Raw genomic sequence first — 111,435 nt, 5'->3', positions numbered from 1 at the left:
CCCCCTGGGGGGCCCTTAATGCTACCCTGGGGGGGGGGTTATTTACCGGCTCCCCCACCCCCATCGTGTGGGGGGGGGGGGGGGGGGGGGGGGGGGGCCCCCCCCCCCCGTCGCGACCCGCTACCGCCGGGCCGGCCGCGTGAACATCCGGCCGGTGGCGTAGGATATCCAGACATCGTGCCGGGCGAACCAGTCCGCCCCCAGCAGCATGTCCACCCGGTCCCGCAGCCGCGAGACCGTCAGTACCGGCGCCTGTTCCACCTCGGCCCCCACGCGCAGGCTGCCGAAACGGTGCCAGTGATACAGAACCGGCCGGCCGTCGACGCCGCTGGTCTCGCCCCCCGGATCGGCCGCCAGACGATCCTCCGACACCCCTGCCCGCTTCGCCGCCTCGATCGAGAGAATGCGCGAACGTGCCCCGCTATCGACCAGGGCGGTCAGGGGCCGCCCGTCCAGTTCCACTTCGACCGCCACGCGATGGCCCTCGCGCAGCAGCTTCACGGTGCCGTAAGCCCCGCGCCAGGCCGGCGCGGCACGACACGCATCGTACTCGCCCTGCACGCGCCACAGCGACAGCCAGCCGCCCGCGACATCGAATTCCAGGTCGAAGCGCGACAGCACGTCACCGCCCAGCAGCCCCGCGACCGGGGGCGTAATCATCGGCTGCCCCGGCAACTCGCCCACCGGAGTCGAGAGCGGGCCCAGATCCAGCCCCTGCCCGTCCTCGGTGTTCAGGCGCAGGGCGGCGATCAGCACGTTGGGAACCATCCCGCCCGCGCCGCCGGTGCCGTACAGCACGGTGCTGCGCCCGGAATCGACCGCCAGCCCCAGCGCCTGCGCCACCCGGGCGCTGACCAGCCCGCCCTCGGCCCCGGTATCGACCACCAGGCTGTACGCCCCCCGCGCGGTACGGCCGGCGATCGACACCGGCACCGACAGGTATCCGCCGTCGTCGCGCAGCGGGACGCGCGCGACCCGGGTGACGGCACAGGGCACCGGTGCCGCGTCCTGCGCCAGACCAGGGGCCGGCAGCAGGCCCAGCAGCACCGCCAGCCGGGCCCGCCATCGCCCCGCGCGGGCCGGCGCGCGTTCAGCCGCCGGCGGCAAAGCGGTCGGTGGCGTCCAGCAGCGCGGTCTGGATGCCCGGTTCCGAAACGGCATGGCCGGCATCGTCCACCAGGTGGAAATCGGCCTCGGGCCAGGCGCGATGCAGGTCCCACGCCGTGCGCATGGGGGTGGCGATATCGTAGCGCCCCTGCACGATCACCGCCGGAATATGGCGGATCCGCTCCACGTCGCGGATCAGTTGCCCCTCCTTCAGCCAACCGGCATGGACGAAATAATGGTTCTCGATCCGCGAGAAGGCCAGCGCGTATGCCTCGTCGGCATGCTGGGCGGAGAGGGTCGGCGCGGGGCGCAGGGTCAGGGTCTCTCCCTCCCACAGGCTCCAGGCCACGGCGGCCTCGACGCGCACCGCCCGGTCGGGGTCGGTCAGGCGGCGGCGATAGGCCGCCATCATGTCGGTGCGCTCCGCGACCGGGATCGGCGCCTGGAACCGCTCCCACTTGTCGGGGAACAGCCAGGACGCACCCTCCTGATAATACCACAGCAATTCCGACCGCCGCAGGGTGAAGATCCCGCGCAGGATCAGGCCCGTCACTCGCTCCGGATGCGTCTCGGCATAGGACAGGGCCAGGGTGGAGCCCCAGGAGCCGCCGAAGACCACCCAGCGTTCCGCGCCCGTCAGTACGCGCAGGCGCTCGATATCCTCGACCAGGTGCCAGGTCGTGTTGTTGTCCAGCCCGGCATGGGGCCTCGACCGGCCGCAGCCGCGCTGGTCGAACAGCAGGATGCGGTAGCGCGCGGGGTCGAACAGCCGCCGGTGGGCCGGCGTGCATCCGCCGCCCGGGCCGCCATGCAAGAACACCACGGGAATCCCGTCCGGATTGCCGCACAGTTCCCAGTACACGCGGTGGCCGTCGCCCGTGTCCAGGATGCCGCTGCGATAGGGCTCGATCGGCGGATACGGCATGCGGCCGGCGGCGGTGATCATGGCTGGTTCTTCCCTGTTGTTGTTTCTTCCTCCCGCGACGGGTTGCGCCCGGCGGCGCGCGGGTGGGCACCGGCCCAGACCTGCATCAGCCGCGCCTCGTCGGCCAGCGTATAGCGCTGGGTCGTCGACAGGCTGGCATGGCCCAGCAGGTCCTGGATCACGCGCAGATCCGCGCCGCCCTCCATCAGGTGGGTGGCGAAGGAATGGCGCAGCGCATGGGGGGTGGCGTGCTCGGGCAGGCCCGCCATGTCGCGCCATACCCGCATGGCGCGCTGCGCCACCGCCGGCTGCAACCGGCCGCCGCGCACGCCGGGAAACAGCGGCGCGCCGACCAGGGGCGCCGGGTGGCGCGCCCGCCAGTCCGCAAGGGCGCGTGCCACCGCCGGCACCATCGGCACCAGCCGCTCCCGCCCGCCTTTGCCGCGGATCAGCAGCGTGCCGCCCGCCGACAGCGCCCGGTCGAGATCGCCGATATCCAGGCCCAGTGCCTCGGAAATGCGCAGGCCGCAGCCATAGAGCAGCAGGAACAGCGCCCGGTCGCGCTGTTCGGCCATCGGGGTGGCGGCGACGGCGCCCAGCCCGTCCGGCACCTCCAGCGCCTGTTCCGTCGTCAGCGGGCGCGGCAGCGAGGCGCGGAAACGCGGGGCGGCCAGCAGGCCGGGCGCCGGATTGCGCACCCCATGGTGCCGCGCCAGATACCGGTAGAACGAGCGCATGGCCGACACCCGCCGGGCCCGGGTCCGCGCCGCGCGGTCCGCCCCGCCCGCGCGGCGGCCGCCCGCCGCCTGCTGGGCACCCGCATGTTCCGACGCCAGCCAGGCGCGCAGGTCGCCCAGCGACAGCCGGTCCAGCACCGCCAGGTCCACCTCGCCACCCATATGGGCGCCGACGAAGGCCAGGAACCGGTCCAGGTCGCCCCGATAGGCGGTAAGGGTCAGCGCCGCCGCCCGCTTCTCGTCGCGCATCCAGTCCAGGAAGGCATCGCGTAGCGCGGCGCCGGTCATCGGGGCAGCCGCGCGGCGCGCGACGATTGCGGGGCGAGACAGCGGGCGGCCGGGGCGATAAAAAACCTCATGGTACACGCGAGTCTAGACAAACGCCCCCCCGCGCGAAAGCCGGAAAGCGCCGGCCGGCCGCGCGTCGCGGTGCTGCTGCCTCTGCCCTTTCCCGGCCCGTTCGACTATGCCGTGCCGCCCGCGCTGGCCGACCTGCAACCGGGCGACATCGTCAGCGTGCCGCTGGGCCGCCGGACCGAAACCGGCGTGGTCTGGGACCCGACCCCGGCCCTGCCGCCCGAATTCACCCCCCCGCCGATGAAGCCGGTGGCGGACGGGCGGCTGAAACCCGTGATCTCCCGGCTGGACCAGCCCCCCCTGCCCGGCGCGCTGCGGCGCTTCGTCGACTGGGTCGCGGCCTATACGCTGTCGCCGCCCGGCATGGTGCTGGCCATGGCGCTGCGCACCGCCGCGACCGCGCCCGTGGCCCTGACGACGGGCTGGGCCCTGGCAGAGCCGCCGCCCGAGCTGCGCGACACCCCCGCCCGCCGCCGGGTGCTGGAAATCTCCAGAAGCGACGGCCCCCTGCCCGGCGCCGAACTGGCGCGGCGGGCGGGCGTGGGCACAAGCGTGGTGCGCGGACTGGCCGATGCCGGCGCGCTGCGTGCCGTGGTACTGAAGCCCGCCCCCCCGTTCGCCGCCCCCGATCCTGCCCATTGCCCGCCGACCCTGGGCGACGGCCAGCGGGAGGCGGCGCAGAGCCTGCGCGACCTGGCCGGCGCGGGCGGCTTTTCCGTCACCCTGCTGGAAGGCGTGACCGGATCGGGCAAGACCGAGATCTATCTGGAAGCCATTGCCGCCTGCCTGGAGCGCGGCCGGCAGGTGCTGGTGCTGCTGCCGGAAATCGCCCTGTCGGCGCAATGGACCGGCCGCTTCGCCCGCCGTTTCGGCGCCGAGCCCGCGCTGTGGCATTCCGACCTCGGCCCCCGCCTGCGCCGCGTCACCTGGCACGCGGTGGCCGAGGGCAGCGCCCGCGTGGTGGTGGGTGCGCGCTCGGCCCTGTTCCTGCCCTTCGCGGAACTGGGACTGATCATCGTCGACGAGGAGCATGAAAGCGCCTTCAAGCAGGAAGACGGCGTGACCTACCATGCGCGCGACATGGCGGTGGTGCGCGCGCGCATGGACCACGCCCCGATCATCCTGGTTTCCGCCACCCCCAGCCTGGAGACGCTGGCCAATGTCGGCGCCGGCCGCTACCGCCATCTGGCGCTGACCGCGCGCCATGGGGGCGCCGCGATGCCCGAGGTGCGGACCGTGGACATGCGCGCCCACCCGCCCGAGCGCGGGCTGTTCCTGTCGCCCCTGCTGACCGAGGCGATGCGGGCGACGATGGAACGCGGCGAACAGGCGATGCTGTTCCTGAACCGTCGCGGCTATGCGCCGCTGACGCTGTGCCGCACCTGCGGCCATCGGCTGCAATGCCCCAACTGCACCGCCTGGCTGGTGGAACATCGCGCGCGCCGCGTGATCACCTGCCATCATTGCGGCTATCAGGAGCCCACGCCACCCACCTGCCCGTCCTGCCATGCCGAAGCCAGCCTGACCCCGATCGGCCCTGGCGTGGAACGCATTACCGAGGAAGCGCGCGCCACCTTCCCCGATGCCCGGCTGCTGGTGATGGCCAGCGACACGCTGCCCGGCCCGGCGGCGACCGCCGACGCGGTGGCGCAGATCGCCCGGCGCGAGGTCGACCTCGTGATCGGCACCCAGATCGTCGCCAAGGGCTGGCATTTTCCGCACCTGACGCTGGTCGGCGTCGTCGATGCCGATCTGGGGCTGGGCGGCGGCGACCTGCGCGCGGCAGAGCGCACGGTGCAGCTGCTGCACCAGGTCGCCGGCCGTGCGGGCCGTGCCGAGGCACCGGGCACGGTGCTGCTGCAAAGCTATTGCACCGAGCACCCGGTGATGCAGGCCCTGGTTTCGGGCGATCTCGCCAGCTTCATGCGGCAGGAGGCCGAGCAGCGCCGCCCCGGCTTCTGGCCCCCCTTCGGCCGGCTGGCGGCCCTGATCGTCAGCGCCGATACGCCGGAAGCCGCCGACGCCACCGCCCGCGCGCTGGGGGGCGGCGCCCCGCGCGGCGAGGGCTTGCAGGTTCTGGGCCCGGCACCCGCCCCGCTGGCCATCCTGCGCGGCCGGCACCGCCGCCGGCTGCTGCTGCGCGCCCGGCGCGAGATCGCGCTGCAACCGATCGTGCGGGAATGGCTGGAGCGCGTGCCCCCCGAACGCGGCGCACGGATCGATGTCGATATCGATCCGGTCTCGTTCCTGTAGGCCCTGCGCGGGGCGTCTAGCCGAACCGGCACCAGCGGCGCGTGCGCAGGCGAAACCACGCTCTGCGGCCCGATCGATTCACTGTCTTCAGGATTGCGATGATGCGGCCGAAGACCATGTCGGAGGCCCGCGCATTGATCTCGAACGCCTCGATTTTATCGGAGGCATTTTCGATATCGATGTGCCACCTGTCGATCAGTTTCAGGAGCGGCTGCGTGCGATCCAGCCTGTCTTTCCATTTCCGGAACAGGCCCGATTCCATACCGGCCTCGATACTGGTTCTGCCGGCCTGCACGTCGAGAAGGAATGAATACACATCCTGGACCAGCGGCACCGCGGCGTCATCCGCACAGACATCGTTCCTGTCGAAATGCGTATGCCGGAGGTCTTTCTCGATAAATCCGTCGCAATATTTCTCGACTTCCTGCGGGTCCAGCACAAGGCCGAGCCGGTCGGAAACCCGTTTCAACTCCTGCCCCGGCGCGGAAACCAGCGTGTCGTAATCGACCAGCACGGCGTGGGCGTCGCCGAGATTGCACAGCGCGGCCATCATGTATTCGAGCCACAGCATGTAGGAGACTTCCCTGGGCAGATCGTCTCTTTTCCCCAGGGAGCGGACGACGCTCAACGGGTTGCGGCTGGCCAGGATATATTTGACGTCGAAGGGCGATTCTTCGAAAATACGCTTCCAGAACGGAAGAAGTTTTGTCGTGCGCGGGTCCTTGAAGCCGAAGGCGGAGACATTCGCCGTCTTTTCTTTCAGCAATTGAAGGGATTTCGAAACATAGCCACTGGCACGCAGGCAATCGACATCCTGATCGGTCACGGACTGCAAGGAGCGCCAGTCGCGGCCCAGGGCCGCGAGCATTTCCGTATTCAGGTCGATAAAATCGAGGTCTTCCCAGAACCCTTTCCCGTTATCCGCGGCGGCGGGCAGCAAATGGTCGCCCAGCGAGACGCCCATCGCCCGCAGGCCATAGGTGATGGCGCTTGTTCCGCTGCGATGCATCCCCAGCACGACAATGATCTGCTTCTTTTTCAATAGATGTTCCATAATGTCAGGCGCCGTTCATCGACCCGCAGGAAAACCGGGCATAAATATCGAAAATATACGAAATTCTTTTCATCTTCCCTCTCTTGCGGCGGGAAGCATATGCTCGCGTCCGGAAAGGGACTAATACAATTTAGTAATGAATATAAACCATATTTTTTATCGAAACGTAAGATATTGTACCAATCGGAAGCAATCACGACAGAGGCCCATCGCGGCCCCCGCCGAGGCAAACATCAATCGCAGGAAGGTGATATTAAAAACCAATATAAGAAAGAGATCCCCTCCTCGCCCTTCTCCCTGTTGCAACCATCGCCGGTCTGGTGAAGCATGCCACGCCGAGCGGATCGGCATTTTCCGCATGAGGCAAGGACGGCGCCCGCACAGGGACCGCCCTGAACCAGCACACGGGAGAGAACGCCATTGAATCGTCGCGACCTTTTCGCCGCCGCCGCCGGCGCCGCCATCCTGCCCGCCCTTTCCGGCCGCGCGCGCGCCGGCACGGTGTCGGGCGACACGGTCCCTGCCGGCTCGCTGGAGGTCGTTGCCGAATTCTATGGCCCCGGCCCGTCCGGGATCGCCGTCACGCCGGATAACCGCATCTTCATCGGCTTTCCGCGCCATGCCGAAAACCACAGCAAGGCGACCCTGGCCGAACTGAAGGGCAACGTGCTGGTGCCCTATCCCGACAGGGCGCTCAGCCTGCCCTCCTCGGCCAGCCCCGACCGCCGGCTGATCTCGATCCACGGCATGACGACGGACACGAAAGGCCGGCTGTGGGCGATCGACGACGGCAAGATCGTCGGGCGGCCCATCGCGCCGGGTGCCGCGAAGGTGATCGGCATCGATCCGGCCACCGACCGGCTGATCGCCAGCGTGGTACTGAAGCCGCCGGCCATGCGGCCCGACAGCCACATGAACGATCTGCGCGTCGACCTGACCCATGGCGCGCTCGGCACCGCCTATGTCGCGGATTCCTCGTTCGGCACGTCGCCGGCGCTGGTCGTGGTCGATATCGCCACCGGCCGGCAGCGGCGGGTGCTGGCCGATCATCCGTCGATCCAGGCCGAGAAAGGGTTCCTGACGGTACTGGACGGGCGCCCGCTGCGCTACGACCCCGCGCACCCGACCTTTCCGGTCGGCGGGGTGGACAGCATCACGCTCAGCCCGGACAGTGCGCTGCTCTATTATTCGCCGCTGACCAGCCGCCGCCTCTACAGTATTCCAACCGCGCTGCTGTCGAATTTCGACGCCACCGAGGACCAACTCGCCGCCGGCATCATCGATCATGGCGAGAAGGTCATGACCGACGGCATGGCGACCGACGCGCAGGGCCGGCTCTACCTGACGGCGAGCGAGCATGACGCCATCATGCGCTGGATACCGGACGGCACGATCGAAGTGGTGGTCCGCGACCCGCGCATCGTCTGGCCGGACGGGATCTTCGTCACCGCCAGCCATGTCTATTGCACGCTGGGCCAATGGAACCGCCTGCCGGGCTTCAATGGCGGCAAGGACCTGCGCCAGCCGCCCTACCTGCTGGTGCGCGCGCCGATCACGCCCCCCATCCGCGAAGACCAGAGATAGCGTGACCGGAAATGCGTGCCGGCGGCGATCCGACGCGCGTTTCCTGCGCTTCGCGGCGGACGGCCCATAAGGCCGCTCCGCTCCGATGCTCGGAAACACATGACGGCCGTGCCGCTGCGCGGCACTCTCGCTCGCCAGCCCACATTTCCAGTCACGCTCCGCGCGCCTGAGTCTCGGTCAGGCGCTCTCCTCCACATCTTTTACCGATGCATCGGCCGTCCCCTTGAGCCAGTAGCCCGATGCCTTGATCCAGGACGGGGAGAGCCCGCGCTCTTCCAGCAGGGTGCGGCGCACGGCTTTCGCCACGCGGGCCTCGGCCCCGACCCAGACGAAGGTGCGCTCCGGAATGTCGATCCCGGCCAGCACGTCCAGAACGCCCTGCGCCTGGTCCGCCTCCGCCATGGGGCGATGCACCCAGTGCGCCTCGTGGCGGGCGGATGTCGCGAAAACCTGTTCGTCATCGGCGCCGGGCACCGTCACCACCGTCGTGACGCTGTCATGGGCCGACAGTTCCTCCACCCGGCGGCCGATGGCGGGCAGCGCCGTCTCGTCCCCGACCAGAAGCCAGCGATCCACGGGGCCGGTGATGACCTGCGACCCGCGCGGACCGCCGATCTCCAGCCGGTCTCCGGCCCTGGCGGCCCGTGCCCAGGCGGCGGCGGGGCCGCCATCATGGTTCACGAAATCCAGGATCAGGGTCCCCGCCCGCGCATCATAGCGGCGCGGCGTGTAATCCCGCCGCGTCACGGCGCCATCGCGGCCGGGAATGAAAATCTTGATGTGATCGTCGGGCGACGCGCTGACGAACCCGTCGAGATCCGCACCGGTCAGCGTCACCCGGATCATGTGCGGGGTCAGGCGCTCCACGGACGCGACCGCCAGGTTGCGGCGCCTCAGCTCATGCCGCACCCGCTGGATCGCAGGGCCGGCGCCGGGAGTGCTGGAAAATTCGAAATCGTTCATCTCCGTCTCCTCTCTTGTCATGCCTGCCCAATCTCGCGGGCGGCGGCATCGAGCAGGTCGGCGATCTTCTGTCCGGTTTCGGCATCGAGACCGCCATTGCGCAGGCGGAGCCGCAATGCCGTCTTCAGGTTTTCCATGGCGCGCATCACCGGTACGGGGATGTTCCGCCGCCCGCCGCCTTCAGCGCCCGCGGCTGCGGAGCGGGCGAGAATTTCGTCCAGCCCCGCGCGATTGGCGGCCAGGAAGGCCTGGCCCTCCGGAGTGATGTGATAGCTCTTGCGGCCTTCTTCCTCGGCCAGGCGGACATAGCCCGCTTCGTCCAGCCAGGTGAGCGTCGGGTAGATCACGCCGGGGCTGGGCGTGTAGCTGCCGCCGAACCGCTCCTCGATGGTGCGGATCAGCTCGTAGCCATAGGTCGGGCTGTCGGCGATCAGGCTCAGCACCAGCAGGCGCATCTCGCCGTAATCCAGCAGCCGGTTGCGGCCCCCGCGGCGCCCGCCGCCGCCCCGGCCGTGATGCCGGCCCGGCCCCATGAAGCCGGACGGCCCGTCAGCGGAAAAAACCCGGCGATCGCGACCGCCATCATGTCTGTTTCTGTGTTTCATGGTCCCGATATGCATCCAGATATATCGGAAATCAAGATATATCTGGATGTATTTTTGTTCATCAGACCGCGCCACGATGGGGGCGGCCCGCAGGCGCGCCCTCCCCGTGGTTTCCGCGCGGCAGGGCGCCGGCGGCGAGGCTTTCAGCGATAGCGTGCCAGCCAGTGGGCGTAGGGCGGCGGCAGCACCGACGCGGCGTCCTCGTGTCCCAAGGCCTTCGCGGCCGCATAGGGCCAGTGCGGATCGGCCAGCAGCGGACGGCCGACCATGACCAGGTCCACCTCGCCCTGGCGCACCATCGCATCGGCCAGCTGCGGCGCGCTGGCGGCATTCCAGCTTGTCGCCGTCGGCAGCCCCGTCTCGCGCCGCACCTGCCCCGCGATCGCGCCCAGGAAGCCGGGGCCCCACGGAATCTGCGCGGTCGGCGTGTCGAAGCCGATCGACACATCCACGAAGCCCAGCCCCTCCGTCTTCATGACCCGGAGCATGGCCAGCGCCTCGGCCAGCATCGCCTCGTCGTCGCCGGCGAATTCGGTCACGCCCAGCCGGATCGACAGCGGCAGGTTCTCCGGCCACACCGCACGCACCGCGCGCAGGGTCTCGACCAGGAAGCGCGCCCGGTTTTCGGCGGAACCGCCATAGGCGTCGGTCCGTTGATTGGCAAATGGAGAAAAGAAACTCTGCGCCAGATATCCATGCGCGAAATGCAGCATCAGCCACCTGAACCCGGCCTCACGCGCGCGGATGGCGGCCGCCACGAAATCCTGCCGCACCCGCTCGATCTCCGCGACCGACATGGCGCGCGGCTGGCGCGGCAGGTTGGCGCCGAACGCCACCGCCGAGGGCGCGATGGGCTGCCAGGCCCGCGGGTCGGATTCCGGCATGTGGTCGTCGCCTTCCCACGGGCGGTTGGCGCTGGCCTTGCGCCCGGCATGGGCGATCTGGATGCCCGGTACCGCGCCGGCCTCGGCAATCGCGCGCGCGATCGGCGCCAGGGCCTCGGCCTGATCGTCACGCCAGATCCCGACATCGCCGGGCGTGATCCGGCCCTCGGGCGAAACGGCCGAGGCCTCGACCACCACCAGCCCCGCGCCGCCGCGCGCCAGCGTGCCCAGATGCACATGGTGCCAGTCGTTCACCACGCCGTCCTGGGCCATATACTGGCACATGGGCGAAACCGCGATCCGGTTGCGCAGCGTCACGTCGCCCAGCGTATATGGCGTAAAGAGATGAGCCATCCCTGTTCCCTTTCCTCCGCCTTCCCCAGCGGGAAGGCTTAGTTCCATTTTTATCGAACAAACGACATTTCGGATAGAGTAGGCGTCATGGCAAGAGACGAAATCGGCTTTTCTCATCCGGATGAAGAGACATTGTCCCTGGAGGCGATCTTCCACGCGCTGTCCGATCCCTATCGCCTGCGCATCGTCCAGGCGCTGGCTGCCAGCGCCGCGCCCATGAATTGCGGCGACCTGAGCTTCGGCCGGCCGAAATCCAGCATGTCGCATCATTTCCGCATCCTGCGTGCCGCGGGGGTGCTGCACACGACCAGCCAGGGCGTGGAACATATGAACAGCCTGCGCCGCGCGGCGCTGGACCGGCGCTTCCCCGGCCTGATGGCCGCGATCCTGGGCGAAACCGGCCACCCGGCGGCCGCCCCCGCCGCGCGCGGGCTCGCGCCTGCCTGAACCCGCCGCGGCCGCGCCCGATCGGCATGGCGATCAAAGGCTTGCACGACCCGACGGACCGTGTGGTATTGACCTGTTGTCAACGATGGAACATGCGTGCCATGCGATCAATGCAGACCCTGGACCCCGTCGGACATAGTGCCTGATTCCTCATGCCCTTCGTGAACGGCGCCCTGAGCTGAGGCCGATGGCGTCCGGCACTCTCCCTTCGACACGGCCGCCCGGTTCCGGGCGGCGCATCGCCCGTCCTACCTCCGCCGGAAGAACGACGCTGTGGCGGGTGTCGATCGCCCTGTTCTGCGCCCTGGCCGGGCCGGCGTCGCGCGCCCGGGCGGCGGTGCCGCCGCCACCGCTGGCCAATTATGTGCTCGATCACTGGTCGACGCGGGACGGGCTGCCGCAGAATTCGATCCGCGACATCGCCCAGACCCCCGACGGGCGCCTGTGGTTCGCCACGTGGGAGGGGCTGGCCTCCTATGACGGTATCGAGTTCACCGTCTACGATCGCGGCAGTCGCGTGCCCCTGCTCGATAACGGGATCGGGACCATCGTCACCGATGCGGCAGGCACCCTGTGGTTCAGCGATTCCCGGGGCAATATCGGCCGGCACGCGGCGGATGGAAGCTGGCGCCTGTGGCCGCATCCCGCCCATGCGCCCTCCATCATCGTCCAGTCCCTGCAGATCGGCCCGACCGGCCGGCTGTGGATGCTCTACGAGGGCAACGGCCTGGGCAGCATGACGGCGGACGGCGCGTTCCAGTATGTCCGGCCGCCCCCGAAATCGCCGCTGCTGAACCTCTATCGCCGGATGGCGTTCGACAGCACGGGCGCGCTCTGGCTGGGCACCTATGACGGGGTCGTGGTCCAGGATGCGCGCGGGCAGGTCCATACCGCGCCGGCCGCCTGGCATCTGCCGCACGGGCTGGCATGGCCCTATCGGGCGCCCGACGGGACGTTCTGGATCGTCGCGGGCAGCCGGATCTTCCGGATCGGCGCGGCGGGTGCCACCCTGCAATACGATCTGCACGAGATCGGGCGGATCACGGCGCTGATCCAGGACCGCCACGGCGCGCTGTGGGCGGGCACCGAGGGCCACGGGGTGCTCCGGCTTTCCGCCGCCGGCATCGAGCGCCTGCCCGACACCATGGCGCCGGCATCCGGCCGCATCCTCAGCCTGATGGAGGATAGCGAGGGCAGTCTGTGGGTCGGTTCGAACGGGGGCCTGTACCGGCTGCGCGAGGCGCTGTTCAGCACCTTGAGCCGGCAGGATGGCCTGCCCGACGATTTCACCCGCTCGGTGCTGGAAGATCGCGACGGGCGGCTGTGGGTGGGCACCGATGCCGGCCTGTCGCGGGAAAATCCGGACGGCACGATGGCCGCCGTGCCCCTGTCCACCGACCCCGACCACACGCCGGAAATCCTCAGCCTTGCCCAGGACGGGAACGGAACCCTGTGGATCGGCACCTATTCGGATGGCCTGTACGCGCGCGCGCCGGACGGATCGGTCCGCCATTTCGGCACCGCGGAAGGATTGCCCGCCGGCAATATCCGGGCGATCGGCGTCGGCGGCAACGGCGCGGTCTGGATCGGCACGCAGCACGGCGTCTTTCGCGTCGGCGATAGGCCGCCACGGCCGCTGGAAGGGCCCGACGCACCGCATGGGCTGATCACGGCGCTGAGGGCACAGGCGGACGATCTGTGGATCGGTACCCTCGACGGCGTGCGCCATCTGCATGGGGCGTCCATCGAGGCAATCCGTTTCCCGACGCCCCAGGGGGCGCACACGATCTTCGGCTTCACGCCGGTGGGCCGCGACATGTGGTTCGTCAGCGACCGGGGCCTGTATCGCGACCGGGACGGTGCCATTGCCCAGGTGGCGCGCGAACAGGGCCTGCCCGTCGATTCGATCTTCGCCATGCTGCCGGACCGGCACGACCATGTCTGGCTGACCAGCAATCGCGGCGTCATGCGCCTGGCCCTGTCGGACATCGAGGCCGTGGCCGACGGCCGGTCGCCGCATCTGCCACTGCTGCATTTCGACGAGGCCGACGGGCTGCTCAGCAGCCAGGCGAGCGGCAGTTCGGCCCCGTCGGCGATCCTGCGCCGTGATGGCACGATCTGGATCGCCACCGCTATCGGCGTCGCGCATGCCGATCCGGGGCAGGTCCATATGTTTGTCACCCGCCCGCCCCCGCCTTCCGTGGCGCTCGGCTCGCTCGACCTCGACGGCAATCCGCTGCCGCTGCCGGCGGATGGCGCGCCCGTCCATATCCCGGCCGGGCATGGGCTGACGGTGCGTTATGCGGCGTTGAGCTACCTGCTGCCGGACCGGATCATCTACCGGAGCCGGCTGGAGGGCCTGGACCCGTCATGGAGCGTGCAGGGCAATACGCGCAGCCTGCGGCTGGTAGGCCTGCCGCCGGGCCGGTACACGCTGCGCGTCTCCGCCGCGCATCCCGGCGGCACGTGGTCCCCGCGCGACATGGAAGTGCCGATCGTCGTCGACCCGATGTGGTGGCAGCGCCGGCAGGTCTGGGCGGGCGCCGCGGTGGCGTTCGGCGTGCTGCTGGCGGCGGTTTATCTGGGCATCGCCTATTCCTACCGGCGGCAGGCGCGGTTCCTGTCGCGGATCATCGCGGAACGGACGGGCGAACTGACGCAGACGGCCGAGCGGCTGCAAGCCGCCGACCATGAAAAGACCCGGCTGCTGGAACGCCTGCGCCAGCAGGCCGACCTGGCGACGCGGCAGGCCAGGGAAGACCCGCTGACCGGCCTGCCGAACCGCCGCGCGTTCAATGAAGAGCTTGCCCTGGCCCTGGAGGGGGTCATGGCCGGCCAACCCGATTTCTGCCTGGCCCTGATCGACGCCGACCGTTTCAAGCAGATCAACGACCAGTATTCCCACGCGGCGGGCGACGAGGTCCTGCAAGGGATTGCGGACGTGCTGCGGGACTGCGTGCGCGCGCCCGACCTCGTCGCGCGCATCGGCGGCGAGGAATTCGCGATCCTGATGCCGATGACCACGCTGGAGAACGGCGAAGCCGCCTGCCAGCGCCTGCGCACCGCCTTCCACGCCAAGACGGATTGGGGCGGCGCGCTGGCCCTGCGCGTCACCTTCAGCGCCGGCCTGGTCAGCTCCCGCCCCGGCGAACCCAGCGCCGCCCTGCTGCTGCAACGCGCGGATACGGCCCTCTACCGCGCCAAGAATACCGGGCGCGACAGGATCTGCGTGGAGGGGTGAGAGAGGGTAAAGGCGGTTCTGCGGCGGCGTTCTGTGCTTCTATCGTCGACTGATATGGCGGCTATAATGCCGTAACCCACGTGATATCCTGCCCAATGTGACGTTTTTCTGGCCAATAAACCAGTCGCCGCTGTCTATGTTCCGGAATGGCGCCGGAACCACAAAAAGCGGGCCGGACCGGCAGGCCTGTCTCATTTCGAGAATCACTGGGGATTGTTATAGTATAACATAACATGTAGATTGGGCGGATCGCAACCGAGTGAACGGTATCCGTCATGCACGAAAGACTCCCGGTAACGGTCCTCTCCGGCTTTCTGGGAGCTGGAAAGACGACATTGCTCAACCACGTGCTCAATAACCGCGAGGGCCGGAAAGTTGCGGTGATCGTCAATGACATGAGCGACGTGAACATCGATGCGGATCTGGTGCGCGACGGCAGCAATCTCTCCCGGACGGACGAAGCCCTTGTGGAGATGAGCAATGGCTGCATCTGCTGCACGTTACGTGACGATCTGCTGCAGGAAGTACGTCGACTCGCCGAAGAAGGGCGCTTCGATTATCTCCTGATTGAATCGACGGGGATTGCAGAGCCTCTTCCGGTTGCGGCGACTTTCGAGTTTCGTGACGAGATGGGCGAAAGCCTGTCCGACATCGCACGGCTGGATACGATGGTAACGGTGGTGGATGCCGTCAACTTGCTGAAAGATTATGCCTCAACAGACTTTCTGCGCGACCGGGGCGAGACAGCAGGAGAAGAGGATGACAGGGCACTGGTCGACCTGCTGGTCGAGCAGATCGAATTCGCGGATGTCGTGGTCCTGAACAAGGTCTCCACCGCGACAGCGGCGCAGCGCGAGGCCGCCCGGCAGGTTATTCAGGCCCTCAACGCCGATGCGGATATTATCGAAACGGATCAGGGCGTCGTGCCCTGCGCGCGCATCCTGGATACACACCGGTTCGATTATGACCGGGCCCATAAGCATCCGCTATGGTACAAAGAACTGTTCGAATTTCAGAACCATATTCCCGAGACCGAGGAATATGGCATCCACACCTTTGTCTGGCGTGCACGCCGCCCGCTGGTGCCGGAACGGTTCAAAGCCTTTATCGATGCTGCGTGGCCGGGCGTGATCCGGGCGAAAGGCCATTTCTGGCTGGCGACCCGTCCGGAATGGGTGGGCGAACTGGGGCAGGCCGGTGCACTGGTCCGTACGCAGGCAATGGGACGCTGGTGGGTGACGATACCCAAAAACCAGTGGCCAGACAGTGATGAATTGCGGGATCTGATCCTGTGCAGATGGGACCCGGTTTATGGCGACCGTCGGCAGGAGATTGTGTTTATCGGCACGGCAGAGATGAATGATGCCGCCCTTGGCACGGCCCTGAATGCCTGCCTTGTACCGGAATTCGACGTAAAGCAGTTCGATCCGCTGCTGTTCGCTCATCTGCCCGACCCATTTCCGGTCTGGGGGAACGGAGAAATGGCGGATGCGTAGGGTAACAGCGGATAACGAGCGGACATTACGGCACGAGATGTGGCGGCGATATGCTGGCGATGACTGGGCGGCCTTCGACGCGCTTCCGACAGCGATCCGAAAACGGGTGACAGCGCATGCCTATGATGCCTGGTCGGTCAATGTGATGATGCTCTGGCAGCATTACAAACGGCTCTATGGACGCACGACGCGCGCCGAGCGGGCTCTGATCCGGTATCTTGACTATTGCGAGAGACTGGAACGGGAAGCTTTTGCGGCACGCTACAACGAGGCCTACGGAATGGCTCTGCCTCATGACGCAGCTTGCGTTACGGTCCTGAGATAACGGTGATATGGATAATTGCTGGATATATCGCCGCCCCCCTGCCAGACGCAGTTTACGGTCGGCAGGAAGGCGCTTTGGCAAATCGAAAGGGCTGGCAGGGAGGGAGGTGAACTGGTCGATCACCACTTCCGGACGAATTCGCTCAACAAGTGCGAAAACACTGCCCCGATCGAGCGCATCGCCCTTCACGGGATGGGCACCGAGCCTCTCGATAGCCTCAGGGCTATCGGGGCAATGAGCCGATCCCCAGACCTCGTGCCCCTCGCCCCGCAGGCGCGTGACCTCGCGATGCTGCTCGAAGGGGCAGACGGGTCGCGGGTTCGCCTGGATGTGCTACGGATTACGTTCTGGCACAGGAATGGAAGCGATTCATGACAGTCTACAAGCGCCGGCCGTTGCGGCATCGGGCCCGGCAGGCTCGGGGCGCAGGGGCGGAAGGCTCCCGGGCATGAGCGGAATGCCGCCCGAAGGGAAGTTCGACAGTCCCGGCAAACGCGGCTGGTCGCCCACCGTCATCCTGCTGCTCGGCCTGGCGGGGATGCTCGATTTCATCGACCGGTTCGTGTTCTCGACCGCAAACGACGCGATCAAGCACGACCTGCATCTTTCGGACGCGACGGTGGGGCTGCTGGGGGGGACTGCCTTTGCGCTGCTCTACGGTGTGATGATCATGCCGTTCGCCCTGATTTCCGACCGCGGCTTTGCCGCGCGCATGGCGTCGTTCGGCATCGCGCTGTGGAGTGTCGCGACCGCGCTGATGGGACGCACGCATGGGATCGCCAGCATGGCGGCCGCCCGGGTCTGCGTCGGGCTGGGACAGGCTGCATTCTCCCCCTCCTCCGCCGCCCTGAATGCGGGCTATTCGACGCCCGAGAAGCGCAGCACGTCGTTCGCGATTTCCTACGGTGTGTCCTATCTGGGCTATATCATCGGGCTGGCGGGGGGCGGGTACCTCGTCGAGCATGTCGGCTGGCGCATGACGTTCACCGCTATCGGGCTGGCGGGGATTCCGGTCACGATCCTGATGCTGCTGTTCGTCCGCGAACCGCGCTTGCCGCCTGCGCCGCGGGATGCGGAATCGTGGCGCGCGCTGCTTGCCAACCGGCCGTTGCGCGACTTGGTGCTGTACGGCGTCACCAGTCAGGTCGTGAGCTACGGCATCACCTTGTGGGGTGTTTCCTTCTACATGCGCTCCTTCGGCCTGTCGTCGGGGCAGGCCGGTGCGTGGTTCGGCATCGGCATCGGTCTGGCGGGCGTCGTGGGAACCTTCATCGGCGGGCCGATTGCCGATTTCGCCGCGTCCCGCTTCGGTTTTCGCGGCGCGATGCGTTTCACCTTCTGGGCCTATCTCATCGCCCAGCCCTTTCAGATCGTCCAGGTACTGACGCATTCGCTCGATCTCTCGCTGGCGATGCTGGTGCTGTCGTCGGTCCTTTCGGCCCTGTGCACCGGCCCGATCTACGGGGCGGTCCCCAGCGTGGTGCCGGCGCATCGCCGCGCGGCCGCGACGGGGTTGTACGCGCTGCTCGCCAATGCCGTCGGCATCGGGCTCGGCCCCCCGCTCTTCGGATGGATCAGCGACCTGTTGACGCCGCATTTCGGCGCCGATGCGCTACGCATGTCGCTGCTGGCGGCCGCCCTGCTGGGTTTCTGGCCGGCTGTGCATCTCTTCCAGCTGCAACGCCGGTTTCGGGAATAAATGCGTTCCGCAAACGCGAAGAACGCTGGCGCCTACCGCGTCTATTGCGCCTGCGCGCTGCGGGTCATGGTCTGGCGGATCAGCCCGTCTACCGGGCGGCCGGCCATGGTCAGGGCCACGGCTTCCGCCACGCGGATGCCGTCGATGGCGGCCGACAGGATGCCGCCGGCATAGCCCGCGCCCTCGCCCGCCGGATACAGGCCGGCGACATTGGTGCACTGCCCGTCCGGGCCGCGCGGAATCCGCAATGGGGAGGAGGTGCGGGTTTCCACTCCCGTCAGTACCGCGTCCGCCATGTCGAACCCGTTGAGCTGCCGGCCGAATGCCGCCAGTGCCTCGCGCATTGCCAGCACCACGAAATCGGGCAGGCAGGCCGCAAGGTCGGTCGGCGTGACGCCGGGCCGGTAGCTGGGCTCGACCGTGCCCAGATGGGTGGAGGGGCGGCCGGCCAGGAAATCGCCCACACGCTGCGCGGGCGCGCGATAGTCGCCGCCGCCAGCCAGGTAGGCCTGGCGCTCCCAATGGCGCTGGAAGGCGATGCCCGCCAGCGGGCCGCCGGGATAATCGGCCTCGGGCGTTACGCCGACCACGATGCCGGCATTGGCATTCCGCTCGGCCCGCGAATACTGGCTCATGCCGTTGGTCACCACCCGCCCTTCCTCGGACGTCGCCGCCACCACGGTGCCGCCGGGACACATGCAGAAGGAATAGACCGCCCGCCCGTTGGAGGCATGATGCACCAGCCGGTAATCGGCCGCCCCCAGTAGCGGGTCGCCCGCCTGCGTGCCGAAACGCGCCGCATCGATCACCGATTGCGGATGCTCGATCCGCACGCCGATGGAAAAGGGCTTGGCCTCCATCGCCACGCCGTGCGCGTGCAGCATTGCGAACGTGTCGCGCGCGCTGTGCCCGACCGCCAGCACGACATGATCGGCCGCGATCTCCTCGCCATCGGCCAGGCGCAGGCCCGCGACCCGCCGCGTGCCGTCGGGGCCGGTCGCCAGCAGAAGCTCCTCGACCCTGGTATCGAAGCGGTAGGTGCCCCCCAGCGCCTCGATCTCGGCGCGGATATGCTCGACCATCGACACCAGGCGGAAGGTGCCGATATGCGGTTTGGAGAGGTACAGGATCTCGTCCGGCGCGCCTGCCTTGACGAATTCATGCAGCACCTTGCGCCCGTAATGGCGCGGGTCGCTGACCTGGCTGTACAGCTTGCCGTCCGAAAAGGTGCCGGCCCCGCCTTCGCCGAACTGCACGTTGCTTTCGGGCGTCAGCACCGATTTGCGCCACAGCGCGAACGTGTCGACCGTGCGCTCGCGCACGACCTTGCCCCGTTCCAGGATCAGCGGCCGCAGCCCCATCTGCGCCAGCAGCAGCCCCGCCAGCAGGCCGCAGGGCCCTGCCCCGATCACCACCGGGCGGCGATAGCCCGGCCGGTCGGCGAAAGCCGCGCCGTCGCGCATCACGAAACGATAGTCCGTATCGGGCGCGACACCGACATGCGGCGTGCCGGCCAGCCGCGCCAGCACCGCGGCCTCGTCCCGCACCGCGCAATCGACCGTATAGACCAGCGTGATCGCCCCCCGCCGCCGCGCGTCATAGCCGCGCCGGAAGACCGTATGCGCCAGCAGGTCGTCGCCCGCGATGCCCAGCCGGCGCACGATGTCCGCCACCAGCGCGTCGGGCTGGTGGTCGAGGGGGAGCCTGATTTCGGTCAATCGGATCATGCGGGACGAGGCATCCGTTCGCGGGAGTATGGGGACTGTTCAGGGGCCGGCCGAGGCGACGGCGGCCATGCGCCGTGCCTTATCACGACCGCCCGCCATGACGAAAGAACGCGAGACTGGCCCCCGGCGCGATGCTTCTGATACAGAGAGCCGCCGTTCGAGGAGAATCCCCCATCCATGGCCGACTTGCACGACCCACAATCCGCGCACGGGCACGCAGGACGGAACGGGGCGCATGCCTGCAACCATGACCATGACCATGACCATGACCATGACCATGACCATGACCATGACCATGACCATGACCATGACCATCATGGGCATCACGGCCACGGGCATGTCCATGCCCCCGCGTCGTTCGGCGCCGCCTTCGCGTGGGGCATCGGGCTCAACCTGGTCTATGTGATTGCCGAGGCCGCCTGGGGCGTCACCTCCCACGCGCTGGCCCTGCTGGCCGATGCCGGGCACAATCTGTCCGACGTGCTGGCGCTGGCGGCGGCGTGGCTGGCGCATACGCTGTCGAAGCGCGCGCCGAGCGCCGAATTCACCTACGGGCTACGGCGATCCTCGATCCTCGCGGCGCTGGGCAATGCGGTGGCGCTGCTGCTGGTCACGGGCGGGATCGTCTGGGAATCGATCCTGCGCCTGATCGAACCGACCGCGGTGCCGGGCGGCACGGTCATGGCCGTGGCCGCCGGGGGTATCGTCGTCAACGGCGCGACGACGCTGCTGTTCGCGCGCGGCGGCGGCGACCTGAACATTCGCGGCGCCTTCCTGCACATGCTGGCCGACACGGTGATGTCGGCGGGCGTCGTGATTGCGGGCGCGGTCATTCTGTACACCGGCTGGGCCCGGCTGGACCCGATCGTGGGCCTGGTCCTGTCCTGCGCCATTGTCGCCGGCACCTGGTCGCTGCTGCGCGATTCGCTGGACATGGCGCTGGACCGCGTGCCGCGCACGATCGACCGTGCGGGCGTCGAGGCCTATCTGCGCACCCTGCCGGGCGTGCAGGACCTGCACGATCTGCACATCTGGCCGATCAGCACCACCGAGACCGCGCTGACCGTCCATCTGGTCTGCGCAGTCCCGGCCGACGACACGCTGCTGGGCGATGCGACCGACGCGCTGCGCACCCGCTTTCGCATCGGCCACCCGACCTTCCAGGTCGAAACCCTGTCCTATGCCACCCGCTGCGTGCTGGCCGACGCGAGCGTACCCTGAGCCCATGCCCGTCACGATGCCCGATATCAGCAAGACCGCGCTGGCCTGGACCAGCCTCGGCGTCAGCATTGCGGCGCTGGGCCTGAAATATGCCGCCTGGCGCGTCACCGGCTCGATCGCGCTCTATTCCGATGCGATCGAGACGATCATCAACGTCGTCGCCGCCCTGACCGGCCTGTGGGCGCTGCATATCGCCAGCCTGCCGCCGGACGAGAACCATACGTACGGCCATTACAAGGCCGAATATCTTTCCGCCGTGGCCGAGGGCGTGCTGGTGCTGATGACCGCGCTGGTCATCGGCCGCGAAGCCTGGATCGACTGGCAGCATCCCAGCATGCCCGACGCGCCGCTGTCCGGCATCCTGCTCAACGGCTCGGCCGGCGTGCTGAACCTGGCCTGGGCGCTGGTGCTGCTGCGCGCGGGCCGGGCGAAGCGGTCGCCGACGCTGGTCGCCGCCGGCCAGCATGTGATGTCCGACGTATGGACCACCATCGGCCTGGTCGGCGGCTTCATCCTGATCCCGCTGACCGGCTGGCCGTGGATCGACGCGCTGCTGGCCGGGCTGATCGCGCTGAACGTGCTGCGGGTGGGCTGGGGCATGATGCGCGAGTCGATCGCCGCCCTGATGGACGAGGCCCCCGACCCCGACACGCTGGAGGCGATCCGCCAGGTCATCGCCGCCAGCGGCCGGGGCGCCATCGAGGCGCACGACCTGCGCGCGCGCATCGTCGGCGCCATGGCCTTCGTGGAGTTTCACCTGGTCGTCCCCGGCAGCATGAGCGTCGATGCCGCGCACGAGATCTGCGACCGGATCGAGGCCGCGCTGCGCGCGCGCATCGGCGACGCGCTGATCCACATCCATGTCGAACCCGACCGCAAGGCCAAGCATTGCGGGATCGCGATCCCGGCATAACGGGCGGCCGCGACGGCGCCGCATTCGAAGCCGCCGCGGAAGTTCCGTTGTGTCAGGGACAACACAGCCTCCGCCTCCGGTCGGGGAGATGTGAGCGGTTCCTGTGGAAATATCCGGCCCGTACGGAGTAAAGGGCGGGTACAGACTGCATTCGCCCCCCGGGCCACCCCGGCCCGGGCCGCCATTGTCCCGGACACCCCGCCGATGAAGACCGACCTGACCGAGCTGCGCATCCGCCATATGCGACATCTGCGCCGTTCCGCCCGGGTCACGACGGCGCAGTGGCGCCGCAAGATCGTGTACTGGACGGCATCGGTGGTGGTGGGGCTGGTCGCCGTCGGCTTCGCAACTTCCGCCGACAGGGCCTCTGCCCTGTGCGACCGGCTGGTAGCGTGGGACCCGTGGGTGATGCTGGCCCTGACGCCGGCCGGGCTGGCGCTGTCGACCTGGCTGACGCGCACATGGTTCCGCGGCGCCCAGGGCTCGGGCATTCCGCAGACCATCGCCGCGCTGCATCTGGAAAATTTCACCATCGTCGACCGGCTGCTGTCGCTGCGCATCGCCTTCGGCAAGATCCTGCTGACCACGCTGGGCCTGCTGGCCGGTGCCTCGATCGGGCGCGAAGGGCCGACGGTGCAGGTGGGCGCCGCGATCATGCACGGGTTCGGGCGGTGGCTGAACCTGTCCACGGTCAGCGTCCGGCGCGGGCTGATCCTGGCCGGCGGCGCCTCGGGCGTGTCGGCGGCCTTCAACACGCCGCTGGGCGGCATCGTGTTCGCCATCGAGGAACTGAGCCATTCGTTCGAACAGCGCACCAGCGGCACGATGCTGACGGGCGTGATCCTGTCGGGCGTCACCGCCATCGCGCTGGTCGGCAACTATACCTATTTCGGCCATACCGACGTCGTGGTGCCGATCGGCATCAGCTGGATCGCGGTGCTGACCTGCGGCATCCTGGGCGGCATCAGCGGCGGCGTATTCTCGGCCATCCTGATCCGCACCTCGCAGGGCCTGCCCGGCGCGCTGGGCCAGTTCGTGGCGCGCCGGCCCATCGCCTTCGCCGCGTGCTGCGGGCTGGTGCTGGCCATATTGGGGCTGGCCTCGGGCGGGATCACCTACGGCACGGGCTATATCCAGGCGCGCGAGATCATTGCCGGGCAGACCAGCTATCCGGCCTCGTTCTTCATCCTGAAATACATCGCCACCATCGTGTCCTACTGCTCGGGCATTCCCGGCGGGCTGTTCGCGCCCTCGCTGGCCATCGGGGCGGGGATCGGCGGCTGGGTGGCGCAGTTCCTGCCGCATACCACGCCGGGCGCGGTGGTGCTGCTGGGCACGGTGGCCTATTTCTCGGCCGTGGTGCAGGCGCCGCTGACCGCCAGCGTCATCGTGATGGAAATGTCGGACAACCAGCAGGTCACGCTGGCACTGCTGGCCACGTCGTTCCTCGCCTACGGTGTCTCGCGCATGATCTGCCCGCGCTCGCTCTACAGCGCGCTGGCCGAGAAATTCCTCTCGGTGGTCGAGCACGCGCCGCCGCCGCCGGCCGAGACGCCGGCCGCGGGCTCGGGCGGCGGTGCCCTGCCGGCCCCCGCCGCCTCCGACCGCGCCTAGCGCGCCGCCAGGTCGACGATCCCGATCGCCCCGTCCTCGGTCCCGAATGCCAGGCCGGTGCCGTCGGGGCTGAAGGCCAGTGCCGAGATCGCGCCGCCACCGGCATCGCGCACCGGCAGGACCTTCTGCGCCGCCGCGTCCTCCAGCAGGATGGTGCCGTCGGCAAAGCCCGCCGCCACGATCTCGTGCACCGGATGGCACGCGACGCGCCGGCAGATCACGCCGGGCATGCCCGCCAGTTCGACCGGCGCCTTGCCCATCGGGCCGCCGCCGAAGAACGGCCACATCACGACGCTGTCGGCCCCGCCCGTCACCAGCCACTTGCCGGTGCGCGAGAACGCCATGGACTGCACCTTGGCCGGATAGCCGCTCATGCGCATATTGTGCCCGTCGGCCAGCCGCCAGCCATGCAGCTCGTTTTCCTGCATGCTGGTCACCAGCGCGTCGCCGCCGGGGTGGACGATGATGCCGGTATGGCTGCCCTTCCAGTCCAGCCGCCGGGGCGTGTCGACCTTGGCCTGCACGAACCACATCGACGCGCCGTTATAATGCGACGCCGCCACCCGCTTGCCCTTGGCGTCGAACGTCACGCCGCTGACGGTCGACGGATGCTCCAGCACCTTCAGCGTCGTCGTGCCGGCGGCATCGCGCAGTTCCACCTGCTTGCCCGAGGCAAAGGCGATGATGCCCGATTTCGGGGTGCCCTTGGCATCGATCCACGTCGTCACATGCTCCACCCAGCGCCGGCCGCGCACCAGGTCGGTCACCGCCCCGTCCGCGCCGATGCGGCGCAGGGTGGAATCGTCGCCGCCGGTCAAAAAGCCGGTCGGCGCCGCATCGGGCGCCAGGCACAGGATCGCGCCGTCATGCACCGCCTGCACCTGCCAGGCGGCGGCATTGCCGAAATCCGCGCGCGCCGCCAGCACCACGTCTCCCTCGGCGGTCGCGAAGGCGAACTGGCTGCTGTCGCGCGACGCCACGCAGCCGATCACATGCCCGTCGAGCGTGCGCGTGGCACCCCGCCGTTCGAGCAGCCCGGCCGGAGCCCCGCCCTCGGTCCTCATCCCCGTCATCGTGCGCGGCAGCTTTCGAAACCGCGACGCAGGCGCGGGCGGTTGAGGTTGCGGCCGATCATCACCAGCCGGGATTCGCGCTTCTCGCCGTCCTTCCACGGCCCGATGAAGCCGCCATCGGCCATCATGTGCACGGCCTGGAAGGCAAAGCGCCGGTCCTCGCCCTCATAGTTCATGATGCCCTTGGCCCGCAGGATGTCCGGCCCCTGCTCCTGCAGCACCGCGCCGATCCAGGCCTGGAATTTCGCGGCATCCAGCGGCTCTTCCACCACGTAGGAGACCGAGGTCACGTTCTCCTCGTGCGAATGGCTGGTGTCTTCCAGGAAATGCGGCGCGTGTTCCAGCGCTCGCGCCAGGTCGAACCCGCCCTGGTCCAGCACCTCGGCCAGCGCCACGTTGCCGCGCTGGGCGCGATGCAGGCGCGCCACCGGGTTGATGGTGCGGATCCGTGCCTCGATGGCGGCCAGCGTCGCCTCGTCCGCCAGGTCGGTCTTGTTGAGGATGATGACGTCGGCGAAGGCGATCTGGTTCACCGCCTCGGGGCTTTCCTCCAGCGTCTGCACCATGTTCAGCGCATCGACCACCGTCACCACCGCGTCCAGCCGCGTCTTGCCGCGCACGTCCTCGTCGACAAAGAAGGTCTGCGCGACCGGTGCCGGGTCGGCCAGGCCCGTGGTCTCGACGATGATACCGTCGAACTTCGTGCGCCGCTTCATCAGGCTGCCCAGGATGCGGATCAGGTCGCCCCGCACGGTGCAGCAGATGCAGCCGTTGTTCATCTCGAACACTTCCTCGTCGGCATCCACCACGAGGTCGTTGTCCACGCCCAGCTCACCGAACTCGTTGATCACCACGGCGTATTTCCGCCCGTGTTCGGCCGTCAGGATGTGGTTGAGCAGCGTCGTCTTGCCGGCACCGAGAAAGCCGGTCAGCACCGTGACCGGCACCAGCCCGTCGCCGGTCGCCGCTTGGGTCTCAGACATGTCGTCTCCTGTCCATCGTCGATCGTTGTCCCAGCATATAGGCGCCCCCGCGCCTCCATCCCATCCCCCGCGTGACGGAAACCCCTGCCCTGTCAGCGGGCAGCGATCGCGGCCCGGCGCAGATCGGCCAGCCGGGCCCGGGCCGCCACGCAATCGAACGACGCCGCCCGTGCCCGCCCCAGCGCCGACAGCGCCGCCCGCCGCCCCGGCGAGGCCGCCAGCGCGCCGATGGCCGCCGCCAGCCCGGCGACCGGGTCGGGCGGCGCCAGGATGGCCGCATCGCCCACCAGGTCCCGCAGCCCGCCCACGGGCGAGGCCACCAAGGCGGCCCCGCAGCCCATGGCCTCCAGCGCCGTCAGGCCGAACGGCTCCGCCCAGCGGCTGGGCACCACCACGATCGCGGCCCGCGCCATTTCGGCCAAGACCCGATCATGCGGCCGGTACCCCGCCATCTCCACCCCCGCCACCCGTGCGGCGGGCCGCAGCGTGCGCAGGAACGGCGTTTCGGGCGAATCGTCGCCGAACCGGTCGGCCCCGATCATGCACGCCCGCCAGCCCGGCAGGTGCGGCAGCAGCGCCCCGCAGGCGGCGACGAACGCATCGGCCCCCTTGTCCGCCACCACCCGGCCGGCGAACAGGATCGTCCGGTCGCGCGCCGCCATCGGCACGGGTGCGGGCAAGGATGCGATGTCGATGCAGTTGGGCATTACCGCCACCGCGGCATCGGGCAGCCCCTCGGCAAAGCATTGCCGCACCCAGTCCGACACCGCGACGACCTGCATGCGCCGTGCCAGCGCGGCCCGCCGGGCCGGCGAGGCCGCGCCCCGCATCGCGCGCGGATCGTTATGCAGCGTCACGCTGATCGGCAGGCCGGGGAAGCGCCGCGCCAGCGCCAGGGCGATATCGGGCCGGTTATGGATTTCGACCAGCGCCGGCCGCACCTGGCGCACCACCCTCGCCACGGCCGCCGCATAGCACCCGGCCGCGCTGCGGGGCCACAGCGCCCAGCGCGGCGAAGAAGCCGCCCGGAACGCCACATCGGCAAAGGGGGCCGCGACCGGCGGGCCCACCACGATATCGCCGGGCCCCGCCAGCCGATGCACCAGCAGGCCGATCGCCCCCGCCTGCCCCGGCGCAAAGCGCTCGCGCGGCGGCAGCACGGTCAGGACCGGCGCCATGCGCGCCACCACCCGTTCAGGCGAGGGTTTCGAACCGCTCCAGCCGCCATGCCTCCGGCTCGCGGCCCGCATCGTCGTACCAGCGCACCATCAGCGGGTGCGCCCGCAGCAGGGCGGCATAATCGGCCGCCGCCGTCGACAGCTTGACGTCATAGGACAGGAACCGGGCGATCACCGGCGCGAACATCGCATCGGCCACCGTCAACTCGGCACCGAACAGATGCGGGCCGCCCTGCCCGTATGCCGCCCGTGTCTCGGACAGCAGCGCGTCGATCCGCGCGATATCGGCTTTTACGTCGTCCGCCAGCCCATCCGCCGACGGCCGCCCGTGGCGGCCCAGATTCATCGGCATGGCCATGCGCAGTGGGCGGAAGCCGGCATGCATCTCGGCGGCGATGCTGCGCGCATGCGCCCGCGCCAGCCGATCCGCCGGCCACAGGGCGGGTGTGATCTCGGCGCAATATTCGCCGATGGCCAGGCTTTCCCACACCCGCGCGCCGCGATGTTCCAGATAGGGCACCATCCCGTTGGGCGAGACCGCCTTGATCGCCGTCGTGCCGCCACCGCCGGCCAGCGGAATGACCACCTCCTCGACATCCAGCCCCGCCAGATGCACGACCAGCCAGCCACGGAGCGACCAGGAGGAATACCGCCTGGTGCCGATATAGAGTTTGCCGTCCGCCATGGTGGGTCCCTTCGCGAGAGTCTTTGTTCTTTTTTGAAAAAAAGAACCAAAAAACTTCTTATCTGTTCAGGATCCTTGTGCCGAGGGCACGCGAGGATCCTTAACGAATCAAAGTCTTTTTGCTTCTTTTTCTTCAGAAAAAGAAGATCCTTACGTGTGCCGGCGGATAAACCCGCCCCCCAGCACCCGGCTGCCGTCATACAGCACACAGGCCTGCCCCGGCGCCGGCATCGCCGGCTCGTCCAGCACCACGCTGGCACCGTCTTCCGTCCGCCGCACCGTTGCCGCCCGCACCTCTTCCCGCGCGCGGATCTGCACCATGCAGCGCAACTCCCCCTCGGGCGGGGCGATCAGCCAGTTCATGTCGCGCAAGGACAATTCACGCACCGCGCCGCCCGCGCGCGGGCCGATGACCACGCGGCGGGAAGCGGGCTCGATCCCCACCACCATCTGCCGTTCGCCGTCGCGCATCGCGGCATTGCCCAGCCGGCGGCTCTGCCCGACCGTAAAGCGAGTCACGCCCTCGTGCCGGCCGACCACCTGCCCGGCCGCATCCACGATCTCGCCGCCGCCCGCCATCTCGGGGCGCAGCTTCTCGACCACCTGGGCATAGGACCCGTCGGAGACGAAGCACAGATCCTGACTGTCGGGCTTGGACGCCACCTCCAGCCCGAACCGCTCGGCCTCGGCCCGCACCGCGTCCTTGTCCGGCATGTCGCCCAGCGGAAAACGCAGGAAATCCAGTTGCGCGCGCGTGGTCGCGAACAGGAACCACGACTGGTCGCGCGCGGCATCGACGGGCCGATGCAGTTCCGGCCCCTCCGCCCCCTCGATGCGGCGGACGTAATGGCCGGTCGCCATCGCATCGGCGCCCAGGTCGCGCGCCATGCCCAGCAGGTCGGTAAATTTCACGCCCTGGTTGCAGGCCACGCAGGGCACCGGGGTTTCGCCCCCGGCATAGGCATCGGCGAAGGTCTCGATCACGCTCTCGCGGAACCGGCTTTCGGCGTCGATCACGTAATGCGGAATGCCCAGCCGGTCGGCCACGCGGCGCGCATCGTGGATGTCGCGCCCCGCACAGCACGCGCCCTTGCGCGCGCTGGCCCGCGAATCATAGAGCTGCAACGTCGCGCCGACCACCTCGTGGCCCTCGGCCACCAGGCGCGCGGCGACCACGCTGCTGTCCACGCCGCCGGACATGGCGACCATGATCCGCATGGGGCGGGTTCCTTCCGTTGGTTCAGGCCGTGCGGGGCAGCCGCACGACCAGCCCGTCCAGGGCTTCGGTCATCACGATCTGGCAGCCGAGGCGCGACGTCTTTTCCAGGCCGAAGGCCAGGTCCAGCATGTCTTCCTCGTCCTCGGTCGGCTCGGCCAGCTTCGGCGCCCATTCGGGGTCGACCACGACGTGGCAGGTGGCGCAGGCCAGCGAACCCTCGCACGCGCCTTCCAGGTCCACCCCGTGCTTGTGGGCGATTTCCAGAACCGACAGGCCGAGCGGTGCGTCGACCTCGCGGCGGGTTCCGTCATGCTCGACGAAAATCATATGCGGCATTCTGCTATCCTGGCCGTGTCATCATCAGTGGGGTGGAGGGCGGCGGCGTCCCCCGCCGCGCGCGCATCCGCCACCGCCCGGCACAGGATCGCCGCCGCACGATCCATATCGGCGGCTGAGGTATAGCGTCCCACCGCCAGACGCAAGCTCCGCGCGGCCTCGTCGGCGTCCAGCCCCATCGCGCTCAGCACATAGGACGGCACCAGTTCGGCCGACGAGCAGGCCGATCCGGTCGAAACACATAGGTCCGGCGCCCGCGCGATCACATCCAGCGCCCGCACGTCGGGGAAGCGCAGGTTCAGGTTGGCCGGCAGCCGGTGCGCCATGGACCCGTTGACGGCCAGGCCCGGCATGGCCGCCATCATGCGGGCCAGAAAACCGTCGCGCAGCCCGGCCATCCGCCGCGCTTCCTCCACCCGCACCCCGCGCGCGATGCGGCAGGCGACGCCGAACCCGACCAGCAGCGGCGTCGCCAGCGTGCCCGAGCGCAGCCCCCGCTCCTGCCCACCGCCCGAGAACAGCGGGGCCAGCCGCACGCGCGGCCGCCGGCGGACATACAGCGCCCCCACGCCCTTGGGCCCATACAGCTTGTGCGCCGAGACCGAGGCGAGATCGAGGTCCATCGCCCGCACATCCAGCGCCACCTTGCCCGCCGCCTGCGCCACGTCGCTGTGCAGCAGCGCGCCCGCCGCGCGCACCTCCGGCGCCAGGGCGGCCAGGTCGTGCAGCACGCCGGTCTCGTTGTTCGCCGCCATGATACTGACCAGCAGGGTCGGCACCGCCAGCGCCGCGCGCAGCACCGCCGGGTCCAGCCGCCCATCCGCCCCCACCGGCAGGATCACCGGCTCGAACCCCTCCGCCGCCAGGTCGCGCACCGATTCCAGCACGCATTTATGCTCGGTCGCCACGGTGACGACGCGCCGCCGCCCGTCGCCCCGCGCCGCCAGATGGCGCACCGCGCCCTTGATGGCGATATTGTTGGCCTCGGTAGCGCCGGAGGTGAACACGATTTCCCGCTCGTCCGCCCCCAGCAGCGATGCGACCTCGGCCCGCGCATCCTCCACCGCGTCGCGGGCCTGCCGGCCCATCGCGTGGTCGACGCTGTGCGGGTTGCCGAACGCCTCGGCGAACCACGGCATCATCGCCGCCACCACCTCCGGGTCGCAGGGCGTCGTGGCCTGGTAGTCCAGATAGAGCGGGCGCGTCTCCGCGCCCGACGGGTCCCGTGTCATGTCCCGGCCTCCTCCAGCGTTGCGCGGCGCGCGGGCAGCCGGGCCGCCATCGTGCGATAGGCGTCGATGAACCGCATCACATCCTCCTCCCGCGCCGTCCAGGGCAGCGAAACGCGGATCGCCTCGCCCGCCAGCGGCCCCAGCCCCATTGCCTCCAGCACATGCGACCGCGCCACCTTGCCCGACGAACAGGCCGACCCGGCCGACACCCCGAACCCCGCAAGATCCAGCGCGATCAGCTGCGTCTGCGCGGCGCGCCCGGGCAGCGCCAGGCAGGTCGTGTTGGGCAGGCGCGGGGCCCCGCCGCCGCAGACCACGGCCCCCGCCGCGACCGCCGCCGCGTCGATGGCGTCGCGCCAGCCCGCCATCGCCGCTGCCGCGCTTTCGGCCGCCAGCGCCCCCACGGCCTGCGCCGCCGCCTCGGCCATCGCGGCGACCGCCGGCAGGGCGGGCGTGCCGCCGCGCCGCCCCTGTTCCTGCCCGCCGCCCGCCATCACCGGCGGCAGGGTGCGCGTGGCCTCGCCGGCCAGCAGCAGCGCACCCGCCCCCTTCACCCCGCCGAATTTGTGCCCCGACAGCGCCAGGCTGTCCGCCCCCAGCGCGCGCAGGTCGACCGCGATCCGCCCCGCCGCCTGCACGGCGTCGACATGCAGCAGCGCCCCATGGACGCGGCAGATCCGCGCGGCCTCGGCCACCGGCTGGATCGTGCCGACCTCGTTGTTCGCCAGCATCAGGCAGACCAGCGCCGGGGGGGCGCCGGCCTCGGCCAGCATGTGCTCCAGCACGTCCAGCCGCACCACGCCGTCGCCGTCCACCGGTACGGTCTCCGCGACTCCCGCCGCGCGCACCGCGTCGTGCTCGACCGCCGAGGCCAGCATCCGCCGGCCGGCGCCCAGCCCGGCCACCGCCAGCAGGTTGGCCTCGGTCCCGCCGGAGGTCATGACGCAATTATCGGCCCGGGCGCCGAACAGGGCCGCCAGCTGCTCCCGCGCCGACTCGAGCACGGCGCGCGCCTGCCGCCCCGCACGGTGCACCGACGACGGGTTGCCGGTCACGGACGCCGCGCGGGCCATGGCCTCCAGCGCCGCCGGCCGCGCGGGTTCGGAGGCGTTGGCATCGAAATAGATCCAGTCGCGGTCCATGCCCGTTGTATCCCCTGCTTCCGACGCCTGCCCGTTCCCGCGGCCGGACGGTGCGTGCCGCGCCGGCCAGTGTAAACACGAATTATGTGGCAATTGGCGATTCCGGATCGCTATATACATCCCCACAGCAAGGCGGTCGGTTCATGAACCGCCGGAAGCGCGATGAGTATTGTCAGTGCCGGGCGAACACCACATCGCCCGAACGGATGTCCATGGACGGTGGCTGCCGCCTTGATGCAATGGAGGGATACTGGACTATGGCCACACCCCGCAGGAAGTCAACCGGCCTGCCCGAAGCTGCCGCCCCACGGGCTCCATGACTGCCGGAAACGCAATCCACGCCTGACAAACCGGCACTTCGCGCCGCCTTCGCATTGCGTCACTTTAACCATGATGCAATGTCGGCTCGCTCCCGTCCCATCGGGGATGCGCTGTCGGTGTGACCAGGAATCAAGCGTGAATCGCAAGGGCCAGGTGCCCGATCTGTCGGGGGCGGTAGAATTTTCCGCCCTTTCATATCCGCCGGCAGGCGACGGGGCATCGTCGTCCACCGGCCGCCACAGTAACGATCCCGACGCCATGCCAGGGGGCGCGGGAAGCATATTGCGGGATACGAATGCCTGAGGTCATGTTCGCCGGCCCCGACGGCCGCCTGGAAGGACGTTATCACCATTCAAGCGAGCCCAATGCTCCGCTCGCTCTGGTCCTTCATCCGCACCCGCTTCATGGCGGCACCATGAACAATCGCATCACCTATGCGATGTATCGCTCGTTCGAGAAGATGGGTTTCTCGGTCATGCGATATAATTCTCGTGGGGTCGGCCGTTCGCAGGGTCGCTATGACGGCGGCATCGGGGAAATCTCGGACGCCGCCGCGGCGCTGGACTGGATGCAGATGGTGAACCCGAATGCCGGCGGGCTGTGGATCGCCGGCTATTCGTTCGGTGCCTTCGTCGGCATGCAGTTGCTGATGCGCCGGCCGGAAATCACCGGCTGGATCAGCGTCGCGCCGCCGGCCAATCACTACGATTTCGGCTTCCTGGCCCCCTGTCCATGCGGCGGGCTGATGATTGCCGGCGATTCCGACGAGCTGGTTCCCGAACCCGCCATCCGCAAGCTGGTCGACAAGCTGAACACCCAGAAGGGCGTATCGGTCGATTACCGCATCTTCGCCGGCGCCGACCATGTCTTCGCCAACCATGCCGACCAGGTGGCCGAAGCCCTGGAAGACCATGTGAGCACCATCATGGCGCGCGGCGCGCTGGCGCTGGCCGCCGACTGACCCCGCATTGCCGCCGCCGCCGGGCAATGCCCCGGCGGCCCGGCATTCCGGCGGCACCTTCGGGCCCGCACGTCGTGCCCAGGCAGGTTACGCGGGTTCATCGGGCATGCTAGAGGATCGCCGGCCCCTGTCCGGCACCTCCCGGCCGGGCCGCCACGAGACCAGAGTGACCCGATCATGCCGAAAAGCGAATTCCTCCAGGAAGCCGAGGCCCGCGGCTTCATCTTCCAGTGCACCGACATCGATGCGCTGGACGCCGCCCTCATGGCCGGCCCGGTAGCCGGCTATATCGGCTTCGACCCCACCGCCGACAGCCTGCATGTCGGCAGCCTGATCCAGATCATGATGCTGCGCCTGCTGCAGAAGCACGGCCACCGGCCGGTGGCGCTGATGGGCGGCGGCACCGCGCGGATCGGCGACCCCTCCTTCCGCGAGGAAGCCCGCCAGCTGATGACCGGCGAGACGATTGCCGCCAACCTGCGCGGGATCGAGGGCTGCCTGCGCCAGTTCCTGACGTTCGAGGGCGAAACCGGCGCGCGGCTGGCGAACAATGCCGACTGGCTGGACCGGCTGTCCTATATCGAGCTGCTGCGCGATGTCGGGGTGCATTTTTCGGTCAACCGCATGCTGGCCTTCGATTCGGTGCGGTCGCGCCTGGAGCGCGAGCAGGGGCTGACCTTCCTGGAATTCAACTATTCCATCCTGCAATCCTACGATTTCCGCGAACTGAACCGTTCGCTGGGCGTGACCCTGCAGATGGGCGGGTCCGACCAGTGGGGGAATATCGTCTCGGGCATCGACCTGGTCCGCCGCACCGACCAGAAGCAGGTGTTCGGCCTGACGACGCCGCTGCTGACGACCGCCTCGGGCGCCAAGATGGGCAAGTCGGCGCGCGGCGCGGTGTGGCTGTCGGCGGCGCGGCTGCCGGTGTTCGAATACTGGCAGTTCTGGCGCAACGTGGAAGATGCCGATGTCGGCCGCTTCCTGCGCCTGTTCACCGACCTGCCGCTGGCCGAATGCGACCGCCTGGCCGCGCTGGAGGGGGCCGGGATCAACGAGGCCAAGAAGGTTCTGGCCACCGAGGTCACGGCCCTGTGCCACGGCCGCGCCGCCGCCGAGAAAGCCGCCGAGACCGCGCGCCGCACCTTCGAGGGCGGCGAATCCCCCGCCGCCCTGCCCACGGCGACGATTCCGGCCGACCTGCTGGCCGCCGGGCTGCCGGCCTTCCGCCTGTTCGTCGAAAGCGGCCTGGCCGCCAGCAATGGCGAGGCACGGCGCCTGATTCGCGGCGGCGGCGCACGGATCAACGACGTGGTGGTGCAGGACGAATCCCTGATGGTCACACCGGCGGACCTGACGGACGGCGCGATCAAGCTGTCGTCCGGCCGCAAGCATCACCTGCTGGTGCGGCCGGCCTGATGACCGGGCCCGGGGGGAGCGGGGCCGACGATACCCCGCCCCCGCCGATCCCCGACGCGCTGTGGCAGGGACTGGCCAGATCGGCCTTCCGCGCGCGCTTCCACCTGGACGCGAAGGACCGCGCCTATCTGGAAGACAAGGGCCTGCCGACGATCATGGAACATGCGGCGGATTTCGTCGCCCGCCGCCTGGCCCCGGCCCGGCCGGCGCGCGACGGCCGCCAGACGCCCTGGCGCGGCCACCCCGTCTTCGTCGCCCAGCATGCCACCGCCACCTGCTGTCGCGGCTGCCTGGAGAAATGGCACGGATTCGCCAGGGGGCAGGCGCTGGACCCCACCGGGCGGGCCTATGTGCTGACGGTCATCCGGACGTGGCTGGAGCGGGAGCGATCCTGACCCAGATCGCGCCGTCCTGCGTGCGCGCCGGAAAGCACGGTACCGCGCATTGCGGGTCGGGCACGCCGTCCGGCCCCACATAGTGCCCCGATTCGTCGAAGGCCCAGAGATGGAACGGGCAGACCAGATGCCCGTCCTCGACATACCCTGCCGAGAGCCGGGCATCGCGATGCGGGCAGCGGTCGGCGAACACGCGCGGGCTTCCGTCCGCCGCCAGCCAGGCCACCAGCCCTTCGCCATCCACCACCACGCGGTGCGGCCCGGCGCGCGCCGCATCGGTTTCGCACAGAAGCACCCAGCCATCCATGCTTCGGCCGCAATCCTCGTCCATTTGGTCCTGCTCCCACCCTTCCGGGGCGGTTGCCTATCCGGTCCGGAGCGATCAGGCTAGGGTGAGCGCATCAATGTGAGCAGGATATCCGGTTTCCATGACATCCTCATCATCGCCTGACGGGTCATCCCATGACAGGCTCCTGGACCGGCTGGGCGAAGTCGCGGTCCGGATCGGGCTGAACGTCGCGCCGGGGCAGCAGGTGCTGATCACCGCGCCGCTGGAGGCCGTGCCCCTGGTACGCAAGATCGCCGAGCACGCCTACCGGGCCGGCGCGTCGCTGGTCACGCCGTTCTATGCCGACGACGCGGTGACGCTGGCGCGCTTTCATTACGCGCCGGACGACGCGTTCGACATCGCGCCGAACTGGCTGCATGACGGCATGGCCAACGCCTACCGCCAGGGTGCGGCGCGCATGGCCATCACCGGCGGCAACCCCGTGCTGCTGAGCCAGGAAAACCCCGACCGCGTGGCCCGTGCCAGCAAGGCCGCGTCGCTGGCCGGCCGCCCGGCGATGGAACTGATCACCAGCTTTGCCGTGAACTGGAACATCGTTGCCTGCGCCACCCCCGCCTGGGCGCAGCAGGTCTTCCCCGACCACGCGCCGGACGAGGCGCTGGCGCTGCTGTGGGATGCGATCTTCCAGGCCTCGCGCGTGACGGTCGACGACCCGGTGGCGGCCTGGACCGCCCATAACGAGACCCTGCACCGGCGCGCCGACTGGCTGAACGACCGGCGCTTCGCGGCGCTGCACTTCACCGGCCCCGGCACCGACCTGACGGTGGGCCTGGCCGACGGCCATGCCTGGGCCGGCGGGTCCGAGCCCGCGCGCAACGGCATCGTGTGCAACCCCAACATCCCGACCGAGGAAGTCTTCACCACGCCGCATGCGCGGCGGGTCGAAGGCGTGGTGCGCGCCACCAAGCCGCTGTTCCACCAGGGGACGCTGATCGACGGCATCGCGGTGCGCTTCGAGGGCGGACGCATCACCGAGGCCCATGCGACGCAGGGCCAGACGGTGCTGGAACGCATCCTGGCCACCGACGAGGGCGCCCGGCGCCTGGGCGAGGTCGCGCTGGTGCCCCATTCCTCCCCGATCTCGCAGAGCGGCGTGCTGTTCCGCAACACGCTGTTCGACGAGAACGCCTCCAGCCATATCGCGCTGGGGCAGGCCTACACGAAATGCATGGTGGAGACCGAAGGCCAGACGCCGGAACAGCTTGAGGCCCGAGGCGCGAACACCAGCTTCATCCATATCGACTGGATGATCGGCTCGGCCGAAATCGACGTGACCGCCATCACCCAGGATGGCGCCCGCGAACCCCTGATGAAACTTGGCGAATGGGTCAACACGGTATGACAACACGACTGACGATCCTGGCGGCCGCCCTGGCCGCCGCCCTGCCTGCCGCGGCGATGGCGCAGCAGCCCCAGCAGGCCGGGCAGCAGCCCGCCCAGCAGGCGCGCCAGCCCTCGCCCGCCGAGATCGCGGCTTTCCAGCGCGACGTGCAGACGGCGGTGCAGTATCCGCTGCCGGCCGATTTCCTGCCGCGCATGACCGCGACCATCCACGCACTCCAGGCCGCCGGCATCAACCCGCCGAACGCCCAGAACCTGTCGCTGGCGCAGACCATCGACCAGACGGCCGCCGTGCCCGGCCTGTCGCAGGTCCTGTCGGCCCATGGCTTCACGGCCCGCGACTTCGTGCTGGGCATCAGCGCGTTCGGCATCACCGAATCCATGATCCGCCAGCCGCCGCCGGCGGGCGCGCACGCCCCCACCCCCAACCCGGCCAATGTCGCCCTGCTGCGCGCCCACCAACAGGAAGCCGAAGCCCTGTTGCAGGCGATGAACTGAGGGGCCGAACGCCCACGGCCCGAACGACGCGCCCCGGTTCCCGATGACGGAATCGGGGCGCCGTCGTTTCACGCAAGCGTGATCGGTGCATCTACCCCCGCCCGGCGGCGGGGCGCCACCGCGTGCCTGCCTCCACGGAATTGATTCTTTGTCGAAAAACCACGGGGTTTCATGAAACCCGACATGCTTCCGCGCGTCATGACGGCATGATGAAGCAGTCCGTTTACTATTGCAATTGCGAGGCGTTCTCAATTAAAGTCAGGTCCACGCACGACGCGCAACAGCCGATCGGGAGTGTCCCATGACTGACGCAATGCCCCGCCTTCACGACCTGTCCCCCGGCGAGAGACTGACGGTCCGGATCATCCGGCGCCTGTCCGCACAATGGACGACGATGCAGGCCGACAGGCCGGCCGCCCTGCCCGCCCCGTCGCGCGCGCGGGCCGCCCATGCCACCATGGCGCTCGCCTTTCAGGATGCGTTCGGCCGCATGGGGCATCTGTGCCTGCCCGGGCTGGCGGTCGGCGCATCGGGCGCCGCCCGGCTGACGGCGACCGAACAGAGCTTCCTGCGGGCCACGGCCGCCGCCCAGCATGGGCAGACGCCGGAAATCGGTGCTGCCCTGTATCGCGTCTTCTCCCGCCCCTCGGTCCATGCCCGGTTCGTGGCGGCGGTGAAGATGCTGGGCGAGTATCTGACGACCAGCGGCTACCGGCTGCCCTATGCAGGGTCGCGCCGGGCGCCGGAGGAAAGGCTGGTCCTCGGCGGCGCCTGCCTGCTGACCATGTCCCGCTGGCACGATCTGGACATCGGGACCACCCGCGTCCTGTGGCCCCGAACCGCCCCGAGACAAGCCGCGTCCTGACGGTTGCGACCGCCACCAGCACCCCTTCCCAGGCAGCCGCGAAGACCCTGCCTGGAAATGTGGGCTGGTGAGCGAGAGTGCCGCGCAGCGGCGCGCCCGGCGTGTGTTCCCGAGCATCGGAGCGGAGCGGCCTGTATGGCCGTGAGCATCGGAGCACAGGGAACGCGCGCCGGATCGCCACCAGCGCGCATTTACAGGCAGGGTCTCAGGTTTGGTCGGGAGCGGGGGCCGAGTTCAGCTGAATGTAGCGCTCGATGCCCACCAGCTTGATCAGGTCGAACTGACGGTCGAGGAAATCCTCATGCTCTTCCTCGTTATCGAGGATCTTCAGAAGAAGGTCGCGCGACACGTAATCGCGCACGCTCTCGCAATAGGCGATGCCCTCGCGCAGGTCGTCGAGCGCCTTTTCCTCGAGCTTCAGGTCGCATTCCAGGATCTCCTGGACGTTCTGGCCGATCAGGATGGTGTTCAGCCGCTGCACGTTCGGCAGGCCGCCGAGATAGAGAATGCGCTCGATCAGCCAGTCGGCGTGACGCATCTCCTCGATTGATTCCTCGTATTCCTTCTTGCCCAGCAGGGTCACGCCCCAGTGGCGCAGCGTGCGGGCGTGCAGGAAATACTGGTTGATCGCCGTCAGCTCGTTGGTGAGCTGCGTGTTCAGATGCTCGATAACCTTGGGGTCCTTGATGGCCATGTGCCGTCTCCGATGGGGGTTGGAACGCCTTCAATCATCGACCTACACCCGGGCGCATCCCGATTGCAAACATAAAAACGCATATATATCAGTATGATAATAGATATGATTATCACTTGCAGTCCAACGGCGCAAAACGGCCTAGCCCATGCCGGCTGCGCACGGGGACTCCGTCCTTGTAGTAAGAATCATTCTTATCTAACGTCGCCCTGCCGCCGACCCGCATCCTCGTCCGAAGGAAAGAGCGTATCATGTATATCGCCATGAACCGGTTCCGCGTTGCCCCCGATTGCGAGGAGGCCTTCCAGCGCCGCTGGCTGGACCGCGAGGTGATGCTCCGCACGGTCCCGGGGTTCGTCTCGTTCCAGTTCCTCAAGGGCCCCCGGCACGAGGACCATGTGCTGTATGCGTCCCATACCGTCTGGGACTCCTTCAATGCCTTCATCGCCTGGACGCAGTCCGAACAGTTCCGCCAGGCCCACGCCACGGCCGGCGAAGGCAGGAAACTGACGATCGGCCCACCGGTGTTCGAAGGTTTCGAGGTGCTCCAGGACGTCGCAGCCTGATTTCGGCCGGTCAGGCCGACAGGAGCTGCCGCGCGCCGGTCGCCTGATGCCGTTTTTCCGGCAGGCGGAATTGGCGCACCAGCCGGCCGAGGCGCTTCGTCTCCTCGGCCACGCTGCGCGACGCGGCATTGAATTCCTCCGACACCGCGGCGTTCTGCTGCGTCGTCCGGTCCAGCGAACCGATGGCCGCGTTGATTTCCGCCAGGCTGGCGGCTTCCTCTTTCGCCCCCATGGCGATGGCATCCAGATGGCCGCCGATCTCGTTGATGAAACCGGCGATCGTCTTCAGCGCCGCGCCGCTGTCCTGCACGCGTCCGGCGCCCACGCGCACATCCTCGGCCGATCTGTGGACCACGCCGCGAATGTCCTTCGCCGCCTCGCCGGCCCGCTGCGCCAGCGAGCGGATTTCGGCCGCCACCACCGCAAAGCCGCGCCCGCTTTCGCCGGCACGCGCGGCCTCCACGCTGGCATTCAGCGCCAGCACGTTGGTCTGGAAGGCGATATTGTCGATCATGTCCACGATCGACGCGATCTCCTGCGCGCCGTTCTCGATCCGGCCCATGGCCCTTTCGGTCTCGCTGGTGATCTGCACCGAGCGCGCGGCGGTTTCACGCGCCCGGGTGCCGATCTGCCGCGCTTCCTCCGAACGTTCCGCCGCCGTCACGACGCTTTTCGTCACGCCATCGACCGCCGCGGCCGTTTCTTCCAGCGATGCGGCCTGATGTTCCGTCCGGCTGGCCAGATTGTCCGCGCCGCTTGCCAGTTCCCGCGAGCCGTTGTCGATCACACCCACCGCATTGGCCACGGAGGAGAAGGTACCGGCAAGCTGCTTCACGGACCGGTTGAAATCATGCCGCAGGGTTTCGAATTCTTCCGAAAATGCCGTCTCGATCTGAAAGGAGAGATCGCCTTCCGCCACGCGGGTCAGGCCGGCGGCCAGCCCGCTGGTGGCCATGCGCAGGCGCTCCCTGGCCTCGGCCTCGGCCTTCGCCTGGATGTCGGTCCGTTCCGCCTCGGCCCTGCGCCGGCCCTCGGCGGCCTCGCCTTCCAGCCGGGCATTGTCGATGGCGGCTTCGCGAAAGACCTCGACCGCCTTGGCCATGGCGCCGATTTCGTCCGCACGGCCGGCGAAGGGGACACGGGCGCCCGTGTCCCCCTCGGCCAGGGCCTGCATCGCGCGCGTCAGCACCGGCAGCGGCCGCAGTAGCCGGGCCGTCACGAAGCCCATCGCGACCGCGCCCAGCCCCAGCATCACGGCCGCGACCAGGGCGATCTTGCGGATGATCTGGCGACGGACGGCCGCCGCGTCATCCGCCCTGATCCCGACGAACAGAAGGCCCGTCACCCTGCCCTGCGTGGAAAATACCGGCAGGTACGCGGCATAATACGGCACGCCGAGTATGGTGACATCGCCCTCGAACGGCTCGCCGCGCATGGCGGACCGAAAGGGCGCGAGCGCATGGTTCAGCGTGGTGCCGACCGCGCGCTTTCCGTCGGCATCCAGAACGGTGGTCGTCCGGCGCACGAAATCCTGCCCGGCATCGTCGCGCACGAACAGCGTCGCCATTTCGCCCGTCACGCGCCCCACGGCATCGATCATGGCATGGCTGTCGAACCGTGACGGCAGCGATTGCGCCGTCAGGCGCCGCACCGTGCCGTCCGGCCCCCACGCGACATGCACGCCCGGCAGGTCGCGCTCCAGAATGCTCGCGGCCGCACGCAGGCCGACATGCAGGCTGGCGACGGCATCCTGCTCCGTATCCACCTGCACCACGCCCATGACGCTCGCGGCCACGGAGATGACGCAGACCAGCATGCAGATGCAGGTTATCCCGACGACCTTGCCGACAAGGCCCAATTTTCCGGTTCCCCGCACAGATTTCTCCACCTCCAGGCGCCACGCATCACAGCGCGGGCCGCCGACCGACCCAAACCGTATAACTATTTTGTGATATTTATGCGGTTTGAGCGATTACAAACAATCCCCCCGCCGAACAAGACGGAAAATGGCTGTCAGCCCTTGCGGGGACGCAGGCTTGCCATGCGGGGCGCGTTCCGGATGGCGCCCGTCGGCCCGTGCGGCGAGCGGAGGCCGGGCCGACCGGAGTTTCAGGGGATCAGAATCCGTTTCCTGAAAAGACATGAACAGACAAGCATATTGCCAAAACGCCCATTGCGCGCTGCCCTGCCGAGGCAGGGCAGCGCGGATCAGCCCGGCACCAGCCGCAGCGCCCTCGTCGCCTGCCGCCCGTCCGCCGGCAGGCGGAACTGGCGGACCAGCGTGGCCAGCCGCGTCGTCTCGCCCGCCACGCTGCGCGACGCGGCGTTGAATTCCTCCGACACGGCGGCGTTCTGCTGTGTCGTCTGGTCCAGCGCGCCGACGGCAATATTGATCTCCGACAGGCTGGACGACTGCTCTTTCGTCGCCAGGGCGATGGCGTCCAGATGCTGGCTGATCTCGGCGATGAAATGCGCGATCGTCTTCAGGGATTCGGCGCTGGTGTTGACCCGGTCCGCCCCCTCGCGCACATCCTCGGCCGAGCGGCGGATCAGGGCGCGGATATCCTTCGCCGCCTCGCTCGACCGCTGCGCGAGCGCGCGGACCTCGGTCGCCACCACCGCGAAGCCGCGCCCGCTCTCGCCCGCGCGCGCCGCCTCCACGCTGGCGTTCAGCGCCAGCACGTTGGTCTGGAAGGCGATATTATCGATCACGTCCACGATCGACGCCATTTCCTTCGACCCGCTCTCGATCCGCCCCATCGCCTCTTCGGTCTCGCCCGTGACCTGCACCGAGCGCGATGCGGATTCCCGCGCCTGTGCCCCGATCTTGCGCGCCTCTTCCGACCGGCCCGCCACCATGCGGACACTCTCCACGATGCCGCCGACGGAAGCGGCCGTCTGCTCCAGCGACGCGGCCTGGCGCTCCGTCCGGCTGGCCAGGTTGTCGGCACCGCTCGCCAGTTCCCGCGAGCCGTTATCGATCGCGTCCACCGCGCGCGAGACCGAGGAGAACGTGCCCGCCAGTTGCTCGACCGACCGGTTGAAATCGTTGCGCAGGCCCTCGAATTCTTCCGAAAACGCGGTTTCGAGCCGGAAGGACAGGTCGCCCTGCGCCACCCGGCTGAGCGCATCGGCCAGTCCGCTGGTGACGATCCGCACACGCTCCCGGGCTTCCTCGTCGGCCTTCGCCTGCCGTTCCAGCCGGGTGATCTCGGCCTGGCGGGCGGCCGCGCTTTCCTCTTCCAGCCGGGCATTGTCGATGGCGGCGACGCGGAAGACCTCCACCGCCTTGGCCATGGCGCCGATTTCGTCCCGGCGGCCGGCAAAGGGGATCGGGGTGTCGCGCTCTCCGCGCGCCAGGGCCTTCATCGCCCGCGTCATGACCGGCAGCGGCCGCATCAGGCGCACGGTCACGATGCTCATCAACACCGCGCTCAGCACCAGCATCGCACCCGCGACCTCGATGATCGTCCAGACGACATGGTCGATCACGGCATCGACGCGCGTCGCCATGATCGCGACGGAGTCCACGCCGATGACCCTGCCGCCCTGCGCGGAAAAGATCGGCAGGTAGAACGTGTAGTACGGCACCCCCAGAACCTGGGCCACGCCTTCGAACGCCTCGCCGCGCATGACGGCCCTGAACGGCGCCCCGGCGGGATCGAGCGGCGTGCCGACCACGCGCTGCCCGTCCGCCCCCCTGATGTTGCTGGTGCGCCGGACAAGATCGCGGCCGGTCTCGTCGAGCACGAACAGCGTCGTGCCGCCGCCCACGACGCGCCCGATGGCATCGACCATGGAATCGCTGCCGAAACGGGCCGGCAGGGCGTCGGCCGTGATCCGGCTGACGCTGTCATCCGGCCCCCATGTCACGTGGACGCCCGGCAGGTCCCGCTCCAGGATGGCGACGGCCGCGCGCATGGCACCGCGCAGATTGACCGTCTCGGCCCGTTCCATCTCGTGACGGACGACGCGTGTGACGCTGGCGGCGACGAAGACGACGCAGGCCAGCATGAAAATACAAGTAACCCCGACAACTGTACCAACCAAGCCGGTTTTCCCGGTCGTGCGCATGCTCATCTCCAAATGCAAGCATTTGCGCGATCAGGCACCTGTCCATCGAAATAGACAAGCGGGTAAATTCAACGTCGCATTCTTGTGCTTGGCGGCATCACGCGCCGGGGGGCGGCGGCCGCCCGGTCACTCCCCCTCGGTCGCATGGAAGCGCGTGTAGTCGACCGTGATCCTGCCGTCGGCCGACGCGTCGATAATGTCGACGAAACGGTGATTGTACAGCACCCGGTCGAACCCGTAGGCCGTGCGGGCAAACACGCTCTGCCCCGAAACCTCGTCGGTTCCGGTCACGGTCAGGACGATTTCCGCCTCTTCCTTGCGCAGTTCCTCGACCGTCAGCCCGTGCAGGGGGCTGTGGTCGTCGATGACGTGCAACAGCGAGAAGGTGAAGCGCAGGACGGGAATATGGGCCTGGACCAGCACCAGCGGATCGAACTGCCGGGCCAGCCGCCCGTTGGGCTGGACGATCAGGCGCGAGAGGAACAGTTCGGCATCGACCGACAGGATCGGGCTCAGCCGCTGGTTCGCCACGCGCACGCTCAGATGCGATGTCTCGCCGTCCTTGCGGATCAGGGCGCTGTTGCTGAACATGACCCGGGCCCGGGGGCGTGCGAAACGGGCGAAGACCAGCCCGGTGCCCACCGCGTTCAGGATCATGCCGCCCAGCAGCTCGCACGACGCGATCGCATGCGCGGCCGGCCCCACCGGGGCCATCACGCCATAGCCGACGGTGGAGAAAGTCTGGATACTGAAGAAGAAATAATCCCAGAACATGCCCGGCCGCGTACCGGCGACCTGCCGGGGCACCATCATGTACAGCAGCGCGAACAGGGTATTGACCAGCACGTAGCTGGCCAGGGCATACCAGAAGAAGCTGCTCCAGCGGATCGTCAGGGCATGGTGGTAGAAATCCGACCACGCCCTGTCGGCATGGCCCACCCGCACGATATTGTCGTGCCCGCGCTCTTCCAGCGCATGATGGGTGCGCAGGCGCGACAGGGCCTGCGGCACATGGGCCGCCAGGAGCCTTTTTCTTCCCTCCTCCCGCTGGCCCTGCGGCTCCGAAACCCTGCCCATGTCCACGAATCCTTCCGCGATATGCGATCGCGGACAGAATGGCGGGAAAATCGGGCGCCGCGTATGGCGCGGATCGCGCGGGTCTCATGCGTCCGGCGCCGCCCATCCGGCCTGCCGCCAATGCGAAGCCTGCCCCCATTATCGCGTCTTTTCACGATCCGGCGATCCGTCGGGCCGGAACCCGCCTGTCTCGCGTTGCCCTCCCTGCCCACCATCACGGCATGACGCCGCTGGCCGGAATCCGGCCGCCATGGCACCATTGCCCACCCACAGGAGAACAGGCCATGACCGCCTATATCGTCTTCACTCGCGAATCCACCAGGGACCAGGCCGAACTCGACGCCTATTCGCAGGCGGTCGCCCCGACCTTCGAGGGCCATCCCCTGAAGGTGCTGGCGGCCTACGGCGCCCAGGAGGTCCTGGAAGGCACCTCCCCCGAAGGCGTGGTGATCCTGGAATTCCCCACCGTCGAGGCCGCGCAGGCATGGTACGACAGCCCGGCCTACCAGACGGTGGTGCAGCATCGCTGGAAAGGCGCGTCCTATCGCGTCGTCATCGTGCAGGGCGTGTAGGCGGCTGGTTCATGCCGCCGCCGGGCGCAAGGCGCCCGTGCCGGCCCTCAGGCGGCGGCGAGCGCCGCCACGACGCGCTGGCGGCGGAACAGGCCCGCTGCCACGGTCCGCGCATCCTGAAGGGAGAGCATGATCTGCCCGTTCAGCGGGCGCAGCCATTCATGGATGGCCCGGAAGACGCGCGTGCCGTGGCGGGACTGGATGACGACCCCGACGAACACGCCATCGATCTCGACGATTTCGGACTTGATCATGACATGGCTTTCCTTCTGGCGGCGGCATGCCGGCGGAAACGCGGGTTTATGACCATACTCTCCCGCCGGAGGCAACGACGGCACCGTGAAGAGTTCATGACAGCCCGATGACGCCCCCGCGCGTATCCTCTCGCGCGGCCCTCATGCCTCCCAGAAGACGGGGGTGCGGCGGAATTTGCGCCAGTGCCGGTGCGCCGCTTCATGCGTCGCATCCTGCCGGCAGCACAGAAAGCCCGTTACCGCGCCCACCGCATGGCGCATCTCGCCGCCCGTCTCGCCGCCGAACCGCTCCAGCAGCCGCCCCGTGGTCAGGACGTCGCTGTCCATGCCCAGCGCCGCCTGCGCCGCCGCCAGGCGCCGCAGATACGGCTTGCCCGCCTGGCCGGGCGCATGCAGCGTGACGAAGAATTCCGACGCATAGCGCAGCTTCTTCAGGGCCAGGCGCACCTGATGCCGCTCCGGCGGCGTCAGGTGCGCGAACCCCCGCCCCATGCGCCGCGCCTTGCGATGCAGGCGCGCCAGGTGGCGGGCGGCGAAATCGGCCGCCGGTTCCTCCAGCGCCTTCAGCCCCGCCGGCGACCGGGCCTCGTCCCACAATGCGCCTTCGGCCAGGCGGTCGGTCAGGTGCAGGGTCCATTCGGCATCCGCGCCGCCCAGCACCTGCCCAACCCGGTCATAGGCGGCATCGCGCAGGGGGTTGGCCCGCGGCAGCAGCAGGCCGGCCACATTGATCCCCGCCCGCCCCAGCGGGCTCAGGCCGGGCAGCGTCTCCAGCAGGAACACGTCCCAGTCCCGCGCCTCGCCGACCGTGCGGGCCAGCAGGCGCGCCCGCGCCGCCGCCTCGTCCAGCGTCGCGCTGGGATAATCCCGCCGCAGCAGCCCCAGCAGCGCGCGAAAGCGACGCAGGGCCACGCGCACCTGATGCACGCCCTCGACATTCCGCCCATCCATCGCCACCGGCAGGTTGGCCTCCAGATGGTCGCGCAGGACGCGGGCGATCCGCACCACGGCCCGGCGCACGGTGTCGTCCCGATCCAGTTCCACCGGCTGGGCCCGATGGCTGTCGGGAATGGCGGTTTCCACCTGGTCCGGCATGCGCGCCCCCCTTACCGCCAGACGACAGGACGAATGGCAAAATTGCTCTGGATCTGTGCCACGCCCGGCAGGCGCGAGAGTTCCTCGTTATGGATGCGCTCGTAATCCGCCGCGTCGCGCACCGCGACATGCAGCAGGTAATCGGCGTCGCCCGTCATCAGGTAGCATTGGCGCACGTCGGGGCAGGTCCTGACCCGGGCCTCGAACCGCCGCAAACATTCCTCGGTCTGCCGGTCCAGCGTGATCCGCACGATCACGATCGTCGTCCCCTCACGCCCGCGTTCGTCGATGATGGCGCGATAGCCGCGGATCACCCCCGCCCGCTCCAACTGCCGCACCCGGCGCAGGCAGGCCGAAGGGGAAAGCCCGACCCGCTGCGCCAGGTCGGCATTGGTCATGCGCCCGTCCTGGCCCAGATGGCGCAGAATCGCCTCGGTCGCCCGGTCCATCCCCCGGTCGGTTTTTTGTTTCGAATCGGACTCTATCATGCTTCGGCAACCACCCTGGCAGATCATGCCATTCCGGCGCAGAGAATTGCACATTCCGCGCCCTGGCGACAGATCGTGCGGTCATTCGGCAGGAAATATCAGCCGAAGGCGGCCTAAGCTGGTCGCGCACTTTCCCTGCCCTGACCGGTCGAGGCCGCGCCGTCCATGCCCCATTCCCTCTCCGCCCTCCATCTGTCCGAGGCCGGCTGGCCCCGTGCCCGGGCGGGCGCGACCCTGACGATCGACCTGGACGCCATCCGCGCCAATTACCGCACGGTCTGCGCCCTCGCGGCCGGCGCGGAATGCGCGGCGGTGGTCAAGGCCGACGCCTACGGGCTGGGCGCGGCACGGGTCGCCCCGATGCTGGAGCGGGCGGGCGCGCGCACCTTCTTCGTCGCCCATATCGACGAAGGCATTGCCCTGCGTCCCCATGTCGCCCCCACCAGCCGCATCTTCGTCCTGCACGGGCCGCTGGCGGGGGCCGAGGCCGATTGCGTGCGGCACGACCTGGTCCCGGTCCTGAACAGCGTCGAGCAGATCGGCGCCTGGCGCGCCCTGGCCCACGAGCTGGGCCGCGCCCTGCCGGCGGCGGTGCAGTTCGATACCGGCATGTCCCGTTTCGGCCTGTCGGAACAGGATCTGGACCGAATCGACGCCGACCCCGCCGGCTGGCGCGGCATCGATCGGTGCCTGGTCATGAGCCACCTTGCCTGCGCCGACGATCCGTCGGACCCGGCCAGCGCCCATCAGCGCGAACGCCTGCTGGCCATGTGCACGCGCCTGCCGGCGCGGCCGCTCAGCCTGGCCGCCTCGTCGGGCATCTTCCTGGGGCCGGAATTCCATTTCGACCTGGTGCGGCCCGGTGCCGCGCTGTACGGCGTGGCGCCCAACGCCACCGCCCCCAACCCGATGCGCCCGGTCGTACGGCTGCAGGCGCGCATTCTCCAGACCCGCACCGTCGGCCCCACGGACGGCGTGGGCTATGGCCTGACCTACCGGCCGGCCGGCACGCGGCGGATCGCGACCATCGCCGCCGGCTATGCCGACGGCATCATGCGCCGCGTCGCGCACGACGGCCGCGCCTGGCTGGGCGCGCAGTCCCTGCCCATCGTCGGGCGTATCTCGATGGATTCGATGGCCGTCGACATCACCGACGCGCCCGAACCCCTGACCGCCCCCGGCGCGATGCTGGACCTGCTGGGGCCGCAGCACGGGGTCGACGAGGTCGCCCGCGCCGCCGGCACCATCGGCTACGAAATCCTCACTTCCCTGGGCCACCGCTACCACCGCGCCTATGTCGCGGACGGCGTGGCCCTCTCCTGAGCGGACCCGATACCCAATCATGAAGATCATCATTCTCGGCGGCGGCGTGGTCGGCGTGACCTCGGCCTGGTACCTCGCGCAGGCCGGACACGCGGTCACGGTCATCGACCGGCAGCCGGCGGCCGGGCTGGAAACCAGCTTCGCCAATGCCGGCCAGGTCTCGCCCGGCTATTCCTCGCCCTGGGCCGGGCCGGGCGTGCCGCTCAAGGCCGTGCGCTGGCTGATGATGGCCTATCGCCCCTTCGTCTTCCGCCCGATGGCCGACCCGCACCAGTGGCGCTGGCTGGCGCAGATGCTGGCCAACTGCACCAGCGCCGCCTACGACCGCAACAAGGGCCGCATGGTCCGGCTGGCGGAATATAGCCGCGACGTGCTGGCCGACCTGCGGGCCAGCACCGGCATTGCCTATGACGACCGCCAGCAGGGCACGTTGCAGGTCTTCCGCAAGCAGAAGCAGCTGGACCATCTCGGCGAGGACCTGCGCGTGCTGGACCAGTACAAGGTGCCGTACGAACTGCTGGATGCCGCCGGCTGCGTGCGGGCCGAACCCGGGCTGGCGGCGGCCCAGGGCAAGCTGGTCGGCGGCCTGCGCCTGCCGGGCGACGAGACGGGCGACGCCCACATCTTCACCCAACGCCTGGCGGCGATGGCGGCCGAACGCGGCGTGACCTTCCTGTATGACACCACGATCCGCGGCCTGCACCGCGAAGGCGGCCGCATCGCCGGCGTCGAGACAAGCCGGGGCCGGATGGATGCCGATGCTTACGTGCTGGCACTGGGCAGTTTCTCACCCGCCATGGTGCGGAGCCTCGGGCTCGACCTGCCGATCTATCCGGTCAAGGGCTATTCGATCACTGCCCCGATCGTGAATGCGGCGCGCGCGCCGGTCTCCACCGTGATGGACGAGACCTACAAGATCGGCATCACCCGGCTGGGCGACCGCATCCGCGTCGGCGGCACCGCCGAGCTGGCTGGCTTCAGTACCACGCTGCGCGCCCCGCGCCGGGCGACGCTGGAACATTCGCTGACCGACCTGTTCGCCGGTGCGGGCGACGTGCCCGCCGCCACCTTCTGGACCGGCCTGCGCCCCATGACGCCCGACGGCACGCCGATCATCGGCCCCACCGCCATCGACAATCTGTACCTCAATACCGGCCACGGCACGCTGGGCTGGACCATGGCCTGCGGCTCGGGCCGGGTGCTGGCCGACATCCTCTCGGCCCGCAAGCCCGACATCGCGCACGAGGACCTGGCCCTGAGCCGCTATCGCGCCTGAAAAGACGGGGGTGCGAGGGGCGCTGCCGGCGTTGCGGCATGCGTTTTTCGCGCCCCGATGCCTCGCTTGCCGCCGCCAGGGTGCTGCGATATGGTGCGCGCCGCATCCAGAGCCGGGCCATCCCGGCACCAACCTGCATCCGAGCAAGGTGGCGTTCCCGTTCCGGGAAGATGTGGCCGATCCGGCAAAAAACGGACCGCTACCTCAAGTCATCGATCCTCGTGGTGCCTGTAGCAAGCGAGGAAAGGCAGCGATCACGATGCCCCAGACACAGCAATTCGCCAGCGACAATTACGCGGGCATCTGCCCCGAGGCCCTGCGGGCGATGGAAGAAGCCAATCGCGGCTCCGCCACCGCCTATGGCGACGATCCGTGGACGCTGCGCGCGGCCGACGCCTTTCGCCGGACGTTCGAGACCGATTGCGAACTGTTCTTCGTCTTCAACGGCACGGCCGCCAATTCGCTGGCGCTGGCGTCGCTGTGCCAGTCGTACGAAAGCATCATCGCCGCCGACATCGCCCATGTCGAAACCGACGAGTGCGGGGCACCGGAATTCTTCTCGAACGGCGCCAAGATCCTGGTCGGCCGCACCACCAACGGCAAGCTGACGCCGGAGACGATCCGGGGCTTCGTGCTGGGCCGCACCGACATCCATTTCCCGCGCCCCAAGGCCGTGACCATCACCCAGCCGACCGAGACCGGGCAGGTCTATACGCTGGACGAGATCCGCGCGATCTCCGCCACCTGCCGCGAACTGGGGCTGCGGCTGCACATGGACGGCGCGCGTTTCGCCAATGCCATCGAAACCCTGGGCTGCTCGCCGGCCGAGATGACGTGGCAGGCCGGCGTCGACGTCATGAGCTTCGGCGGCACCAAGAACGGCATGGCGATCGGCGAGGCCGTGATCTTCTTCGACCGCGCGCTGGCCGAGGGTTTCGATTACCGCTGCAAGCAGGCGGGACAGCTTGCATCCAAGATGCGCTTCCTGTCCGCGCCGTGGGCGGTAATGTTCGAAACCGGCGCATGGCGCATCCATGCCGCCCACGCCAATGCCTGCGCCCGGCATTTCGCGAACCAGGTCGAGGGCCTGCCGGGGGTGGGGATCATGTTTCCCGTCGAGGCCAACGGCGTGTTCCTGAAACTGCCCGATTCCCTGATCGAGGGGCTGCATGCGCGGGGCTGGCGGTTCTACACCTTCATCGGCGGCAGCGCCCGCTTCATGTTCGCGTGGGATTCCGAAATCGCCCGCGTGGACATGCTGGTTGCCGATCTGCGCGCCCTCGCCACCGCCGACGCGGCATAGGAACCCGGCCCCGTCATGACGCTGCAATCGTGGCTGCTGTACCTCAACGCCGTGTTCCTGCTGTCGGCCATTCCGGGGCCGAACATGACGCATATCATGACCGCCAGCATCCGCTACGGGGTGCGGCGGACGATCCCGGACATGGCGGGCTGCCTGCTGTCGCTGGTCGCACTGATGGCGGCCTCGGCACTGGGGCTCAGCGCCGTGCTGGCGGCATCGCCCATCCTGTTCGCGATCCTGAAATGGGCCGGCGCGCTCTACCTGATCCAGCTTGGCGTGCGCGGCTGGCTATCCCACGCCCCCACGGCGCGGGATGAGGGCGCGACCGTGCCGCCGCTGGCCTGGCATGCCGCGCTGCGCACGTCGTTCCTGGTCGGGGCCAGCAATCCCAAGGCGATCGTCTTCGCGGCGTCGTTCCTGCCGCAATTCGTCAACCCCGCCGCCGCACAGGCCCCGCAATACGCGCTGCTGATCGCGACCTCGGCGGTGGTGGAGGTGCTGTGGTACCTCGTCTATGCCGGCAGCGGCGCCCGGCTGGCGGCGGTGCTGTCCCGCGCCACCTGGCGCCGCCGCATGCAGCGGACCAGCGGCGCGCTGTTCATCCTGTTCGGCTGTGTCCTGCTGCTGCACAACCCGAAATAAGAGGCTGTTTCAAAAGCCCCGCTAGCGGCGGCCTGACGGCGGTTTCCTGCGCTTCGGTGCTCACGGCCATCAAGGCCGCTCCGCTCCGATGCTCGAAAACCACCGCCAGACGCGTGGCTGGCGCCACGCTTCCGCTCACTATCGGAGCTTTTGAAACAGCCTCTAAGGGCTCGAAATAAGGGCTACAGCGTGACCTGCCCGGCGATCCGGGTCACGGTCTCGCCGCCGATCCAGATCCCGGCTTCGTCCCGCGCCACCCGGACCCGCCCCATGCGCCCCAGCACCGTTCCCTGGCTGGCGACATAGGATGGCGGGGCCAGGCCGGCGCCGATCAACCATGCTGCCAGTCCCGCATTCAGGCTGCCGGTCACCGGGTCCTCGAAGACCGCGGCGCCGCCGGTAAAGGCCCGGACCTCGAACTGGGCCGCATCGCCGTCGCGCGCCGCATCCCACGGCGCGACCAGCCCCACGGCCCAGCCCGCCAGGGCCTGGGAATCGGGCCGAAGCGCCAGCAGTTCCGCCCGGTCGCGCACCATCAGGCCCAGCCAGCCGGGGCCGTTATCCACCCAGTTCGCCGCCACCACCCGGTCGGCGGACAGGCCGAGCCCACGCATGACGGTTTCCAGGTCCGACGCCCCGACCGGCCCCGCGCGCCGCAGGGGCGGGGCGGCAAAGGCCAGCCCGTCGCCGTCGCGCCGCACCGTCACCAGCCCGGCGCCGCATTCCTGCACCACATCGCGCCCAAGCGGCACGCCGCCCATGGCCAGCCAGACATGGCACGACCCCAGGGTCGGATGACCGGCGAAGGGCAGTTCCTCCTCGGGCGTGAAGATGCGCACCCGGTAGTCGGCGCCGGGGCGCGTGGGCTTCAGCAGGAACGTCGTCTCGCTCAGGTTCATCCAGTTCGCGAAGGCCGCCATCTGCCCGTCATCCAGCCCGTCCGCCCCCGCGACGACGGCCAGCGGATTGCCCTTCAGCGGTGCCGCCGCGAAGACATCGACCTGATGAAATGCACATGTTGTCATTGTCTCTCTCTCTCCGTCTGCCCCTCGGCGCCCCCCTATCCCGGGAAGACACTGCCCAGCGCCATCAGCACGATAAGGCCGAGCAGGATCGCCAGCCCGATCCCCGCCCCTTCGAGGTGATGCCGCACACGCTCCGACAGCACGATGCGCTCCGTCCGGACCCGCTGCCGCAGCCGCCCGGCCCCTCTTCCCACGATAGAATTCATTGTCCGTTCCCCCTCCCGCCCATGGCATGCGCCATGGATTGCGAGGCAAATTGTACTATTACAATTTGACAATTCCTCTTCGGTCCCGAGTTTTGTCCCACAAAACTTGACCGTCAATTTCTATATTGTCATAGTTCAATGCAGCGAAACTCACCTGCCGGATCAACGACAATCATGTGGCGCCCCGATATCCCGCCCCCGCCGGGCCCCCTCTATTCCCGGCTGGCCGACGCCATGGAGCGCGACGTGGCTTCGGGGCTGTTGCCGGCGGGCAGCCGCCTGCCGCCCCAGCGCGAGCTTGCCTTCGCACTGGGGCTAAGCATCGGCACCGTGACGAAGGCCTATGCCGAGGCCGAACGGCGCGGCCTGCTGGTGGCCCAGGTCGGCCGTGGCTCGTTCATCCGGGATGCCAGCCCCGACATCACGATCGCCACCAGCTTCGATCCCGCGCCGTTCGCCCCGCAGGCCGCCCCGCCGGCCGCCACCATCGATTTGCGCTGCAACGTGCCGCCGCGTGTCGGACTGTCGCGGGCGCTGGAGCGCGCGGTCGCGGACCTGGCCGCCACCGGGCATCTGGAATCGGCCGTGCAGTATATCCAGGCCAGCGGCCTGCGTTCGGTGCGCGAGGCCGGCGCGGCGTGGCTGGCGCGCCGCTACGGACTGGCGTGCGATCCGGCCGACCTGATCCAGTGCAATGGCGGCCAGCATGCGATTGCGCTGGTGCTGTCCTCGCTCTGCCGGCCGGGCGACACGGTGCTGTGCGAATCCGCCACCTTCTACGGCGCCCGCACCGCCGCCGAGCATCTGGGCCTGACATTGCGCGGCGTGGCGATGGACGAGGAAGGGCTGATCCCCGCCGCGCTGGAGCGCGCCGCCGCCGAGACCCGCGCGCGGGTCCTGTTCACGCTGCCGACCCTGCAGAACCCCACGACGCGGACGATGAGCCTGTCCCGCCGGCAGGACATCGCGCGGATCGCCCGGCAGCACGACCTGACGATCTTCGAGGACGATGCCTATTATACCTACGCCGATCCGGCCGACCGTCCGCCGCCGATCGCCACCATCGCGCCGGAACGCACGGTCTATCTGGCCAGCATTTCCAAGGGGCTGTGCCCGGGTTTGCGCCTGGCCTTCGTCACGCTGCCGCCCAATGTGGCGCGCGAGCGGATCATGCGCGGCATCCGCGCGCTGGGCTATTGCCCGCCGGCACTGGGCGGGATGATCTTCGCCCGTTGGGTGGCGGACGGCACCGCCGATGCCCTGGCCGACGCGGTCCAGGCCGAAACCGCCGTCCGGCTGGCCATGGCACACCGGGTCCTGGGCCTTGCCATCGACCCGCCGGGGGCGGTGCGTTCGCCCCATGTCTGGGTGCCGCTTCCGCCGCTGGCCGCCCAGCGCACCCTGAACCGCGCCCTGCGCGCCGGGGTGGAACTCACGCCCCCCGAAGCGTGCAGCGTTTCCCGCGACGCCGATTCCGGCCTGCGCATCTGCCTGGGCGCTCCGGACGACCACCCGGCCCTGGAACGGGCCCTGCATATCGTCCGCGCCGCCATCCGCGACCCTGCGACCAGCGAGGCCACCAGCATCGTCTGACGGGCGCCGATCATGGCACCGTCTCGCCTGCCTGTTTTTCACGAACAGAGCGGAGTCTTTCCGTTCTTTCCCGCAACGGGAACAGCAAGCCGCCGTTACGCCGCCGGCCAGATCTGCAGACAACGCGGGTCGATGCTCACCCGGCACGGGCCGTCCGCCATGCAGGACGGGTCAGCCAGGATCTCCAGTTCGGCATCGCCCAGCAGCAGCCGCATCGGGCGCTGGCCGTCGCGTACCGCGCCGCGCCACAGGATGCGCGCGGGATAGGCGCCATCGTCCATCGGCCGGATCTGGTGGGGGCGGGCCGACCAGCGCACCCGCGTGCCCGGCGGTGGCAGATCGGCCGCCTCGCCGTCCGGGTGCCCGACCAGCAATGCCACGCCCTGCCCGACATCGATCCGGCCGTCCGGCAGAACCACCCCGTCGCCGATCGCCTCGGCCCCCAGCAGGCGGGCGGCCAGGTCGCTGCCCGGCCGGGCGAAGACGGCGGCGGCCGGGCCGGCGCGGATGATGCGCCCGCCATCCAGCAGCACGATGTCCTCGGCCATCGCCAGCGCCTCGGCCGGGTCGTGCGTCACCAGGACCGTCAGCACGTTCATGCCGCGCAGTACGGCCAGCACCTCGCGCCGCAACCGCGCGCGCAGCGGCGCATCCAGCGCCGAGAACGGCTCGTCCAGCAGCACCAGGTCCACCCTGCGCCGCGACAGGGCACGGGCCAGCGCCACACGCTGGCGCTGGCCGGGCGAGAGTTCGTCGGGGTAGCGGCCCGCCAGATCCTCCAGCCCCAGCGCGGCCATCCACGCCGCCGCCCGGTCAGGCACGCAATCCACCGCGAACCCGACCTGCCGCGCCACCGTCAGATGCGCCGGCAACCCGTACCCCTGCGGCACATAGGCCACCGCGCGCCGTTCCGGCGGCAGCGGCGACAGGTCTTGGCCATCGAGCCTAACCTGCATCCCCGCCATGCCCTCCAGCCCCGCAATCGCCCGCAGGGTCATCGATTTTCCCGATCCGGAGGGGCCGAGGACGGCGATGCGCCGCGCCCGGCTTTCCAGCCTCAGCTCGAGGGTAAAGCCCGGCAGGGCGCGGTGGAGCGCCAGCGCCAGATGGCGCGGGGGTGCCTCGGCCGCCCCGCTTTCGGCCAAAGGCGGCAATAGGCCTGTCCGGGTTGGGGCCTGCCGGGCAAGGGGCCGCGTCAGCCAGTGCCCCGCCGCCATCACCAGCACGGCCAGCCCCAGCGTCGGCGCCAGCACTGGCAGCATGGACGGCAGCCCGGCCTCGCCGAACGCGACATAGGTAAAGACCGGCAGCGAATAGGGATGATAGGCAAGCATCACGGTCGCGCCGAATTCGCCGAAGGCCCGCAGCCACGCCAGGACCAGTCCTGCCAGGATCGGCCGCCACGCCAGCGGCAGGCTGACGCGGAGGAAGATGGCGCCCGGCCGGTGCCCCAGCGTCGCCGCCACATCCTCCAGCGCCGGATCGATGGCGGCAAAGGCCGAGCGCGCGGCAATGATCAGGAAAGGTGCCGCCACGAACATCTCGGCCGCGACGATGCCGGCGAAATGCTCGCTCAGCCCCAGCGCGCCCAGCGGCCCGCCATAGCCCAGCAGGAACAGCAGCAGTACCCCGCCGGCCAGGGGCGGCAGGGCGAGCGGCAATTGCACCGCCCCACCCAGCAACGCCGTCCACCAGCCCCGTCCCCGCGCCAGCACATAACCCAGCGGAATGCCGAACAGCCCGATCAGCAGGGTCGCGATACCGGCACTGGCCACCGACACGCCGGCGGCACGGGACAGGGCCGCACGATCCACCCCGGACCAGTCCGCATCGCCCAGCCGCAAGAGGCCCGCGGCGAACGGCGCCAGCAGCCACAGGCCGAGAAGACAGGCCAGAAACCTGACGGCACCGGGCATCCGCCGCATCGCCGGCCCGTCAGGAATGGATCAGCGGCCGCAACGGCGCGGGCATCGTCCCGCCATCGCCCACCACGGCCGGCGGCACCGTCTCCAGCCCGTGCTGCCGCAGGATCGCGCCCCCGGCCTGCCCCAGCAGGAAGGCGACGAACCGCGCCGCCCCTTCCGGGTTCGGCGCATCGCGCAGGATCGTGACCGAATAGCGGGCCGCCAGCGACAATTCCGGCGGCAGGGGAATGGTGGGGATATGCAGGTCGGCGGTTTCCATCGCGTAGAAGAACCCGACATCGATCTGCCCGGATTGCAGGCGCCCGACCAGGTTTTCCTCGGGCCGCACCTGCCCGGCCGTGTCGTTGCCCATGATCCGCGCCGCCAGGTCCGGCTGGCGATAGAACGGCCCGGCCTGCTGGAGCATGCGGACCGTCAGCGCCCCTTTCGGGTCCAGTACCGGGTCGGTGCGGCCGATCCGGATGCCGGGCCGTTGCAGGACCTCGTACCAGGGCCGTGTACGCAACGCATCGGCAAAGGCGCTGCGCGGGTTGTAGCCGATCACCAGCGGCGAGCGCGCGAAGACGACATACCAGCGCACATGGTCGCCCTGCCCCGCCCCCAGCCGGTCGTTCAGCGCCGGATCGGCGCTGATGAAGACATCGCCGCGCCGCAACCCGCCCCGGATCTGGTTGACCAGCGCCCCCGACCCGCCCGCATAGCCGCGAAAGACATCGTCGCCGGTCGCATCGAAGGCGGGGCCGATCCCGCGCTCCATCAGGTTCAGCAGCGAGCCCGCATACAGCACGTCCACCGTGCGCCCGCCCCGTGCCCAGGCCGGCCCCGGCACCGAAACCGGCACGGGCAGCATCGCCGCCCCCAGCAGCATTGTCCGACGTCGCATGCGCCCCGCCTTTTTCCACGACCGGCGGCAGCATAGCACCCGGCATGGATTTGTCAGCGCACGGCGCCGGGCAGGTTCCAGCCATAGCGCAGGGCCGTCAGCCGCAGGCCGAAACAGACCAGCCCGCCCGCCACCGCCCCCCAGGCCACCGGCACCGCCAGCCGCCGGCAGGCGACGACCACCGCCGCGCCGGCCAGCGCGGCGGTGGCATAGATGTCTGACACCAGGATCAGCGGCACGCGCGCCAGCAGCAGGTCGCGCATCACGCCGCCACCCACCCCGGTCACCATGCCCATCAGGGCCGCGCCCAGCGGCCCGGTCCCGCGCGACAGGGCCTTCTCGGCCCCCGCGACGGCAAACAGCGACAGGCCGGCGGCATCCAGCCCCGCCAGCACCGCGCCCCCCGGCACGGGCCGCAGGGCGGGCGGCAGCAGGAACACCACCAGGCCGGTCAGGAAGGCCAGCGCCGGATAGCGCCAGTCGCGGATCGCGCTGGGCGGCACGGCGCCGATCAGCACGTCGCGGATCATGCCGCCGCCCAGCGCGACCACGCAGGCCAGCACCATGATGCCGAACAGGTCGAGGCGCCGCGCGGAGGCAACCATCGCGCCCTCGGCGGCGAACACGACCGTTCCCGCCAGGTCGGCAACCAGCACGACCGAAGCCAGTGTGGGGCGCATGTCAGTGCCCCACCGCCCCGTCATGTCGGGGCGGAAGACAAAGGCGCACGCGCATCAGCACCGCGCCCGCAGGCCCCCGCCCCCGCTCTTCAGTGACGCGCGGCCAGGATGTCGGCCAGCATGTCGGGCTTGCCGTCCACGCGCTCCAGATGCGGATAGCGCAGCCCGCCATGATAGGGCACCGACACCGTCACGTACCGGTCGCCTTCCTGCAGCAGCAGCGCGATCGGCGCGGCATGCGCGTCCTTGGCCGCGACGACCGCGTCGCGCAGCACGTCGGCGTCATACGCATCGCCGTTCACCGCGATCAGCTTGGCATCGCGGGTGATCCCGGCCTGCCAGGCGGGGCTGCCCCATTCGACATTGCTCAGCGTGCCGCCCTTGCCGATCATGATGCCCAGCGAGAAGCTGAAATCCGTCACGTGGCGCATGGAGGCGACCGACGAGACATATTTGTTCGGCTTGTCCGTATAGACCAGCCGGTAGCCGGCGCGGGTGAACCCGTCCAGCGGTGCATGCTCCGACGTCTTGTCCAGCCGCTGGTGCAGGAACGCGGCCCAGTCATAGGGCTGGATGTCGTTCAGCGCCTTCACCACGTCGTCGAATGCGTAGGTGCTGGTGATGAAGCTGCCGTCATTGGTGCCGAAGAAATGGCGCGCCACATCGTCCAGCGAATGCTTGCCGCCCGAAAGCTGGCGGATCAGCGTATCGGCATCCAGCCACACGAGCTGGCCTTCCGAATAGTAATCCTCGCTCCGCTGCCAGCTCCGCCACGACAGCGGCGCGCGCCGCGCGATCACCGGGTCGTTCGTCGTGTCCAGCAGCGGCCGCCAGGTGCGCCCGCGCCGCGTGTCGTACATCGCCGCCACCTCGGCCAGCGCCTCCTCCACCTGCGGCACCGTCATCAGGCCCGCGCGCGCCGCCAGGACATAGCCCCAATACTGGGTCTGCCCCTCATAGACCCACAGGCCCGACCCGCGCTGGGGCGTGTTGAAGTTGGGCGCCCACAGGTCGGCCGGCCGGCGATACTTGCCGTTCCACGAATGGGTATATTCGTGCGCCAGCAGGTCGCGCGCCGCGAACGTCTTGTCCCATTCGGTAAAATAGCCGCGCGGGCCGCTGTTTTCGCTGGACTGGTGATGCTCCAGCCCGATCCGCCCCAGCTCGTCGGTCAGCGCCAGCAGGAAATCGTAATGGTCGTAATGATGCGAGCCGTAGAGCAGGTTCGCCTGCGTCACCAGGGCGCGATGCGTCGCGATCTGCGCGTCGGTCGCCTCCAGCTCCTCCGGCTTGTCCGCCACAAGGTCCAGCGACACCGGCACCACGGCGCCCGGCGCCAGGTCGATGCGGCGGAAATAGCGCCCGGCAAACAGCGGGGAGTCGACCAGCGTATTGAACGGCACCGGCTTGAAGGTCACGACGTCGCCCGCCGTCACCTGCGCGCGCAGGGCCGTGCCATACTGCCAGCCCCGGGGCAGGCGCAGGCTGGCCTCCACCGGGATCTGGCGCGTGAAATAGCCGGCCGGATACAGCGCCACCTGGTTCCACTGCACGTTCAGCATCCCGGGCGTCATCACCATGCGCCCTTCCTCGGGCGACACGGGCGACAGAAGCTGGAACGACACATCCAGCGCATGCGCCCCCTTGGGCACATGGATATGGAAGGCGCTGACCGCCACGCTGTCGCGCACCCAGTCGAGCGTCGTGCCGCCGGCCTTGACGACCAGGCCGCCGAACTGGTCCAGCGAGCCGGTCGGCGAATGGTCGCCCGGCAGCCACATCGGGTAGAACAGCGGCAGGTCGCCGCCGGTCGCCGCCAGCGCGGCCGGCACCGGCACGGTCTCGTGCACCGTCATGATATGGCGCGTCAGGTCGGTGGCATCGACCGACAGCCGGATGGTGCCGCCGAACGGCACGTCGCGCGGCGCGGGAATGGAATCCGGCAGCGCCAGGGGTTGCGGCTGCGGCTGGCTGTCGGCCGCGTGCGCGCGCTGCGACAGGCCCGCCACGCCGACGGTGGCCAGGGCCGTGGACAGGGAAAGGGCGAGAATGCGTTTGGAGAGCGGACGCAAAGGGACAACCTTTCAAGATTTTTCGGGAAATCGCAGGCGCGCCGGGACGCGTGGCCCGGCAATCACATTCCGCAATGACATGAAATCCAACCCCCGTCACGCCGGCTGCCGGCACCCGGGCGCATCCGGCACCCCCGCCGGTCGGAGAGCACGGAAAAGGGACGTGAAATTTTCATGACATATGCGAATTCCGCATTCTCTCATGAAAGAATATTAAATAACCATCATCTTACCGTTATGATTTTGCAAAAGTTTGTAATATTTAATCGGTCGCCTTACCTGCCTGCCGCGCCCGGGCCCTCCGGGCCGGGCCTCGGCCGGATCGGCCCGATATAAAAGCGAAGACCGTGCCAGACCTGATACAGACAGATGTTTTCATTTCGTTTTTTACAGCCCTCCTTTTCCGCCCCCCGGCCGGTCCCCGTTCCCGCCCCGCTGCCGCCGGTCGTGCCGCCCTTTCCGCGCCCGTCGCCGGCCCGCGGCGACACCCCGGTCCGGCCCCCGCCACGGCCGTGCGCCATGCCGAAACGCCCCCTGCCGCGCCCCCATGGACAATGGTTCGGATCGTCGCTAGTGGCAGCGCGCGGTGCCGGGGCCTGACGGGTCCGGCGCGCGCCACACATCACGAGCCCAAGCGCCCTCCCGCCCCAGAACGGCCCCCTTCTTCCCGTAACACGATAATCTTGTACAGAATCGGTCCCGGCCTGGCCCCTGTTCGAGGGATCGGGTGGCGCCTTCTCTTCCAGGACTTCAGGCTCAGGCCCATGCACCAGACCGCGCCCGCGACATATCCGCAGTTCTTCTTCCGGTCGTCCGGCCGCGCCTTGCGTCCTGTCGCGGCCGGGCTCGCGGTCTGCGCCATCCTGTTCGGGGGCCTCGCATGCGCCCGGGCCGATACCGCCATGGTCCGCGACGACCATGGCCGGCTGACGGTGGCCCCGGATTCCCCGCTGGCCGCGCGCCTGTCCGTCACCTCCGTGACGCTCGCCTCGCCCAGCCGTACCATTCCCGTCCCGGGCGAGATCAGGGCCGAGCCGTCGCAGTCGCTGTCGGTGATGACGCCGGTCGCCGGCGCGATCGTCAGCCTGCCGGTCTCCGCCGGCGACCATGTGACCCGCAACCAGGTGGTCGCCGAACTGGCATCGGGCGACATGGCCCTGGCCACCACCGACGCCACCAAGGCCCGCGCGGGGCTGGACTATGCGAGGCGGGCCCTGGCCCGCGCCCAGGGGGTCGCCAGCGCCGGCGGGGCCGCGACGCGCGACGTGGAATCCGCCCGCAACGCCTGGCTCCAGGCCCAGGCGGAAGACGACCGCGCCACCGCGCGGCTGGCCGCCCTGCGCGCCCAGCCCGGACAGGGCGGCGTGATCAGGCTGACCGCGCCGATCGACGGCACGGTGTCGGCGGTCAACACCGCCGCCGGCGCCTTCGTCACCGACCCGACGGCGCCGCTGATGACGATCGTGGGCACGGGGCAGGTCTGGGCCGTCGCCGCCGTGCCGGAAAACCTGGCGGACACGGTCCATGTCGGGCAGCAGGCCGACATCACCGTCGCCGCCCGGCCGGGCCTTACGGCCCACGGCACGATCGCGGCCATCGAGCCCGCATTGCAGGCCGATACCCGCACGCTCCAGGCGCGCGTGGTGCTGGCCAACGACGACGCCATGCTGAAACCGGGCATGTTCGCCACCGTGACCATCCTGACCCCGCAGCCCCCGCGCATCATGGTCCCGCAATCGGCGCTGCTGATGAACAACGATACCGTCACGGTGTTCGTCGAGACCGCGCCCCACACCTACAGGCGGCGCGAGATCGAGATCATCTACGACGACGGCGACCTGTGCGAGGTCATCTCCGGCCTTTCGGCCGGCGATCGCGTCGTGACCCAGGGCGCGGTGCTGCTGAACGATGATTAATCGCTTTATCGCCACCTGCCTGCGGCAGCGGCGCGTCGTCTTCGCCGCCATGATGATCCTGGTCGCCATGGGCGCAGTCTCGTGGCACCTGATCCCGGTCGAGGCCTATCCCGACCTGGGGGCGGTCAACGTCCAGGTCACGACCCAGGTCCCGGGCCTGGCGGCCGAGGAGATCGAGCAGGAGGTCACGATCCCGCTGGAACGGCTGCTGGCCAGCACGCCGGGGCTGGTGGACAGCCGCTCCAGCTCGACCTTCGGCCTGTCGCTGATCACCCTGATCTTCAGCGACGGCACCGATGTCTATGCGGCGCGCCAGCATGTCTCCGAACAGCTCGCCCAGGCCATGCTGCCCACGGGCGTCATCCCCACGCTGGGCCCGATCACCGGCCCGTCGGGCGAGATCTACCGCTACACGCTGGAATCCGACGGCCGGAACCTGATGGAACTGTCCGACATCCAGAAATGGATCGTCATCCCGGCGCTGATGCAGGTCCCCGGCGTCGCGGCGGTCAACAATTTCGGCGGCTTCACCATCGAGTACCAGATCGTCCTCGATCCGCAGTCCCTGTTCCGCTACGGCGTCGGCGTCAACGACGTGATCGCGGCATTGCAGGCCAACAACGCCAATGCCGGCGGCGGCCGCGTCACCCGGGGCGACCAGTCCTATATCGTGCGCGGCGTCGGCATGGTCCATACGCTGGCCGACATGGGCGCCATCGCCGTGACCCAGCACAAGGGGGTGCCGATCCTGATCCGCGACCTGGGGGAACTGCAACTGGGCCACCAGGTGCGCGAGGGCATCCTGGGCCTGAACGGCAACGCGGACACGATCGAGGGCATCGTCACGATGCTCAGCGAGCAGAACCCCTCGCTGGTGCTGCGCGACCTGCACGCCACCGTCGCGCGGCTCCAGACCCAGCTTTCCTCGTCGGGCGTGAAGATCGTGCCCATCATCGACCGCGACAGCCTGGTGCGCACGACGACCGACAAGGTCACGCATACGGTGATCGAGGGCGTGGGGCTGGTGTTCCTGATCCTGGTCCTGTTCCTGGGCAGCCCGCGCAGCGCGATCGTCGCCGCCGTGACCATCCCGCTGGCGCTGGCCACGGTCTTCGTGCTGATGCACCTGCTGCACATGCCCGCCAACCTGTTCTCGCTCGGCGCCATCGATTTCGGCGTGATCGTGGACGGCGCCATCGTGGTGACCGAGGCCATCCTGCGCATCCGCGAGGAACATCCCGACCACAAGATGGACGAGGGCGATATCCTTGCCGTCACCCGGCATGTCGGCCGCGCCATCGTCTTCGCGACCCTGATCATCATCATCGCCTACGGCCCGCTCTTCGCCTTCGAGGGCGCCGAGGGCCGGCTGTTCCGGCCCATGGCCTTTACCGTCAGCTTCGCCCTGATCGGCGCGCTGCTGTGCGCCACCACGCTGACGCCGGCCCTGGCGTACCTGGCCATGCGCAAGCCGCACCGCCTGTATCACAACGTACCGCTGGAAAAGCTGCACCATGCCTACCGGCGCGGGCTGGGGCACATGGTGGACCGGCCCTGGGCGGCCTACCTGGCCGGTGCCGTCGCCTTCTGCCTGGTGGTGTGGCTGGGCGCGCGCACGGGGCGCGAGTTCCTGCCCGACCTCGACGAGGGCTCGCTGTGGCTGCAGATCCAGCTTCCCTCGGGCCTGTCGCTGGAAAAGGCCAGCGCGATGGCCGACGAGATCCGCGACGCGATCCGCGCCTTCCCCGAGACCAGCTACGTGGCGACGCAGATCGGCCGCAACGATTCCGGCACCGACCCGTGGAGCCCCTCGCATATCGAGGCCCCGGTCGGCCTGACCCCGTACGGCACTTGGCCGCACGGCGAGACCCGCGTGAAATTCATCCGCCGCCTGCATGACCGGCTGGCGCAGATCCCCGGCATCAGCTTCGGCATCAGCCAGCCGATCGCCGACAACATGAACGACCTGGTCGGCGGCGCGCACAGCCCGCTGGTGCTGCGCGTCTATGGCGACGACCTGAAGGAACTGCGCCATATCGGCACCCATATCGTGGAGGTGCTGCGGCAGGTGCCGGGCACCGCCGATGCCTCGATCTTCCAGGAACCCGAAATCCCGCAGCTGGACGTGACGGTCGACCGCGCGGCGGCGGCGCGCTACGGCGTCAGCGGCACCGACATCATGAACGTGGTCCAGAACATGGTCGGCGATGCCGCCGTGGGGCAGGTCTATGTGGGCGACCGCATCTACGCCATGACCGCGCACATGAAGCGGCGCCTGAACAACAACCTCTCCGCCATCCGGCAGATTCCGCTGACGGGCCTGAACGGCGCGCGGGTCCCGCTGGGGCTGGTCGCCCGCGTCTCGCTCCAGACCGGCGAGGCGAACATCGCGCACGAGATGAACCACCGGCAGATCACCATCCGCGTCGATAACGGCCAGCGCCCGCTGTCGCAGTACCTGGCCGACGCCCAGGGCCGCATCGCCGGCCAGGTGCATTTCGACCCCGCGCGCTACCGGCTGGAATGGGCCGGCACCTTCCAGCAGGAAGAACGCGCCCAGGCCAGGCTGACCGTGGCGCTGGCCATCATGTTCGGGGTAATGCTGGTGCTGCTGTTCGGCCAGTTCGGCTGCCTGCGCCAGGCGCTGCTGGTGCTGGCGGTGGTGCCCATGGCCACCCTGGGCGGGCTGGTGGCCCTGAACCTGCGCGGCGAGACGCTGAACATCGCCACCGCCGTCGGCTTCATCGCCCTGTTCGGCGTCGCGATCCAGAACGGCATCATCATGATCTCGGCCATCAACCGCCTGCGCGACGAGGGCATGCCCCTGCGCGACGCGGTGCTGGAGGGCGCGGGCGAGCGGTTCCGCCCCGTGCTGATGACCGCGACCGTCGCCAGCATGGGCATGCTGCCCGCCGCCCTGGCCACGGGCATCGGCACCGATGTCCAGCGCGGGCTCGCCACCGTCGTCGTCGGCGGGCTGGGCATCGCCACCCTGCTGACCCTGTTCATCCTGCCCACCTATTATTGCGAGCTGGAAGCCTGGTACGCCCGCCGCGCGCCACGCCGGAAGGGAGACCCGACATGACCGCCGCGCCCGCGCGCCGCCCCCCCGCGCGCGCCCTTCCGCCCCGCCGCTGGCGGCCCCTGCTGTGCGGTGCCGGCCTGCTGGCGATATTGGCGGATCTGGGCGGCTGCGCGGTCGGGCCGAACTTCCATCACCCCGCGGCCCCCGCCACCGATTTCGCGCAGGCCGGGCGCCCCGCCCGGACCGACAGCGTGGCCGGCACCGACGGGCAGGCCCAGACCTTCCGCCCCGGCGCGGACATCCCTGCCCAATGGTGGGCGCTGTTCCGCTCCCCGGCGCTGGACCGGCTGGTCCGGCACGCGCTGGCCAACAGCCCGACCCTGGATTCCGCGCGCCACGCGCTGCGCGTGGCGCAGGAAAACCGCGCCGCCCAGGCGGGCGTGCTCTATCCCAGCATCTCGGCCAGCTTCAACCCGGCGCGCTTCAAGACCTCGCGCACCTATTCGCCGGTGCCCAACAGCAACAGCTGGCTCTACACCGTTCATACGGCGCAGCTGAACATCTCCTACCAGGCCGATATCTGGGGCGGGCTGCGGCGCGGGATCGAGGCCTCGGGCGCCCAGCGCGACGCCGAACGCTACCAGCTGGAAGCCGCCTACCTGTCCCTGACCGGCGAACTGGTCCAGGCCGCCATCGCCTACGCCGCCCTGCGCGCGCAGGTCGACACGGTGCAGGAGATGATCGCCAGCCAGCACCAGATCCTGGACTCCGCGACGCGCCAGATGGCGCTGGGCCAGATGGCCGATTCCGACCTGGCGGTGCAGCGCGCCCAGCTTGCGCAGGACGAGGCCACGCTGGTCCCGCTGCGCCAGCAACTGTCGCAGCAGCACGACCAGATCGCGGCGCTGGCGGGCGACATGCCCGACGACCCGACACCCGATTTCACACTCGACGGCTTTACCCTGCCGCAGGACCTGCCCGTCAGCGTGCCCGCCCGACTGATCGACCAGCGGCCGGACCTGAAGGTGGCCGAGGCCGACTGGCACGCCGCCTGCGCGCAGGTCGGCGTCGCCATCGCCAACCGCCTGCCCAACCTGCAACTCAGCGCCCAGCCCGGCGTGGCGGCGGCCTCAATCGGCCAGATGTTCGTCCCCGGCTACGGCCAGTGGATGATCGCCGGCATGGTCTCCCAGCCCCTGTTCCAGGGCGGCCAGCTGATGCACCAGGAACGCGCCGCCCGCGCGCAGTACGAGCAGGCCGCCGACGAATATCGCGCCGCCGTCGTCTCCGCCGTGCAGGACGTCACCGACAGCCTGAACGCCGTCAGCTTCGACGCCACCGCCCTGGTCGCCGACACCAACGCCGAACGCGCGGCCACGCGCGGTCTCGACATCGCCCGCGCCCGCCTCGCCTATGGCGACGCCTCGCGGGTGGACATGCTGCTGGCCACCCAGACCGCCCTTCAGGCCCGCCTCACCCTGGCCCAGGCCCGCGCGGCGCGCCTGTCCGACACGGCCGGCCTCTTCCAGTCGCTGGGGGGCGGCTGGTGGAACCGTCACGATGCTCCCGCTGCCCATGGGGGGTGGCCGCCGTAGGAGGCAAGGGCGCTGCCCTTGACCCGCCAAAGGGCAGTCGCCCTTTGGAAACCCATTCGTTATCAAATGATCGGGGTGTGGGTCAGCAGGTCAGGACGCCGCCGATTTCCCGGCATACGCCCTGGGTCGCGCCGGCCCCGTCGCGCATGATCCAAGCCCCGGGGCCGGTCGACGTTACGGTCACACCCTGCCGCTGCACTGCGATCCGCCGGTCGATATCGTTCCGCAACGCCTGCTCGCGCTGCCATTGCTCCGGCGTTGCGGGCGCCGACCCTCCCCGCTGCCCGCGCGCCGCGTCCAGTGCCGCGCGGTCGCGTTCGATTGCCCGCTGCTGACGCGTCCGCACCGCCAGGTCCTGCTGGCGGATCGCCGTGTCCGCCTCCATCCGCCGCCGCGCCCGGTCGGCCGCCGACGCCACGCTGTCGCCCTGCATGATCCCGGAGGGGGCGATCCGCCCCGGCGGAATGCCGGCAGGATATCCCTGCGACCAGGCCGCCGACCGCCCCGACAGCAGCGCCACCGCCGTCAGCACAGCCAGCCCGTACCGCAGCACCCGCGCGTCCTTCATGGTGCCGCCTTCGCAAACTGCGTCGCCAGCCACCCGCGCATCAGTGCATAGGATTGCCGCGTCGCATCCTCGTTGTACCGGCACATGCCCGTGGCGCCGGTCGCCTCGGTCTCGGTAAAGCAATGTACCGCATGCCCGATCGTCACGAACTGCCAGGCCGTGGGCACCTGGCTCATTTCCCGCAGAAAGGCCGGCAGGTCCGGCATCGTCCACTGGTCGTCCGCCCCGTTCATGACCAGCAGCGGGGCCCGGATCTTGCGCGCCAGTGCCGGGTCGTCGGTCGCCAGCCCGCCATGGAACGAAATCGCCGCGCGCAGATCCGCCCCGCTGCGCGCCAGGTCCAGCACCGCCGTGCCGCCGAAACAGAACCCGATGGCCGCCAGACGCGACAGGTCGATCGGCGCCGAGGCCGCCTGCGCCCGCAATTCGGCCAAGGCCCGCACCATCCGCCGCCGCAGCAGCGCCCGGTCGGCCATCAGCGGCTGCACCGCCGCCTTGGCCTGCGCATCGTCGGCCGGGCGGACCGAGGCCCCATACAGGTCGGTCAGCAGGATGACGTACTCATGCCCCGCGATCATCCGCGCCTTGTCGATGGCGATCGCGTTCACCCCATGCCAGTTGGGCACCATGACCAGCCCGGGCCGGCGGCCCGACACGGCATCGTCATAGACCAGCACGCTGTCAAACCGCACGCCGTCCTGGCTCCAGCTCACGGGCCGCGTCACCATCCGCGCCACGGCCTCGCCCGGCCCGCCGCAGGCAGCGGACAGGGCCAGACAGGCAAGCACAGCAAGTCTCCACCAGGATCGCATTATTTTCCTCCCCCTCGGCATCGCGTGCGCGAATCGGCCCGCCACTGGCACCGATCCAGTCCGCCCGGCGCACCGCATCGACCATATCGGCATCGAGGCCGCGACAGGGTGCGATCTTGTGATGCCAATGGATGGTCGCGCGAACAAGCCGGCCGTCCAAAGGGACACCCGGCAACATGCGCGGCGGAACCGGGTGCGCGATCCGCGGGAGGCAGGCTCGCCGGCCCCTTGCCCCGCTCCCCTTCAGGGCAGGAAGGCGGGCAGGATATCCTGCCCGCCGCCCCTTATTTCGCCGCGCCGACCACGGCGATCAGCCGGTCGACGATCGTCGCGTCGGCCAGGGTCGACAGGTCGCCCAGCCCGTCCAGTTCGTGGCAGGCGATCTTGCGCAGCAGCCGGCGCACGATCTTGCCCGAGCGCGTCTTGGGCAGGTCGGGCACCAGATAGACCCGCTCGGGCACCGCATAGCGCCCGATGCCCTTCGTCACCGCCAGCGTCGCGGCCTCGGCCAGTCCGGACTCCGCCGCGTCGCGCGCCACCGCGAACACGACCAGCCCTTGGCCTTTGATATCGTGCGGAACGCCAACCGCCGCGCATTCGACGAAGCGATGGTCGGTCGCCACCACGTCCTCGACCTCGGCGGTCCCGATCCGGTGGCCCGAGACGTTGATCACGTCGTCGATGCGCCCGGTGATCCAGTAATAGCCGTCGGCATCGCGCCGCGCCCCATCGCCCGAGAAATAATAGCCGGGGCTGAAGCTGAAATAGGTCTGCCGGAACCGTTCATGCCCGCCCCAGATGGTGCGCGCCTGACCCGGCCAGGAACGGCCGATGCACAGGCAGCCCTCTCCTTCGCCTTCGATGACCTCGCCCTTGTCCGTCAGCAGCACGGCCTGCACGCCGGGCAGCGGCAGGGTGGCCGATCCGGGCTTCTGCGGCACCGCGCCGGGCACGGGCGCGATCAGGATGCCGCCGGTCTCGGTCTGCCACCAGGTATCGACCACCGGGCAGCGGCCGCGCCCGACGGCCTCGTGGAACCACACCCACGCATCGGGGCTGATCGGCTCGCCCACGCTGCCCAGCAGGCGCAGGCTGTCCAGCGCATAACGCTTCACCACCGCATCGTCGTCGCGCATCAGCGAGCGGATGGCCGTCGGCGCAGTATAGAAGGTCGTGACCTTGTGGGTATCGATCACCTCCCACCACCGTCCCGGCGCGGGGTAGGACGGCAGGCCCTCGAACAGCAGCACGGTGCCGCCATTGGCCAGCGGCCCGTAGACCACATAGGTGTGCCCGGTGATCCAGCTGATATCGGCCGTGCACCAGAACACGTCGCCCGCCCGATGGTCGAACACCATCTCATGCGTGAACGAGGCCCACACCATGTAGCCGCCGGTGGCATGCACCATGCCCTTCGGCTTGCCGGTGCTGCCGGAAGTATAGAGCAGGAACAGCGGGTCCTCGGCCTCCATTTCCTCGGCCGGGCAATCCGGCGATGCCTGCGCCAGCAGCGGCGCCAGTTCCAGGTCGCGCCCTTCCTGCATCGGCAGGTCCAGGCCGGTCACGGCCAGCACCAGCATGTGCCGCACGCTGGGCACGCCGCGCGCCAGGGCCTCGTCCATCACGGTCTTCAGCGCGATCCGCTTGGGGCCGCGCCGCGCCTCGTCGGCGGTGATGACCGCCACCGCCCCGCTATCGTTCAGCCGGTCGGCCAGCCCCTCGGCCGAAAACCCGCCGAACAGCACCACATGCAAGGCGCCGACCCGCGCGCAGGCCAGCATCGCCACCACGCCCTCGACCACCATGGGCAGATGGATCGCCACACGGTCGCCCCGGCCGACCCCCAGCCCGCGCAGCACGTTGGCCATCCGGCAGACGCGCTCGTGCAGCGCGCGATAGGTCAGGCGCTCGACCTGCGATGCCTCCTGCCCCTGCCAGATCAGGGCGATCTGCTCGCCCCGCTCGGCCAGATGGCGGTCCAGGCAGTTGACGCTGGCATTCAGCCGCCCATCCGCGAACCAGCGGATCGACACGTCATCGGCGAAGGACGAGCCCGACGCGACCGTGGGGCGCCGCGCCCAGTCCAGACGCCCGGCCTGGCCGAGCCAGAATTGTTCCGGATCGCGCGCGGCGTCGTCGGTCATCTGGCGCAGGCGGGCACCGTCGACGCCGGCCTGCGCGGCGAAGGACGGCGGAACCTGGAAAATTTCTTTGTCTGACACTGTATTTTCAATCCACCTGTCTGATCGGTTCGAACGCCGATTTCTTGGTTGGGGGGATGTACAGTCCCCAATATAGAGATTTCATCTCCACTGCACGAGCCCAATTTCAGGTCGGGATGCCCCGATCGCTGAAACTTCCGGGGCCCACCCGGGTTCGCGGCCGTTTCGCCGGCTTGCGTTTTTTCCCGATCACCCTCCTCCGCCCGGGCGCTCCGGCCCGGTATCGAGCGTGAACGGCAGCGCATCCCGCCGGTTGATATCCAGCGCCAGGCGATGGTGCAGCGGCGGATGCGCGCGCGACCGGCATTCGGTCCAGTCGCACAGATGGCAGGAAATACCGACGGGAATGGCCGGCGCCTGGAGATTCAGCCGGTCGGAGTAAACGATTTCCGACGCGCGGGTGATATCGCACCCCATGGCGATGGCATGAACCGGTTGCAGGTCGTTCCAGCCGGTCGAAATGCCCGATACCGTCCGCGCGAAGCACAGGAATGTCCGCCCGTCGGTAAACTGCGCCACCTGCGCCTGCGTCACGCCCGGCGTGGCGAAGCAGGTATTGGCATTCCATTGCGGGCAGGAATGTCCCTGCCGGGGCACCGGAAAACCGCAGGCGGAGAAACTCTTTGTCATGTTTCCCGCAGGATCGGTGCGCACGAAGAAGAACGGCACCCCCCGCTCGCCCGGCTTCTGCAAGGTCGAGAGCCGCTGCGCCGCCTGCTGGTAGGACACGCCGAACCGCGCCGAGAGAATGTCCAAATCGTAGCGCAGCGCCGCCGCCGCCGCCAGGAACGGCGAATAGGGCATCAGCAGCGCGGCGGCGGCGTAGTTGACCAGCCCGATCTGGATCACGATGCGCGCATCGTCGGTGCTGGGCGCGATCTCCTGCAACAGCGCCTCGATCACCTCCCGCCCTTCCAGCAGCATCAGTTGAAAAGCCAGTTGAAATCCCCGGCTTTCCCGCGGCAGCAGGTCGGACAGCAGCAGCAGCCGGCTGTCGGGGTCGTAGCGGCGGAATGCCCCGTCCAGCGCGGTGATCCGCACCACGATGCCATGATGCTGGCGCAGCCGGGTCGCGATCATGTGGTTGCTTTCCGACGGCGCCACGGCCTCGCCATCCGGCAGGCGGGCCGTGCGCGCCATCTCGGCGCGCACCTGCTCCGCCAGCTCTTCCAGTTGCGGAAAATGGTTCAGCCGCTCGTCATAGACCAGCCGGGCCTCGTCCTGCGGCAGGATCACGCGCGTGCCCGTCGGCAGCATCAGGCGGGTCGCGTCGTGATGCGCGGCGCGGAACGCCTGGTGCAGCGTCAGCACCGCCCGCGCGGCCTCGGGCTGCGCCGCCAGTGCCGCGATTTCCTGCGCCGGCACGCCGTGCGCGCCCAGCAGCGGGTCGGACAGCGCCTGATGCAGCAGCCCCTCCATCCGCTGCTCGTCCACGCCCGACAGGGCCTCGATGGAGACATCCAGCGCCCGCGTCAGCTTGATCAGCAACGACGCCGTGACGCTGCGCTGGTCGTGCTCGATCAGGTTGAGGTAGCTGGGCGAAATGCCCAGCCGGACGGCCAGCGCCTGCTGCGACAGCGAGCGTTCGGTCCGAAGCCTGCGGATGATGCGACCGATGCGGGTCGGGGACATGTTTATTTACCCGTTTTTACAAATAATCAGATCAGTATGTAAATGGTTTTACACCATTCATGACTGGGCGTCTCCTTTTGTCTGGCATCGACTTCATGGGTCTCCTTAACTGAAGCCACAGGATGATCGAAGAGGAAGATTCGTCAATGCCCGTCGAATCCATCGCCATTTTAAACGCTGCCCCGGCCCGTGCCGCCGCCCTGCGGCCGGTATGGGGCGCGGGCGGCATCCTTCGGCCGTTTCTCCCGCTCCATGCCGGCCACCCCGCCGGCACGGCGGGCCGCCTGCTCCTGCACAGCCACAGGACCCGTTTCTGAGCCACGCCGGCCTGTCCGCCGGACAGTCCCGCCACCACCGACACTCCGGACCCGCCGGTCCGCACCATCCTATCAAGGGGAACCGCCATGTCCCGCCGCACGATTGGTCAGATTCAAGTCGATCACGCCCTCGATGCCTTCGTCACGAACGAGGTCCTGCCCGGGACCGGCATCGCCCCTGACCGGTTCTGGGCCGGCCTGTCCGACCTCGTCTCGCAGTTCGCGCCCAAGGTCCTGAACGCGCTGGCGCGGCGGCGGCTGCTTCAACAGGCCGTGGACCAGCTGCTGACCGCCCCGGGCTTCGACCCGGCCGATGTCGAGGGCCAGATCCGCGTGCTGCGCACAACCGGTTATCTCGAGGCACAGCCGTCCGATTTCGCGATCACGACCCGCGACGTCGATGCCGAGATCGCGCATGTCGCCGGCCCGCAGCTGGTGGTTCCCGTCACCAATGCCCGCTACGCGCTCAATGCCGCCAATGCGCGCTGGGGCAGCCTGTACGATGCGTTCTACGGCACGGATGCCGAGCCCTACGGCCCCTCGGGCGTGCCGGCGCGCGGCTATGACGAGCAGCGCGGCGCGCAGGTGATCCGCCGCGTGCGGCTGCTGCTGGACGAAATCACGCCCCTGTCGCAGGGCAGTCACGCCGACGCCACGCGCTATCACGTCGCCGACGGCCGGCTGTTCGCGACCCTCGACGGCGTCGCCCAGCCGGTGGAGCTGCGCCGTCCCGCCCAGTTCGCGGGCTTCCAGGGCACGGGCGACGCGCCGGAGGCGATCGTGCTGCGCAATCACGGCCTGCATATCGAGCTGCGCTTCGACCGCGCCTCGCCGATCGGCAGCCGCGACCTGGCGGGCATTGCGGACGTGATCGCGGAATCCGCGCTGACTACCATCATGGATTGCGAGGACAGCGTCTCGGCCGTCGATGTCGAGGACAAGATCCTGGTCTATCGCAACTGGCTGGGCCTGATGAAGGGCACCCTCACCGCCTCGTTCCCCAAGGGCGGGCGGATGGTGGAGCGGCAGCTGGCGCCCGATCGCCGCTACACCGCGCCCGACGGCACGTCGCTGGTGCTGCCGGGGCGCAGCCTGATGCTGGTGCGCAATGTCGGCCACCACATGTTCACCGATGCGGTGGTGGACAGCACCGGCCACGCCATCCCCGAAGGCGTGCTGGACGCCGCGATCACCGCCGCCATCGCGCTGCACGACCTGCGCGGCAATTCGCCGACCATCAACAGCCGCACCGGCTCGATCTATATCGTCAAGCCGAAGATGCACGGCGGCGAGGAAGTCGCGCTGTCCAACGCCCTGTTCGACCGTGTGGAGCAGATGCTCGACCTGCCGCCCAACACGATCAAGATGGGCATCATGGACGAGGAACGGCGCACCAGCGCCAACCTGGCCGCCTGCATCCATGCCGCGCGCGACCGCGTGGTGTTCATCAATACCGGCTTCCTCGACCGCACGGGCGACGAGATCCATTACTGCATGCAGGCCGGCCCGGTGGTCCGCAAGGGCGCGATGCGCGGCGAGCCGTGGATGGCCGCCTACGAACAGCGCAACGTCGCCATCGGCCTGGCCTGCGGCCTGAAGGAACGCGCGCAGATCGGCAAGGGCATGTGGGCGATGCCAGACCGCATGGCCGACATGATGGAACAGAAGATCGCCCACCCCCGCGCGGGTGCCAACACGGCATGGGTGCCCTCGCCCACGGCGGCGACACTGCATGCCCTGCACTATCATTTTGTCGATGTCCGCGCCGTGCAGGGCCGGCTGGAGACGGTGCCGCCCGCAGCCCTGCAATCGCTGCTGACGCTGCCGCTGGCCCGGCAGATCGACTGGTCGGCGGCCGAGCGCAGGGCAGAGCTGGACAACAATCTGCAAGGCATCCTGGGCTATGTCGTGCGCTGGGTGGATATGGGGATCGGCTGTTCCAAGGTGCCCGATCTCAACGATGTCGGCCTGATGGAGGACCGCGCCACGCTGCGCATCTCGTCGCAGCATGTCGCGAACTGGCTGCGTCACGGCGTGATCTCGGAAGAGGAAGTCCGGACCTCGATGACGCGCATGGCCGCGATCGTCGATGCGCAGAACAAGGGGGAGGAAGGCTACAGCCCGATGGCCGGCAATGAAGACGGCCCGGCCTTCCGCGCGGCGGCCGAACTGGTCTTCACCGGCGCCACCCAGCCCAACGGCTATACCGAGCCGACGCTGCACCGCTGGCGCCGCGTCGCCAAGGCCCGGGCGGCACAGGGTCAGGGCGCACCGGTGCTGGAACGCACGGGCGCCTGAACGGGCCCTGCCGCCCTGCCCCGTCCGGGTCTCTCACCGGACGGGGCAGGCCACTGGCCGGCCCGTGCCATGGTTATCGGTCCGTCCCGGAACTTCGTCCGGTATTATCGGGCCTTTTTCAAAAAATCCTGACCGCCGGCGGTCCCGGATTCTCCAGCGCAGCCAGAAGGGTCGCCGACGATACCGGGCGACGGTCCGTCCGCGCCACCGGCAGCCGCCCGGATGGCGGCCGCTTCAGATGTTGCCAGATATCAGCATCGCGATTGTAGAAATCCGGCTGGAACCGCAACACCCCGTCAGGATCCACAAACGCGGTCATATAGACCACGAATACGGGCACGGGCACCGGCAGCGCATTGCGCGTGGTCGTCCCCTGCGCGATCCCCTGATTGATCGCGTCGACCGGTTGCCGCATCAGCAGGGCGGCAAAGTCGCGGGGATTCTGCACCCGGATGCAGCCATGGCTGATGCGACGGTTCTCGCGCCTGAAGAGATATTGATCCGGCGTATCGTGCAGATAGACATCGAACCGGTTTGGCATGTCGAACATGATCAGCCCCAGCCCGGCATCGGGTCCCGGCCGCTGCTCTATCTCGCCACCCGGCATCATGACCATCCGGTTCCGCGCCAGATAACCGGGGTCACGGCGGATCTTCGGCAGGATTTCCCGCTGGGCGATATCGCCCGGAATAACCCATGGCGGATTATACAGGCTGGCCTCGATCATGGCGCGGAATTCCGGACTCTGGTTACGCTCCTCATCCTGGCCGACGACGACCCGCGTGGAGAATACCGGCCGGTCGGCCCGGTACAGCACCAGCCTTTCCTCGGCCACGTTGACCATGACACGATCGGGCGGCAGCGATCGCGGCAGCCAGCGCTGGCGTTCGAGGTTCACGGCGATCCTGCGTGCACATCCCGCCGCACCGCCCGCGGGAGACTGGCGGCAGGTGCGCAAGGCCTGGCGCAAAGCCCGATAGGTCGGCGTCGAGGGCGCCAGCGCATCGATGACCGCCGCCGGATCGGGGCTGTCGATGGCGGCATCGAGCCTGGCGGCCACATCGACCGGCTCGGGCGTCAGCGCCTCGTCGTCTTTCCGGCGCTCCACGGGCACGGCGCCGCGGGCCAGGGCATCGGCATAGGACAGGAACGCATCGGACAGTAACAATTCGCGGTCGAGCGGCGACAGATCTGTCCCCTGCCGCAGCAGGCCGGCATGGAACAATTCGGGGTCCAGACCGTTCTCTCCCGCACGCGACACGGCCTTCAGGAGGGCATTCGCCTCTGTCTGCCGCCCGGTCCATACGGGCTCGAAATCATGGCGCGCATAGAAACGCCGCAGCAGCGCGACATTCACGGGTTCGCCGGCGACCGTCAGGTGCGGCGCGCCGTCGATCAGATTGCCGAGTTCGGTATTGGCATGTTCCGGATTCGTGCCGCACGCCGCAAGCCCGCATGTCATGGCGAGGGCAAGCAGGCTGCGAGCGACGATGCTGCGGGTGGCAATCTGCGGCCGAACGACGGTCATTGACTTCTGCCGGCCCGGCCCGGCCGCCCACCATGATACCCGCACGAAACATGTCTCCAGGATCGTCGTAGATCACGCAAATAGTAGTTTGACTTTTTGTCAAGAGGTGTAGCTAATTACGCGTTATCTTCTGAAATTCCAATTGGGGAGCGCCTGATGTTCGCGGTTTCTGAAACATTGTCCCGTCGTAAGCGTCTGCGTGTGGTCGCGATGGTTGCCGCAGCGCTTCCTGTCATGCTCCTGGCGGCGTGTGCCGAGGACAAGCCCCCGCCGCCGCCGCCCGCGCCGGTCGAAGCTCCCCCGCCGCCCCCGCCGCCGCCGCCCGTCACGGTTCCGCCGGCACGCGGCTAAGGGCCTCCAGGGCTTCATTCCGAACGATATGGTTTGTCCGGGCGTCCGCCTCTCCACCGGGAGGCGGACGTTTCCGCTGGCCGGTCGAGGACATGCCGGGCCCCGCCTGCCCCTGTGTCCGTATCCGGACACAGGGGTAGCGACCCGTTTTCAAAAATCCCTTTCATTTCAAGCAACTGCACGACATCCCGTTTCATGTCAGACTGTCGGTCCGAACGGTCCGACAATGAAGAGACGGCATGATCCATTCTGTCCTGCGCAGCCTGGCGCGACATCCGCTCTATACGGCGATCAATCTCGCCGGCCTCTCGCTGGGCATCGCCGTCTTCCTGACGATGGCGCTGATCGTGCGCTACGAAACGGGATATGATGGCAGCCTGCCCGAGACCGGCAGCCTCTACCGGCTCGACCAGGTCTGGACGCTGCCCGGTCGCACGCCCGAGGAAATCCCGGGTGCCAGCTTTGTCGCAGCCCCTTTCCTGAGGCAGGATTTCCCGGCCGTCACCGACATGCTGCGGCTGATGACGCAGGACCAGCCGGTACATGTCGGGCCGCGTGTCGAGCAGGAAGAGACCAGCTTCACCGATCCCGGCTTCTTCTCGTTCTTCAGGCTGCGTGCCCTGGACGGCGACCCGCGCTCGGCGCTGTCCGAACCCGCCGACATTGCCATTCCCGCCAGCATTGCCCGCAAATATTTCGGAACCGTCCATGCGGTGGGCCGCACGATGCGCATCGCCCAGGATGCCAGGCCCTCCATCGTCACGCTCGTCTACGCCGACCTGCCGCTGAACGCGACCTACCATTTCGGAATTATCGAGCGTTTTCCGGCCGATGCCGCAAACTGGGAAGCCGTGACCCATTGGGGCTCGACCTGGGGGCAGGTCTTCGTGCGGATACCCGATGCGCGCGCCCTGCCCGCGGTCCGCGCGGGCCTGCGCCGCTACATGGCGCGCCATCCGGGCGCGGACACGCTGCAAACCATCCGCAACGATCTGGGCAATGGCGGGCTGACGCCGGTCCCGTTCCGTGCGATGCATTTCCGCGATGCCCGGATCGGCGCGGGCACGATCAGCCGCACCTTCGTCACCATCCTCGGCCTCGTCGGCCTCGCCGCCCTGGTCACGGCCGGCATCAACTATATCAATCTCGCAACCGCCTGCGCGTCGCTTCGCGCGCGCGAGATCGCGGTCCGCAAGGTTCTCGGTGCCACCCGGGCCGCCCTGGTGCGGCGCTTCGTCGCCGAGGCCATGGTCCTGACGGCCGTCGCCGCGTTCTGCGGGCTGGCCCTGTGCGAGATGGCAATCCATCTGATCGGCACGCTCGGCGGCTGGCAGCTCACCCTCGATCCGCTCTTCTGCGGGCTGCTGTGCCTTGCCACCGTGCTGGTGGTGGGGGCGGGTGCGGGTTTCTATCCGGCCATGGTCCTGTCGACCTACGCGCCGGCCCCGGTGCTGGCGGCCAGCCGCATGCCCGCCGGGGGCCGCATGGGCGCCCGGCTGCGCGCCGCCCTCGTCACCCTGCAATTCGGCTTCGCGATCGGGCTTGCCATCTGCACGCTGGTCATGACCGACCAGGCGCAGTTCGTGCGCATGATGGCGCGCGGCATCACGACCAGCGGCCTGATCGTCGTCACCTCGGCCACCGACGACAGCCTGGTCGATCGTCAGGGCGCCCTGCGCCGCGCCCTCGGCACGGTCCCCGGCGTCACGGGCGTGGAACGGTCCGACATTTACCCGCATTTCGTGACCGACGGCGATACGTTCAGCCTCGATACGACCCCGCAGAACCACGCATCGCTCAACTGGGGCTTCGCGACGCAAGGCTATGCCGATCTCTACGGGCTGAAACTCCTGGCCGGGCGGTGGTTCGATCCCCAGCGGGGGGAGGATTTCCGGGGCGCGCAGCGCCTCGTGCCCTCCATCCGCAGCGTCGTGCTCAGCCGCGCGGCGGTGGAACGGCTGGGCATCGGGGATCCGCAGGCGGCAATCGGCCGCCTGGTGCGCCAGGAAGATACGGCACCGACCCTGCGCGTGATCGGGGTGATCGACGACCCACGACTCAACGGCCCGCACGAGCGGGTCCGCCCCCTGCTGTTCTACGGGCTGCGCCCCGACGACCAGGCCCGGACGGCAGTCGCGATCCATGTGCGTTTCGCCGGTGCCTCCGCGCCCGACATGCTCGCACGCCTGCGCGCCGCATGGATCGCCACCGCGCCCGACGTCCCCTTCGCGGCCGAGACGGTCGCGAACATCCTGGCCGAGGACAGCCGGAGCGACCGGGAACATGGGCTCCTCTTCGGCATGGGCGCCGGCATCTCGGTCGGCATCGCCGCCCTCGGCCTCTATGGGCTGTCGCTCTTTACCGTTTCGCGCCGGCGTCACGAGATCGGAATCCGCAAGGTGCTGGGCGCGCGCGCCTGGAACGTGCTGGCCCTGCTGGTCGGGCAGTTCCTGCGCCCGGTCCTGCTGGCCAACCTGATCGCGTGGCCGGTCGCGTGGGTCCTGATGCGGAGCTGGCTGAACGGCTTCGACCAGCGCATCGCGCTGACCCCCTGGCCATTCGTCGAGGCGACACTCAGCGCGCTCCTGATCGGATATGCGACCGTCATTGCCCAGACCCTGCGGGCGGCCCGCCAGCCTCCGGCCACGGCATTGCGGGACGGATGATCGCGCGCGGCAACCGGCCTCCCCGCTTCGTGAAAAGCCCCCTCCCTGCACGATGACCCGGCCCGTCCCATGTCCCGCAGGCGCGCCGAGACTGACGGGAGAGCCACATGCCGCCCGATCGCTCCTTCTTCTTCAGGAACAGGCAGGATGCGGGGCGGGCACTGGGCGCGGCCCTTCTGCCGCTGGCCGCCTCCCATCCCCTGGTCCTGGCGCTGCCGCGCGGCGGCGTGCCGGTCGCCTTCGAGGTCGCGCGGGCGCTCGATGCGGACATGGACCTGCTGTTCGTGCGCAAGATCGGCAGCCCGGATCACGAGGAATATGGTCTCGGCGCGGTCGTGGACGGCGCCGATCCGCAGATCGTGCTCGATGAAGCCTATATCCGGGCGTCGGGGATCGGTGCGGACACCATCCAGCGCATCGTGGATCGGCAATGCGCGGAAATCGACCGGCAACGCCACCTGTATGCACCCGGTCGCCACCCCGTGCCGGTCACCGGTCGCGTCGTGATCGTGGTCGATGACGGTATCGCCACCGGGGGCACGATGCGGGCCGCCCTGCGGGCCCTGCGAAAAAATCACCCGGCCCGCCTGGTGCTGGCCGTCCCGGTCGCGCCTGCCCAAAGCATCGCGGCACTCGGCGCCGAATGCGACCGGATCGTCTGCCTGCTGCAACCGCGATCGTTCCTTGCCGTGGGCGCCTGTTATCAGGATTTCCCGCAGGTCGACGATGCCGAGGTCATGCGACTGGTCGCGCAGGCCCGCGCCCCGCACTGACCCTCCGGCGCGGCGGCCGCTCGCCTCAGGGAGGCAGCGGCAGAGGCGGTGCCGGCCGGTTCCGCAGGATATGCAGCGTCATGACCTCCCCGATATTCGTCCGGGAAACCAGGCCGATGAACCGCCCCCGCGCATCCGTCACGCCGATCGCCGGCACCTGATTATCCTCCAGCAGGCGCAGCGCCTCGTCCACCGTCCGATAAAGATGCAGGCAGGCAATGTCGGGCACCATGATGTCCGCGGCCATGCTGTCCGCCTTGCCGTCCTGCATCGCCTTCAGGATGGTCGCATGCGTCAGCAGGCCACGGAGCACGCCCTGCCCGTCCACGACCGGGAATTCCTGCTGCGGCGCATGGATCATCCTGAGGGCCGCCTCGTCCATCCGGCTGTCGGGTGACAGCGTTTCCAGATGTGTGGTCATGACATCGGATACGATCATGCCATGCGCCAATTGCCGGAACAGGGCGCCATGCGCTTCGGCCGCGGCGCCCATATAGACGAAGAGGGCAATGAACAGCAGCAGCGGATTGCCCATCAGCCCCAGGAACCCGAAGAGAAAGGCAATCCCCTGGCCGACCGCGGCGGCCAGTTGGGTCGCCCGCGCATAGCCCGCCCGATAGGTCAGCAAGGCCCGCAGCACCCGCCCGCCATCCATGGGAAAGGCCGGGATCAGGTTGAAGACGGCCAGGAACAGATTGATGCTGGACAATCTGGGTATCAGCCCGGTGCCGGGGTCCTGGAAATCGACGTCGGACAGATGAGGCACGGTATGCGTCACCCCGAACAGGATCGTGGCGATCACGAGATTCACCGCCGGCCCCGCCAGCGCGATCGCCAGTTCCTGCGTCGGCTGTTCGGGGATGTGCGTCATCCGGGCCACCCCGCCGATCGGCAGGAGCGTGATGTCCGGCGTGCGCACGCCATAGCGTCGCGCGACCAGCACATGGCCGAACTCATGCAGAACGATGCAGGCGAACACGGCAAGGATCAGGACAACGCCGTCGATCGCCGCCCGCGCGCCCGCCTGCATGAAGTAGGCCGCACCGATCCAGACCAGAAAGAGCAGGAAGGTGACATGGAGGCGAACGGTCGTACCGTAGAACCTGCCGATCGGGATGGACCAGGCCATACCATGCCCTCCCTGTGCCATGCTTGCTGCACGCTTAACACGGGCGCGCGGCACAAGTTCGCCCAGGCCGCACACAGGGCGCGTCGCGGGCGCGACGCATTCGCCCGCCCGTCATCACAGAGTCCGGAGGCCCATTGTCCTCCCTCCCGCCTGTCCGCATTTCTCGGGGGCCAGCGTCGGCTTTCGACAAGGATCGAGGAAAATGACCGCCAGGCACGGGATTCTGATCGTCGTCGCGGACGGGGAGCATGCCCGTTTCGTGCAACCGGCCGACAATCATGCCCTGCATACCATCGCGTCCTTCGATGCGCTCACCGCCCATCAGCGAACGTCGGACCTGGGCGACGACGCGCCGGGCGCCACCTACCATACCGGCTCGACCGCCCACCATGCCCTCAACCCGCGCCACGATCGTCATGGGCTGGAAATGGCGTCGTTCGCAAAATTCGTCGCCCGGCAGATCGACGCATGGGATCAGCCTTACGAAAGGCTTCTGCTGATCGCCCCGGCGCACAGCAGTTCCGGCATCGCCAGCCACCTCAAGGCCGGGACCAAGGCCAAGATCATCGGAATCATCGGGAAAGACCTCACAAGGACGCCGGACAACGCCCTGAAGGATCACATCGAATACAACATCTGAGACCGGATCGGGCCAGGCCTCCCCCCCGCGTCGGCTTGCCCGCGGCCGGCCCACCGAGGGGGAACCACGGCCGATCCGCGCCCATGACCGGGCCGGGTGCATCGGCCGGCCGAAGCCCCAAAACAACAAACCCCGCCACATGGGCGGGGTCTGCCGGTAATGCAGGCCGCCCCTTGCGGGGCGGCGGTCCTTGTCATCCGGTCGGGATCAGGCCGACTTGGCCACGATCTCTTCGGCCACGTTGCGCGGCACCGGGTCGTAGTGATGGAACTGCATCGTGAAGGACGCGCGGCCCTTCGTGATCGAACGCAGGTGCGAGATGTAGCCGAACATTTCCTTCAGCGGCACCAGCGCACGGACCATGACGGTCGAGCCCGAGCTCTCCTGGTTCTGGATCATGCCGCGACGACGGTTCAGGTCGCCCACCACGTCGCCGACATGGTCGTTCGGCGTCGTGACTTCCACGTCCATGATCGGCTCCAGGATCACCGGGCCGGCGCGCTTCATGCCTTCGCGGAAGCAGGCCTTGGCGGCGATTTCGAACGCCAGCGCCGAGGAGTCGACGTCATGGTACTTGCCGTCCAGCAGCGTGAACTTGAAGTCCACGGTCGGGAAGCCCGCCAGCACGCCCGTCGTGGACTGCATGCGGATGCCCTTTTCGACCGCCGGAATATATTCCTTCGGCACGGTGCCGCCGACGACCTTGTTCTCGAACTGGATCTCCTGGTTCCGCTCCAGCGGCGCGAACTCGATCTTCACTTCGGCGAACTGGCCCGAACCACCCGACTGCTTCTTGTGGGTGTAGGTCTCGACATGCGGCTGGGTGATCGTCTCGCGATAGGCCACCTGCGGCGCGCCGATATTCGCGTCCACGCCATATTCGCGGCGCAGGCGGTCGATGATGATGTCCAGATGCAGCTCGCCCATGCCCGACAGGATGGTCTGGCCGGTTTCCTGGTCGGTCTTCAGACGCAGCGAGGGGTCTTCGCCCGCCAGCTTCTGCAGCGCCAGGGTCATCTTCTCGACGCCGTCCTTGGTCTTCGGCTCGACCGAGATGTCGATGACCGGGACCGGGAAGCTCATGCGCTCCAGCACCACCGGATCGGCCGGATCGGCCAGCGTGTCGCCGGTCTGCGTGTCCTTCAGGCCCACGAAGGCGGCGATGTCGCCGGCGTGGACTTCCTTCACTTCCTGGCGCTTGTCGGCATGCATCTGGAAGATGCGGCCGATACGCTCCTTGTGGTCCTTCGTGGTGTTCAGGACGCTGTCGCCCGAACGCAGCACGCCACGATAGACGCGCACGAAGGTCAGCGTGCCGTATTTGTCGTTGATGATCTTGAACGCCAGGCCGGCGAACTTGCCGTTCGGATCGACCGGGATGATCGGCAGCGCGTTCTCGTCGACTTCCTCGCCCTCGGGCGGCGCGATGCGGATGCCCGCCACGTCGTCCGGCGCCGGCAGATAGTCGATCACGCCGTCCAGCAGCGGCTGCACGCCCTTGTTCTTGAAGGCCGTGCCGCACAGGACCGGACGGAACTCGCCCGAGATCGTGCCCTTCTTGATGCAGCGCTTCAGGGTCGCGACGTCGACCTCACCCTTCTCGAAATATTCTTCCATCGCCGCGTTGTCGACGGCCAGCGCCGTGTCCAGCAGCTCCTGGCGGGCCTCGGCGGCCTTTTCCTTCAGGTCGTCGGGGATCTCGGCGTAATGGAACTTCGCGCCCAGCTCGCCGCCTTCCCAGATGATGGCGCGCATCTCGACCAGGTCGACGACGCCGACGAAGTTTTCCTCGGCCCCGATCGGCAGCTGCAGCGGGATCGCGACGATGTCCAGCTTCTCCTTCAGCGTGTCGAACGCGCGGTAGAAGTCGGCGCCGGTGCGGTCCAGCTTGTTGATGAAGATGATGCGCGGCACGTTGTAGCGGTCGGCCAGGCGCCAGTTGGTCTCGGACTGCGGCTGCACGCCGGCCACGCCCTCGATGATGAACACCGCGCCGTCGAGCACGCGCAGCGAGCGATTCACCTCGATGTTGAAATCGATGTGGCCCGGGGTGTCGATGATGTTGATGCGATGCCCGTCCCATTCGCAGGTGACGGCGGCCGAGGTGATCGTGATGCCGCGCTCACGCTCCTGGTCCATGTAGTCGGTCGTGGTGTTGCCCTCGTGGACCTCACCGATCTTGTGCGACACGCCGGTGTAATACAGGATCCGTTCGGTGGTCGTCGTCTTGCCGGCATCGATATGCGCGGTGATTCCGATATTACGGATCAGTGAAAGATCGGACTTTTCAGACACGGGGGAACCTCCACAAAACAATTCAGGCGCGAACGGAACCTTTCCCCTCGCGCCTGTCGGAGCCGGAAGCCCCCCACCCCATCGCGGGGATCGAGGAAGATGCGGACCGGCTGAATAGACAGATGGCCCTGACATGCGTCAGGCACCTGAGACATGCAAGCCCGATCCGGCCGAAAAACCCGGCCGGACCGGCGCACCGTCTTCAGGCGGCCGCTACGGCCTTCTTTTCCTGCGCGCGCAGGATACGGCGCTTCAGCGCCTGGGCCTCGACCGGCAGCTTGCGGTCGGGCGTCGACAGCAGGAACGCGTCCAGGCCACCGTTATGCTCGACCGTGCGGATGCCGTTGGTGCTGACCCGCAGGCGCACCGGCATGCCCAGGATATCGGACAGCAGGGACGTCTCCTGCAGGTTCGGCAGGTAGCGGCGGCGGCTCTTGTTGTTGGCGTGGCTGACGTTATTTCCCGTCAGCACGCCCTTGCCCGTGATCTGGCAACGGCGAGACATGGTATCATCCTCGGATAACTGGGGCCGAGGCATAATGCCCGGCAACGATCGTCAAGATTAGGCGCGGCTTATGGCCAAGGTACCGCGCCCAGTCAAGCCGAAAGGCGCGATTCGGGGCGTTTTCGCCCGAATCCCCTTCCGGCCCTCTGCTTTATTCGGGGCGCGTGACCTTGTCGCGGTCGGGGTGCAGGTCGCCCGAGCGCACGCTGTGCAGGGCGTTTTCCAGCATCGCCAGCATCGTGCCCTGGTCCATGGTGCGGGCCAGCAGGCCCAGCGCACCGCCCAGCAGGGCCGACGAGATGGCGATCGGCGGTAGGTTCTCGCCCAGCATGTATTCGATGGCCTTGTCGACCACGGCGCCGCAATGGCTCAGTTCCTCGGGCACCGATCCGTCCTGGCCCAGCGCGGGTCCCTCGCCTTCCTTCTCCGCCATGTCATCCTCTCCCTTTGCTGCGCGTCTTCGAGACGGCGTCCTGTTCCTGCGTCCCCGGGGGACGCGGCGGGCGCAAGGTGCCTCCGTTCAGGCCGGAAGACCAGCCCCCACCGCCGCCTGGCCGGCATCCTCTCCACGCTCCTCGGCCTGGGCGGCCCACATGCCGGCATAGAGTCCGTCGCGGGCCAGCAGGCTGCGATGGGTGCCGCGCTCCTTGATCACCCCGTCGCCCATCACAAGGATTTCATCCGCATCGACCACGGTGGACAGCCGATGGGCGATGATCACGGTCGTCCGCTCGGCCGAGACGGTGCGCAGCGCGACCTGGATCTCCTGCTCGGTGTGGGTATCCAGCGCGCTGGTGGCCTCGTCGAGGATCAGGATGCGCGGATTCTTCAGGATGGTCCGGGCGATGGCCACGCGCTGCTTCTCGCCGCCCGACAGTTTCAGCCCCCGCTCGCCCACCCGGGTCGCATACCCGTCCGGCAGGCTGGCGATGAAATCGTGGATCTGGGCCAGCCGCGCCGCATGCTCGATCTCGTCCTGCGAGGCCCCCCGGCGGCCATAGGCGATATTGTAGCCGATCGTGTCGTTGAACAGCACCGTATCCTGCGGCACCACCCCGATCGCCGCCCGCAGCGCCGCCTGGCGGTAGTCGCGCGCATCGTGCCCGTCGATCACGACCCGGCCCGAATTCACGTCGTAGAAGCGGAACAGCAGCCGGCTGATGGTCGACTTGCCCGCCCCGGTGGGGCCGACGATGGCCACGCGCCCGCCGGCGGGCACGCTGAAACTGACATCGTGCAGGATCTCGCGGTCGGGCCGGTAGCCGAACCGCACATGCTCGAAGCGGATCGCCGCCGCCGGTGCCTCGTCCAGCCGCGCCGGCAGGTCGATGGCATCCGGCCGGTCGGTCACGTCGGGGGCCTCCTCCATCAGCCGGAACATCTGCTCCAGATCGACCAGCGAGGTGCGCAGCGACGAATAGATGCTGCCGAGGAAATTGAGCGGCAGGTAGAGCTGCATCAGATAGGTGTTGACCAGCACGAAACGCCCCACCGTCAGGCGCCCCTGCCCCACATCGTGCGCCGCCAGCAGCATCACCACCGTCAGCGTCACGGCGATGATCGCCGCCTGCCCGAAATTCAGCCCGTTGAGCGAAAGCTGGGTCCGCACCGCCGCGCGCTCGTAGCGGCGCTGGGTTTCCTCGTACCGGCGGCTCTCATGCTCCTCGTTGCCGAAATACTTGACCGTCTCGTAGTTCAGCAGGCTGTCCAGCGCCTTCCAGCTCGCCTCGCTGTTGATCTCGTTCATCTCGCGGCGGATGCCGATCCGCCACGAGGTAAAGGTGATCGTGAAGCCGACATAGGCGACCACCGCCAGCAGCATGATCGCGGCATAGCGCCAGTCGAACAGCCGCCAGATCACGGCGATCACCATCAGCGCCTCGATCAGCGTCGGCACGATGTTGAACACGCCCACCCGCAGGATGGTCTCGATCGCCTCGGTCCCGCGCGCGATCGCCCGCGTGACGCCGCCCGACTGGCGGTCGAGGTGAAAGCGCAGCGACAGCGCATGCATGTGGCGAAAACTGCGCACCGCCGCCACGCTGCTGATATGAAAGCGCACCGGGGCAAACAGCGCATCGCGCCACTCCCCCATCCCCGCCGACATCAGGCGCAGCGTCCCGTAACCGACGATCAGCGCCATCGGCACCGTCATTTCCCCCATGCCGCCCGGCGTGCCCGGCCCGCGATGCAGCGCATCGACCACCAGGCTGTAGACATAAGGCACGGCGATCGTCGCGACCTTGGCGGCGACCAGCAGCAGGCAGGCCCCCACCACCCGCGCGCGGGTGCCGAGATCGTGACGGGGCCAGAGATAGGGCAGCAGCGCGCGCAGGGTCGCGTGCACGGGGCGCTCGCGCGCGGCCCGGGGGGAGGATGAGGGCGGTGTCATGCCTCTGGATGTGGCATGCGGGGCCGCATTTGCAAACCGTCGCCCCCCTGTCCGGCCCGCGGCGCGGCAGGATTGTCACACCCTTCCCCACCCGGTATGCCATGCCCACGCACAAGGAGCAGACCGGCATGACATCGGACGCCGCCCCCTTCATCCGGCATCTCGATTCCTGCAACACGGCACGCCTGCCCGGCGACCGCACGCCCTTCCGCCTGGGCGGCGCCATGGCGGGCTGGATCGCGCCCGCCCTGCTGCCCGCGCTGGCGCGGCACGGCCTGCACCGGCAGGACGGCGCGCTGGTGCTGGACGACCCGTCCCGGCTGGAGGCCATCGGCGAGGCCCTGGCCGCCGAGGGCGCCTACCGTTCCCACCACGAACTGTTCGACGTCGCCCCCACCGCCGACGCGCCGCCCGTGGCGCGCATCGACCGGGGCGCCCTGCCGCTGTTCGGGCTGATCGCCCATGGCGTGCACATGAACGGCCTGGTCCGCCGCCCCGACGGGCTGCATCTGTGGGTCGGCCGCCGCGCCATGAACAAGCGCCTGGACCCCGGCAAGCTGGACCATCTGGTCGCCGGCGGCATCCCCGCCGGCCACACGCCCCGGCAGGCGCTGGAGAAGGAAGCGGCCGAGGAAGCCGGCATCGCCCCCGCCCTGGTCGCCCACGCCACGCCGTCGGCCGGCATCCGCTACGCCATGGACCGGCCCGAGGGGCTGCGCCGCGACGTGCTGCATTGCTACGACCTCGACCTGCCGCCCGATTTCGTGCCCGTCCCCACCGACGGCGAGGTCGAATCCTTCATCCTCATGCCCCTGCACGAGGCCTGGCGGATCGTGCGCGAGGGCGATGCCTTCAAGTTCAACGTCAACCTGGTGCTGATCGACCTGTTCCTGCGCCACGGGCTGATCGACCCCGACAGCCCCGGCGGCCGCCACCTGCGCGCGGGCCTGTCCGGCCTGGACAATCCGGCTTTCGCCTGATGCGCGCGGCGGCGGCATGCCTTGTGGCAACCACCTCCCTGCTGGCCGCCTGCGCGCCGGCCGCCCCTGACAGGCCGGCGGCCACGGACCTGGCCTGCGCGCGATTCGGCGCCCATCGCGGCATCGAGATCTCGCTGCTGTTCGGCCTGACCCGCCCCGACGGCCGCCCGGTCACCGACGCCGAATGGCAGGATTTCCTGGCCCGCACCGTCACCCCGCGCTTCCCCGACGGGCTGAGCGTGTTCCAGGCCGGCGGCCAGTGGCGCGACCGCGTCAGCGGGCAGGTCACGACCGAACCCTCCCGCATCGTCTGGATCGCCGCCGATCCCGACACCCCCGGCCTGGCGGCGCGGCTGGACGCCATCCGCGCCGCCTATCGCCACGATTTCCAGCAGCAATCGGTCGGCCTGGTCATTCGCGCGGGCTGCCAGACGTTCTGAGAAGCTGACGGGCTCCTGCCCTCCGTCGCGTCCCCCTCTGTCCCTTCCACAGGCGGTCTTGTATGGTCGCCGCTGGTCCCGGCTTCGGGTCGGACAGCGATGGAGAGAGACGATGACCACCGCCCCGGTCGCCCGCAAGGAACCCCAGACCATCACCCAGCTCGGCCGCACGCGCGTCGACGAATATGGCTGGATGAAGGACGAGAACTGGCAGGCCGTCCTGCGCGACCCGACCGTGCTGCGCGCGGATATCGCCGCCCACCTGCGGGCCGAAAACGCCTATACCGCCGCCATCCTGGCCCCGACCGAGGCCTTGCAGGCCACCATCGTCGCCGAGATGCGCGGCCGCATCCGCGAGGACGAGACCTACCCCGCCCTGCCCCACGGCCCCTGGCGCTACTACATGCGCTACAACACGGGCGCCCAGCACCCCATCCACGCCCGCCACCCCGCCGGCCGGCCGGATCAGGAAACCATCCTGCTGGATGTCGAGCGCGCGGCGCAGGGCCACGATTATTTCGCCGTCGCCACCGCGACGCACAGCCCCGACCACCGCCTGTTCGCCCATGCGGAAGACAGCCAGGGCTCCGAAGTCTATCGCGTCATCGTCCGCGACATCGCCAGCGGTGCCGCGATCGGCCCGGCGATCGAAAATTGCAGCGGCAACTTCACCTTCTCGCCCGACGCGCAATACCTGTTCTGGACCTGGCGCGACGCCCACGGGCGCCCGACGCAGATCTTTCGCCGCCGCATCGGCACGGCGGATGACGTGCTGGTCTATCGGGAAGCCGATCCCGGCTTCTTCATCGGGGTCGAGGCCAGCCGCTCCGGCCGCTGGATCGTCATTTCCGCCAGCAACCAGGACACGTCGGAATCCTGGCTGGTCCCCGGCGCCCGCCCCGAGGCCGAGCCCGTCTGCGTCGCGCCGCGCCGCAACGGCGTGCTCTACACGCTCAGCCACTGGGGCGACCGGTTCGCGATCCTGACCAATGCCGACGGCGCGGTCGATTTCAAGCTGATGGAAACGCCCGACACCGCCCTGTCGCCGGAAAACTGGCGCGACCTGGTGCCGCACGAGCCGGGCCGCTACATCACCGACTGCGTCGCCTTCGCCGGCCATCTGGTCTGGCGCGAACGCCGCGACGCCAACACGGCCCTGGTGATCCGCCCCGCCGACGGGCCGGACCATGTGCTGTCGTCCGACGAGGACGCCTATGTCCTGTCCTTCTCGGGCTCCTACGAATACGAGACGACCGAGCTGCGCTATGTCTACCAGTCGCCGACCACGCCCCGGCAATGGTACGCCTACGACATGCACACGCGGATCCGCCACCTGGTGAAAAGCCAGGAGGTCCCGTCGGGCCACGACCCCGCGCGCTATCGCTGCTGGCGCCTGACCGCCCGCGCCGCCGACGGCACCGAGGTTCCAATCACCGTGCTGGGCCGGCACGACACCCCGCTGGACGGCTCCGCCCCGCTGCTGCTGTACGGCTACGGCGCCTACGGCCATACGATCGAGCCCACATTCTCGACCGGCGTGTTCAGCCTGGCGGACCGGGGCTGGTTCTACGCCATCGCCCATGTGCGCGGCGGGTCGGAGAAAGGCTGGAACTGGTTCCTGGGCGGGCGCGGGCGCCACAAGCCCAACAGCTTCACCGACTTCATCGCCTGCGCCGAACATCTGGTCGCCACCGGCTTTACCCGCGCGGGGCGGATCGTCGGCGACGGGCGGTCGGCCGGCGGCATGGTCATGGGGGCGATCGCCAACATGCGCCCCGACCTGTTCGCGGGCATCGTCGCGGTGGTGCCGTTCGTGGACGAGCTGAACACCATGTCCGACACCAGCCTGCCCCTGACGCCGCCCGAATGGCCCGAATGGGGTAACCCGCTGGAGGACCCGGACGCCTACGACCTGATCGCCGGCTACGCGGCCTACGAACAGGTCGCCCCGCGTCCCTACCCCACCATCCTCGCCATCGGCGGCCTGTCGGACCCGCGCGTGACCTATTGGGAACCGGCCAAATGGGTCGCCCGCCTGCGCGAGCATACGCTGTCCGACCGCCCCATCATGCTGCGCATCAATATGGAAGCCGGCCATGGCGGCGCCTCGGGCCGCTTCGACGCGTTGAAGGAGGCCGCCCTGATTCAGGCCTTCGCCATCTGGGCGGCGGATGGCACGAACCTGCCGTGACGCCCGAGCAAAGGATCATGATGACGGACCACGCCACCCCCGCGATCGTTCCCCCCATGGACCGCTCGCCGTTCCGCCAGATGCGCGAACGTCACAGGGTGCAGCGGATCGCCCGCGGCCTGCTGGCGACCTCCTTCGTGCTGCTGGGACTCTATACGGTCCGGGGGTTCCTGCCGTCGCTGATCTGGGGCGTCATCTTCGCCATCGCGGCCTGGCCGCCCTATGTCGCCGTCCGCGACCGCTGGAAGGTCCGGCCGGGCGGCATCCTGCTGCCGCTGCTGTTCACCACCGCGATCGCCCTGATCTTCCTGATCCCGATGGGCCTGTTCGCGCTGGAAGCGGGGCGCGAGGCCCAGGGCGTGCTGAGCTGGGCCGACATCGCCCGCCATACGGGCGTGCCCGTGCCGGGCTGGCTGCGCCGCCTGCCCGCCGGGGCCTCGGCCATCACCAGCTGGTGGCAGCAGCATCTCCAGGACCCGGACGACGTCTCGGAACTGCTGCGCTCGTTCAATGTCGGGCGCAGCGTGCGGATGACGCAGCAGGTCGGCACGCAGGTCTTCCATCGCGGCCTGCTGTTCGTCTTCACCATCCTCACCCTGTTCTTCCTGCTCAAGGACGGTGACACGGTCACGCGGCAATGCCTGGTGGTGTCGCGCCGGGCCTTCGGCAAGCGGGGCGAGACCATTGCCGAGCAGATCGTGGCCTCGATCCACGGCACGGTGGCGGGCCTGGTGCTGGTGGGCTTGGGCGAGGGCGCGCTGATGGGCGTCGCCTACCTGATCGCCGGCGCGCAGCATCCGTTCCTGTTCGGTGTCTTTACCGCCGTGGCGGCCATGATCCCGTTCTGCGCCGTCATCGCGGTCACGCTGGTCGCGCTGGCGCTGCTGGTGAAGGGCACGGTAATCGCCGCCCTGGTCATCTTCTGCCTGGGCATGGCCGTCATCTTCTTCGCCGACCATTTCGTCCGCCCCGCGCTGATCGGCGGATCGACCCAGATGCCCTTCCTGTGGGTGCTCATCAGCATTCTCGGCGGGGTGGAAAGCTGGAGCCTGCTGGGCCTGTTCATCGGCCCCGCCATCATGTCGGTCCTGCACCTGATCTGGCGCAACTGGACCCGCGACCGCCTGCAGGACCCTACGCGCATCGAGCGCGAGGATATCGACGACCTGCCGGACCCGAGCCTGGGCTGAACCGCCCGGGCCACGCCCACGCCTGTGCGACGATCGATTTCGGATTGTTCGAAAAGGGAGTTTGGTCGCAGACGGGATATCGGGCAGGCGGGATTCGAACCCACGACCCCCAGTCCCCCAGACTGATGCGCTACCAGGCTGCGCTACTGCCCGACCGTCTGCGACGACACGCCGTGTAGCAGCGTGCGCCGTGCTCTGCAACCCATGAGTGCCACCAATCCGGCACCAAATCCGGCTCAGACCGGAATCAGCCGCCTCAGGGCCTGCAATTCGACCAGAATCCCGCGCAGGCTGTCCTTCAGGATCAGGTTCTCGCGATGGATTCGTGCGATCTCCGAGGCGTCTGCACCCGTTTCCTCATCCGGAATCGCAGGAGCCGGCTCGGGCGATTCGGCCTCGACCATCACGACCGCGACCGATTCGACAACGCTTTCGACCACGATCCCGGTCTCGACCGGCTCGACCGGCTCGACCGGCTCGACCTGCTCGGCCGTCTCCGGCGCGGCATCGACCGCCGAAACCTCAACCGTGGGCTCCTCGGCCACAACGGGCGAATCGGGCAGGAAAGGCTCGGCGTCCTCCGCCACCTCGGCGGGGGTCGCGGCATAGGGTGCGCCGGCGTCGCCGCCCTCGCGCAGCATGCGCTGCACCCCCTTGATCGTATAGCCCTGCACATACAGCAGGTCGGAGATCCGTCGCAGCAATTCGATATCGTCGGGGCGGTAGTAGCGGCGGCCGCCGCCCCGCTTCAGCGGGCGGACCTGGCTGAACCGCGTCTCCCAGAAGCGCAGCACATGCTGCGGCACGTGCAGCTCGTCCGCGACCTCGCTGATGGTGCGGAACGCATGAGGCGCCTTCTTCAGGCGGCCGGCACCGGCGGCGTCGTCGAGCACATGGGGGTCGGCGCCCTCACCGGGTTCGGGCATGCCGGAATCCGGCCAGTCCCCCTGCCCCGCATTGAGCGTGTTCATTCACCCTCGTCCTCGATGCCCTCGACCTGGCGGCCATTGACGCGCGCCCGCAGAAGCTGGCTGGGGCGGAAGACCAGGACCGAACGCGGCAGGATCGGCACTTCGACGCCCGTCTTGGGGTTGCGGCCGGTCCGGCGGCCCTTCTGGCGGACGGAAAACGTCCCGAACCCGCTGATCTTGACGGTATTCCCGCCCTCAAGCTCTTTGGCGACGCGCTCGAGCACATGTTCGAGAAGGTCGGCAGACTCGTTTCGGGAGAGTCCGACCTGACTATAGATATGCTCTGCCAGACTGGCGCGGGTCACGGTGCTCATGCCGCAAAGCTATGGCATCCGACGACGACGCGTCAATTCAATGCGTTAAGCCATACTACTTTTTCACGCTCGGCGCCCGGGAAGCCACCCCGGAGAGCCCTCCCTCTCTGATTGGGGGACGGCGGAGGTTGGTCGGAAATGTGGGCTGGCGAGCGAGAGCGGCCCTATGGGGCCGTGAGCACCGGAGCGCAGGAAACGCGCGCCGGATCGCCGCCAGCGCGCATTTCCGGCCAACCGGCTAGATGCGGGCCAGGGCGGAGCCCCAGGTCAGGCCACCGCCCAGGGCTTCCATCAGCACCAGGTCGCCCTTGCGGATGCGGCCGTCGCGCACGGCCTCGTTCATCGCCAGCGGAATCGAGGCCGCCGAGGTGTTGGCATGCTTGTCGACCGTCACCACCACGCGCTCGGGCGGCAGTTCCAGCTTGCGGGCCACCGCTTCGATGATCCGCAGGTTGGCCTGGTGCGGCACCAGCCACGACACGTCGGCATAGCCCAGCCCGTTGGCCTGCAACACCTCGTCCACCGACGACGAAAGCTTGCCCACCGCGTGGCGGAACACGTCGCGCCCCTGCATGCGCAGGAAGCCCGACTGCTCGCGCAGCCCCACGGCCCCGTCGACATAGAGCAGGTCGCCCGTCGTGCCGTCCGAATGCAGGTGCGTGGACAGGATGCCGGCCGGCTGCCCGGCATCGCCGGCCTTCAGCAGCACGGCGCCCGCGCCGTCGCCGAACAGCACGCAGGTGCCGCGATCCGACCAGTCGAGAATGCGCGAATAGACTTCGCTGCCGATCACCAGCGCCGATTCCGTCTGGCCGCTGCGGATCAGCGAGTCGGCCACGGTCAGCGCATAGATGAAGCCCGAGCACGCCGCCGCGATATCGAAGCCAAAGCCGCCGCGCATGCCCAGTTCGGCCTGCACGCGGACGGCGGTGGCGGGAAAGGCCTGGTCCGGCGTGCTGGTCGCGACCACGATCGCGCCCACGTCGGCCGCCGCCATGCCGGCATAATCCAGCGCCCGGGTCGCGGCCGCCGCCGCCATGCTGACGGCATTGTCCCCCGGACCGGCAATATGCCGCTGGCCGATCCCGGTACGGGCCCGGATCCACTCGTCCGAAGTCTCGAGGCGAGCCGCCAGCTCGTCATTGGTCACGATCCGGTCCGGCAGATACCCGCCAAACCCGACCATCAGCGAACGTCTCGCCATCATTCCCATCATTCCAAGCCCGGCCTTCGCCCCCCGATGGAGACGCACCGCCCCAGCGGAGCGGGTCAGCTTACGGCTGCGACCGCCGGCTGTTCCTTTTCCACGCCCGGTCGCATGACGGACAGCGTCTCCAGTCGGGAGATCTGGTCCCTTATGCTTTCATTGAACCGGTGCGATACCATATCCATGGCAACATCCACCGCCGATGCAAAGCCTTCCGCATCGGTCCCGCCATGCGATTTGACCACGACACCGTTGAGGCCGACGAATACCGCGCCGTTATAACGCCGCGGGTCCAGCCATTCGCGCATGCGCTCCAGCCCCGGCCGCACCAGCAGGTAGCCCAGCTTGGCCAGCAGGCCGGAGCGGAAAACCTGGCGCAGCAGGACGAACGCCATCTTCAGCGCGCCCTCGCCGGTCTTGAGCGCGACATTGCCGGTAAATCCGTCCGTCACCACCACGTCGGTCGTGCCGGCGGTAATGTCGTGGCCTTCGACAAATCCATGGAACTGCGCGCCCAGCGAGCTCTTGCGCAGGATCTCGGCTGCCTGGCGCAGCTTCTCGTCGCCCTTCACTTCCTCGGACCCGACATTCAGCAGGCCGATGGTCGGCGCGGGCAGGCCCAGCACCGCCTTGGCGAAGGCTTCGCCCATCACCGCGAATTCGACGAGGTTGCGCGCGTCGCAGGCGACATTCGCGCCCAGGTCCAGCATCACGACATCGCCCTTCAGGGTCGGGCTGATGGCCGCCATGGCGGGGCGCGAGACGCCGGGAAGGGTCTTGATGACAATCTTGGCCAGCGCCAGCATGGCGCCGCTGTTGCCGGCCGATACCACGCCCAGGGCCTCGCCCTGCGCCACGGCATCCATCGCCAGCCGCATCGACGAATCCCGCACGCGCAGCGCGGCCGTCGGCTTCATGTCCATCGGGATGGCACTGCCGGCCGGGCGCACCGTGCAGATCGCGGCGGCCTTGGGATGGCGGGTCAGTGTCTCGGTCAGCCGACGCTCATCCCCGATCAGCAGGACCCGGGTGCCGGGGTGCCTGTCGGCAGCAATCGCCAGGCCGGCCACCACAACTTCCGGACCGCCGTCCCCCCCCATGCCGTCAACCGCCAGCGTGAAGGGCTCTGCCCCGGAAAAAGAGGAACCTGTCTCGCTCATGCCTGCCTTCTGCCGGGTGAACACCAAATTCGCAAGGCCGTCACGGAATCGTGTCGCAGAAAAGCATGGCCCGCCACCCGACGGGCCATGTCATCGCATCCGCGCGGCCATGCGCCGCGGGTCAGGCCCGGACGGCGGTCTTCAGCGTCTTGCCAGCCGCAACGACCTCGCGGCCGTCATAGTGGCCGCAATGGCTGCAGACATGGTGCGGGCGCTTCAGTTCGCCGCAATTCGCGCATTCGGCATGTGCCTGCACGCTCAGCGCCTCGTGGCTGCGGCGCATGCCGCGGCGGGACGGCGAGGTTTTTCTTTTGGGTACAGCCATGGGCCCGGGCCCCTCCGATCTGGGATCTTAACCGGGCCCGGCTGGAACCCGATCAGTTATCGATAATGAGGGGGCGCCTCTAGCAGGAAGAATGCGCGTTCGCAAGACATCTCTCTCCGCCCCGCCCCCGGCGCGCGCCTTATGTATCATCCCGGCGCAGCGCGGCCAAGCCGGCGAACGGCGACGGACGGCCCTCTTCCGGCTCTTCCGCCGCCTCGGGATTCGTCGGCGGCACGTCCACATGCCCGATCTCCTCGGGCAGCATGGCCCCCGGGCGGCGCGGATAGGGGTCCAGCGCCAGCGACAGTTCCTCGGCCGTCAGTTCGCCCAGGTCGATCGTGTCGTTCTCGTACGGGATCTCGTCCACCGCCTCGGGGTCCATCTCCTCGTCCTCGCGAAAGCGCTCGGCCGGCACCAGGCGGGCGAGGATGCCGACATTCAGCAGGCTCACGAACGGCTCGGCCGTCAGCACGCAGACCTGCTCCACCTCGGCCGTCATCTCGCCCTCGGCCAGCACCTCATCCCGCCGGCCCAGCGTCAGGCGGTAATGGCAGGACAGCGCATGAATGGCCGGCAGGCCGAACCGGCGCGCCAGGGCCGCGCGCTCGGCGGCATCGGCCTCGATATCCATCTCGCGACCCGCCGCACCGATTCGTCCAACCGCGAGCCTGCGGGAAAATTCCGTCTTCATCCTGTCCTGCTCCCGCCCGGCGGCGCCCCCGCAAATCCGCGCGCCTGATGCTGATAATGCTCCCTGTATGGCGATGAAGAATTGACTTCGCCACCCCAATCGGGCACCGGACGGAAGAGTTTTCCCCGGATCAGGACGCCCCCCAGGCCATGCGGTCATCTTCGGACACGACCATCCGCCCGATCGGGCGTCTTCTTCCCTGCGCGGTCGTGGGACTCGGCCTGCTGCTGTCGGGCTGCTCGGTCTTCTCGCCCCGGCCGGGGCAGCGCGGGTCGCTGATCGAACCCGACGATTACGCGCAGCTCAAGCCCGGCGTGAGCACCCGCGCCGAGGCGATGGACCTGCTGGGCTCGCCCACCACCCACGCCACGTTCGACGACAATACGTGGATCTACATCTCCATGCGCTCGGTGCCGGCGCCGCTGGACTTCCCGCATATCCGCTCGCAGGACGTGGTGGTGCTGAATTTCGACGACAAGGGCGTGCTGCGCAGCCTGCGCACCCTGGACAAGAGCAACGCCCGCCCCACCGACATGGCCCCCGGCGCCACGCCGACTCCGGGCACCAAGATCAATGTCCTGCAACAGATCCTGGGCAATGTCGGCCGCTACAACCCGCTGAGCAACATGAACAGCACGTTCGGCGGCAGCAGCGGGCCCATGAGCTCCAACAGCGGCCCGGGTCATGCCGGCGCAGGCAACACGCTGCCGTAAGGCTGCCTTCAGGAGGCCGTTCGCCCGCCCTATGCGGGCAGCACGATCCGGACCTGCAAGCCGCCGCGCCGGCTCTGCCGCAGCGCGATGTCGCCGCCATGGGCGCGCACGATATCGCGCGCGATGGTCAGGCCCAGCCCCGTCCCGCCATTCTGCCCGCTCTCGAACGGGCGAAAGACCGACTCCATGCGGTCGCGCGGGATGCCCGGCCCGTCATCGTCCACGCAGATCACCACGCCCCGCTCGTCCCGGCCGGCACTCAGCGCCACCCGCGCATCGTGCCGGCGCGCGTTCTGCAACAGATTGTCCAGCACGCGGCGGATCGCACCGGGCCGCAGCACGGCCTCGACCGGCTGCGGCACCGAGACGGACAGGATGCTCCCTCCCGCCCGGCGGAAAGCCGACGCGACCTCGTCCAGCATCTGGCCGACATCGACCGCCACCGGCGTCTCCGCCCCCTCGCCCCGCGCGAAGGACAGGTAGCTTTCGATCATGCCCTCCATTTCCGCCACGTCGGCGACCATGTCCGTCACCTCGGCATGGAATTGCGCGGCATCGATCGTGCCCTGCGGCGGGATCATCGCCAGCGACAGGCGCAGGCGGGTCAGCGGCGTGCGCAGGTCGTGCGACACGCCCGCCAGCACGGCCGTACGCTGCGCCACGAAGCGGAAGATCCGCTCCTGCATGCGGTTGAACGCGACCGCGGCCTTGCGCACCTCCTGCGCGCCCTCGGGGCAGATCGGCCCGATATCGCGCCCCAGGCCGAACAGCTCCGCCGCCCGCGCCAGGCGGCGGATCGCGCGGATCTGGTTGCGCATGAACAGGCTGGCGATCACGAACAGCAGCAGGGTGCTGCCCACCGCCCAGGCCACGAACAGCCAGATCGGCGCGACGGACAGCCGCTTGCGCGGCGTGCGGACATCCAGCACCCCGTCCGGCATCTGGATATGGATATGCACGGTCTGCGGATCGTCGATCCAGTCGACATGGTACGGGCGGCCGATCGAATTGTTCAGCGCATCCGCCAGATCGTCGTCCATCGGGCCCAGGACATGGGTCGAACCGGTACGCGACAGATGCTGCCCCGGCTCCCAATCCATATCCAGCTGGGTCCGCGCCCGCACCTGGTTCATGATCCAGGCCCGGTCCTCGGGCGACTCGTAGCGTTTCAGCAGGTCGAGCGTCAGGACGATATCGGCCGAGACGCTGCCCGACATGCGGCGCGACACGACCTTGAGGTAATTGCCGTAGAACAGCTCCAGCGAAATGCCCTGCGTGACCAGCAGCGGAATCAGCACGATCAGCAGCATCCGCCCCAGCAGCGAGCGCGGCAGGACCCGGCGCACCGGCCGGTCCATCCGGCGATAGAACCCCGCCATGCCGCGCCGCCTGGCCGCGCCCGGCCCCTTACCCACCGCCATGGACGGCCTCCTTCCCGCCTGCCGTCACATGCCCGGCTTCAGCACATATCCCTTGCCCCGCACGGTCTGGAGAAAGCGCGGCTCACGCGGGTCGGGCTCGATCCGGCGGCGCAGGCGCGTCACCTGCACATCCACCGCGCGCTCACCGATTTCCTCCATGTCCAGCAGGCGGGCGATCTCGTCGCGGGCCAGGATCTCGTTGGGCCGGCGCGCCAGGGCGCTCAGCAGCGCGACCTCGCCGCCCGTCAGGTGGACACTGCCCTCGGCACCCGACAGCAGGCCCCGCGCCGGGTCGAATTCCAGCCCGCCCAGCCGCACCACCCGCAGATTGTCCGACGGCATGGGCGGGGCGAAACGCCGCAGATGCGCCTTCAGCCGCAGCAGCAGCTCGCGGGGCTCGAAGGGCTTGCCCAGATAATCGTCGGCGCCCGCCTCCAGGCCCGTGATCCGGTCCTCGGGCTCGCCGCGCGCCGTCAGCAGCACGATCGGCAGGTCCTGCCCCTCCTGCCGCAGGGCACGGGTCAGCGCCAGCCCGTTCTCGCCCGGCATGGTCACGTCCAGCACCATGGCGTCGGGCTGCATGAAGCCCAGAACCTGCCGCGCCTCGGCGGCCGACGACGCCGCGCTGATGCGGAATCCATGCTCGGTCAGATAGCGTTGCAGCAGCCGCCGCAGGCGCGGATCGTCATCCACCACCAGAATGTGCGCGCCCGCCACCGATCCGTCGCGCACACCGTTCTGCCCCTCGAGTACCATCATCATCCGTCCCGACCCACAGACTGTTTCGAAAGCGCCGCCGCCCCCGGCCTGACGACGCTTTTGAAACAGCCTCTCATGCGCAGCCACGATGCGCCCGTTCCGCCGCCGTGGCCACGTCATCGAGCACACGGCGCGTCCGGTCGTCCATCAGCCCCTGCACGACCCGGCGAAACCCGTCGATCGCGGCCGCACCGACATCGCGATACACGCCCATCAGCTTCTCCCGTTGCAGGTCGAAGAGCTGCCGCTCCACCGCCGCCCCGCTCTCGGTCAGCGACAGCAGGCGCAGCCGGCGGTCGCGCCGCCCCACTTCCTGCACCACATAGCCCCGGTCCTGCAGATCGGTCAGCGCGCGCCCCAGACTCTGCTTGGTGATGCCCAGCAACTCGATCAGCGCGCCGACGGCGATGCCGGGGTGATGGCCCACCAGTTGCAATATCCGGTGATGGGCGCGCCCCAGGCCCAACGCCTCCAGCACCGGATCGACCACCCCGCCGAAATCCCGCCAGGCCAGCATCATCAGCTCCTGCGCCTGGCGCATCTCCTCCTCGCGCAGGAACAGCAGGCCGGCCCCGGCGCCATGCCGCCGGCCCGGCGCCTTCTGGTCGCTCACGCGGCCTGGGCCCGTCCGGGCCGCAGCCGCGCCAGCAGCGCCTGCTTCGCCCGGCCCAGCCGCACGACCCCGGCGAGTCGCCGGTCCAGGAATTCCGCCACCGCCTCGCTGTCGTCCCCCCGCGCCAGCCAGAACAGCAGCACCTGGGCGTAGATCGCCCCCAGGCTCATCCGCTTGGTCTGCCGGGTGATCCCGGTCGCATGGTCCCCCGCCGCTTCCCAGATCGCATCCACCGTCCGCGCCATGACCCGGGCCAGCAGGGCCGCATGCCCGGGCGCGAGCAGCACGGCCAGCGCCCGGCGCACCGCGTCGCGATCGGGCGTGACGGCCCCCAGCCGCAGCAGGATCACCGCGCGCACACGCCGCCCCAGCCGCGGCTCGTCCAGCCCGCGCGCGGCGTCGATCATGATCCGGTCGGCCAGGTCGAACCAGGCCTCGACCAGTTCGGCGGACCCGCCGGGAAACAGCAGGTCGGCGTCCGGGCCGGCGACCGCGCGCAGGACATCCGGCCCCCATCCGCGCTCCCCCGCCACGGCGCCCAGCCGGCACACCGCTTCGTCGCGCGCCAGGCTGCGTTCCGGCCGCCCCACCTGTCCGCACGCCAGCGCACACCCCGCCAGCCGGCCCGCCAGCCCCGCGAAAGCCCCGATTCCGTTCATGCCCGCACCCCGTAACGCCCGATTTCCTCGTCGAATCCCATCTGGCCCAGATCCTTCATCCGCATCGGGTAGAGAATGCCGTCCAGGTGATCGTATTCATGTTGCAACACGTTCGCCAGGAAACCCGCCGCCACGCCCTGCACCGGCTGCCCGGCGCGGTCCAGCCCCGAATAGGCAACCCGCACATGGCGCGGCACCATGCCCCGCAGGCCGGGGATCGACAGGCAGCCTTCCGGCCGCAGCGCCATCTCGTCGCCCACCGGCCGCACGATCGGGTTGATCAGCACGCTGGCCTCGCGCGGCGGATCGTCCTCGCCCGCGCTACGTTCGGCGGGCACGCGATAGACGAACAGCCGCAGCGGGACATGGACCTGCGGCGCCGCCAGCCCGGCGCCGCGCGCGTCCTCCATCGTCTCGATCATGTCGTCGATCAGCCGGCCGATCTCGGGCGCAGCGGGATCGGGTACGTCATCCGCGCGGCGCAGCAGCACGGGATGGCCCATCCGGGCAATCTTGAGCAAGGTCACGGTCTGTCCTTCGTCCTGCCGGGCCGCGCGGCCCCCAAATCGTCCACCCACGCGCCTGGCGCGCGGCGGGCCTGTAAAATAGTCCGCCCAAAGCCGGCAGGAAACGGGCGGAATGATTTGTATTTCGCGCAAGGCCCATGTTATAGCTCCGCGCCATTCGGGAATCGCATTCAGGGCCGGGCCTTGGGCGTTACCCCATCCTACGGTTTTCGTGGTTAACCCCAAGGCAGCCACAAACAGGAGTTAGCGACCAAGTGCAGGTTCTCGTTCGCGACAATAATGTCGACCAGGCTCTCAAGGCACTCAAGAAGAAGATGCAGCGTGAAGGCATCTTCCGCGAGATGAAGCTGCGTCGTCACTACGAAAAGCCCTCCGAGCGCAAGGCGCGCGAGGCTGCCGAGGCCGTGCGCCGCGCCCGCAAGATGGAGCGCAAGCGCCTGGAGCGCGAAGGGTTCTGATCCGCCACCTGGCATCGATTCCATGAAAAAGCCGGCCTCCTTCGGGGGGCCGGCTTTTTTCATGCCCGGATGCCCGGTGCCGCATCCTCAGCGGCCCGGGTTCATCAGGCGGCTCAGATACACCGCCTCCAACGCGCGCTCGCGCGCGACCTCGTTCGCATTCACCGTGCCGGAATGGCCGCCCTCGGTATCCTCGTAATACAGGTACGGCACGCCCAGCGCCTGCAACCGCGCCGCGAACAGCCGCGCATGCACCGGCCCCACCCGGTCGTCGAGGGTCGAGGTGAAGATGAACGGCTCGGGGTAATACACACCGGGCCGCAGCGCCCGCAGCGGCGAGATCCGCTCCAGGAACGCCCGCTGCGCCGGCACCCCCATGCTGCCATACTCCCCGGCCCAGGATGCCCCGGCGGCCATGGTCTCGAAATGCTCCATGTCCAGCAGCGGCACGCCGACGATCACCGCCCCCCACAGATCGGGGTGCTGGGTCAATTCCACCCCCATCAGCAGCCCGCCATTCGAGCGCCCGCGAATCCCCAGATGGGGCGGCACGGTAATCTTCCGGGCGATCAGGTCCCGCGCCACGGCGGCGAAATCGTCGAAGACATGCTGGCGGCCGGCCATCCGCCCGGCCTCGTGCCATGCCGGCCCGAACTCGCCGCCGCCCCGGATATTGGCCACTACATAGACCCCGCCCCGATCCAGCCACAGCCGGCCCGCCACCGGGTCGTAATCCGGCAGGGAGGAAAGCTGGAACCCGCCATAGGCCGTCAGCAGGGTCGGGTTGCTGCCATCGGGCCGCATATCCGCCCGATGGACGATGAAATAGGGAATCCGCGTCCCGTCGGTCGAGGTCGCCCATTCCTGCCCGACCACCAGCCCCGCCGCATCGAACTGGGGCGGCAGTTCCATGATCTTGCGCGCGCTGCCGTTGCTGCTGTCGGCCAGCCAGAGCTGCTGGGGCGTCAGAAAGCCCGAGACCGAGAGGAACGCCCGCCCCGAGCGGCGGTCGGCGTCCACGACATGGACCGACATCATGTCGGGCAGCGCCAGCCGCGCGCCGTGCCAGTCCCCGGCCGCATCGGGCCGGAAGACCCAGCCCTGCCCGCGCACCGAGTCGAGCACCGTCATCACCACGCCCGTCCCCGTCACCGCGACCTCGTCGACCGCCTGACGCGCGCCGGGGGTGAACAGGACCCGCACCTTCTGCCGCCCGTCCGGATCGACGGCGACGACGCTGCCGGCCGCGACCTGCACGCCGCCCGACGACCAGTCCTGGTTGGCCGACAGGATCAGCCGCCCGGCCAGCAGGCCGTGCAGGTCCATGCGCGCCGGCAGGTCCAGCACCCGCGTGCCCCCGCCCGTCACCAGGCTGTAGCGATCCTCGAAGAAGGTCACGGCGCGGCGGATCAGCACCAGCCGGTGCCCCGCGCCGTCGGCCAGCGCCACGGGGGCCACCGACACGTCGTCACGCTGACCGCGCATGATTTCCACGGCCTGGTCCAGCGCCTGCCCCCGGCGCAGGCGGCGCACCACGAACGGATAGCCCGAACGGGTCATCGCCCCGCCCGCGACCCCGGCCGGCCCCTCGCCCCAGTCGCGCGCCACCAGCAGCGTGTCCCGGTCCTCCCACGCCACATCCTGCTTGGAACGGGGCAGCAGGAACCCGTCGGGCACGAACCCGCCGGACAGAGGCGCGAATTCCCGCAGGGTCGTCGCGTCCTCGCCCCCTTCCGAAAGCTGGATCAGGCAGGGCGAATCGTCGGGCGCCAGGCAGTCCGCGCCCTGGAATACCCAGTCGCGATGCTCGCGCCGGGCCAGATCGTCGACATCCAGCCGCGTGGTCCATGCCGGCTGTCCGGCCAAAAACGCCTCCGGCGCGGCCTCGCGCCAGATCCCGCGCGGATGGGCCGCGTCCTGCCACAGGTTGAAGATCGCCCCGCCGAGGAATTCCGGCACCGGAATGCGGTGCGAATCCTGCCGGATGCGCAGCACGGACTCATGGAAGCCGCGATAGCGGGGATCGGCCTCCAGCGCCGCGAAGGTTCGCCGGTTCTGCCGGTCCACCCATGACAGGGCGGCCTTGCCGTGCACCTGGGACAGGGCATCGGGCGGCGGCACTGAGGATGACGAGGCGACAGCCGGCCCGGCGGCCAGCATCGCGACTCCAGCGATAACGATTCGAAACGAGCGCATGACCCGAAGCATTCCAGATGCTTCGGGTCATGGGAAGCCCGGCGCCGCCCCCCGGGAACCGGAGCGGTCGCCGGAACGACTTAGCCGTTCAGCTTGTCGAGTTCGCGCACCACGGCCTCGCCCATCACCGACGTGCCGACCTGGGCCATGCCCGGGCTCATGATGTCGGCGGTGCGCAGCCCGCTGGCCAGCACGTTGGCCACCGCCTGCTCGATCAGCGCGGCCTCTTCCTCCATGCCGAAGGAATAGCGCAGCAGCATCGCGAACGAGAGGATCTGCGCCAGCGGATTGGCGATTCCCTTGCCGGCGATGTCGGGCGCGCTGCCATGGATCGGCTCGTACAGCGCCGGGCGCCGCCCCTCGGCATCCACCGCCCCCAGCGTGGCCGAGGGCAGCATGCCCAGGCTGCCGGTCAGCATCGATGCCAGGTCGGACAGTAGGTCGCCGAACAGGTTGCCGGTCACGATCACGTCGAACTGGCGCGGATTGCGCACCAGCTGCATCGCGCAATTGTCGGCCAGCATGTGGGTCAGTTCCACATCGGCATATTCGCGGGCATGCAGCTCGGTCACGACCTGCTTCCACAGAAGGCCGCTTTCCATCACGTTGCATTTCTCGACCGAGCAGACGCGGTTGCCGCGCTGACGCGCCAGGTCGAAGGCCACCCGCGCCACGCGCTCGATCTCGGGCGTGGTGTAGATTTCGGTATTGATGCCGCGCTTCGTGCCGTCCGGCAGCGTCTCGATGCCGCGCGGGGTGCCGAAATAGATGCCGCCCACCGATTCGCGCACGATCATGATGTCCAGCCCGGCCACCACTTCGGGCTTCAGCGTGCTGGCCTCGGCCAGCGCGTCGAATACCTTGGCGGGGCGCAGGTTGGCGAACAGCCCCAGCTCCTGCCGCAGCTTCAGGATCGCGACCTCGGGCCGCAGGTCGAAACCGACCGACGCCCATTTCGGATCGCCGACCGAACCGAACAGCACCGCATCCGCCGCGCGCGCCGCCACGATCACCTCGTCACGGATCGGCACGCCATGCACCGCCAGCGACGCACCGCCGACCAGGTCCTCGGAAATATCGAAGGCAATGCCGCGCGCCCGGCCCATCCACGCCACGACGCGCGCGACCTCGTTCATCACCTCGGGGCCGATCCCGTCGCCGGGCAGGACAAGGAGCTTCTTGGTAACGGTCATTTCTCGTTTTCCTGTGGTGACAAAGAGGCGGCGCGTGAACGTCAGTCGATCACGATCCGGGTCTGCCAGGGCTGGGCCTGGCCGCGCGCGGCCTCGAACGTGCTGATCGCGCCCTCGTGCTGCATGGTCTGGCCGATATCGTCCAGCCCCTCCAGCAGAAGATGCTTGCGCAGCGGATCGATCTCGAACCCGATCTCCTCGCCGTCGGGGCGCACGACCACCTGGCGCTCCAGGTCGATCGTCAGCCGGCCGTTGGCGCCCAGCCGCGCATCGTCCATCAGCGCATCGCAGATCTCGCGCGGCAGGCGGATCGGCAGGATGCCGTTCTTGAAACAGTTGTTGAAGAAGATATCGGCGAAGGACGGCGCGATCACGCAGCGGATACCGAAATCCAGCAGCGCCCAGGGCGCGTGCTCGCGCGACGAGCCACAGCCCAGATTGTCATGGGTGATCAGGATGCCCGCCTTGCGATAGGGCTCCCGGTTCAGCACGAAATCCGGCTTTTCCGACCCGTCGGGATTGTAGCGCATGCCGTCGAAGGCATGCACGCCCAGGCCGGACCGCTTGGTGGTCTTGAGGAACCGCGCCGGGATGATCTTGTCGGTGTCGACATTCGCCTCGGGCAGCGGGGCCGCGATGGCGGTCAGGACGGTAAATTTCTCCATGGCTCAGATCAGCTCCCGCACGTCCGTCAGATGTCCCGTCACCGCCGCCGCCGCCGCCATCGCGGGCGAGAGCAGGTGCGTGCGCCCGCCCGGCCCCTGCCGCCCTTCGAAATTGCGGTTGGAGGTCGAGGCACAGCGCTGCCCCGGCGTCAGCCGGTCGGGGTTCATGCCCAGGCACATCGAGCACCCGGCCTCGCGCCATTCGAAACCGGCACCCAGAAAGACCTGGTCCAGCCCCTCGCGCTCGGCCTGCGCCTTCACGATGCCCGAGCCGGGCACCACCATGGCGCGCACGCCCGGCGCCACATGCCGCCCCGCCACGATGGCCGCCGCCGCGCGCAGATCCTCGATCCGGCTGTTGGTGCAGGAGCCGATGAACACGACATCGACCGGCACGCCGGCAATCTTCTGCCCGGCTTCCAGCCCCATATAATCGAGCATGCGCTGCATCTGCGCGCGCTTGGCCTCGTCGCCCTCGGCCGCCGGGTCGGGCACGGTGCCGGATACCGGGATCACCGTCTCGGGGCTGGTGCCCCAGGTCAGGACCGGCGGAATATCCTCGGCCCGCAGTTCCACGACCTTGTCGTACTGCGCGCCCTCGTCGGCCACCAGCGTCTTCCAGTAGGCCACCGCCTGCTCGAACGCCTCGCCCTGCGGGGCGAAGGGCCGGCCGCGCACATATTCGAACGTCGTCTCGTCCGGCGCCACCAGGCCGGCGCGCGCACCCGCCTCGATCGACATGTTGCAGATCGTCATCCGCCCGGCCATGTCCAGGCCGCGAATGGTCGACCCTGCGAATTCGATGACGTAGCCGGTGCCGCCGGCGGTGCCGATGGTGCCGATGATCGCCAGCATCACGTCCTTGGCGGTCACTCCCGCGCCCAGCGTGCCCTCGACCACCACCTTCATGTTGCGGGCGGGCTTCTGCAGCAGGGTCTGGGTCGCCATCACATGCTCGACCTCGGACGTGCCGATGCCGAATGCCAGCGCGCCCAGCGCGCCGTGGGTGGAGGTATGGCTGTCGCCGCAGACGATGGTCATGCCGGGCAGCGAAATCCCCTGCTCCGGCCCCACCACATGCACGATGCCCTGCCGCTCCGACAGCAGCGGGAAATAGGGCACGCCGAATTCCCGGACATTGCGCTCCAGCGTCTCGATCTGGTTGCGGCTTTCCGGCTCCTCGATCGGCAGGGTACGGTCCGAGGTCGGCACGTTATGGTCCACCACCGCGATGGTCGCATCGGGCCGGCGCAGGCGGCGGCCGCTGATGCGCAGCCCCTCGAACGCCTGGGGGCTCGTGACCTCATGCACGAGGTGACGGTCTATATAGAGAATGGCCGTGCCGTCCTCGAGCCGTTCCACGACGTGACTGTCCCAGATCTTGTCGAACAGCGTGCGTGCGGCCATCGGTCTTTCCCCCTTCGGAACGGCATGGCGGGGAACGGCCCCGCCGCCCGCGCGGGTCGCGCAGGCGGCGAGGGAACGAACCCGTAAATCAGGACGATGCGCCGCCCCGCCGGCCAGGGCGGTGGGCGGCGCGACGCATCGCGTATCGGACGGCGATCAGGCCTGGGCCGTCACCGTCTCGCGGGCGCGCTCGGCGATACGCGCCGACTTGCCGCGACGGCCGCGCAGGTAATACAGCTTCGCGCGACGGACGGCGCCGCGACGCACGACCTTGATCTCGGCGATCGTGGGGGCATAGAGCGGGAACACGCGCTCGACGCCCTCGCCGTTCGAGATCTTGCGAACGGTGAAGTTGCTGTTCAGCCCCTTGTTCGAACGGGCGATCACCACGCCTTCATAGGCCTGGACGCGCTTGCGCTCGCCTTCGACAACGCGGACCGACACGCGAACCGTGTCGCCGGGGCCGAATTCGGGGACCGCACGCTCGGCGGAGAGGCGGGCAATCTCACCGGCCTCGTACTGCTGGATAATGTTCATGATCGGGTTCCTCGTTTCAAAACAGTCTAGTCAGTGCAGCCGGTCGGGATCAGCCGCATGGCTGACCGGATCGGACGTGTCTTGGCCGGTGCGGCGCCGATACGCGGCCCAGAGATCGGGCCGGCGGATCTGGGTCGCCGTCTCGGATTCAGTCTGCCGCCAGCGTGCGATGGCGGCGTGATGACCGGACAGCAGGATGTCGGGGACATCGCGCCCCGCCCAGCTCGCCGGCTTGGTGTAATGCGGATATTCCAGCAGCCCGTCGGAGAAGCTTTCCTCCGTGCCGCTGGCGTCCGAGCCCATGACGCCGGGGATCAGCCGGACGCAGGAATCCAGCAGCACCAGCGCCGCCATCTCCCCGCCCGAGAGGACGTAATCGCCGATCGAGACCTGCTCGACGGCGCATTCCTCCAGCACCCGCTCGTCCACCCCCTCGTAGCGCCCGCACAGCACCACCACGCCAGGGCCGCCGGACAGGCGACGGACGTCGTCCTGGCGCAGCAGGCGTCCACGGGGCGTCGGGTAGATCACCGGGCGCCCGGCGGCCGACACGTCGCGCAGTGCCGCGGCCACGACATCCGGCCGCATGACCATGCCGGCCCCGCCGCCGAAAGGCGTGTCGTCCACCACCCGGTGCCGCCCCAGACCGTACGCGCGCAGGTCGCGGGGTTCGAGCGACCACAGCCCGTCCTCCAGCGCCCGTCCGGCCAGAGACTGGCCGAGCGGACCGGGGAACATGCCCGGAAACAGGGTCAGCACGGTCGCCTGCCAGGTCATGACGCCCCCCCGACGGCAGAGGAGGCATGCTCCCCTTCCGCCGACAGGTCGCCCTGCACCTCGACCTCGTCCGGCAGGACCGCTTCGATCCGGCCGGCGGCGATGTCGATCACCGGGAAACAGGCCTGGGTAAAGGCCAGGATCAGGGGCGCACGCCCCTCCCCACCGATCTCCAGGCTGACCCCGGCGCCGTAATCGTGGACGACCAGGACACGCCCCAGCACCCCGCCGCCCTGCTCGTGCACCGGCAGGCCGATCAGGTCGGCGAAGTAGAATTCGTCCTGATCGGGCTCGGGCAGGCTGGCACGCGGGATGTACAGGCGGCGGTTGACCAGCGCCTGGGCAGCCTCGCGCGAGGCCACGGCCTGGCCCGCCGCGTCGCGCAGTTCGGCAATGCCGTCACCGCGCCAGCGCAGGGTCCAGGCCTGTCCCCGGTCGTCGGTCAGCGTTCCGTAGGCCGTCAGGTCTTCCGGCACGGCGGCGTAGCTGTGCACGCGCACCAGCCCCCGCACGCCATGCGGCCGCCCCACCACACCCATCAGGATACGATCGCGATCCACCGGTTCAGCCCGCCTGTGTCCTCAATCCGCGCTGGTTCAGGCCACCGCGGCGGCAGCAGCGGCAGCAGCGGCGGCCCGCTCCTGCGCACGCTTCTTCGGCGCGGACTTCTTCGGCTGCTCGGTATAGACCGGCTTCGCGATCAGGCCGGCATTGCCCAGGAAGCGGGCGACGCGGTCGGTCGGCAGGGCGCCCTGCGACAGCCAGTGGGTGATGCGCTCGTTGACCAGGCGCACGCGCTCGGCGTGCTCGGACGGCAGCATCGGGTTGTAGGCGCCCACCTTCTCGATGAAGCGGCCGTCGCGGGGCGAACGGCTGTCGGCCACCACGATGTGGTAGTAGGGGCGCTTCTTCGCGCCGGCGCGGGCGAGGCGGATCTTCAGGCTCATTGAGGCAATTCTCCGAAATGAAAACGTGCGGAATGCAGAGAGGGTCGAAACGATCGGGTCGATCGCGTCAGCCGAACGGACGGCCGCCGGGCGGTTTCGGCCCCTTGGGCATGAGAGCGGACATTCCCTGGCGCATGAGACCTTTCATGCCCAGCTTGTTGATCCGCTTCATCATCGTGGACATGTCATCGAACTGCTTCAGCAGCCGGTTGACGTCCTGAACAGTGCTGCCCGACCCGGCGGCGATGCGCTTCTTGCGCGACGCCTTGATGATGGCGGGCGTCTTGCGCTCCGCCCGGGTCATGGACGAAATGATGGCCTGGTGGCGCTTCAGGACCGAGGTATCCAGGTCCTTGTCGCCCAGCGCCTGCTTGACCTTGCCCATGCCGGGCAGCATGTCGAGGATCCCCGACAGCGAGCCCATCTTGGCGATCTGGCGGATCTGCGCGGCATAGTCGTCCAGGTCGAACTTGCCCTGCATCATCTTGAGGGCGATCTTCTCGCTCTCTTCGTGATCCAGGGTGTCGGCGGCCTTCTCGACCAGGCCGGCGATGTCGCCCAGGCCCAGGATACGGCCGGCCACGCGCTCGGGATGGAACTCCTCCAGCGCGTCCAGCTTCTCGCCCGAACCGGTCAGCTTGATCGGCGCGCCGGTCACGGCGCGCATCGACAGCGCGGCGCCGCCACGGGCATCGCCGTCCATGCGGGTCATGACCACGCCGGTCACGCCCACGGCCTCGTTGAACGCGCGGGCGGTGTTGACGGCATCCTGGCCGGTCATCGCATCGACGACCAGCAGGGTTTCGGCCGGCGACGTCTCGGCGCGGATCTCCCGCACCTCGTTCATCAAGGCCTCGTCGATCGACAGGCGGCCGGCGGTGTCGAGGATGACGACGTCGAACCCTTCGCGCCGCCCGGTATCCATGGCCCGCCGCGCGATCTCGACCGGCGTCTGGCCGGGCACGATGGGCAGCGAGGGCACGCCGGCGCGCTCGGCAAGCTGCTGCAACTGCAACTGGGCGGCCGGGCGCTGGGTATCCAGGCTGGCCAGCAGCACCTTCTTGCGCTCGCGGGTCGCCAGCCGCAGGGCGATCTTGCCCGAGGTCGTGGTCTTGCCCGAACCCTGCAGGCCGACCATCAGGATCGGCACCGGCGGAACCGCGTTCAGGTTCAGCGGCACCGCGCCGGCACCGCCCAGGGCGTCGATCAGCGCGTCGTTGACGATCTTGGCGACGGCCTGGCCGGGCGAGATGCTGTCCAGCACCTCGTGCCCCACGGCGCGCTCGCGCACCTTGGTGACGAAATCCTTGACGACCGGCAGGGCCACGTCGGCGTCCAGCATCGCCAAGCGCACTTCACGCATCGCCTCGGCCACATCGGCCTCGGACAGCGCGCCGCGCTTGGCGAGGCCGTCGAACACACCGGAAAGCTTACCTGACAGCGCCTCGAACAAAGGACGTTCACCCCAAAAGATATCGCGCCACTGCGCGAACACTCGCGAGGCGGCGGTCCTGATTTCCGGGGCAGGCTTTACGCCCCTCCCCTCCCGCTGTCAACGATTCCGCTCCCCCGCGGAGTCGCACCCGCCCTGCGGGGCGGATGCACGCCGGGTCACCCCCGGCACGCATCCGCAGGCAGGCTGCTTATTGCGCGTCGTCGTCCTTGGGCGCGCCCTTGGCACCCTGGGGCGGCGGGGGCGGCGCCGTCAGCTCGTCCAGCTGGTCGCGCAGCGAACGGATCTTGTCCTCGCGCGCCTTCGCATCGGCCAACTGCTCCGGCGTCAGGATGTCATGGATCTTGACCGCCACGTCCAGCCGGCTGTCGACGGCGGCCTGGTGCAGGGCTTCGATCTGCTGGGTCAGCGAGGCCAGCTTCGCCCGATCGACCGGGCCCGGCGTCAGCAGCAGGTCCCTGATCTGCTCGTGCAGGGCGCCTTCCTGCTTCCAGTCCCCGCGCTTGTCCTTGCGCGCGGCCTGCAGGATCGCGTGGATCTGCTTGTGCTGCGCGGGCGTCAGCTTCAGCCCGGCCAGCACTTCCATGCCGCCGCGCGCGCCCCAGCCGCCATGCATGCCAGGCCCCGGCGGGGGCGGGGGCATATCGTGCGCCTGGGCCACGGTCGCCGACAGGCCCGCCATGACCGTCACCGCCAGGATCGTCTTCTTGAACATGTGTGAGCCTCTGTTTCCGTAACCGGCCCGGGTTCGCCCCGGGTCCAAACCATGAAATCTAACCATGGAGACCCGGTTCGAAATCAGGGCATTATGCTACGAAATGTAAGCATGGCGGCCTCCCCCTGCCGACATGCCTCAAAGGCGCCACCCGCTGGGCGCGTCAGCGGACCGATGCACCCCCGCGCGGCCGCTCCGTGGGCAGCATCTCGCCCGTCGCGGCGTAATAGACGCGCTCGGCGATATTGGTCGCGTGGTCGCCGATCCGCTCCAGGTTCTTGGCGATGAACAGCAAATGGGTGCAGGACCGGATGGTCCGCGGGTCCTCCATCATGTACGTCACCAGCTCGCGGAACATGGCGGTATACAGCTCGTCCACCGCCGCGTCAGACTGCCAGACCTCGACCGCGCGCGCGCTGTCGCGCTGGTCGAGCGCATCGATCGCCCGGCGCAGATTCTCCTGCACCAGCCGCCCCATGCTGCGCAGCGCCCCGGCCGGCACATCGGTCGGCACGGCATCGACCTTGAGCGCGCGCTTGGCGACGCTGGCCGCGCAGTCGCCGATTCGCTCCAGGTCGCCCGAAATCTTCATCGCCGCCACGATCTCGCGCAAATCGCCCGCCATCGGCGCGCGCAGCGCCAGCAGGCGGATCGCCAGCGTCTCGATATCGCGCTCCAGCTGGTCCACCTGCGGGTCGAGCGCCTGCGCCGCGCGGCCGGCCTCGGTATCGCCCTCGACGACGGCGGCGACCGCCTGCTCGGTCTGGCGCGTCACCAGCCGCCCCATCGCGACCATCATGTCGCGCAATTCCGCAAGCTGCTGCTCGTAGCGGCTGACGGTGTGCGCCTGTTCCTTGACCATGGCTGCCTCTCCCCCGTGCCCGCCGGCCTCAGCCGAACCGGCCGGTAATGTAATCCTGGGTCCGCCGCTCGCGCGGGGCGGTGAACATGCGGTCCGCACTGTCCACCTCGACCAGTTCGCCCATGTAGAAAAACGCCACCCGATCCGCG

99 protein-coding genes, 1 tRNA gene, 1 pseudogene and 1 riboswitch are annotated in these 111,435 nt (G+C 68.9%); of the genes and pseudogenes, 37 read left to right on the top strand and 64 right to left on the bottom strand.

Features of this window, described 5'->3' with window-relative positions; all coding sequences use genetic code 11:
- Positions 1 to 120: 120 nt before the first annotated feature.
- The 3 genes from HLH27_RS14560 to HLH27_RS14550 are packed head-to-tail and all read right to left on the bottom strand — an operon-like array spanning position 121 to position 3,057.
- Positions 121 to 1,107, bottom strand: coding sequence for a pepsin/retropepsin-like aspartic protease family protein (locus HLH27_RS14560; RefSeq protein WP_246375918.1), 987 nt, complete (start codon positions 1,105 to 1,107; stop codon positions 121 to 123).
- Entirely contained in the window at positions 1,091 to 2,053 is a 963-nt protein-coding gene (gene pip, locus HLH27_RS14555) for a prolyl aminopeptidase (RefSeq protein ID WP_246375917.1), read from the bottom strand. The genes HLH27_RS14560 and pip overlap by 17 nt, the downstream gene beginning before the upstream one ends.
- Positions 2,050 to 3,057, bottom strand: coding sequence for a tyrosine recombinase XerC (locus HLH27_RS14550; RefSeq protein ID WP_182950759.1), 1,008 nt, complete (start codon positions 3,055 to 3,057; stop codon positions 2,050 to 2,052). The genes pip and HLH27_RS14550 overlap by 4 nt, the downstream gene beginning before the upstream one ends.
- Before the next feature lie 69 nt (positions 3,058 to 3,126).
- Here HLH27_RS14550 and HLH27_RS14545 point away from each other — a divergent pair, with 69 nt between their 5' ends.
- The gene (locus HLH27_RS14545) at positions 3,127 to 5,379 is read left to right on the top strand and encodes a primosomal protein N' (protein ID WP_182950758.1); all 2,253 of its coding nucleotides are present in this window, start codon (positions 3,127 to 3,129) and stop codon (positions 5,377 to 5,379) included.
- Between the two features lie 16 nt (positions 5,380 to 5,395).
- Here HLH27_RS14545 and HLH27_RS14540 read toward each other — a convergent pair whose 3' ends face one another.
- A complete protein-coding gene (locus HLH27_RS14540; RefSeq protein WP_182950757.1) occupies positions 5,396 to 6,421 on the bottom strand; it encodes a sulfotransferase family protein in 1,026 nt (341 codons plus the stop codon).
- A gap of 432 nt (positions 6,422 to 6,853) precedes the next feature.
- On the opposite strand from HLH27_RS14540, the gene HLH27_RS14535 reads away from it, so the two are divergent.
- Positions 6,854 to 8,017 (top strand): L-dopachrome tautomerase-related protein, encoded by a 1,164-nt coding sequence (locus tag HLH27_RS14535; protein WP_182950756.1) that lies wholly within the window; start codon positions 6,854 to 6,856, stop codon positions 8,015 to 8,017.
- Between the two features lie 177 nt (positions 8,018 to 8,194).
- On the opposite strand, the gene HLH27_RS14530 is transcribed toward HLH27_RS14535, so the two are convergent.
- The 3 genes from HLH27_RS14530 to HLH27_RS14520 all read right to left on the bottom strand — a co-directional run bounded on the left by HLH27_RS14530 (position 8,195) and on the right by HLH27_RS14520 (position 10,823).
- Complete coding sequence (locus HLH27_RS14530; RefSeq protein WP_182950755.1) at positions 8,195 to 8,980, bottom strand: siderophore-interacting protein; 786 nt, start codon at positions 8,978 to 8,980, stop codon at positions 8,195 to 8,197.
- A gap of 17 nt (positions 8,981 to 8,997) precedes the next feature.
- A complete protein-coding gene (locus HLH27_RS14525; RefSeq protein WP_182950754.1) occupies positions 8,998 to 9,585 on the bottom strand; it encodes a PadR family transcriptional regulator in 588 nt (195 codons plus the stop codon).
- Between the two features lie 143 nt (positions 9,586 to 9,728).
- On the bottom strand, positions 9,729 to 10,823 hold the full coding sequence (locus tag HLH27_RS14520; protein ID WP_182950753.1) for an NADH:flavin oxidoreductase/NADH oxidase: 1,095 nt from the start codon (positions 10,821 to 10,823) through the stop codon (positions 9,729 to 9,731).
- A gap of 87 nt (positions 10,824 to 10,910) precedes the next feature.
- Here HLH27_RS14520 and HLH27_RS14515 point away from each other — a divergent pair, with 87 nt between their 5' ends.
- The 5 genes from HLH27_RS14515 to HLH27_RS14500 all read left to right on the top strand — a co-directional run bounded on the left by HLH27_RS14515 (position 10,911) and on the right by HLH27_RS14500 (position 18,031).
- Entirely contained in the window at positions 10,911 to 11,270 is a 360-nt protein-coding gene (locus HLH27_RS14515) for an ArsR/SmtB family transcription factor (protein ID WP_182950752.1), read from the top strand.
- 187 nt (positions 11,271 to 11,457) lie between these two features.
- Positions 11,458 to 14,511 carry a ligand-binding sensor domain-containing diguanylate cyclase gene (locus tag HLH27_RS14510; RefSeq protein WP_220790431.1) on the top strand — a complete coding sequence of 1,018 codons (3,054 nt, stop codon included), beginning with the start codon at positions 11,458 to 11,460 and terminating at the stop codon, positions 14,509 to 14,511.
- A 275-nt stretch (positions 14,512 to 14,786) separates the two neighbouring features.
- Entirely contained in the window at positions 14,787 to 16,007 is a 1,221-nt protein-coding gene (locus HLH27_RS14505) for a GTP-binding protein (RefSeq protein ID WP_182950751.1), read from the top strand.
- Complete coding sequence (locus tag HLH27_RS16935) at positions 16,000 to 16,332, top strand: DUF6525 family protein (RefSeq protein WP_220790430.1); 333 nt, start codon at positions 16,000 to 16,002, stop codon at positions 16,330 to 16,332. The genes HLH27_RS14505 and HLH27_RS16935 overlap by 8 nt, the downstream gene beginning before the upstream one ends.
- 448 nt (positions 16,333 to 16,780) lie before the next feature.
- The gene (locus tag HLH27_RS14500) at positions 16,781 to 18,031 is read left to right on the top strand and encodes an MFS transporter (protein ID WP_182950750.1); all 1,251 of its coding nucleotides are present in this window, start codon (positions 16,781 to 16,783) and stop codon (positions 18,029 to 18,031) included.
- Between the two features lie 41 nt (positions 18,032 to 18,072).
- Here the strand turns inward: HLH27_RS14500 and HLH27_RS14495 are convergent, their stop codons facing one another.
- Positions 18,073 to 19,758, bottom strand: coding sequence for an NAD(P)/FAD-dependent oxidoreductase (locus tag HLH27_RS14495; protein ID WP_182950749.1), 1,686 nt, complete (start codon positions 19,756 to 19,758; stop codon positions 18,073 to 18,075).
- Positions 19,759 to 19,935: 177 nt separating this feature from the next.
- Between HLH27_RS14495 and HLH27_RS14490 the strand changes: the two genes are divergently transcribed.
- From HLH27_RS14490 to HLH27_RS14480, 3 genes are all read left to right on the top strand, one after another.
- Positions 19,936 to 20,979, top strand: a complete 1,044-nt coding sequence (locus HLH27_RS14490; protein WP_182950748.1) for a cation diffusion facilitator family transporter — start codon at positions 19,936 to 19,938, stop codon at positions 20,977 to 20,979.
- A gap of 16 nt (positions 20,980 to 20,995) precedes the next feature.
- Positions 20,996 to 21,892 carry a cation diffusion facilitator family transporter gene (locus tag HLH27_RS14485; protein ID WP_182950771.1) on the top strand — a complete coding sequence of 299 codons (897 nt, stop codon included), beginning with the start codon at positions 20,996 to 20,998 and terminating at the stop codon, positions 21,890 to 21,892.
- 204 nt (positions 21,893 to 22,096) lie between these two features.
- On the top strand, positions 22,097 to 23,506 hold the full coding sequence (locus HLH27_RS14480) for a chloride channel protein (protein ID WP_408870854.1): 1,410 nt from the start codon (positions 22,097 to 22,099) through the stop codon (positions 23,504 to 23,506).
- On the opposite strand, the gene HLH27_RS14475 is transcribed toward HLH27_RS14480, so the two are convergent.
- The 8 genes from HLH27_RS14475 to HLH27_RS14440 all read right to left on the bottom strand — a co-directional run bounded on the left by HLH27_RS14475 (position 23,503) and on the right by HLH27_RS14440 (position 31,354).
- Positions 23,503 to 24,570, bottom strand: coding sequence for a WD40 repeat domain-containing protein (locus HLH27_RS14475; RefSeq protein WP_182950769.1), 1,068 nt, complete (start codon positions 24,568 to 24,570; stop codon positions 23,503 to 23,505). The genes HLH27_RS14480 and HLH27_RS14475 overlap by 4 nt on opposite strands.
- Positions 24,571 to 24,575: 5 nt before the next feature.
- A complete protein-coding gene (locus tag HLH27_RS14470; RefSeq protein ID WP_182950747.1) occupies positions 24,576 to 25,562 on the bottom strand; it encodes a CobW family GTP-binding protein in 987 nt (328 codons plus the stop codon).
- 92 nt (positions 25,563 to 25,654) lie between these two features.
- A complete protein-coding gene (locus tag HLH27_RS14465) occupies positions 25,655 to 26,740 on the bottom strand; it encodes a glycosyltransferase family 4 protein (RefSeq protein WP_182950746.1) in 1,086 nt (361 codons plus the stop codon).
- Between the two features lie 16 nt (positions 26,741 to 26,756).
- Positions 26,757 to 27,425 carry a glutathione S-transferase family protein gene (locus HLH27_RS14460; protein WP_182950745.1) on the bottom strand — a complete coding sequence of 223 codons (669 nt, stop codon included), beginning with the start codon at positions 27,423 to 27,425 and terminating at the stop codon, positions 26,757 to 26,759.
- A 150-nt stretch (positions 27,426 to 27,575) separates the two neighbouring features.
- On the bottom strand, positions 27,576 to 28,643 hold the full coding sequence (mnmA, locus tag HLH27_RS14455) for a tRNA 2-thiouridine(34) synthase MnmA (protein ID WP_182950744.1): 1,068 nt from the start codon (positions 28,641 to 28,643) through the stop codon (positions 27,576 to 27,578).
- A 22-nt stretch (positions 28,644 to 28,665) separates the two neighbouring features.
- Entirely contained in the window at positions 28,666 to 28,980 is a 315-nt protein-coding gene (locus HLH27_RS14450) for a ferredoxin family 2Fe-2S iron-sulfur cluster binding protein (RefSeq protein ID WP_182950743.1), read from the bottom strand.
- Positions 28,968 to 30,212, bottom strand: a complete 1,245-nt coding sequence (locus tag HLH27_RS14445) for a cysteine desulfurase family protein (RefSeq protein ID WP_182950742.1) — start codon at positions 30,210 to 30,212, stop codon at positions 28,968 to 28,970. The genes HLH27_RS14450 and HLH27_RS14445 overlap by 13 nt, the downstream gene beginning before the upstream one ends.
- Positions 30,209 to 31,354, bottom strand: coding sequence for a cysteine desulfurase family protein (locus tag HLH27_RS14440; protein WP_182950741.1), 1,146 nt, complete (start codon positions 31,352 to 31,354; stop codon positions 30,209 to 30,211). The genes HLH27_RS14445 and HLH27_RS14440 overlap by 4 nt, the downstream gene beginning before the upstream one ends.
- Positions 31,355 to 31,970: 616 nt before the next feature.
- Between HLH27_RS14440 and HLH27_RS14435 the strand changes: the two genes are divergently transcribed.
- The 3 genes from HLH27_RS14435 (at position 31,971) to HLH27_RS14425 (ending at position 34,450) form a co-directional block, all read left to right on the top strand.
- Entirely contained in the window at positions 31,971 to 32,636 is a 666-nt protein-coding gene (locus HLH27_RS14435) for an alpha/beta hydrolase (RefSeq protein WP_182950740.1), read from the top strand.
- A gap of 177 nt (positions 32,637 to 32,813) precedes the next feature.
- Positions 32,814 to 34,055 carry a tyrosine--tRNA ligase gene (tyrS, locus tag HLH27_RS14430; RefSeq protein WP_182950739.1) on the top strand — a complete coding sequence of 414 codons (1,242 nt, stop codon included), beginning with the start codon at positions 32,814 to 32,816 and terminating at the stop codon, positions 34,053 to 34,055.
- A complete protein-coding gene (locus HLH27_RS14425) occupies positions 34,055 to 34,450 on the top strand; it encodes a DUF4186 domain-containing protein (RefSeq protein WP_182950738.1) in 396 nt (131 codons plus the stop codon). Before tyrS ends, HLH27_RS14425 begins: the two co-directional genes overlap by 1 nt.
- Here the strand turns inward: HLH27_RS14425 and HLH27_RS14420 are convergent.
- Positions 34,416 to 34,781, bottom strand: a complete 366-nt coding sequence (locus HLH27_RS14420) for a Rieske (2Fe-2S) protein (protein WP_246375916.1) — start codon at positions 34,779 to 34,781, stop codon at positions 34,416 to 34,418. The two genes, HLH27_RS14425 and HLH27_RS14420, sit on opposite strands and share 35 nt — an antisense overlap.
- 97 nt (positions 34,782 to 34,878) lie before the next feature.
- Here HLH27_RS14420 and HLH27_RS14415 point away from each other — a divergent pair, with 97 nt between their 5' ends.
- The 3 genes from HLH27_RS14415 (at position 34,879) to HLH27_RS14405 (ending at position 37,503) form a co-directional block, all read left to right on the top strand.
- Positions 34,879 to 36,141, top strand: a complete 1,263-nt coding sequence (locus tag HLH27_RS14415; RefSeq protein WP_182950737.1) for an aminopeptidase — start codon at positions 34,879 to 34,881, stop codon at positions 36,139 to 36,141.
- Positions 36,138 to 36,638 carry a hypothetical protein gene (locus tag HLH27_RS14410; protein WP_182950736.1) on the top strand — a complete coding sequence of 167 codons (501 nt, stop codon included), beginning with the start codon at positions 36,138 to 36,140 and terminating at the stop codon, positions 36,636 to 36,638. The genes HLH27_RS14415 and HLH27_RS14410 overlap by 4 nt, the downstream gene beginning before the upstream one ends.
- 301 nt (positions 36,639 to 36,939) lie before the next feature.
- Positions 36,940 to 37,503 carry a hypothetical protein gene (locus tag HLH27_RS14405; RefSeq protein ID WP_182950735.1) on the top strand — a complete coding sequence of 188 codons (564 nt, stop codon included), beginning with the start codon at positions 36,940 to 36,942 and terminating at the stop codon, positions 37,501 to 37,503.
- Between the two features lie 205 nt (positions 37,504 to 37,708).
- On the opposite strand, the gene bfr is transcribed toward HLH27_RS14405, so the two are convergent.
- Positions 37,709 to 38,197, bottom strand: a complete 489-nt coding sequence (gene bfr, locus HLH27_RS14400) for a bacterioferritin (RefSeq protein ID WP_182950734.1) — start codon at positions 38,195 to 38,197, stop codon at positions 37,709 to 37,711.
- Positions 38,198 to 38,448: 251 nt separating this feature from the next.
- Between bfr and HLH27_RS14395 the strand changes: the two genes are divergently transcribed.
- Complete coding sequence (locus HLH27_RS14395) at positions 38,449 to 38,763, top strand: antibiotic biosynthesis monooxygenase family protein (protein WP_182950733.1); 315 nt, start codon at positions 38,449 to 38,451, stop codon at positions 38,761 to 38,763.
- Positions 38,764 to 38,773: 10 nt separating this feature from the next.
- Here HLH27_RS14395 and HLH27_RS14390 read toward each other — a convergent pair whose 3' ends face one another.
- From HLH27_RS14390 to HLH27_RS14380, 3 genes are all read right to left on the bottom strand, one after another.
- Complete coding sequence (locus HLH27_RS14390) at positions 38,774 to 40,579, bottom strand: methyl-accepting chemotaxis protein (RefSeq protein ID WP_182950732.1); 1,806 nt, start codon at positions 40,577 to 40,579, stop codon at positions 38,774 to 38,776.
- A 392-nt stretch (positions 40,580 to 40,971) separates the two neighbouring features.
- On the bottom strand, positions 40,972 to 42,813 hold the full coding sequence (locus HLH27_RS14385; protein WP_182950731.1) for a methyl-accepting chemotaxis protein: 1,842 nt from the start codon (positions 42,811 to 42,813) through the stop codon (positions 40,972 to 40,974).
- Positions 42,814 to 42,963: 150 nt separating this feature from the next.
- Entirely contained in the window at positions 42,964 to 43,914 is a 951-nt protein-coding gene (locus HLH27_RS14380) for an ion channel (protein ID WP_182950730.1), read from the bottom strand.
- Positions 43,915 to 44,198: 284 nt separating this feature from the next.
- On the opposite strand from HLH27_RS14380, the gene HLH27_RS14375 reads away from it, so the two are divergent.
- Positions 44,199 to 44,486, top strand: a complete 288-nt coding sequence (locus HLH27_RS14375) for a DUF1330 domain-containing protein (protein ID WP_182950729.1) — start codon at positions 44,199 to 44,201, stop codon at positions 44,484 to 44,486.
- 47 nt (positions 44,487 to 44,533) lie between these two features.
- Here HLH27_RS14375 and HLH27_RS14370 read toward each other — a convergent pair whose 3' ends face one another.
- From HLH27_RS14370 to HLH27_RS14360, 3 genes are all read right to left on the bottom strand, one after another.
- Complete coding sequence (locus HLH27_RS14370) at positions 44,534 to 44,740, bottom strand: hypothetical protein (protein WP_182950728.1); 207 nt, start codon at positions 44,738 to 44,740, stop codon at positions 44,534 to 44,536.
- A gap of 141 nt (positions 44,741 to 44,881) precedes the next feature.
- Positions 44,882 to 45,835: a CHAD domain-containing protein gene (locus HLH27_RS14365; protein WP_220790429.1), complete on the bottom strand. Its 954-nt coding sequence runs from the start codon at positions 45,833 to 45,835 to the stop codon at positions 44,882 to 44,884.
- 11 nt (positions 45,836 to 45,846) lie between these two features.
- Positions 45,847 to 46,323 carry an Lrp/AsnC family transcriptional regulator gene (locus HLH27_RS14360; RefSeq protein WP_246375915.1) on the bottom strand — a complete coding sequence of 159 codons (477 nt, stop codon included), beginning with the start codon at positions 46,321 to 46,323 and terminating at the stop codon, positions 45,847 to 45,849.
- Positions 46,324 to 46,488: 165 nt separating this feature from the next.
- Between HLH27_RS14360 and alr the strand changes: the two genes are divergently transcribed.
- From alr to HLH27_RS14340, 4 genes are all read left to right on the top strand, one after another.
- The gene (gene alr / locus HLH27_RS14355) at positions 46,489 to 47,646 is read left to right on the top strand and encodes an alanine racemase (protein ID WP_182950727.1); all 1,158 of its coding nucleotides are present in this window, start codon (positions 46,489 to 46,491) and stop codon (positions 47,644 to 47,646) included.
- Between the two features lie 19 nt (positions 47,647 to 47,665).
- Complete coding sequence (locus tag HLH27_RS14350; RefSeq protein WP_182950726.1) at positions 47,666 to 48,922, top strand: D-amino acid dehydrogenase; 1,257 nt, start codon at positions 47,666 to 47,668, stop codon at positions 48,920 to 48,922.
- Positions 48,923 to 49,019: 97 nt separating this feature from the next.
- Positions 49,020 to 49,124: riboswitch (SAM-I-IV-variant riboswitch) on the top strand.
- A 57-nt stretch (positions 49,125 to 49,181) separates the two neighbouring features.
- Positions 49,182 to 50,225: a threonine aldolase family protein gene (locus tag HLH27_RS14345; RefSeq protein ID WP_182950725.1), complete on the top strand. Its 1,044-nt coding sequence runs from the start codon at positions 49,182 to 49,184 to the stop codon at positions 50,223 to 50,225.
- Between the two features lie 15 nt (positions 50,226 to 50,240).
- Complete coding sequence (locus tag HLH27_RS14340; RefSeq protein WP_182950724.1) at positions 50,241 to 50,867, top strand: LysE family translocator; 627 nt, start codon at positions 50,241 to 50,243, stop codon at positions 50,865 to 50,867.
- Positions 50,868 to 51,049: 182 nt separating this feature from the next.
- On the opposite strand, the gene HLH27_RS14335 is transcribed toward HLH27_RS14340, so the two are convergent.
- The gene (locus HLH27_RS14335) at positions 51,050 to 51,892 is read right to left on the bottom strand and encodes a PhzF family phenazine biosynthesis protein (RefSeq protein ID WP_182950723.1); all 843 of its coding nucleotides are present in this window, start codon (positions 51,890 to 51,892) and stop codon (positions 51,050 to 51,052) included.
- Between the two features lie 35 nt (positions 51,893 to 51,927).
- Positions 51,928 to 52,098, bottom strand: a complete 171-nt coding sequence (locus HLH27_RS14330; RefSeq protein WP_182950722.1) for a hypothetical protein — start codon at positions 52,096 to 52,098, stop codon at positions 51,928 to 51,930.
- A 174-nt stretch (positions 52,099 to 52,272) separates the two neighbouring features.
- Between HLH27_RS14330 and HLH27_RS14325 the strand changes: the two genes are divergently transcribed.
- Positions 52,273 to 53,691 (top strand): aminotransferase-like domain-containing protein, encoded by a 1,419-nt coding sequence (locus HLH27_RS14325; protein ID WP_182950721.1) that lies wholly within the window; start codon positions 52,273 to 52,275, stop codon positions 53,689 to 53,691.
- A 95-nt stretch (positions 53,692 to 53,786) separates the two neighbouring features.
- Here HLH27_RS14325 and HLH27_RS14320 read toward each other — a convergent pair whose 3' ends face one another.
- From HLH27_RS14320 to HLH27_RS14305, 4 genes are all read right to left on the bottom strand, one after another.
- On the bottom strand, positions 53,787 to 55,607 hold the full coding sequence (locus tag HLH27_RS14320; RefSeq protein ID WP_220790428.1) for an ABC transporter ATP-binding protein/permease: 1,821 nt from the start codon (positions 55,605 to 55,607) through the stop codon (positions 53,787 to 53,789).
- A 19-nt stretch (positions 55,608 to 55,626) separates the two neighbouring features.
- Complete coding sequence (locus HLH27_RS14315) at positions 55,627 to 56,499, bottom strand: extracellular solute-binding protein (RefSeq protein ID WP_182950719.1); 873 nt, start codon at positions 56,497 to 56,499, stop codon at positions 55,627 to 55,629.
- Between the two features lie 53 nt (positions 56,500 to 56,552).
- Positions 56,553 to 57,179, bottom strand: a complete 627-nt coding sequence (locus tag HLH27_RS14310; protein WP_182950718.1) for a trimeric intracellular cation channel family protein — start codon at positions 57,177 to 57,179, stop codon at positions 56,553 to 56,555.
- A gap of 89 nt (positions 57,180 to 57,268) precedes the next feature.
- Positions 57,269 to 59,251 carry a M61 family metallopeptidase gene (locus HLH27_RS14305; protein WP_182950717.1) on the bottom strand — a complete coding sequence of 661 codons (1,983 nt, stop codon included), beginning with the start codon at positions 59,249 to 59,251 and terminating at the stop codon, positions 57,269 to 57,271.
- Between the two features lie 764 nt (positions 59,252 to 60,015).
- Here HLH27_RS14305 and HLH27_RS14300 point away from each other — a divergent pair.
- From HLH27_RS14300 to HLH27_RS14290, 3 genes are read left to right on the top strand one after another with little or no spacing between them, the layout of a single operon-like run.
- On the top strand, positions 60,016 to 61,167 hold the full coding sequence (locus tag HLH27_RS14300; protein WP_182950716.1) for an efflux RND transporter periplasmic adaptor subunit: 1,152 nt from the start codon (positions 60,016 to 60,018) through the stop codon (positions 61,165 to 61,167).
- Positions 61,160 to 64,252: an efflux RND transporter permease subunit gene (locus tag HLH27_RS14295; RefSeq protein WP_182950715.1), complete on the top strand. Its 3,093-nt coding sequence runs from the start codon at positions 61,160 to 61,162 to the stop codon at positions 64,250 to 64,252. Before HLH27_RS14300 ends, HLH27_RS14295 begins: the two co-directional genes overlap by 8 nt.
- A complete protein-coding gene (locus HLH27_RS14290; RefSeq protein WP_182950714.1) occupies positions 64,249 to 65,787 on the top strand; it encodes an efflux transporter outer membrane subunit in 1,539 nt (512 codons plus the stop codon). The genes HLH27_RS14295 and HLH27_RS14290 overlap by 4 nt, the downstream gene beginning before the upstream one ends.
- Positions 65,788 to 65,869: 82 nt before the next feature.
- Here the strand turns inward: HLH27_RS14290 and HLH27_RS14285 are convergent, their stop codons facing one another.
- The 4 genes from HLH27_RS14285 to HLH27_RS14270 all read right to left on the bottom strand — a co-directional run bounded on the left by HLH27_RS14285 (position 65,870) and on the right by HLH27_RS14270 (position 71,021).
- Complete coding sequence (locus HLH27_RS14285; RefSeq protein ID WP_182950713.1) at positions 65,870 to 66,355, bottom strand: hypothetical protein; 486 nt, start codon at positions 66,353 to 66,355, stop codon at positions 65,870 to 65,872.
- Positions 66,352 to 67,143 carry a dienelactone hydrolase family protein gene (locus HLH27_RS14280; RefSeq protein ID WP_338029919.1) on the bottom strand — a complete coding sequence of 264 codons (792 nt, stop codon included), beginning with the start codon at positions 67,141 to 67,143 and terminating at the stop codon, positions 66,352 to 66,354. The genes HLH27_RS14285 and HLH27_RS14280 overlap by 4 nt, the downstream gene beginning before the upstream one ends.
- A gap of 308 nt (positions 67,144 to 67,451) precedes the next feature.
- The gene (acs, locus tag HLH27_RS14275) at positions 67,452 to 69,389 is read right to left on the bottom strand and encodes an acetate--CoA ligase (protein WP_182950711.1); all 1,938 of its coding nucleotides are present in this window, start codon (positions 69,387 to 69,389) and stop codon (positions 67,452 to 67,454) included.
- 189 nt (positions 69,390 to 69,578) lie between these two features.
- Positions 69,579 to 71,021: a helix-turn-helix domain-containing protein gene (locus HLH27_RS14270; RefSeq protein ID WP_182950710.1), complete on the bottom strand. Its 1,443-nt coding sequence runs from the start codon at positions 71,019 to 71,021 to the stop codon at positions 69,579 to 69,581.
- 146 nt (positions 71,022 to 71,167) lie between these two features.
- On the opposite strand from HLH27_RS14270, the gene HLH27_RS14265 reads away from it, so the two are divergent.
- On the top strand, positions 71,168 to 71,338 hold the full coding sequence (locus HLH27_RS14265; RefSeq protein ID WP_182950709.1) for a hypothetical protein: 171 nt from the start codon (positions 71,168 to 71,170) through the stop codon (positions 71,336 to 71,338).
- 87 nt (positions 71,339 to 71,425) lie between these two features.
- On the top strand, positions 71,426 to 73,636 hold the full coding sequence (locus HLH27_RS14260) for a malate synthase G (RefSeq protein ID WP_182950708.1): 2,211 nt from the start codon (positions 71,426 to 71,428) through the stop codon (positions 73,634 to 73,636).
- 118 nt (positions 73,637 to 73,754) lie between these two features.
- On the opposite strand, the gene HLH27_RS14255 is transcribed toward HLH27_RS14260, so the two are convergent.
- The gene (locus HLH27_RS14255; RefSeq protein WP_182950707.1) at positions 73,755 to 75,164 is read right to left on the bottom strand and encodes a L,D-transpeptidase scaffold domain-containing protein; all 1,410 of its coding nucleotides are present in this window, start codon (positions 75,162 to 75,164) and stop codon (positions 73,755 to 73,757) included.
- A gap of 590 nt (positions 75,165 to 75,754) precedes the next feature.
- Between HLH27_RS14255 and HLH27_RS14250 the strand changes: the two genes are divergently transcribed.
- Together HLH27_RS14250 and HLH27_RS14245 are read left to right on the top strand one after the other, a co-directional pair.
- On the top strand, positions 75,755 to 78,181 hold the full coding sequence (locus HLH27_RS14250) for an ABC transporter permease (RefSeq protein WP_182950706.1): 2,427 nt from the start codon (positions 75,755 to 75,757) through the stop codon (positions 78,179 to 78,181).
- A gap of 107 nt (positions 78,182 to 78,288) precedes the next feature.
- Positions 78,289 to 78,954 (top strand): phosphoribosyltransferase, encoded by a 666-nt coding sequence (locus HLH27_RS14245; RefSeq protein ID WP_182950705.1) that lies wholly within the window; start codon positions 78,289 to 78,291, stop codon positions 78,952 to 78,954.
- Between the two features lie 25 nt (positions 78,955 to 78,979).
- Here the strand turns inward: HLH27_RS14245 and HLH27_RS14240 are convergent, their stop codons facing one another.
- Complete coding sequence (locus HLH27_RS14240; protein ID WP_182950704.1) at positions 78,980 to 80,083, bottom strand: site-2 protease family protein; 1,104 nt, start codon at positions 80,081 to 80,083, stop codon at positions 78,980 to 78,982.
- 202 nt (positions 80,084 to 80,285) lie between these two features.
- On the opposite strand from HLH27_RS14240, the gene HLH27_RS14235 reads away from it, so the two are divergent.
- Complete coding sequence (locus HLH27_RS14235; protein WP_182950703.1) at positions 80,286 to 80,723, top strand: host attachment protein; 438 nt, start codon at positions 80,286 to 80,288, stop codon at positions 80,721 to 80,723.
- 207 nt (positions 80,724 to 80,930) lie between these two features.
- On the opposite strand, the gene fusA is transcribed toward HLH27_RS14235, so the two are convergent.
- The 4 genes from fusA to HLH27_RS14215 all read right to left on the bottom strand — a co-directional run bounded on the left by fusA (position 80,931) and on the right by HLH27_RS14215 (position 85,915).
- Positions 80,931 to 83,018, bottom strand: a complete 2,088-nt coding sequence (fusA, locus tag HLH27_RS14230) for an elongation factor G (RefSeq protein ID WP_182950702.1) — start codon at positions 83,016 to 83,018, stop codon at positions 80,931 to 80,933.
- Between the two features lie 202 nt (positions 83,019 to 83,220).
- Positions 83,221 to 83,523 carry a 50S ribosomal protein L28 gene (gene rpmB / locus HLH27_RS14225; RefSeq protein WP_182950701.1) on the bottom strand — a complete coding sequence of 101 codons (303 nt, stop codon included), beginning with the start codon at positions 83,521 to 83,523 and terminating at the stop codon, positions 83,221 to 83,223.
- 151 nt (positions 83,524 to 83,674) lie between these two features.
- Entirely contained in the window at positions 83,675 to 83,956 is a 282-nt protein-coding gene (locus HLH27_RS14220) for a hypothetical protein (protein ID WP_182950700.1), read from the bottom strand.
- A gap of 87 nt (positions 83,957 to 84,043) precedes the next feature.
- The gene (locus HLH27_RS14215) at positions 84,044 to 85,915 is read right to left on the bottom strand and encodes an ABCB family ABC transporter ATP-binding protein/permease (protein WP_182950699.1); all 1,872 of its coding nucleotides are present in this window, start codon (positions 85,913 to 85,915) and stop codon (positions 84,044 to 84,046) included.
- A gap of 128 nt (positions 85,916 to 86,043) precedes the next feature.
- On the opposite strand from HLH27_RS14215, the gene HLH27_RS14210 reads away from it, so the two are divergent.
- The 4 genes from HLH27_RS14210 (at position 86,044) to HLH27_RS14195 (ending at position 90,716) form a co-directional block, all read left to right on the top strand.
- On the top strand, positions 86,044 to 86,895 hold the full coding sequence (locus HLH27_RS14210) for an NUDIX hydrolase (protein WP_182950698.1): 852 nt from the start codon (positions 86,044 to 86,046) through the stop codon (positions 86,893 to 86,895).
- Positions 86,896 to 86,918: 23 nt separating this feature from the next.
- Complete coding sequence (locus HLH27_RS14205) at positions 86,919 to 87,335, top strand: DUF3574 domain-containing protein (RefSeq protein WP_338029918.1); 417 nt, start codon at positions 86,919 to 86,921, stop codon at positions 87,333 to 87,335.
- Between the two features lie 112 nt (positions 87,336 to 87,447).
- Positions 87,448 to 89,526, top strand: coding sequence for a S9 family peptidase (locus tag HLH27_RS14200; protein ID WP_182950696.1), 2,079 nt, complete (start codon positions 87,448 to 87,450; stop codon positions 89,524 to 89,526).
- Between the two features lie 17 nt (positions 89,527 to 89,543).
- Positions 89,544 to 90,716, top strand: coding sequence for an AI-2E family transporter (locus HLH27_RS14195; protein ID WP_408870853.1), 1,173 nt, complete (start codon positions 89,544 to 89,546; stop codon positions 90,714 to 90,716).
- Positions 90,717 to 90,795: 79 nt separating this feature from the next.
- On the opposite strand, the gene HLH27_RS14190 is transcribed toward HLH27_RS14195, so the two are convergent.
- The 7 genes from HLH27_RS14190 to HLH27_RS14160 all read right to left on the bottom strand — a co-directional run bounded on the left by HLH27_RS14190 (position 90,796) and on the right by HLH27_RS14160 (position 95,384).
- Positions 90,796 to 90,869: transfer RNA gene (locus tag HLH27_RS14190), tRNA-Pro, on the bottom strand.
- A gap of 83 nt (positions 90,870 to 90,952) precedes the next feature.
- Positions 90,953 to 91,687 (bottom strand): MerR family transcriptional regulator, encoded by a 735-nt coding sequence (locus tag HLH27_RS14185; protein ID WP_246375914.1) that lies wholly within the window; start codon positions 91,685 to 91,687, stop codon positions 90,953 to 90,955.
- A complete protein-coding gene (locus tag HLH27_RS14180; protein ID WP_182950695.1) occupies positions 91,684 to 92,001 on the bottom strand; it encodes an integration host factor subunit alpha in 318 nt (105 codons plus the stop codon). Before HLH27_RS14180 ends, HLH27_RS14185 begins: the two co-directional genes overlap by 4 nt.
- Positions 92,002 to 92,239: 238 nt before the next feature.
- Positions 92,240 to 93,208: a beta-ketoacyl-ACP synthase III gene (locus HLH27_RS14175; RefSeq protein ID WP_182950694.1), complete on the bottom strand. Its 969-nt coding sequence runs from the start codon at positions 93,206 to 93,208 to the stop codon at positions 92,240 to 92,242.
- A gap of 62 nt (positions 93,209 to 93,270) precedes the next feature.
- The gene (gene plsX, locus HLH27_RS14170; RefSeq protein WP_182950693.1) at positions 93,271 to 94,368 is read right to left on the bottom strand and encodes a phosphate acyltransferase PlsX; all 1,098 of its coding nucleotides are present in this window, start codon (positions 94,366 to 94,368) and stop codon (positions 93,271 to 93,273) included.
- A 121-nt stretch (positions 94,369 to 94,489) separates the two neighbouring features.
- On the bottom strand, positions 94,490 to 94,693 hold the full coding sequence (gene rpmF / locus HLH27_RS14165; RefSeq protein ID WP_012554867.1) for a 50S ribosomal protein L32: 204 nt from the start codon (positions 94,691 to 94,693) through the stop codon (positions 94,490 to 94,492).
- A 139-nt stretch (positions 94,694 to 94,832) separates the two neighbouring features.
- Complete coding sequence (locus tag HLH27_RS14160) at positions 94,833 to 95,384, bottom strand: YceD family protein (protein WP_182950692.1); 552 nt, start codon at positions 95,382 to 95,384, stop codon at positions 94,833 to 94,835.
- Between the two features lie 149 nt (positions 95,385 to 95,533).
- Between HLH27_RS14160 and HLH27_RS14155 the strand changes: the two genes are divergently transcribed.
- Positions 95,534 to 96,097 carry an outer membrane protein assembly factor BamE gene (locus HLH27_RS14155; RefSeq protein WP_182950691.1) on the top strand — a complete coding sequence of 188 codons (564 nt, stop codon included), beginning with the start codon at positions 95,534 to 95,536 and terminating at the stop codon, positions 96,095 to 96,097.
- Between the two features lie 29 nt (positions 96,098 to 96,126).
- Here HLH27_RS14155 and HLH27_RS14150 read toward each other — a convergent pair whose 3' ends face one another.
- The 5 genes from HLH27_RS14150 to def all read right to left on the bottom strand — a co-directional run bounded on the left by HLH27_RS14150 (position 96,127) and on the right by def (position 100,076).
- Positions 96,127 to 97,518 (bottom strand): ATP-binding protein, encoded by a 1,392-nt coding sequence (locus HLH27_RS14150; RefSeq protein WP_246375913.1) that lies wholly within the window; start codon positions 97,516 to 97,518, stop codon positions 96,127 to 96,129.
- 24 nt (positions 97,519 to 97,542) lie between these two features.
- Positions 97,543 to 98,277, bottom strand: a complete 735-nt coding sequence (locus HLH27_RS14145) for a response regulator (protein ID WP_408870852.1) — start codon at positions 98,275 to 98,277, stop codon at positions 97,543 to 97,545.
- Between the two features lie 73 nt (positions 98,278 to 98,350).
- On the bottom strand, positions 98,351 to 98,890 hold the full coding sequence (locus HLH27_RS14140) for a MarR family winged helix-turn-helix transcriptional regulator (protein WP_338029917.1): 540 nt from the start codon (positions 98,888 to 98,890) through the stop codon (positions 98,351 to 98,353).
- Positions 98,887 to 99,549 (bottom strand): ubiquinone biosynthesis protein COQ9, encoded by a 663-nt coding sequence (locus HLH27_RS14135; protein WP_182950690.1) that lies wholly within the window; start codon positions 99,547 to 99,549, stop codon positions 98,887 to 98,889. The genes HLH27_RS14140 and HLH27_RS14135 overlap by 4 nt, the downstream gene beginning before the upstream one ends.
- Positions 99,546 to 100,076 carry a peptide deformylase gene (def, locus tag HLH27_RS14130; protein ID WP_182950689.1) on the bottom strand — a complete coding sequence of 177 codons (531 nt, stop codon included), beginning with the start codon at positions 100,074 to 100,076 and terminating at the stop codon, positions 99,546 to 99,548. The genes HLH27_RS14135 and def overlap by 4 nt, the downstream gene beginning before the upstream one ends.
- A 254-nt stretch (positions 100,077 to 100,330) precedes the next feature.
- Here def and rpsU point away from each other — a divergent pair, with 254 nt between their 5' ends.
- On the top strand, positions 100,331 to 100,534 hold the full coding sequence (gene rpsU, locus HLH27_RS14125; RefSeq protein ID WP_010506446.1) for a 30S ribosomal protein S21: 204 nt from the start codon (positions 100,331 to 100,333) through the stop codon (positions 100,532 to 100,534).
- A gap of 87 nt (positions 100,535 to 100,621) precedes the next feature.
- Here the strand turns inward: rpsU and HLH27_RS14120 are convergent, their stop codons facing one another.
- The 12 genes and pseudogenes from HLH27_RS14120 to HLH27_RS17120 form a co-directional block, all read right to left on the bottom strand.
- Positions 100,622 to 102,730, bottom strand: a complete 2,109-nt coding sequence (locus HLH27_RS14120) for a prolyl oligopeptidase family serine peptidase (RefSeq protein WP_182950688.1) — start codon at positions 102,728 to 102,730, stop codon at positions 100,622 to 100,624.
- 80 nt (positions 102,731 to 102,810) lie between these two features.
- Positions 102,811 to 103,923, bottom strand: a complete 1,113-nt coding sequence (leuB, locus tag HLH27_RS14115) for a 3-isopropylmalate dehydrogenase (RefSeq protein ID WP_182950687.1) — start codon at positions 103,921 to 103,923, stop codon at positions 102,811 to 102,813.
- Positions 103,924 to 103,964: 41 nt separating this feature from the next.
- On the bottom strand, positions 103,965 to 104,588 hold the full coding sequence (gene leuD / locus HLH27_RS14110) for a 3-isopropylmalate dehydratase small subunit (protein ID WP_182950686.1): 624 nt from the start codon (positions 104,586 to 104,588) through the stop codon (positions 103,965 to 103,967).
- Between the two features lie 3 nt (positions 104,589 to 104,591).
- Positions 104,592 to 105,995 carry a 3-isopropylmalate dehydratase large subunit gene (leuC, locus tag HLH27_RS14105; protein ID WP_182950685.1) on the bottom strand — a complete coding sequence of 468 codons (1,404 nt, stop codon included), beginning with the start codon at positions 105,993 to 105,995 and terminating at the stop codon, positions 104,592 to 104,594.
- A 156-nt stretch (positions 105,996 to 106,151) separates the two neighbouring features.
- Positions 106,152 to 106,532: a 50S ribosomal protein L19 gene (rplS, locus tag HLH27_RS14100; RefSeq protein WP_182950684.1), complete on the bottom strand. Its 381-nt coding sequence runs from the start codon at positions 106,530 to 106,532 to the stop codon at positions 106,152 to 106,154.
- A 30-nt stretch (positions 106,533 to 106,562) separates the two neighbouring features.
- On the bottom strand, positions 106,563 to 107,309 hold the full coding sequence (gene trmD, locus HLH27_RS14095) for a tRNA (guanosine(37)-N1)-methyltransferase TrmD (protein ID WP_182950683.1): 747 nt from the start codon (positions 107,307 to 107,309) through the stop codon (positions 106,563 to 106,565).
- The gene (gene rimM, locus HLH27_RS14090; protein ID WP_182950682.1) at positions 107,306 to 107,869 is read right to left on the bottom strand and encodes a ribosome maturation factor RimM; all 564 of its coding nucleotides are present in this window, start codon (positions 107,867 to 107,869) and stop codon (positions 107,306 to 107,308) included. The genes trmD and rimM overlap by 4 nt, the downstream gene beginning before the upstream one ends.
- Before the next feature lie 36 nt (positions 107,870 to 107,905).
- Entirely contained in the window at positions 107,906 to 108,256 is a 351-nt protein-coding gene (gene rpsP / locus HLH27_RS14085; RefSeq protein WP_182950681.1) for a 30S ribosomal protein S16, read from the bottom strand.
- A gap of 67 nt (positions 108,257 to 108,323) precedes the next feature.
- Entirely contained in the window at positions 108,324 to 109,709 is a 1,386-nt protein-coding gene (gene ffh, locus HLH27_RS14080) for a signal recognition particle protein (RefSeq protein WP_182950680.1), read from the bottom strand.
- A gap of 190 nt (positions 109,710 to 109,899) precedes the next feature.
- Positions 109,900 to 110,424 carry a Spy/CpxP family protein refolding chaperone gene (locus HLH27_RS14075; protein ID WP_182950679.1) on the bottom strand — a complete coding sequence of 175 codons (525 nt, stop codon included), beginning with the start codon at positions 110,422 to 110,424 and terminating at the stop codon, positions 109,900 to 109,902.
- A 163-nt stretch (positions 110,425 to 110,587) separates the two neighbouring features.
- Entirely contained in the window at positions 110,588 to 111,286 is a 699-nt protein-coding gene (gene phoU, locus HLH27_RS14070; protein WP_182950678.1) for a phosphate signaling complex protein PhoU, read from the bottom strand.
- Positions 111,287 to 111,314: 28 nt separating this feature from the next.
- Positions 111,315 to 111,435: pseudogene (locus HLH27_RS17120) on the bottom strand (phosphate ABC transporter ATP-binding protein); the annotation flags it as partial.

This window comes from Gluconacetobacter takamatsuzukensis, assembly GCF_014174275.1.
Lineage (GTDB): Bacteria > Pseudomonadota > Alphaproteobacteria > Acetobacterales > Acetobacteraceae > Gluconacetobacter > Gluconacetobacter takamatsuzukensis.
The sequence above is the reverse complement of the archived record's forward strand: the minus strand, read 5'-3'. Positions and strand labels throughout refer to the sequence as shown.

Excerpts from the sequence above, each read along its gene's own strand:
- HLH27_RS14550 (WP_182950759.1), bottom strand. The coding sequence starts at position 3,057 with ATGACCGGCGCCGCGCTACGCGATGCCTTCCTGGACTGGATGCGCGAC.
- leuC (WP_182950685.1), bottom strand. The coding sequence starts at position 105,995 with ATGGCCGCACGCACGCTGTTCGACAAGATCTGGGACAGTCACGTCGTG.
- HLH27_RS14240 (WP_182950704.1), bottom strand. The coding sequence starts at position 80,083 with ATGGCCTGGTCCATCCCGATCGGCAGGTTCTACGGTACGACCGTTCGC.
- HLH27_RS14270 (WP_182950710.1), bottom strand. The coding sequence starts at position 71,021 with ATGTCCCCGACCCGCATCGGTCGCATCATCCGCAGGCTTCGGACCGAA.
- pip (WP_246375917.1), bottom strand. The coding sequence starts at position 2,053 with ATGATCACCGCCGCCGGCCGCATGCCGTATCCGCCGATCGAGCCCTAT.
- HLH27_RS14465 (WP_182950746.1), bottom strand. The coding sequence starts at position 26,740 with ATGGCGCCGGTCCTGACCGTGCTGCCGCCGCGCGAGCGCTTTGCGCCG.
- HLH27_RS14255 (WP_182950707.1), bottom strand. The coding sequence starts at position 75,164 with ATGACCGTCGTTCGGCCGCAGATTGCCACCCGCAGCATCGTCGCTCGC.
- rplS (WP_182950684.1), bottom strand. The coding sequence starts at position 106,532 with ATGAACATTATCCAGCAGTACGAGGCCGGTGAGATTGCCCGCCTCTCC.
- HLH27_RS14120 (WP_182950688.1), bottom strand. The coding sequence starts at position 102,730 with ATGCGCTCGTTTCGAATCGTTATCGCTGGAGTCGCGATGCTGGCCGCC.
- HLH27_RS14435 (WP_182950740.1), top strand. The coding sequence starts at position 31,971 with ATGCCTGAGGTCATGTTCGCCGGCCCCGACGGCCGCCTGGAAGGACGT.
- HLH27_RS14420 (WP_246375916.1), bottom strand. The coding sequence starts at position 34,781 with ATGGACGAGGATTGCGGCCGAAGCATGGATGGCTGGGTGCTTCTGTGC.
- HLH27_RS14160 (WP_182950692.1), bottom strand. The coding sequence starts at position 95,384 with ATGAAGACGGAATTTTCCCGCAGGCTCGCGGTTGGACGAATCGGTGCG.
- HLH27_RS14285 (WP_182950713.1), bottom strand. The coding sequence starts at position 66,355 with ATGAAGGACGCGCGGGTGCTGCGGTACGGGCTGGCTGTGCTGACGGCG.
- HLH27_RS14510 (WP_220790431.1), top strand. The coding sequence starts at position 11,458 with ATGGCGTCCGGCACTCTCCCTTCGACACGGCCGCCCGGTTCCGGGCGG.
- HLH27_RS14480 (WP_408870854.1), top strand. The coding sequence starts at position 22,097 with ATGAAGACCGACCTGACCGAGCTGCGCATCCGCCATATGCGACATCTG.
- HLH27_RS14325 (WP_182950721.1), top strand. The coding sequence starts at position 52,273 with ATGTGGCGCCCCGATATCCCGCCCCCGCCGGGCCCCCTCTATTCCCGG.
- leuB (WP_182950687.1), bottom strand. The coding sequence starts at position 103,923 with ATGACCGTTACCAAGAAGCTCCTTGTCCTGCCCGGCGACGGGATCGGC.
- HLH27_RS14245 (WP_182950705.1), top strand. The coding sequence starts at position 78,289 with ATGCCGCCCGATCGCTCCTTCTTCTTCAGGAACAGGCAGGATGCGGGG.
- bfr (WP_182950734.1), bottom strand. The coding sequence starts at position 38,197 with ATGGCCATCAAGGACCCCAAGGTTATCGAGCATCTGAACACGCAGCTC.
- HLH27_RS14330 (WP_182950722.1), bottom strand. The coding sequence starts at position 52,098 with ATGAATTCTATCGTGGGAAGAGGGGCCGGGCGGCTGCGGCAGCGGGTC.
- HLH27_RS14470 (WP_182950747.1), bottom strand. The coding sequence starts at position 25,562 with ATGTCTGAGACCCAAGCGGCGACCGGCGACGGGCTGGTGCCGGTCACG.
- HLH27_RS14360 (WP_246375915.1), bottom strand. The coding sequence starts at position 46,323 with ATGATAGAGTCCGATTCGAAACAAAAAACCGACCGGGGGATGGACCGG.
- HLH27_RS14260 (WP_182950708.1), top strand. The coding sequence starts at position 71,426 with ATGTCCCGCCGCACGATTGGTCAGATTCAAGTCGATCACGCCCTCGAT.
- trmD (WP_182950683.1), bottom strand. The coding sequence starts at position 107,309 with ATGACCTGGCAGGCGACCGTGCTGACCCTGTTTCCGGGCATGTTCCCC.
- HLH27_RS14265 (WP_182950709.1), top strand. The coding sequence starts at position 71,168 with ATGCCCGTCGAATCCATCGCCATTTTAAACGCTGCCCCGGCCCGTGCC.
- HLH27_RS14395 (WP_182950733.1), top strand. The coding sequence starts at position 38,449 with ATGTATATCGCCATGAACCGGTTCCGCGTTGCCCCCGATTGCGAGGAG.
- HLH27_RS14375 (WP_182950729.1), top strand. The coding sequence starts at position 44,199 with ATGACCGCCTATATCGTCTTCACTCGCGAATCCACCAGGGACCAGGCC.
- HLH27_RS14215 (WP_182950699.1), bottom strand. The coding sequence starts at position 85,915 with ATGACACCGCCCTCATCCTCCCCCCGGGCCGCGCGCGAGCGCCCCGTG.
- HLH27_RS14150 (WP_246375913.1), bottom strand. The coding sequence starts at position 97,518 with ATGGCGGTGGGTAAGGGGCCGGGCGCGGCCAGGCGGCGCGGCATGGCG.
- HLH27_RS14175 (WP_182950694.1), bottom strand. The coding sequence starts at position 93,208 with ATGATGGCGAGACGTTCGCTGATGGTCGGGTTTGGCGGGTATCTGCCG.
- HLH27_RS14350 (WP_182950726.1), top strand. The coding sequence starts at position 47,666 with ATGAAGATCATCATTCTCGGCGGCGGCGTGGTCGGCGTGACCTCGGCC.
- alr (WP_182950727.1), top strand. The coding sequence starts at position 46,489 with ATGCCCCATTCCCTCTCCGCCCTCCATCTGTCCGAGGCCGGCTGGCCC.
- HLH27_RS14520 (WP_182950753.1), bottom strand. The coding sequence starts at position 10,823 with ATGGCTCATCTCTTTACGCCATATACGCTGGGCGACGTGACGCTGCGC.
- HLH27_RS14335 (WP_182950723.1), bottom strand. The coding sequence starts at position 51,892 with ATGACAACATGTGCATTTCATCAGGTCGATGTCTTCGCGGCGGCACCG.
- HLH27_RS14485 (WP_182950771.1), top strand. The coding sequence starts at position 20,996 with ATGCCCGATATCAGCAAGACCGCGCTGGCCTGGACCAGCCTCGGCGTC.
- HLH27_RS14495 (WP_182950749.1), bottom strand. The coding sequence starts at position 19,758 with ATGATCCGATTGACCGAAATCAGGCTCCCCCTCGACCACCAGCCCGAC.
- HLH27_RS14445 (WP_182950742.1), bottom strand. The coding sequence starts at position 30,212 with ATGACACGGGACCCGTCGGGCGCGGAGACGCGCCCGCTCTATCTGGAC.
- HLH27_RS14415 (WP_182950737.1), top strand. The coding sequence starts at position 34,879 with ATGACATCCTCATCATCGCCTGACGGGTCATCCCATGACAGGCTCCTG.
- HLH27_RS14490 (WP_182950748.1), top strand. The coding sequence starts at position 19,936 with ATGGCCGACTTGCACGACCCACAATCCGCGCACGGGCACGCAGGACGG.
- HLH27_RS14155 (WP_182950691.1), top strand. The coding sequence starts at position 95,534 with ATGCGGTCATCTTCGGACACGACCATCCGCCCGATCGGGCGTCTTCTT.
- rpmF (WP_012554867.1), bottom strand. The coding sequence starts at position 94,693 with ATGGCTGTACCCAAAAGAAAAACCTCGCCGTCCCGCCGCGGCATGCGC.
- HLH27_RS14340 (WP_182950724.1), top strand. The coding sequence starts at position 50,241 with ATGACGCTGCAATCGTGGCTGCTGTACCTCAACGCCGTGTTCCTGCTG.
- HLH27_RS14195 (WP_408870853.1), top strand. The coding sequence starts at position 89,544 with ATGATGACGGACCACGCCACCCCCGCGATCGTTCCCCCCATGGACCGC.
- HLH27_RS14235 (WP_182950703.1), top strand. The coding sequence starts at position 80,286 with ATGACCGCCAGGCACGGGATTCTGATCGTCGTCGCGGACGGGGAGCAT.
- HLH27_RS14410 (WP_182950736.1), top strand. The coding sequence starts at position 36,138 with ATGACAACACGACTGACGATCCTGGCGGCCGCCCTGGCCGCCGCCCTG.
- HLH27_RS14460 (WP_182950745.1), bottom strand. The coding sequence starts at position 27,425 with ATGGCGGACGGCAAACTCTATATCGGCACCAGGCGGTATTCCTCCTGG.
- HLH27_RS14185 (WP_246375914.1), bottom strand. The coding sequence starts at position 91,687 with ATGAACACGCTCAATGCGGGGCAGGGGGACTGGCCGGATTCCGGCATG.
- HLH27_RS14475 (WP_182950769.1), bottom strand. The coding sequence starts at position 24,570 with ATGAGGACCGAGGGCGGGGCTCCGGCCGGGCTGCTCGAACGGCGGGGT.
- phoU (WP_182950678.1), bottom strand. The coding sequence starts at position 111,286 with ATGGTCAAGGAACAGGCGCACACCGTCAGCCGCTACGAGCAGCAGCTT.
- HLH27_RS14530 (WP_182950755.1), bottom strand. The coding sequence starts at position 8,980 with ATGAACGATTTCGAATTTTCCAGCACTCCCGGCGCCGGCCCTGCGATC.
- HLH27_RS14515 (WP_182950752.1), top strand. The coding sequence starts at position 10,911 with ATGGCAAGAGACGAAATCGGCTTTTCTCATCCGGATGAAGAGACATTG.
- HLH27_RS14365 (WP_220790429.1), bottom strand. The coding sequence starts at position 45,835 with ATGCCGGACCAGGTGGAAACCGCCATTCCCGACAGCCATCGGGCCCAG.
- HLH27_RS14390 (WP_182950732.1), bottom strand. The coding sequence starts at position 40,579 with ATGCTGGTCTGCGTCATCTCCGTGGCCGCGAGCGTCATGGGCGTGGTG.
- HLH27_RS14500 (WP_182950750.1), top strand. The coding sequence starts at position 16,781 with ATGAGCGGAATGCCGCCCGAAGGGAAGTTCGACAGTCCCGGCAAACGC.
- HLH27_RS14450 (WP_182950743.1), bottom strand. The coding sequence starts at position 28,980 with ATGCCGCATATGATTTTCGTCGAGCATGACGGAACCCGCCGCGAGGTC.
- HLH27_RS14440 (WP_182950741.1), bottom strand. The coding sequence starts at position 31,354 with ATGGACCGCGACTGGATCTATTTCGATGCCAACGCCTCCGAACCCGCG.
- rpsP (WP_182950681.1), bottom strand. The coding sequence starts at position 108,256 with ATGAGCCTGAAGATCCGCCTCGCCCGCGCCGGCGCGAAGAAGCGCCCC.
- HLH27_RS14200 (WP_182950696.1), top strand. The coding sequence starts at position 87,448 with ATGACCACCGCCCCGGTCGCCCGCAAGGAACCCCAGACCATCACCCAG.
- HLH27_RS14380 (WP_182950730.1), bottom strand. The coding sequence starts at position 43,914 with ATGGGCAGGGTTTCGGAGCCGCAGGGCCAGCGGGAGGAGGGAAGAAAA.
- HLH27_RS14525 (WP_182950754.1), bottom strand. The coding sequence starts at position 9,585 with ATGAAACACAGAAACAGACATGATGGCGGTCGCGATCGCCGGGTTTTT.
- HLH27_RS14250 (WP_182950706.1), top strand. The coding sequence starts at position 75,755 with ATGATCCATTCTGTCCTGCGCAGCCTGGCGCGACATCCGCTCTATACG.
- tyrS (WP_182950739.1), top strand. The coding sequence starts at position 32,814 with ATGCCGAAAAGCGAATTCCTCCAGGAAGCCGAGGCCCGCGGCTTCATC.
- mnmA (WP_182950744.1), bottom strand. The coding sequence starts at position 28,643 with ATGCGGATCATGGTCGCCATGTCCGGCGGCGTGGACAGCAGCGTGGTC.
- HLH27_RS14405 (WP_182950735.1), top strand. The coding sequence starts at position 36,940 with ATGACTGACGCAATGCCCCGCCTTCACGACCTGTCCCCCGGCGAGAGA.
- HLH27_RS14210 (WP_182950698.1), top strand. The coding sequence starts at position 86,044 with ATGACATCGGACGCCGCCCCCTTCATCCGGCATCTCGATTCCTGCAAC.
- HLH27_RS14135 (WP_182950690.1), bottom strand. The coding sequence starts at position 99,549 with ATGAACGGAATCGGGGCTTTCGCGGGGCTGGCGGGCCGGCTGGCGGGG.
- HLH27_RS14425 (WP_182950738.1), top strand. The coding sequence starts at position 34,055 with ATGACCGGGCCCGGGGGGAGCGGGGCCGACGATACCCCGCCCCCGCCG.
- rpmB (WP_182950701.1), bottom strand. The coding sequence starts at position 83,523 with ATGTCTCGCCGTTGCCAGATCACGGGCAAGGGCGTGCTGACGGGAAAT.
- HLH27_RS14300 (WP_182950716.1), top strand. The coding sequence starts at position 60,016 with ATGCACCAGACCGCGCCCGCGACATATCCGCAGTTCTTCTTCCGGTCG.
- HLH27_RS14295 (WP_182950715.1), top strand. The coding sequence starts at position 61,160 with ATGATTAATCGCTTTATCGCCACCTGCCTGCGGCAGCGGCGCGTCGTC.
- HLH27_RS14310 (WP_182950718.1), bottom strand. The coding sequence starts at position 57,179 with ATGCGCCCCACACTGGCTTCGGTCGTGCTGGTTGCCGACCTGGCGGGA.
- HLH27_RS14345 (WP_182950725.1), top strand. The coding sequence starts at position 49,182 with ATGCCCCAGACACAGCAATTCGCCAGCGACAATTACGCGGGCATCTGC.
- leuD (WP_182950686.1), bottom strand. The coding sequence starts at position 104,588 with ATGGAGAAATTTACCGTCCTGACCGCCATCGCGGCCCCGCTGCCCGAG.
- HLH27_RS16935 (WP_220790430.1), top strand. The coding sequence starts at position 16,000 with ATGCGTAGGGTAACAGCGGATAACGAGCGGACATTACGGCACGAGATG.
- HLH27_RS14315 (WP_182950719.1), bottom strand. The coding sequence starts at position 56,499 with ATGCGACGTCGGACAATGCTGCTGGGGGCGGCGATGCTGCCCGTGCCG.
- HLH27_RS14290 (WP_182950714.1), top strand. The coding sequence starts at position 64,249 with ATGACCGCCGCGCCCGCGCGCCGCCCCCCCGCGCGCGCCCTTCCGCCC.
- HLH27_RS14505 (WP_182950751.1), top strand. The coding sequence starts at position 14,787 with ATGCACGAAAGACTCCCGGTAACGGTCCTCTCCGGCTTTCTGGGAGCT.
- HLH27_RS14220 (WP_182950700.1), bottom strand. The coding sequence starts at position 83,956 with ATGGCGGAGAAGGAAGGCGAGGGACCCGCGCTGGGCCAGGACGGATCG.
- HLH27_RS14545 (WP_182950758.1), top strand. The coding sequence starts at position 3,127 with ATGGTACACGCGAGTCTAGACAAACGCCCCCCCGCGCGAAAGCCGGAA.
- plsX (WP_182950693.1), bottom strand. The coding sequence starts at position 94,368 with ATGAGCGAGACAGGTTCCTCTTTTTCCGGGGCAGAGCCCTTCACGCTG.
- HLH27_RS14320 (WP_220790428.1), bottom strand. The coding sequence starts at position 55,607 with ATGCCCGGTGCCGTCAGGTTTCTGGCCTGTCTTCTCGGCCTGTGGCTG.
- HLH27_RS14370 (WP_182950728.1), bottom strand. The coding sequence starts at position 44,740 with ATGATCAAGTCCGAAATCGTCGAGATCGATGGCGTGTTCGTCGGGGTC.
- HLH27_RS14145 (WP_408870852.1), bottom strand. The coding sequence starts at position 98,277 with ATGATGGTACTCGAGGGGCAGAACGGTGTGCGCGACGGATCGGTGGCG.
- HLH27_RS14075 (WP_182950679.1), bottom strand. The coding sequence starts at position 110,424 with ATGTTCAAGAAGACGATCCTGGCGGTGACGGTCATGGCGGGCCTGTCG.
- HLH27_RS14180 (WP_182950695.1), bottom strand. The coding sequence starts at position 92,001 with ATGAGCACCGTGACCCGCGCCAGTCTGGCAGAGCATATCTATAGTCAG.